The organism is Belnapia sp. AC561 (genome assembly GCF_979252845.1).
The window spans coordinates 1-115343 of record NZ_CEEDBP010000014.1 but is presented as its reverse complement, the minus strand read 5'-3'; the positions used below and the strand labels follow the sequence as shown (position 1 = coordinate 115343).

The 115343-nt window shown below is 68.6% G+C and carries 97 protein-coding genes (1 of these 97 running past the window's edge); 52 read left to right on the top strand and 45 right to left on the bottom strand.

All coding sequences use genetic code 11. The features are described from left to right. Together AC0IW9_RS13900 and AC0IW9_RS13895 are read left to right on the top strand one after the other, a co-directional pair. Nucleotides 1-248, top strand: the final stretch of a protein-coding gene (locus AC0IW9_RS13900) for a hydantoinase/carbamoylase family amidase (RefSeq protein WP_471648859.1). The gene continues 1006 nt to the left of window position 1, outside the view; the window shows 248 of its 1254 coding nt (coding positions 1007-1254); its start codon lies beyond the left edge, outside the window; it ends in the stop codon at nucleotides 246-248. A gap of 14 nt (nucleotides 249-262) precedes the next feature. After that, nucleotides 263-1615, top strand: a complete 1353-nt coding sequence (locus AC0IW9_RS13895; RefSeq protein WP_471648858.1) for a tetratricopeptide repeat protein — start codon at nucleotides 263-265, stop codon at nucleotides 1613-1615. Here AC0IW9_RS13895 and AC0IW9_RS13890 read toward each other — a convergent pair. From AC0IW9_RS13890 to AC0IW9_RS13880, 3 genes are all read right to left on the bottom strand, one after another. Then, nucleotides 1607-2383, bottom strand: coding sequence for a fumarylacetoacetate hydrolase family protein (locus AC0IW9_RS13890; protein ID WP_471648857.1), 777 nt, complete (start codon nucleotides 2381-2383; stop codon nucleotides 1607-1609). The genes AC0IW9_RS13895 and AC0IW9_RS13890 overlap by 9 nt on opposite strands. A 13-nt stretch (nucleotides 2384-2396) precedes the next feature. After that, entirely contained in the window at nucleotides 2397-3338 is a 942-nt protein-coding gene (locus tag AC0IW9_RS13885; RefSeq protein ID WP_471648856.1) for an SMP-30/gluconolactonase/LRE family protein, read from the bottom strand. A gap of 67 nt (nucleotides 3339-3405) precedes the next feature. Continuing rightward, the gene (locus AC0IW9_RS13880; RefSeq protein ID WP_471648855.1) at nucleotides 3406-4950 is read right to left on the bottom strand and encodes a glycosyltransferase family 39 protein; all 1545 of its coding nucleotides are present in this window, start codon (nucleotides 4948-4950) and stop codon (nucleotides 3406-3408) included. Nucleotides 4951-5066: 116 nt separating this feature from the next. Here AC0IW9_RS13880 and AC0IW9_RS13875 point away from each other — a divergent pair, with 116 nt between their 5' ends. Beyond that, nucleotides 5067-6713, top strand: a complete 1647-nt coding sequence (locus AC0IW9_RS13875; protein ID WP_471648854.1) for a hydantoinase B/oxoprolinase family protein — start codon at nucleotides 5067-5069, stop codon at nucleotides 6711-6713. Further along, the gene (locus AC0IW9_RS13870; protein WP_471648853.1) at nucleotides 6713-8818 is read left to right on the top strand and encodes a hydantoinase/oxoprolinase family protein; all 2106 of its coding nucleotides are present in this window, start codon (nucleotides 6713-6715) and stop codon (nucleotides 8816-8818) included. The genes AC0IW9_RS13875 and AC0IW9_RS13870 overlap by 1 nt, the downstream gene beginning before the upstream one ends. A 22-nt stretch (nucleotides 8819-8840) precedes the next feature. Here AC0IW9_RS13870 and AC0IW9_RS13865 read toward each other — a convergent pair whose 3' ends face one another. From AC0IW9_RS13865 to AC0IW9_RS13855, 3 genes are all read right to left on the bottom strand, one after another. Continuing rightward, nucleotides 8841-9290 (bottom strand): helix-turn-helix domain-containing protein, encoded by a 450-nt coding sequence (locus tag AC0IW9_RS13865; protein WP_471648852.1) that lies wholly within the window; start codon nucleotides 9288-9290, stop codon nucleotides 8841-8843. 164 nt (nucleotides 9291-9454) lie between these two features. Continuing rightward, the gene (gene lnt / locus AC0IW9_RS13860) at nucleotides 9455-11032 is read right to left on the bottom strand and encodes an apolipoprotein N-acyltransferase (protein ID WP_471648851.1); all 1578 of its coding nucleotides are present in this window, start codon (nucleotides 11030-11032) and stop codon (nucleotides 9455-9457) included. 52 nt (nucleotides 11033-11084) lie between these two features. After that, the gene (locus tag AC0IW9_RS13855) at nucleotides 11085-11678 is read right to left on the bottom strand and encodes a DUF2939 domain-containing protein (protein WP_471648850.1); all 594 of its coding nucleotides are present in this window, start codon (nucleotides 11676-11678) and stop codon (nucleotides 11085-11087) included. A gap of 206 nt (nucleotides 11679-11884) precedes the next feature. Between AC0IW9_RS13855 and AC0IW9_RS13850 the strand changes: the two genes are divergently transcribed. Further along, nucleotides 11885-12562 carry an immunoglobulin domain-containing family protein gene (locus tag AC0IW9_RS13850; protein ID WP_471648849.1) on the top strand — a complete coding sequence of 226 codons (678 nt, stop codon included), beginning with the start codon at nucleotides 11885-11887 and terminating at the stop codon, nucleotides 12560-12562. A gap of 125 nt (nucleotides 12563-12687) precedes the next feature. Beyond that, complete coding sequence (gene folE / locus AC0IW9_RS13845; RefSeq protein ID WP_471648848.1) at nucleotides 12688-13329, top strand: GTP cyclohydrolase I FolE; 642 nt, start codon at nucleotides 12688-12690, stop codon at nucleotides 13327-13329. A 15-nt stretch (nucleotides 13330-13344) separates the two neighbouring features. Here the strand turns inward: folE and AC0IW9_RS13840 are convergent, their stop codons facing one another. The 8 genes from AC0IW9_RS13840 to AC0IW9_RS13805 form a co-directional block, all read right to left on the bottom strand. Continuing rightward, entirely contained in the window at nucleotides 13345-13623 is a 279-nt protein-coding gene (locus AC0IW9_RS13840) for a hypothetical protein (RefSeq protein WP_471648847.1), read from the bottom strand. 66 nt (nucleotides 13624-13689) lie between these two features. Then, nucleotides 13690-14073 carry a RidA family protein gene (locus tag AC0IW9_RS13835; protein ID WP_471648846.1) on the bottom strand — a complete coding sequence of 128 codons (384 nt, stop codon included), beginning with the start codon at nucleotides 14071-14073 and terminating at the stop codon, nucleotides 13690-13692. A 10-nt stretch (nucleotides 14074-14083) separates the two neighbouring features. Continuing rightward, the gene (locus AC0IW9_RS13830; RefSeq protein ID WP_471648845.1) at nucleotides 14084-14608 is read right to left on the bottom strand and encodes a hypothetical protein; all 525 of its coding nucleotides are present in this window, start codon (nucleotides 14606-14608) and stop codon (nucleotides 14084-14086) included. A 116-nt stretch (nucleotides 14609-14724) separates the two neighbouring features. Continuing rightward, entirely contained in the window at nucleotides 14725-15705 is a 981-nt protein-coding gene (gene hslO / locus AC0IW9_RS13825) for an Hsp33 family molecular chaperone HslO (protein WP_471648844.1), read from the bottom strand. Between the two features lie 247 nt (nucleotides 15706-15952). After that, nucleotides 15953-16909, bottom strand: a complete 957-nt coding sequence (argF, locus tag AC0IW9_RS13820) for an ornithine carbamoyltransferase (RefSeq protein WP_471648843.1) — start codon at nucleotides 16907-16909, stop codon at nucleotides 15953-15955. Next, nucleotides 16906-18108, bottom strand: coding sequence for an acetylornithine transaminase (locus AC0IW9_RS13815; RefSeq protein WP_471648842.1), 1203 nt, complete (start codon nucleotides 18106-18108; stop codon nucleotides 16906-16908). The genes argF and AC0IW9_RS13815 overlap by 4 nt, the downstream gene beginning before the upstream one ends. A 161-nt stretch (nucleotides 18109-18269) precedes the next feature. Continuing rightward, nucleotides 18270-19181, bottom strand: coding sequence for a PRC-barrel domain-containing protein (locus tag AC0IW9_RS13810; protein WP_471648841.1), 912 nt, complete (start codon nucleotides 19179-19181; stop codon nucleotides 18270-18272). Between the two features lie 93 nt (nucleotides 19182-19274). Next, entirely contained in the window at nucleotides 19275-19730 is a 456-nt protein-coding gene (locus tag AC0IW9_RS13805) for a GlcG/HbpS family heme-binding protein (RefSeq protein ID WP_471648840.1), read from the bottom strand. Between the two features lie 91 nt (nucleotides 19731-19821). On the opposite strand from AC0IW9_RS13805, the gene AC0IW9_RS13800 reads away from it, so the two are divergent. Beyond that, nucleotides 19822-20448 (top strand): RecX family transcriptional regulator, encoded by a 627-nt coding sequence (locus AC0IW9_RS13800; protein WP_471648839.1) that lies wholly within the window; start codon nucleotides 19822-19824, stop codon nucleotides 20446-20448. A gap of 21 nt (nucleotides 20449-20469) precedes the next feature. On the opposite strand, the gene AC0IW9_RS13795 is transcribed toward AC0IW9_RS13800, so the two are convergent. Both AC0IW9_RS13795 and AC0IW9_RS13790 read right to left on the bottom strand, forming a co-directional pair. Continuing rightward, a complete protein-coding gene (locus AC0IW9_RS13795; protein WP_471648838.1) occupies nucleotides 20470-21348 on the bottom strand; it encodes a dienelactone hydrolase family protein in 879 nt (292 codons plus the stop codon). Nucleotides 21349-21400: 52 nt separating this feature from the next. Then, nucleotides 21401-22306 carry a fumarylacetoacetate hydrolase family protein gene (locus AC0IW9_RS13790; RefSeq protein ID WP_471648837.1) on the bottom strand — a complete coding sequence of 302 codons (906 nt, stop codon included), beginning with the start codon at nucleotides 22304-22306 and terminating at the stop codon, nucleotides 21401-21403. Between the two features lie 209 nt (nucleotides 22307-22515). Between AC0IW9_RS13790 and AC0IW9_RS13785 the strand changes: the two genes are divergently transcribed. The 6 genes from AC0IW9_RS13785 (at nucleotide 22516) to bcsD (ending at nucleotide 34475) form a co-directional block, all read left to right on the top strand. Continuing rightward, a complete protein-coding gene (locus AC0IW9_RS13785; protein WP_471648836.1) occupies nucleotides 22516-23637 on the top strand; it encodes a glycosyl hydrolase family 8 in 1122 nt (373 codons plus the stop codon). Nucleotides 23638-23718: 81 nt separating this feature from the next. Then, complete coding sequence (locus AC0IW9_RS13780) at nucleotides 23719-24729, top strand: hypothetical protein (protein ID WP_471648835.1); 1011 nt, start codon at nucleotides 23719-23721, stop codon at nucleotides 24727-24729. Between the two features lie 17 nt (nucleotides 24730-24746). Continuing rightward, a complete protein-coding gene (locus AC0IW9_RS13775) occupies nucleotides 24747-25547 on the top strand; it encodes a cellulose synthase operon protein YhjQ/BcsQ (protein ID WP_471648834.1) in 801 nt (266 codons plus the stop codon). Beyond that, nucleotides 25532-30076, top strand: coding sequence for a UDP-forming cellulose synthase catalytic subunit (gene bcsA / locus AC0IW9_RS13770; RefSeq protein WP_471648833.1), 4545 nt, complete (start codon nucleotides 25532-25534; stop codon nucleotides 30074-30076). The genes AC0IW9_RS13775 and bcsA overlap by 16 nt, the downstream gene beginning before the upstream one ends. After that, nucleotides 30076-33942: a cellulose biosynthesis protein BcsC gene (locus AC0IW9_RS13765; RefSeq protein WP_471648832.1), complete on the top strand. Its 3867-nt coding sequence runs from the start codon at nucleotides 30076-30078 to the stop codon at nucleotides 33940-33942. Before bcsA ends, AC0IW9_RS13765 begins: the two co-directional genes overlap by 1 nt. Before the next feature lie 62 nt (nucleotides 33943-34004). Next, nucleotides 34005-34475: a cellulose biosynthesis protein BcsD gene (gene bcsD, locus AC0IW9_RS13760; RefSeq protein WP_471648831.1), complete on the top strand. Its 471-nt coding sequence runs from the start codon at nucleotides 34005-34007 to the stop codon at nucleotides 34473-34475. On the opposite strand, the gene AC0IW9_RS13755 is transcribed toward bcsD, so the two are convergent. Further along, nucleotides 34450-34986, bottom strand: coding sequence for a DUF2244 domain-containing protein (locus AC0IW9_RS13755; RefSeq protein WP_471648830.1), 537 nt, complete (start codon nucleotides 34984-34986; stop codon nucleotides 34450-34452). The two genes, bcsD and AC0IW9_RS13755, sit on opposite strands and share 26 nt — an antisense overlap. Nucleotides 34987-35108: 122 nt before the next feature. Here AC0IW9_RS13755 and nth point away from each other — a divergent pair, with 122 nt between their 5' ends. From nth to glf, 3 genes are all read left to right on the top strand, one after another. Beyond that, complete coding sequence (gene nth / locus AC0IW9_RS13750; RefSeq protein ID WP_471648871.1) at nucleotides 35109-35750, top strand: endonuclease III; 642 nt, start codon at nucleotides 35109-35111, stop codon at nucleotides 35748-35750. Nucleotides 35751-35920: 170 nt separating this feature from the next. After that, entirely contained in the window at nucleotides 35921-37162 is a 1242-nt protein-coding gene (locus AC0IW9_RS13745; protein ID WP_471648829.1) for a glycosyltransferase family 1 protein, read from the top strand. Further along, nucleotides 37155-38327 carry a UDP-galactopyranose mutase gene (gene glf / locus AC0IW9_RS13740; RefSeq protein ID WP_471648828.1) on the top strand — a complete coding sequence of 391 codons (1173 nt, stop codon included), beginning with the start codon at nucleotides 37155-37157 and terminating at the stop codon, nucleotides 38325-38327. The genes AC0IW9_RS13745 and glf overlap by 8 nt, the downstream gene beginning before the upstream one ends. Here glf and AC0IW9_RS13735 read toward each other — a convergent pair. The 9 genes from AC0IW9_RS13735 to AC0IW9_RS13695 form a co-directional block, all read right to left on the bottom strand. Next, entirely contained in the window at nucleotides 38324-39034 is a 711-nt protein-coding gene (locus tag AC0IW9_RS13735; RefSeq protein ID WP_471648827.1) for a maleate cis-trans isomerase family protein, read from the bottom strand. The genes glf and AC0IW9_RS13735 overlap by 4 nt on opposite strands. Nucleotides 39035-39045: 11 nt before the next feature. Beyond that, nucleotides 39046-40290, bottom strand: coding sequence for a NupC/NupG family nucleoside CNT transporter (locus AC0IW9_RS13730; protein WP_471648826.1), 1245 nt, complete (start codon nucleotides 40288-40290; stop codon nucleotides 39046-39048). Nucleotides 40291-40300: 10 nt separating this feature from the next. Then, entirely contained in the window at nucleotides 40301-41311 is a 1011-nt protein-coding gene (locus tag AC0IW9_RS13725; RefSeq protein ID WP_471648825.1) for a DNA recombination protein RmuC, read from the bottom strand. A gap of 101 nt (nucleotides 41312-41412) precedes the next feature. Continuing rightward, entirely contained in the window at nucleotides 41413-42957 is a 1545-nt protein-coding gene (locus AC0IW9_RS13720) for an alkaline phosphatase (protein ID WP_471648824.1), read from the bottom strand. Nucleotides 42958-43115: 158 nt separating this feature from the next. Then, nucleotides 43116-44414: an NtaA/DmoA family FMN-dependent monooxygenase gene (locus AC0IW9_RS13715; RefSeq protein WP_471648823.1), complete on the bottom strand. Its 1299-nt coding sequence runs from the start codon at nucleotides 44412-44414 to the stop codon at nucleotides 43116-43118. Between the two features lie 4 nt (nucleotides 44415-44418). Further along, the gene (locus tag AC0IW9_RS13710; protein ID WP_471648822.1) at nucleotides 44419-46146 is read right to left on the bottom strand and encodes an ABC transporter permease subunit; all 1728 of its coding nucleotides are present in this window, start codon (nucleotides 46144-46146) and stop codon (nucleotides 44419-44421) included. Beyond that, complete coding sequence (locus AC0IW9_RS13705; protein WP_471648821.1) at nucleotides 46143-47471, bottom strand: LLM class flavin-dependent oxidoreductase; 1329 nt, start codon at nucleotides 47469-47471, stop codon at nucleotides 46143-46145. Before AC0IW9_RS13705 ends, AC0IW9_RS13710 begins: the two co-directional genes overlap by 4 nt. Further along, nucleotides 47468-48514, bottom strand: a complete 1047-nt coding sequence (locus AC0IW9_RS13700; RefSeq protein WP_471648820.1) for an ABC transporter substrate-binding protein — start codon at nucleotides 48512-48514, stop codon at nucleotides 47468-47470. Before AC0IW9_RS13700 ends, AC0IW9_RS13705 begins: the two co-directional genes overlap by 4 nt. A gap of 14 nt (nucleotides 48515-48528) precedes the next feature. Continuing rightward, complete coding sequence (locus AC0IW9_RS13695; protein ID WP_471648819.1) at nucleotides 48529-49614, bottom strand: ABC transporter ATP-binding protein; 1086 nt, start codon at nucleotides 49612-49614, stop codon at nucleotides 48529-48531. Between the two features lie 110 nt (nucleotides 49615-49724). Here AC0IW9_RS13695 and cysD point away from each other — a divergent pair, with 110 nt between their 5' ends. Together cysD and cysC are read left to right on the top strand one after the other, a co-directional pair. Further along, nucleotides 49725-50711, top strand: coding sequence for a sulfate adenylyltransferase subunit CysD (gene cysD, locus AC0IW9_RS13690; protein ID WP_471648818.1), 987 nt, complete (start codon nucleotides 49725-49727; stop codon nucleotides 50709-50711). Next, on the top strand, nucleotides 50711-52549 hold the full coding sequence (gene cysC / locus AC0IW9_RS13685) for an adenylyl-sulfate kinase (RefSeq protein WP_471648817.1): 1839 nt from the start codon (nucleotides 50711-50713) through the stop codon (nucleotides 52547-52549). The genes cysD and cysC overlap by 1 nt, the downstream gene beginning before the upstream one ends. Nucleotides 52550-52552: 3 nt before the next feature. Here the strand turns inward: cysC and AC0IW9_RS13680 are convergent, their stop codons facing one another. Beyond that, nucleotides 52553-53401: a TauD/TfdA dioxygenase family protein gene (locus AC0IW9_RS13680; protein WP_471648816.1), complete on the bottom strand. Its 849-nt coding sequence runs from the start codon at nucleotides 53399-53401 to the stop codon at nucleotides 52553-52555. Between the two features lie 88 nt (nucleotides 53402-53489). On the opposite strand from AC0IW9_RS13680, the gene AC0IW9_RS13675 reads away from it, so the two are divergent. Genes AC0IW9_RS13675 through AC0IW9_RS13665 form a run of 3 tightly spaced genes read left to right on the top strand, consistent with a single transcriptional unit; the run spans nucleotide 53490 to nucleotide 56048 of the window. Continuing rightward, nucleotides 53490-54557 carry a TauD/TfdA family dioxygenase gene (locus AC0IW9_RS13675; protein WP_471648815.1) on the top strand — a complete coding sequence of 356 codons (1068 nt, stop codon included), beginning with the start codon at nucleotides 53490-53492 and terminating at the stop codon, nucleotides 54555-54557. Beyond that, nucleotides 54557-55873, top strand: a complete 1317-nt coding sequence (locus AC0IW9_RS13670; protein ID WP_471648814.1) for an LLM class flavin-dependent oxidoreductase — start codon at nucleotides 54557-54559, stop codon at nucleotides 55871-55873. The genes AC0IW9_RS13675 and AC0IW9_RS13670 overlap by 1 nt, the downstream gene beginning before the upstream one ends. Nucleotides 55874-55901: 28 nt before the next feature. Beyond that, the gene (locus AC0IW9_RS13665; RefSeq protein ID WP_471648813.1) at nucleotides 55902-56048 is read left to right on the top strand and encodes a hypothetical protein; all 147 of its coding nucleotides are present in this window, start codon (nucleotides 55902-55904) and stop codon (nucleotides 56046-56048) included. Here the strand turns inward: AC0IW9_RS13665 and AC0IW9_RS13660 are convergent. Next, on the bottom strand, nucleotides 56035-56679 hold the full coding sequence (locus AC0IW9_RS13660) for a carboxymuconolactone decarboxylase family protein (protein WP_471648812.1): 645 nt from the start codon (nucleotides 56677-56679) through the stop codon (nucleotides 56035-56037). The genes AC0IW9_RS13665 and AC0IW9_RS13660 overlap by 14 nt on opposite strands. Nucleotides 56680-56808: 129 nt before the next feature. On the opposite strand from AC0IW9_RS13660, the gene AC0IW9_RS13655 reads away from it, so the two are divergent. Beyond that, entirely contained in the window at nucleotides 56809-57243 is a 435-nt protein-coding gene (locus tag AC0IW9_RS13655) for a thioredoxin domain-containing protein (protein ID WP_471648811.1), read from the top strand. 10 nt (nucleotides 57244-57253) lie between these two features. Here the strand turns inward: AC0IW9_RS13655 and AC0IW9_RS13650 are convergent, their stop codons facing one another. Then, complete coding sequence (locus AC0IW9_RS13650; protein ID WP_471648810.1) at nucleotides 57254-58243, bottom strand: Bug family tripartite tricarboxylate transporter substrate binding protein; 990 nt, start codon at nucleotides 58241-58243, stop codon at nucleotides 57254-57256. Between the two features lie 86 nt (nucleotides 58244-58329). Between AC0IW9_RS13650 and AC0IW9_RS13645 the strand changes: the two genes are divergently transcribed. Together AC0IW9_RS13645 and AC0IW9_RS13640 are read left to right on the top strand one after the other, a co-directional pair. Continuing rightward, nucleotides 58330-59691: an MmgE/PrpD family protein gene (locus tag AC0IW9_RS13645; protein ID WP_471648809.1), complete on the top strand. Its 1362-nt coding sequence runs from the start codon at nucleotides 58330-58332 to the stop codon at nucleotides 59689-59691. Nucleotides 59692-59716: 25 nt separating this feature from the next. Further along, the gene (locus AC0IW9_RS13640; protein WP_471648808.1) at nucleotides 59717-60490 is read left to right on the top strand and encodes a hypothetical protein; all 774 of its coding nucleotides are present in this window, start codon (nucleotides 59717-59719) and stop codon (nucleotides 60488-60490) included. 53 nt (nucleotides 60491-60543) lie between these two features. On the opposite strand, the gene AC0IW9_RS13635 is transcribed toward AC0IW9_RS13640, so the two are convergent. Next, on the bottom strand, nucleotides 60544-62058 hold the full coding sequence (locus AC0IW9_RS13635; protein ID WP_471648807.1) for a DHA2 family efflux MFS transporter permease subunit: 1515 nt from the start codon (nucleotides 62056-62058) through the stop codon (nucleotides 60544-60546). Between the two features lie 66 nt (nucleotides 62059-62124). On the opposite strand from AC0IW9_RS13635, the gene AC0IW9_RS13630 reads away from it, so the two are divergent. The 3 genes from AC0IW9_RS13630 (at nucleotide 62125) to AC0IW9_RS13620 (ending at nucleotide 65017) form a co-directional block, all read left to right on the top strand. Next, on the top strand, nucleotides 62125-62583 hold the full coding sequence (locus AC0IW9_RS13630) for a MarR family winged helix-turn-helix transcriptional regulator (RefSeq protein ID WP_471648806.1): 459 nt from the start codon (nucleotides 62125-62127) through the stop codon (nucleotides 62581-62583). Then, entirely contained in the window at nucleotides 62580-63668 is a 1089-nt protein-coding gene (locus AC0IW9_RS13625; RefSeq protein ID WP_471648805.1) for an HlyD family secretion protein, read from the top strand. The genes AC0IW9_RS13630 and AC0IW9_RS13625 overlap by 4 nt, the downstream gene beginning before the upstream one ends. Nucleotides 63669-63739: 71 nt before the next feature. After that, the gene (locus AC0IW9_RS13620) at nucleotides 63740-65017 is read left to right on the top strand and encodes an MFS transporter (RefSeq protein ID WP_471648804.1); all 1278 of its coding nucleotides are present in this window, start codon (nucleotides 63740-63742) and stop codon (nucleotides 65015-65017) included. Between the two features lie 2 nt (nucleotides 65018-65019). On the opposite strand, the gene AC0IW9_RS13615 is transcribed toward AC0IW9_RS13620, so the two are convergent. The 3 genes from AC0IW9_RS13615 to AC0IW9_RS13605 all read right to left on the bottom strand — a co-directional run bounded on the left by AC0IW9_RS13615 (nucleotide 65020) and on the right by AC0IW9_RS13605 (nucleotide 70063). Further along, nucleotides 65020-68163, bottom strand: a complete 3144-nt coding sequence (locus AC0IW9_RS13615) for an efflux RND transporter permease subunit (RefSeq protein WP_471648803.1) — start codon at nucleotides 68161-68163, stop codon at nucleotides 65020-65022. Nucleotide 68164: 1 nt separating this feature from the next. Then, a complete protein-coding gene (locus AC0IW9_RS13610; protein WP_471648802.1) occupies nucleotides 68165-69175 on the bottom strand; it encodes an efflux RND transporter periplasmic adaptor subunit in 1011 nt (336 codons plus the stop codon). A gap of 336 nt (nucleotides 69176-69511) precedes the next feature. Continuing rightward, nucleotides 69512-70063, bottom strand: coding sequence for a phosphonate degradation HD-domain oxygenase (locus AC0IW9_RS13605; protein WP_471648801.1), 552 nt, complete (start codon nucleotides 70061-70063; stop codon nucleotides 69512-69514). A gap of 68 nt (nucleotides 70064-70131) precedes the next feature. Between AC0IW9_RS13605 and AC0IW9_RS13600 the strand changes: the two genes are divergently transcribed. The 17 genes from AC0IW9_RS13600 (at nucleotide 70132) to AC0IW9_RS13520 (ending at nucleotide 87394) form a co-directional block, all read left to right on the top strand. Further along, nucleotides 70132-71640, top strand: coding sequence for an alkaline phosphatase family protein (locus tag AC0IW9_RS13600; protein WP_471648800.1), 1509 nt, complete (start codon nucleotides 70132-70134; stop codon nucleotides 71638-71640). Between the two features lie 56 nt (nucleotides 71641-71696). Continuing rightward, entirely contained in the window at nucleotides 71697-72215 is a 519-nt protein-coding gene (locus AC0IW9_RS13595) for a hypothetical protein (protein WP_471648799.1), read from the top strand. Between the two features lie 90 nt (nucleotides 72216-72305). After that, on the top strand, nucleotides 72306-72770 hold the full coding sequence (locus AC0IW9_RS13590; protein WP_471648798.1) for a (2Fe-2S)-binding protein: 465 nt from the start codon (nucleotides 72306-72308) through the stop codon (nucleotides 72768-72770). Between the two features lie 13 nt (nucleotides 72771-72783). Then, nucleotides 72784-74952 carry a xanthine dehydrogenase family protein molybdopterin-binding subunit gene (locus AC0IW9_RS13585; RefSeq protein ID WP_471648797.1) on the top strand — a complete coding sequence of 723 codons (2169 nt, stop codon included), beginning with the start codon at nucleotides 72784-72786 and terminating at the stop codon, nucleotides 74950-74952. Next, a complete protein-coding gene (locus AC0IW9_RS13580) occupies nucleotides 74949-75314 on the top strand; it encodes a c-type cytochrome (protein ID WP_471648796.1) in 366 nt (121 codons plus the stop codon). Before AC0IW9_RS13585 ends, AC0IW9_RS13580 begins: the two co-directional genes overlap by 4 nt. Further along, complete coding sequence (locus tag AC0IW9_RS13575; protein ID WP_471648795.1) at nucleotides 75311-76546, top strand: FCSD flavin-binding domain-containing protein; 1236 nt, start codon at nucleotides 75311-75313, stop codon at nucleotides 76544-76546. The genes AC0IW9_RS13580 and AC0IW9_RS13575 overlap by 4 nt, the downstream gene beginning before the upstream one ends. After that, a complete protein-coding gene (soxX, locus tag AC0IW9_RS13570; protein ID WP_471648794.1) occupies nucleotides 76539-76946 on the top strand; it encodes a sulfur oxidation c-type cytochrome SoxX in 408 nt (135 codons plus the stop codon). The genes AC0IW9_RS13575 and soxX overlap by 8 nt, the downstream gene beginning before the upstream one ends. Beyond that, nucleotides 76912-77376 carry a SoxY-related AACIE arm protein gene (locus AC0IW9_RS13565; RefSeq protein WP_471648793.1) on the top strand — a complete coding sequence of 155 codons (465 nt, stop codon included), beginning with the start codon at nucleotides 76912-76914 and terminating at the stop codon, nucleotides 77374-77376. The genes soxX and AC0IW9_RS13565 overlap by 35 nt, the downstream gene beginning before the upstream one ends. Before the next feature lie 3 nt (nucleotides 77377-77379). Beyond that, nucleotides 77380-77700, top strand: a complete 321-nt coding sequence (locus AC0IW9_RS13560) for a thiosulfate oxidation carrier complex protein SoxZ (RefSeq protein WP_471648792.1) — start codon at nucleotides 77380-77382, stop codon at nucleotides 77698-77700. Beyond that, nucleotides 77697-78437: a sulfur oxidation c-type cytochrome SoxA gene (gene soxA / locus AC0IW9_RS13555; protein WP_471648791.1), complete on the top strand. Its 741-nt coding sequence runs from the start codon at nucleotides 77697-77699 to the stop codon at nucleotides 78435-78437. Before AC0IW9_RS13560 ends, soxA begins: the two co-directional genes overlap by 4 nt. Before the next feature lie 50 nt (nucleotides 78438-78487). Then, the gene (locus AC0IW9_RS13550; RefSeq protein WP_471648790.1) at nucleotides 78488-80530 is read left to right on the top strand and encodes a hydantoinase/oxoprolinase family protein; all 2043 of its coding nucleotides are present in this window, start codon (nucleotides 78488-78490) and stop codon (nucleotides 80528-80530) included. Continuing rightward, nucleotides 80527-82482: a hydantoinase B/oxoprolinase family protein gene (locus AC0IW9_RS13545; RefSeq protein ID WP_471648789.1), complete on the top strand. Its 1956-nt coding sequence runs from the start codon at nucleotides 80527-80529 to the stop codon at nucleotides 82480-82482. Before AC0IW9_RS13550 ends, AC0IW9_RS13545 begins: the two co-directional genes overlap by 4 nt. Then, complete coding sequence (locus AC0IW9_RS13540) at nucleotides 82479-83345, top strand: ABC transporter permease (RefSeq protein WP_471648788.1); 867 nt, start codon at nucleotides 82479-82481, stop codon at nucleotides 83343-83345. Before AC0IW9_RS13545 ends, AC0IW9_RS13540 begins: the two co-directional genes overlap by 4 nt. Nucleotides 83346-83347: 2 nt before the next feature. After that, a complete protein-coding gene (locus tag AC0IW9_RS13535) occupies nucleotides 83348-84130 on the top strand; it encodes an ABC transporter permease (protein ID WP_471648787.1) in 783 nt (260 codons plus the stop codon). Continuing rightward, nucleotides 84127-85224 (top strand): ABC transporter ATP-binding protein, encoded by a 1098-nt coding sequence (locus AC0IW9_RS13530; RefSeq protein ID WP_471648786.1) that lies wholly within the window; start codon nucleotides 84127-84129, stop codon nucleotides 85222-85224. Before AC0IW9_RS13535 ends, AC0IW9_RS13530 begins: the two co-directional genes overlap by 4 nt. Before the next feature lie 51 nt (nucleotides 85225-85275). Beyond that, the gene (locus AC0IW9_RS13525) at nucleotides 85276-86376 is read left to right on the top strand and encodes an ABC transporter substrate-binding protein (protein ID WP_471648785.1); all 1101 of its coding nucleotides are present in this window, start codon (nucleotides 85276-85278) and stop codon (nucleotides 86374-86376) included. A gap of 4 nt (nucleotides 86377-86380) precedes the next feature. After that, nucleotides 86381-87394 (top strand): ketopantoate reductase family protein, encoded by a 1014-nt coding sequence (locus AC0IW9_RS13520; protein WP_471648784.1) that lies wholly within the window; start codon nucleotides 86381-86383, stop codon nucleotides 87392-87394. Nucleotides 87395-87404: 10 nt separating this feature from the next. Here AC0IW9_RS13520 and AC0IW9_RS13515 read toward each other — a convergent pair whose 3' ends face one another. After that, a complete protein-coding gene (locus AC0IW9_RS13515) occupies nucleotides 87405-88679 on the bottom strand; it encodes an Hsp70 family protein (protein ID WP_471648783.1) in 1275 nt (424 codons plus the stop codon). Between the two features lie 240 nt (nucleotides 88680-88919). Between AC0IW9_RS13515 and AC0IW9_RS13510 the strand changes: the two genes are divergently transcribed. The 5 genes from AC0IW9_RS13510 to AC0IW9_RS13490 all read left to right on the top strand — a co-directional run bounded on the left by AC0IW9_RS13510 (nucleotide 88920) and on the right by AC0IW9_RS13490 (nucleotide 97223). Further along, entirely contained in the window at nucleotides 88920-89657 is a 738-nt protein-coding gene (locus AC0IW9_RS13510) for an ImuA family protein (RefSeq protein WP_471648782.1), read from the top strand. Further along, nucleotides 89543-91171, top strand: coding sequence for a Y-family DNA polymerase (locus AC0IW9_RS13505; RefSeq protein WP_471648781.1), 1629 nt, complete (start codon nucleotides 89543-89545; stop codon nucleotides 91169-91171). The genes AC0IW9_RS13510 and AC0IW9_RS13505 overlap by 115 nt, the downstream gene beginning before the upstream one ends. Then, a complete protein-coding gene (locus AC0IW9_RS13500) occupies nucleotides 91168-94461 on the top strand; it encodes an error-prone DNA polymerase (RefSeq protein WP_471648780.1) in 3294 nt (1097 codons plus the stop codon). Before AC0IW9_RS13505 ends, AC0IW9_RS13500 begins: the two co-directional genes overlap by 4 nt. 98 nt (nucleotides 94462-94559) lie before the next feature. Next, nucleotides 94560-95546 carry a Bug family tripartite tricarboxylate transporter substrate binding protein gene (locus AC0IW9_RS13495; RefSeq protein ID WP_471648779.1) on the top strand — a complete coding sequence of 329 codons (987 nt, stop codon included), beginning with the start codon at nucleotides 94560-94562 and terminating at the stop codon, nucleotides 95544-95546. A 78-nt stretch (nucleotides 95547-95624) separates the two neighbouring features. After that, nucleotides 95625-97223 carry a GMC family oxidoreductase gene (locus tag AC0IW9_RS13490; protein ID WP_471648778.1) on the top strand — a complete coding sequence of 533 codons (1599 nt, stop codon included), beginning with the start codon at nucleotides 95625-95627 and terminating at the stop codon, nucleotides 97221-97223. Nucleotides 97224-97266: 43 nt separating this feature from the next. Here the strand turns inward: AC0IW9_RS13490 and AC0IW9_RS13485 are convergent, their stop codons facing one another. From AC0IW9_RS13485 to AC0IW9_RS13445, 9 genes are all read right to left on the bottom strand, one after another. After that, nucleotides 97267-99501 (bottom strand): xanthine dehydrogenase family protein molybdopterin-binding subunit, encoded by a 2235-nt coding sequence (locus AC0IW9_RS13485; RefSeq protein WP_471648777.1) that lies wholly within the window; start codon nucleotides 99499-99501, stop codon nucleotides 97267-97269. Further along, nucleotides 99498-99980, bottom strand: coding sequence for a (2Fe-2S)-binding protein (locus tag AC0IW9_RS13480; RefSeq protein ID WP_471648776.1), 483 nt, complete (start codon nucleotides 99978-99980; stop codon nucleotides 99498-99500). The genes AC0IW9_RS13485 and AC0IW9_RS13480 overlap by 4 nt, the downstream gene beginning before the upstream one ends. 4 nt (nucleotides 99981-99984) lie before the next feature. Beyond that, a complete protein-coding gene (locus tag AC0IW9_RS13475; RefSeq protein ID WP_471648775.1) occupies nucleotides 99985-100854 on the bottom strand; it encodes an FAD binding domain-containing protein in 870 nt (289 codons plus the stop codon). 146 nt (nucleotides 100855-101000) lie between these two features. Then, on the bottom strand, nucleotides 101001-101780 hold the full coding sequence (locus AC0IW9_RS13470) for an inositol monophosphatase family protein (protein ID WP_471648774.1): 780 nt from the start codon (nucleotides 101778-101780) through the stop codon (nucleotides 101001-101003). Further along, a complete protein-coding gene (locus AC0IW9_RS13465; RefSeq protein ID WP_471648773.1) occupies nucleotides 101781-103415 on the bottom strand; it encodes an ABC transporter ATP-binding protein in 1635 nt (544 codons plus the stop codon). It lies immediately after the preceding gene. After that, nucleotides 103412-104242 (bottom strand): ABC transporter permease, encoded by an 831-nt coding sequence (locus AC0IW9_RS13460; protein ID WP_471648772.1) that lies wholly within the window; start codon nucleotides 104240-104242, stop codon nucleotides 103412-103414. Before AC0IW9_RS13460 ends, AC0IW9_RS13465 begins: the two co-directional genes overlap by 4 nt. Beyond that, complete coding sequence (locus AC0IW9_RS13455; RefSeq protein ID WP_471648771.1) at nucleotides 104239-105219, bottom strand: ABC transporter permease; 981 nt, start codon at nucleotides 105217-105219, stop codon at nucleotides 104239-104241. Before AC0IW9_RS13455 ends, AC0IW9_RS13460 begins: the two co-directional genes overlap by 4 nt. Then, nucleotides 105216-106838, bottom strand: coding sequence for an ABC transporter substrate-binding protein (locus tag AC0IW9_RS13450; protein ID WP_471648770.1), 1623 nt, complete (start codon nucleotides 106836-106838; stop codon nucleotides 105216-105218). Before AC0IW9_RS13450 ends, AC0IW9_RS13455 begins: the two co-directional genes overlap by 4 nt. A 62-nt stretch (nucleotides 106839-106900) precedes the next feature. Further along, nucleotides 106901-107752 carry a VOC family protein gene (locus AC0IW9_RS13445; RefSeq protein WP_471648769.1) on the bottom strand — a complete coding sequence of 284 codons (852 nt, stop codon included), beginning with the start codon at nucleotides 107750-107752 and terminating at the stop codon, nucleotides 106901-106903. Nucleotides 107753-107782: 30 nt separating this feature from the next. On the opposite strand from AC0IW9_RS13445, the gene AC0IW9_RS13440 reads away from it, so the two are divergent. Together AC0IW9_RS13440 and AC0IW9_RS13435 are read left to right on the top strand one after the other, a co-directional pair. Then, nucleotides 107783-108760 carry an NAD(P)H-dependent flavin oxidoreductase gene (locus AC0IW9_RS13440; protein ID WP_471648768.1) on the top strand — a complete coding sequence of 326 codons (978 nt, stop codon included), beginning with the start codon at nucleotides 107783-107785 and terminating at the stop codon, nucleotides 108758-108760. Further along, on the top strand, nucleotides 108757-110154 hold the full coding sequence (locus tag AC0IW9_RS13435; RefSeq protein ID WP_471648767.1) for an amidase: 1398 nt from the start codon (nucleotides 108757-108759) through the stop codon (nucleotides 110152-110154). Before AC0IW9_RS13440 ends, AC0IW9_RS13435 begins: the two co-directional genes overlap by 4 nt. Here the strand turns inward: AC0IW9_RS13435 and AC0IW9_RS13430 are convergent. Then, entirely contained in the window at nucleotides 110151-110921 is a 771-nt protein-coding gene (locus tag AC0IW9_RS13430; RefSeq protein ID WP_471648766.1) for an MOSC domain-containing protein, read from the bottom strand. The genes AC0IW9_RS13435 and AC0IW9_RS13430 overlap by 4 nt on opposite strands. A 171-nt stretch (nucleotides 110922-111092) precedes the next feature. Here AC0IW9_RS13430 and clpB point away from each other — a divergent pair, with 171 nt between their 5' ends. After that, on the top strand, nucleotides 111093-113681 hold the full coding sequence (gene clpB, locus AC0IW9_RS13425; RefSeq protein ID WP_471648765.1) for an ATP-dependent chaperone ClpB: 2589 nt from the start codon (nucleotides 111093-111095) through the stop codon (nucleotides 113679-113681). A gap of 25 nt (nucleotides 113682-113706) precedes the next feature. Here the strand turns inward: clpB and AC0IW9_RS13420 are convergent, their stop codons facing one another. Then, entirely contained in the window at nucleotides 113707-114936 is a 1230-nt protein-coding gene (locus tag AC0IW9_RS13420; protein ID WP_471648764.1) for a peptidoglycan DD-metalloendopeptidase family protein, read from the bottom strand. Nucleotides 114937-115343: the final 407 nt, after the last annotated feature.

Sequence of the window (115343 nt, the reverse complement as noted above, 5' to 3'; positions counted from 1 at the left end):
GCGCGATGGATCCCGGGATCATCGCCGGCCTCGCCAAGGCCGCGGGAAAGCTCGGGTTGGCGGCGCCGCGGCTGAACAGCCCGGGCAGCCACGACGCCAATAATTTCGCCGCCGCCGGGGTGCCGACCGCCATGCTGCTGGTCCGCAACGCCAATGGCAGCCACAATCCGCATGAGGCAATGGAGACGGACGATCTGCTCGCCGCGACCGGCGTGCTGGCGCTGTTCCTGGCCGAGCGTGCGGCCTGAACGGGAGAGGGACCATGCTGAAAGACGCCCAAGGCCTGACCCTGACCGCCAACTCCGCCGAAGCGGTCGCCGGTTTCGACAATACTATGGCCGGCTACCTGAAGTACCGGGCCGATGCCTCGCTGCGGCTGAAGGCGGCGCTGCAGGTGGACCCGGACTGCGGGATGCTGCATGTGCTGAAGGGCAGCTTCGCCATGCTGGCCTACAAATCCAGCTTCGTGCCGGCGGCACGGGAGAGCGCGGCACTGGCCGAAAAGCTGACGGAGAAGGCGACGCCGCGCGAGAAGGCGCATGTCGCGGCGCTCACCGCCTGGGCGGAAGGCGAGATGGACCGGGCATTGTCCATCTGGTCCGGCATCTTCACCGAGCATCCGCACGATCTGCTGGCCTTCCGGCTGCACCACTTCTGCGCCTTCTGGATGGGCCGGGCGGATGCGATGCTGACCGCGGTGGAAGGCCTGGTGCCGCATTGGGGCACCGGGGATCCGGGCCTCGGCAGCGTGCTGGCCTGTCGCGGCTTCGCCAATGAGGAGGCGGGCAATTATACCGTGGCCGAGGCAGCGGGGCGGGCGGCGATCGAACTCGACCCCGGCGATTTGTGGGCGGCGCATGCCGTCGCGCATGTGCTGGAGATGCAGGGCCGTCGGGCCGAGGGCATCGCCTGGGTCGCCGGGCTCGAGCGGCACTGGGAGGGCGGCAACAACCTGATGCATCACCTCTGGTGGCACCGGGCGATGTACCACATGGAACGCGGCGAGCATGACCAGGTGCTGTCGCTGTACGACACTCGCTTCCGCGACCTAAACAGTCCGGTGACGCAGATGCAGCCGGATCTCTACATCGACGTGCAGAATGCGGCCTCCATGCTGTTCCGCCTCGGCCTGCATGGCGTCGATCCAGGCGATCGCTGGGTGGAGCTTGCCGACAAGGCGGAGGCGCGGATCGGCGACTGCCTCTCGGCCTTCACCCTGCCGCATTGGATGATGGCGCTGGCGGCGACCGGGCGCTGGGATGCGGCGCGGCGGATGCTGGACGGCATGCGGGAATTCGCCGGGGCCAATCATGGGACCAATGCACCGCTGGTGGCGCGCTACGCGCTGCCGGTCTGCGAGGCGGTGATGAAGCATGGCCAGGGCGACCATGCGGGGGCGGTGGCGGCGATGCGGCCGGCGCTTGGCGGGATGTATGCGCTGGGCGGCAGTCATGCGCAGCAGGACGTGCTGGAGCAGCTGTTCCTGCATGCGGCGATGAAGGCCGGGTCCACCGAGGATGCGCGGCTGCTGCTGGAACGCGTCGCCGGGCGGCATGTGGTGCCGCCCGAGCGGAGGGTGGGCTATGCGGCCGCCGCGCGTGCCGTCTCACACTGACGGGGCGTAGGGATTCTCCAGTGTGCCGATGCCGTCGATGGTGACCGCGACGGTCATCCCCGGCCGCATCGGCAGCGCCCCGACCGAGGTGCCGCAGGCGATGACGTCGCCAGGATGCAGGGTCATCTCGCGCGAGATCAGCGAGACGATGCGGGCCGGCGGCAGGATCATGTCGCTGGCCGGGTAGTCCTGCCGGACCCGCCCGTTCAACGCCACCTTCACGCGCACGGCGGACCAGTCGAGGCCGGTGGCGATGGCCGGGCCGATGGGGCCGAAGGTATCGCAGCCCTTGGCCCGGGCCCATTGCGGGAAGGAGGCATCGGCGGTGAGCAGGTCGAGTGCCGTCACGTCGTTCACTACGGTGAAGCCGAAGATGGCGGCCTCGGCCGCCGCCTCATCCACCGCGGTGCAGGTGCGGCCGATGACGATGCCGAGCTCGCCCTCGTAGAGCACCTTGCCGCTGTAGCCGACGGGCGGATGGATCGCCGCGCCGGGGCCGATGATGCTGCGGCTGTTCTTCAGGAAGTACAGCGGCACCTCGGGGATGGCGTTGCCCTGCTTCGCCGCGGCCTCATGGAAGTTGTTCCAGAGCCCGATGAAGGCGCCGGGGGTGACCGGCGCCAGCAACTGCACCGAGGCCAGCGGCAGGGTCTCGCCGGTGGGGCTGGGCGCGGCCAGCATGTCGCCGGCATGAACGGCGATGCTCCCGCCCTCCAGCGTGCCGAAACCCGTCGCGCCATCCCGCGCGAAGCGAACCCAAAGCGTCATCCGACTCACTCCATCAGCCGAAGGGCAGCGCCAGTCCCGGCTCGTCCCACTCCATCGCCGCCAGCTTGCCGGTGGTCGAGAGCGTGATGTAGGCGGTGCGCATGTCCGGTCCGCCGAAGCAGATGTTGGTCGGCATGCGTTCCGGCATCTTCACCACCCGCAGGATCTCGCCCGCGGGGGAGACGGTGGTGATCTCGCCGCTGACCAGCGTGGCGACGCAGATATTGCCGGCCGCGGTCGGCGCCACGCTGTCGAGCCGGCGGTAGCCGGGGAATTGGCAGATCACCCGGCCGCCGTTCGAGGAGGGCCAGGGGTCCTTGCGCACCACGCCCGGTCCCTCGATGTCCCAGGCCCAGAGCCGGCCGGTCTCGGTCTCGGCGGCATAGAGGGTGCGGCCATCGGGCGAGAGGGCGATGCCATTGGCGCCGCCGAAGATCGGGAAGGCGGCTTCGACGATGCGTGAGCCATCGGTGGCCGCCCAATAGACGCCGCCATGGTCGCGGTCCCGCGCCCGGACCTTGCCGAGGTCGCTGAACCAGAAGCCGCCCTCGCCCGGGCTGCCCTTGGGGGCGAAGATGATGTCGTTCGGACCCTTCAGCTTGTGTTCGCCGCAGCGGTCGTAGAGCCGGGTGACGCTGCCCGTCGCCGGATCGATCACCTCGATCCGGCCGCCGCTGTAGTCCTCCGGCACACCGGCAGGACGGATCAGCCCCGCCTCCTCGTGCCAGAGGAAGCCGCCGTTGTTGCAACAGAAGATCTTGCCATCCGGGCCGAGGGCGATGCCGTTGGGGCCACCACCCGGCGTCGCCACGGTTGATTTGGTGCCGTCGGGTGCCACGCGGGTCAGGGTGCCGGCGGCGATCTCGACCAGCACGATGCTGCCGTCCGGCATCACCACCGGGCCTTCGGGGAAGCGCAGGCCTTCCGCCAGGATTCGCAATTCGGTGCCGCTCATGCCGTGGTTCCCCCGCTCGATTTGGCCGGGATCATGCCCCAGCGTGGCCGGTTGGCAACCCCGGGGGCTATTTCGGTGCCCAGATCTCGATCGGGCCGCGGTCCTCATCGACCTCGGCGACCACCGTATAGTCGCTCTCCAGCACCTGGGTGATGATGGCGGCGGCGCTTTCGCGCATGCGCGGCCACCAGCCGCGGTCCACCACCACGAAGCGTGGCTTCGTCGCCATGATGCGGGCGACTTCCGCATCGGTGTCGATATCCGCCACCTGGGTGAATTCCCCGGTGAGCTGGGCAGGGAAAATGAAGCGCGTCGGCAGCGCCGCATCGGTCAGGGCATAGATCACCGGGTGGTAATTGGCGATGAAGATGGTCTCGCCGGGCTTGAGGCTGGCGCGGATGATCCTGGTTACCTCCCGCACCGGATCGGCGGCGAAGATGCCGATGCCGCGCTCGATCCGCGCCGTTGCATCGGCGCGCCAGGAGCCGATCATCACCACAGCGATCAGCAGGCTGAAGCCGAAGGCGCGCTTCGCCGGCGGCAGCAGCCGCGCCAGGCGCCAGCAGCCCAGCGTGGCGAGGATGGCGAGCGGCGGCAGCCAGATCAGGAAGTAATGGGGGTAGAAGAAGCCCGGCGAGGCGACGCCGATGCTGCCGGCGACGAACCACAGCAGGCCGACGCGCGTCAGCAGGCCCCGCGCCCCGGACCGGGTCAGCCCGGTCGCCAAGGCCAGTCCGGACAATAGGAAGGGCCAGAGCAGGGTGAGGAATTCCACCAGGATCTGATGGAAGGCCTCCACCAGCCCCATGCGGCCATGCGAATAGCGCAACGGGGCCAGGAAGGTGCCGTCGAGGAAGGCTGCGAGATCGCCGCGCAGGAAGTAGAGCAGGGCGAAGAAGCCAGTCGGCAGGGCGCAGAGCCCGGCATAGGCAGCGGCCATCCCTAGAGCCCGTCGCCAGGGCAGCAGCCCACGCCAGAAAGCCGGGAACACCAGCAAAGCGAAGGCGAGGCAGCCCTCGGCGACCATCACCGGCTTGATCGCCAAAGCGCAGCCCATGGCCATGCCCATGGCCACCAGCACCGACCAGCGCGGTGCCCAGGACCGGCGCAGGGCCTCCACCGCGCCGAGCGTGCCGAGGGTTATGGCGGTGACCACCATCGGGGCGAAGAGGATTTCGGTATTGGTGGCAAGGCCGCCCATCCGCAGGCTATGCGCGACATAGACCAGCCCGGCGGCCAGGCCGATGCCGCGCGGCGCTCCGGTGGCGCGGACCACGCCATAGATCGCCCAGGCGGCAGCGGCGACGCAGACGGCGCCGAGCAGCCGGATGGTGGCGATGCTTTCGCCGAAGATCCACATCGCCAGCGCATACATCGCCGGTGCACCGATCGGATGCATGTCCCAGACCGCGACCAGCGGCCAGTCGCCGCGTAGCCAGGCCTGGGCCTGGACGAGGTACAACCCCTCATCCGTATCGATGACCGCGATGATGAAGCCGAGCGCCCGCAGCAGCAGCGAGGCCAGCAGCATCACCAGCGGGATCGCCAGCACGCCCATGATGCTGTCGGCGCGGGTCAGCAAGGCCCGGGAACGCGAAGAGGGAACCGTCATGCGCGCGCTCGTGCCGGACCTGGAGGATGGGGCTTGCGCATAACACGGAAGCCATCGCCGGCAACCCCGTGTTCCGCGGCTTGACGGACATGGCCTGGTCGGCGGAGCCTTCGCATATGCACCATCAGACGCCCGATCCCGTGACTCTCGCCGTGCTCGACAACCGCCTCCGGGCCATCGTCGAGGAGATGGGGGAGGCGATGTTGCGGACCTCCTATTCCCAGATCCTGAATTCTTCGCGCGACTTCTCGATCGCGCTGTGTGATGCGCAGTGCCGGCTGGTGGCGCAGGCGGATCATATCCCGGTGCATGTGGGCGCCATGCCCTGGGCGGCCAAGGCCATTGCCGAGGCTTTCCCGGCACCGGTCGAGGGTGACACCTATCTGCTGAACGACCCCTACCACGGCGGCAGCCACCTGCCCGACCTGACCATCGTCATCCCGGTCTTCGCCGAGGGCAGCCTCCGCTTCTGGTCCGTGGTGCGGGCGCATCAGAGCGATATCGGCGGTGCCACCCATGGCGGTTACAACCCGGGCGCGACCGAAATCTGGCAGGAGGGACTCCGGATTCCGCCGATCCGGCTCGGCGAGGGCGGTGGTTTGCGGCAGGACCTGATCCGCATGCTGGCGACCAATACCCGCATCCCGCGCGACTTCACCGGCGACCTGATGGCGATGATCGGCGCGGCCCGCCTGGGCGAGCAGCGGCTGCTGCCGTTGCTGGCGAAATATGGCGCCGACAATCTGGATGCGGCGGTCTCGGCCATCCTCGACCTCTCGGCGGCGCATGCCGGGCGGATCCTGGCGACCTGGCCGGACGGGGTCTTCAAGGGCGAGGCCTTCCTCGACGACGATGGCTTCGACCGGACCGATATCGCCATCCGCGCGACGGTGACCAAGCGGGGCGAGAGCCTCATCGTGGACCTGTCCGAGAGCGACCCGCAGACCACCGGCTTCGTCAATTCCAGCTATCCGAACATGCGCAGCGCCGTGGCGATGGCCTTCGCCTTCCTGCTCGATCCGGAAGTGGCCAAGAACGATGGCGCCTTCCGGCCGCTTGAGGTGATCGCCAGGGAGGGCACCGTGGTCTGGGCACGGGATGGGGCGCCGGTGACCATGTGCACTTCGCATTGCTCGAACGAGATCGTCGAGGCCATCGTCCGCGCCTTGCAGCATTGCTGTCCGGACCGGGCCATGGGCGGCTGGGGACGGCGCTTCCGGGTGGCGATCACCGGGCAGGATGCGCGGCGGCCGGGGCGGCGCTTCGTCTGGCACATGTTCCACGCGAGGCCGGGCGGCGGGGCCAGTTCCCAGGGCGACGGCTGGTCGACCAGCGGCGAATGGCACAGCGCGGGCGGGCTGAAATTCGGCAGCGTCGAGATGGCCGAGGCGCGCTTCCCGCTGCTCTTCGAGACGCATGAGTTCCTGGCCGGCTCGGCCGGGGATGGCCAGCATCGCGGCGGCCTCGGCGGCCAGCTCTCGCTGCTGGTCGAGAGCGACGGGCCCTGCCGGGCGAATACCGCAGGCGATGGAGTACGGCATGGCGCGGCGGGGATGCTCGGCGGGCAGGATGGGGCCCCGCATCATTACGTGCTGCGGCGGGGCTCGGGCGAGGAGCGGGTCTTGAAGACCAAGGAAGTGGGCATTGCGGTCAATCCCGGGGACCGGGTGGTGGTGCAGGCCGGTGGCGGCGGTGGCTGGGGGCCGCCGGAGCAGCGCGATCCCGCGGCCCGGGCGCGTGACCGCAAGGAAGGGTTCGTCTGATGGCGGCGTCCGATGGTCGGAGCGCCGCAGGGCGCGGAGAGCTGAATCGGCCGCTCTCAAACCTCTATCGCATCGGCATCGACGTCGGCGGCACCTTCACCGATGTGGTGGGCATCGCCTCGGATGGCACCCAGACCCTGGCCAAGGCCGCCAGTACCCCGGCCGACCAGAGCCTCGGCGTCGTCGAAGGGTTGCGGAATCTCGCCACCGCGCTGGACCTGCCGTTGGAGGCACTGCTGCGGCAGACCGAGCGGATCGTCCATGGCACCACCGTCGCCACCAATGCCCTGCTGGAACGCAAAGGCGCCGAGGTCTGGTTGCTGACGACAGAGGGCCATCGCGACGTCATCGAGATGCGGGAAGGCCTGAAGCCGGAGCGCTACGACCTGCGGCTGCCGCCGGCGGAGCCGCTGGTGCCGCGGCATCGGCGGCTCGGGGTGAAGGAAAGGCTGCGGCCGGATGGCAGCGTGGCGGTGCCGCTGGATCAGGCCTCGCTCGATGCGGCAATCGCCACGATGAAGTCTGCCGGGGCGGAGGCGGTGGCCATCGGCTTCCTGCACGCCTGGCGCGACGCGAAGCATGAGCATGCGGCGGCGGCGGCGGTGCTGGCGGCATTGCCGGGGGCGACCGTCACCTGCTCGGCCGATGTGCTGCCGCAGATCAAGGAATTCGAGCGTTTCAGCACGACGGCGGTGAATGCCTATGTCGGGCCGGTGGTCTCCCGCTACCTGGCGCGGCTGGCCGGGCGGCTGGAGGAGGCGGGCTATCCCGGGCCGCTCTTCGTCATCCTCTCGCATGGCGGGGTGGCGCCGGTTGCCGAGGCGGCGCGGCTGGCGGTGGGCACGGCGCTCTCGGGCCCGGCCGGCGGCGTCGCGGCGGCGGTGGCGCTGGCGCAGCAGGGCATGGGCCAGGATCTCGTTACCTTCGACATGGGCGGGACCTCGACCGATATCGCCCTGGTGGTGGGCGGCGAGGCGGCACTCGGCCGCGGCCGGACGGTGGGTGGCGAGCGGATCGCGCTGGAAAGCCTGGATATCGTGACGCTCGGCGCAGGCGGCGGCTCGATCGCCCATCTCGGCGCCGGCGGCACCCTGCAGGTCGGGCCGCAATCGGCCGGCGCGGTGCCGGGGCCGGCCTGCTACGGCAATGGCGGGACCGAGCCGACCGTCACGGATGCGAATCTGGTGCTGGGCTACCTGGATCCTGGCGCCTTCCTCGGTGGGGCGAAGCGGCTGGATCTGGCGGCGGCGCAGGCGGCGGTCGGGCGGCTGGCGGCGAAGCTCGGCATCACGCCGGAGGCCTGCGCCACCGGCATCCATGCCCTGGTCAATGCCCGCATGGCGGATGGCGTGCGGCTGGCGACGGTGCGGCGCGGTGTCGACCCGCGGGATTCGGCGCTGCTGTCCTTCGGCGGCGCGGCCGGCCTGCATGCGACGGCGGTGGCGCGGGAGTTGGGGCTGGCGCGGGCGACGGTGCCACTGTTCGCCGCCGGGCTCTCGGCCTGGGGGATGCTGCATACCGACCTGCGCTACGAATTGGCACAGAGCGCCATCGGGGCCGGCGGCATCCCCGAGGATGCCGAGGTTCGGATGCTGTTCGACACGCTGGAACGCGACGGCCGCGCCCGCATGGCCGGCTGGTACCAGGGCGAGGTCGCGGCCCGGCGCAGCGCCGACATGCGCTACGGCGAGCAGGTCTTCGAGATCGCGGTGCCGCTGGATGGAATCGACTGGGCGGGACCGGATCTGGCCGGACAGTTGCGGGCGGCCTTCCATGCCCGGCACCGGGCGCTGTTTACCTATGACCTGCCGGAGGAGGAGGTGGTGCTGGTGAATGCCCGTATCGCCGTGGTGGGCAAGCTGCCGACCAGCCCGGCGACCGGGTTGGGTTCCGCCGGTAAGGCGGCCGGCGCAGCAGGGGAAAGGCGCATCCTGCTGGATGGCGTGGCGGTGACGGCGCCGGTCTGGTCCTTCGAGGCACTGGGTGCCGACCAGGCCGTGGCGGGGCCGGCTATCATCGAAAGCGCCACCACCACGGTGCTGTTGCGCGCCGGGGATACCGCGCGGATGGATGCGCGCGGCTGGCTGGACGTGGTGGTGGGGTAGTGCGGGCGGCTGGCCGGCCGGGTCAGTCGGTCGGCGTCAGGCTCTTGATCAGGTCGAAGACCCGCTTGCGGACGGAGGCATCGGTGATCCGGTAATAGGCGCGGACCAGTTCCAGCGTCTCCCGCCGGTGCAGCGTGTCGTCCTCGAAGGCATCCTGGCTATCGGCGAAGCCCATGGCGCGACGCACGCCGTTCATGGCACCGCCGACCGCATCGGGCATGTCGTCGAAGAAGAATCCGATCGGCACGTCGAGAACCCGGGCGAGGTCGAACAGCCGGCTGGCGCCGATGCGGTTCACGCCGCGCTCATATTTCTGGACCTGCTGGAAGGTCAGGCCGAGGGCCTCCCCGAGCTTTTCCTGGCTCATCCCGAGCAAGGTGCGGCGGAGGCGAACCCGGGTGCCGACGTGCACGTCGATCGGGCTGGGGCGAGGCTCGCGTACCGCACGTTCGAGAATGTCGTCGCTCGCCATGTCCCGTCCAATCCCATGTCAGGCCGCCATAGTGGGGCACAAAATCCGACCCGCGGCTGCGGCAAGGGACCTAGCTGGGGCTGATCGCACCGGCATTTCCCTGGTCACCGCTTTTACGAGTAGGGCAACGAAGCGTCAATACTTTTAAGATTTCTCAATAAAGATCACACTCGCCCTTCGCGGTGTATACCGCTGTCCATTACAACCGACCGTCGCTTCAGCCAGAAGGCGAAGCCAAGCAAGGCGAGGCTGCCGAACATAGGGATCGCCAGGCCGCCCCGAGCAAAGACTGTGGGCGCATCGGCGGCCGGCAGGGCAACGGCAGCGGTGCCCATCTCTCCCAGCGGGATCGACGCCAGCTTGCGGCCACGCGAATCGAAGACGGCGGAGATTCCGGTTTGGGCCGCACGCGCCAGCGGCAAGCCTTCCTCGACGGCACGGAGGCGAGCGGCGGCAAGATGCTGCCAGGGGCCGGCCGAGATGCCGAACCAGCCATCGTTGGTGATATTGACCAGCCAGCCGGGGCGCGCCTGCGGCACCACGGCGCCGGAGAATATGACCTCGTAGCAGATCAGCGCGCCGAAGGGCGGCAGCCCGGGCAGTGCCAGCGCCATCGGGCCCGGGCCGGCGGAGAAGTCCATGCCGCCTGTCACGAGGCGAATCGGCAGCAGCCCGGCAAGCGGCATGTATTCGCCGAAAGGCACCAGATGTGCCTTGTCATAGATCCCGGCGACCTCGCCCCGCGCATCCAATGCGACGAGGCTGTTGAAGACCCGCTGCAGGGTGCCGTCCGGTGCCCATTCCGCCCGGACGCTGCCGGCCAACAGGACACCATCCGGCGGAAGGACGGCGGCGGCCATGCGCTGCGCCTCGGGATCCTGGGCAAGGAGGAAAGGGCTGGCGGTTTCCGGCCAGAGGACCGCCACGCGGGACCCGGGCGATGCAGCCGCTGCGGCGTGGGCAGCCTTGTCGGTCAACTCCAGGTAGCGCTGAAAGATGGGCATGCGCTGGTCCGGCCGCCACTTCACCTCCTGCGGGACGTTGCCCTGTACCAGCACCAGTTGTACCGGCGGACCGGAGAGTGCCGGGGCAGCGAGACGCCAGGCTCCGAAGCCGGCGAGGGCTGCCATTGCCAGGGTGGCGCCGGTCCAGACTCGCCATGCCGCAGTGCCCCGCGCCAGCAAAGGTAGCCCCGCGAGCAGGAGGGTCAGCAGCGAAAGCCCATGAACGCCGATGACCGAGGCCGCCTGCAGCGGCAGCGCATCGAAGGCCCAAACGGTGCCGAGCAGGTTCCAGGGGAAGCCGGTGAAAAGGATGCCGCGGGCCAGCTCCGCCAGCACCCATACCGCGGCGAAGCCGAGCAGCCTGGCCCAGCCGGGTGGCAGGGCGCGGGCCACCAGCACGGGAGGGATGGCGAAAAGCGCCAGCGGGATGGCCAGGGCGGGTGCGGCCAGGGGCACCAGCCACCAGAAGGTGGCGACATCTGTGAGGATGGCATGGGTGACCCAGTAGACCCCGGCCAGGCCATGGCCCCAGCCCCAGGCGAAGCCAAGCCAGGCGGCGCGGCGCCAATTCGGTGCGGCGGCAGTCAGCAGCAACAGGCCGGGGATGGCGACCAGCAGCACCGGTATCGCATGGACCGGCGGCAGCGCCAGGGCCGAGAGCAGGCCCAGTCCGAAGGCGGCCAGCAGTTGGCGCCGCCAGGGCAGGAGGGAAAGACGCTGGAGGAGGGGAATCAGCACGACCGCAACTAGCCTTGGCCTTGGCGGCGGGGCAAGCCGTCATGCGGCGGATTTAACCGAGAGGCTCGACGGCCACCACCACCCAGCGCAACGGCAGGCTGTCCCGCAGCGCCAGCGACAGGGCGATGCCACGGCCGGCCTGGGTGGTCGAGAGCAGGGTGAGGCGTGCGGTGCCGAAGCCGGTTGCTTCGATTAATGGTTCGGGCCAGCCAGGGCCGATGCGCGCCTGGGCATAGGCAAGCAGCCCCTCGGGCGTGGCGGCGTGCTGCTGCACGATCCGGCTCAGGCCGGACAGGAAGTGCTCCGCCGGCGTGACGGCGGGCGGGGGGGGTGCGATGCCGCGCAGAGCGGACCAATCCACCATGGCCTGGACCCTGGCCCGGTCGGCGGTGCGGAAGGCATCCGCAATGCCACGCGCGGCCTGCAGAGGCGCCGCGGCGAAGGCGGTGGCGGCGAGCAAGAGCAGGACCGCCGCCGTCATGGCGACCAGAAGGACCCGGCCACGCCCTTCCCGCGTCTGTTCCTGCTGCAGGCTAGCCGGCCTGACCGGCAAGGATGGTGCCTGGCGGGCATCGTAGCTGTCCCAGACCTCGTCCCAGGTGTCGTCGGGGAAGCTTGACCGGGAACCGGCGCCAAGGCTCATCATGACCAGTCTCCTGAAACGGGAGCACTGGCTGAGTTTTTTCGGGTTCCGAGAAACGATCCCATTATAAGCTCCATCGTCTTTATATTGGGATTTTGTCTCAATCCTCTGAGTGAAGGGTTAATCCAATCCGGTTGGCGGAGGCCGATATGCTGCGGTAGCGGAATCAGGGCATGCTTCGGACAGGCCCGCTGACCAGGATGTTCCGCATGCGCTCGTGTCTTCGCCCGCTGCTGCTGCCTTTGCTGGCGCCGGGGTTCGCCCTGGCGCTGGCCGGCTGCAAGACACCTTCGGCCCAGACCGAGAAGACCTGGATCTTCGCCTGTCCCGAGCCGGGAAGCCAAGTCACCTGGGATGATGGCCGCAGCCTGGCCTTCAACGGGGCCGATCCGGCCGACGCCGGCATCTGCCTGGCGCAGTCGGGCAGTGCCGCGGTCCGGCTGACCTGGGGCATGGTGGAGGCCACGAACAGCGAGGGAAGTGGCCACCGCCCCGGCATGGCAAGCTTGTTTCCGGCCAAGACCGGCGCCAATGCCAGCTACACCGCAACGGTTTCCTATCCCGGCAGCGGTATCCGGTATCCCTTCGAGACCCGCTGGCGGGTGGTGGGCTTCGAGCCCTTGCAGGTGCCGGCCGGGAGGTTCGATGCCGTGGTGCTGGAGCGGATGGTCAATGGCACCGGCGCCAATGCGGCGCAGACCTACACCGTCCGGTACTGGCTGGAAGGCGTCTCCGGCATCCTGCTGCAGCGGAAGGTGAAATTGGGGCGTGGCGGGTCCAGCCTGCTGCGCGACTTGCAGGCCACCTCGCTGACATTGCCGCCACCGCCGCCGCGCGCACCGCCGCCGGCCGGCGCGCCATCGGGGCCCCCACCGACCGGAAGCTGAAGTCGGGTGATGATGATTGCGCCATTGCAGCTTTCCGGGAGCAGCCCATTTCCAAACCCGAGTGGTGATGCGGGAGGGTCGGTCGACTGGCTGCTGCACTGCTCCAAGCCTTGGAGACCCTGACCGTGAATATCCAGTCGCCGCCGGACCAGATCATCGACACCAAGGCTACTCTGGAATCCCGCCCGAGCCGGGAGGAGGCGGAAGCCGCCATCCGGACCTTGCTACGCTGGACCGGTGACGACCCGGACCGTGAGGGACTGGTCGATACGCCTGCCCGCGTGGCCCGCGCCTTCGAGGAATTCTTCGCGGGCTATGCCGTCGACCCGGTGGAGCTGCTGGCGCGGTCCTTCGAGGAGACGGATGGCTACGATGAGATGGTGGTGCTGCGCGACATCCGGCTCGAGAGCCATTGCGAGCACCACATGGTGCCGATCATCGGCCGGGCGCATATCGCCTATCTGCCGGCCGGCCGCGTCGTGGGCATCAGCAAGCTTGCCAGGGTGCTGGAGGTCTATGCGAAGCGGCTGCAGATCCAGGAGAAGCTGACGGCGCAGGTGGCCAATTGCATCAACGACGTGCTGAAGCCCAAGGGCGTCGCCGTGGTGATCGAGGCGGCGCACCAGTGCATGACGACCCGCGGCATCCACAAGCCCGGCGTGACCATGGTGACCAGCCGCATGCTTGGCGCTTTCCGCGATGACCCCTCCACCCGGCGGGAATTCCTGGCGATGATCGGCGGCCAGCGCGGTTCGGTCGAAGGCTGAGCGCCAGCTCCTGCGTCAGCAGTCGCGGCGAGCATAGCCGGCGGTGCGGGCCGCCCGGCCCGCATCCCGGCCGCTGCCGGTGACCGAGGCCTGGGCGGCGGCATCCTGCGCTTCGGTGATCGCTTCCGCGCAGTAACCGTCGATGGGGCGGGCAACAGCCAGATTGGCCGCCTGCGGCGCATAGGGCGAAGCCTGGGAATAGAGCGGGGCGGGCGGCGCCTCGACAACGCGTTCGACCGTGCAGGCACCCAAGGCCGGGGTGAGCAGCAGGGACAGGATGGCGAGGCGGCGCATGGCGTGGCTCCTGGGAGGATGCGCGGCTCAGCGCGCATCCCGCCGGGCAGTTCCGCCACGAATGCTTCAGGCGGCGGCTTCGGCCTCGACTTCCACCAGGAAGCGGGAATCGGCCAGACCCGCGACGATCAGCAATGTGCTGGCAGGGGCATGACCGCCCAACCAGGCGGTCCGCGCGCTGCGCCAGGGGCCGACCAGGGCGGAATCGGTCAGGAAGACCGTCATCTTCACCAGGTTGGACTTGGCCATGCCATGGGCACTCAGAATGGTGCCGAGATTGGCCAGGGCCTGAGCGATCTGCCCATGGCCATCAGGGGCCAGGGTCCCATCCGCCGCCAAGCCCACCTGGCCGGAGATCACCAGCCGCGCCGCGGCATCCTTCACCAGCGCGGCATGGGAATAGGCACCCGGAGTATGAACGCCGGCGGGGTTGGACAGCGTGATGGTCATGGGTGGCTCCTCATGGCAGGTCCTCGCGCGCGACGCCGGCAGGGCCGGGCGCGGCCATGCCGCCATCCGGCCCGGGTACCGTAGCCGAAATCCAATCGCGCAGGTTGCGACGGAGCTGGAACTCGAACTCCACGTTCAGATCATCCATCGCCCGCCGCAGCAGCGCATCCGGCGCGCGGGGCCGGTTTGCCTCCGGGCCATTCACGGAACGGCGGGCTTCCGCCTCCACGAAACCCAGGCGGCTGCCGAGGGGAGAGAGGATCTCGAGCCGGCAGCCAAGGCTGCAAGTCAGCGAATCCCGACCGGCAAGCATCTGCGCCCGGGTGACGCTGAAATTGGCCTGTCCGGTGGTGCCCACAAATACCAGCCGGTCCCGCGCCATGATGCGGATGGCCTCTGCCGGCGTGGGGGAAATGCGGTCCCCGATGTCACCAGGCGTTGCCGGCGGCGCATCCTCGGCGATCTCGACGCTGGCCAGGTTGAGTGGCAACGGCGTCAGATGGCGGAAGCTCAGCGGGCCGGGCGGGATCGGCACCGGCTCGGGTTGCCCGGCACAGGCGGCGGCGCAGACGGGCAACAAAAGCAGGGCACGCCGCTTCGGCATGGCGAGGCTTCCTCCGCGGGCTGCGGCCAAGCCGCGAAATGACTGGGTCAAGAGGTGCTGCCGCCAGCCTGGACTTCGCTGCGGTTGAAGCGGAAATCCAGGTTGCAGAATTCGCAGGTCATGGTGATCGCGCCATCCTCCTGCGCCATGTGATCCAGATCATCCTCGCCGAAATTCGCCAGCACACCGGCCAGCCGGGAGCGCGAGCAGCGGCAGCCGTAGGAAAGCGGGCGCGGTCGGTCGATCGAGAGCCCCTCGGCATGGAACAGCCGATGCAGAAGCTTATGAGAGGGCAGGGTATCGTCCAGCAATTCGGCATCCGTCAGGGTTGCCGCCAGAGCGAGGGCGGTGACCCAGGCCTCGTCCTGCTCCTCGGCGTCCAACTCCGGATCGATGCCGCCTTCGCCGGCGACCTTCTCCATGATGAAGGCGGCGGCACGCCAGCCGTTTTCGGTCTGGGCGCAGGCGAGGCGGATATGGGTGCGAAGCTGTTCCGAGGTACGGAAATAGTGGTCCGCCATGGCGGACAGGCTCATGCCCTCGATCTCGACGATGCCCTGGTATCGCTCCATGTCCGGACCCTGGTCGCAGGTGAAGGCCAGGTAGCCTCGGCCGAGCAAGGCCGGGGCATCCGCGGTATCGTCATGCGAGAGCATCTCGGCCAGGGCTTCAGCATCGGCCCGGGCATAGCCCCGCAGGGCGCCGGCTTCGGTGCAATCGGCCAGCAACATGGAGACGGGGCCATCGCCCTTGGCCTGCATGGAAAAGCTGCCCTTGAACTTCAAGGCACCGGCGAGGCCGGCGGCCAGGGCCATCGCTTCGCCGGCCAGCTTGGTGACGCCCGGATGGTTGACGTGCCGGGTCAGCAGGGCATCGGCCAGCGGGCCGAGGCGCACCAGGCGGCCGCGGACTGGCCGATCGGCCAGATGGAAGGGCTGGATGCCACGGGGCAGCACGATATCCGGCACCGGGGGCCGGTCATGCTGCAGGAAGGCGGGGGTGGCGGAAGGCTGGGTCGGATCGGGCAACTGGACAAACCTTGGAACTACGGCCCTATAGATAGGGCTGCAAGGCGGCTTCGCCCACCCGGCTGTTGCGCAACCTGGCTTGCGTCTTCGCTGCCAAGGGCATCGCCCTGGCGGGTCGACCTGCTAGGTTTGGCGAGCGCGGTCTCCAGCCAGGGCGGCCAGCCTTGGCCGCCGTGCCCTGGGGGCCTGTGTCGCGGACCTCACCCAGCAGGTCCGTGCTTATCGAGAATGATACGGGAAAGCGCGCTTAACCGGCGCCCATGGCCCAGAGCAATACGCCCTTCTGCGCATGCAGCCGGTTCTCGGCTTCGTCGAAGACCACGCTTTGCGGCCCATCGATCACCTCGGCCGCGACCTCCTCGCCACGATGTGCCGGCAGGCAATGCTGGAAGATCGCATCCGGCGCGGCATGACGCATCAGCGCTTCCGTCACCTGGTAGGGCGTCAGCAGGTTGTGCCGGTTGGGCATGCCGCCGTCCTCGGTCTCGTCGTTCATCGAGACCCAGGCATCCGTGACGACGCAGCGGGCGCCGCGCACGGCTTCCACCGGATCATCGGTCAGCTCGATCGTGGCGCCCTGGGCGCGGGCCCAGTCCACCACCCATTGCGGCGGGCGCAGGGCGGCCGGCGTGGCCAGGCGCAAGGTGAAGCCGAAGCGGGCAGCGGCCTGGATGAAGCTCTGCGCCACGTTGTTGCCATCGCCGATCCAGGCAACAACCTGCCCGGCGATGGGGCCTCGATGTTCCTCGAAGGTGAGGACATCGGCCATGAGCTGGCAGGGATGGGAGATGTCGGTCAGCCCATTGATGACCGGCACCGTGGCATGCGCCGCCATTTCCCGGATGCGGCGCACGTCATGGGTGCGCATCATGATGCAGTCGACGTAGCGCGAGAGCACCTTCGCGGTGTCGCTGAGCTCCTCCCCACGCGAGGACTGCATGTCCCGCGCATTGAGATAGACGACATCGCCGCCGAGCTGGCGGATGCCGACCTCGAAGCTGACCCGGGTCCGGGTGCTGGGCTTCTCGAAGATCAGCGCCACGGTCTTGCCGGCCAACGGTTTGGCCACTTGGCCGCGCTTGGTCTGGGAGGCGAGGTCGAGCATCCGCCGCAGGGTGGCGGGTTCCAGATCCATCAGTTCCAGGAAATGCCGGGGGGGCGTGACTCCCCCGGCCTCCGTCTTCACCGCGGCCAGCGCAGTCACTGTGCCGCCGCCTTTTCCGCTCCCGGGGTGCAGCGCAGGCAGGCACGGTCGAGCAGGCGGATGGCCTCGTCTGCCTCGGCCTCGGTGATGGTGAGCGGCGGGGCGACCCGCAGCACATTCATCCCGGCCGCGACCGTCAGCAGGCCTTCCGCCACGGCGGCGCCCTGCATGTCACCGTTGCTGACCTCGGGCGCCAGCCGAAGACCGAGCAGCAGGCCGGCGCCCTGGACGCCCTCGATGACCTTGGGGTGGCGATCCGCCAGGCCCAGCATCCCGCGCCAGAGATGGCGGGCCACCTTGTCCACGCCATCCAGGAAGCCGGGGGCGAGGATCACGTCCAGCACCGCGTTGCCGGCGGCACAGGCCAGCGGATTGCCGCCATAGGTGCTGCCATGGGTGCCGGGCTTGAGGTACTTCGCCACCTTTTCCTTTGCCAGGATGGCGCCGAGCGGGAAGCCGCCGCCGATGCCCTTGGCCGAGGACATGACATCCGGCTCGATCCCGGCCCATTGATGCGCCCACAGCTTGCCAGAGCGGCCCATGCCGGTCTGCACCTCGTCGAGAGCCAGCAGGATGCCGAACTCGTCGCAGGCGGCACGCAGGTCCCGGAGGTAGTCGAGGGAAGCAGGACGGACGCCGCCCTCGCCCTGGACCGGCTCGATCATGACGGCGGCGGTGGTGCCGTCGATCGCGTCGCGGAGCGCATTCATGTTGCCGAAGGGCACATGCTTGAAGCCGGGCATCGGCGGACCGAAGCCGGCGAGGTACTTCTCGTTGCCCGTGGCAGCCAGCGTCGCCAGCGTGCGGCCGTGGAAGGCGCCCTCGAAGCAGATGGTGACGTTGCGCTCGGGGTGGCCGTTCTCCGCGTGGTATTTGCGGACCGCCTTGATCATTCCCTCATTCGCCTCGGCACCAGAATTGCCGAAGAAGACGCTATCGGCGAAGGAGGTGGCGCAAAGCCGCTCGGCCAGCCGCTCCGCCTGCGGGATGCGGTAGAGGTTCGAGGTATGCATCACCTTGGCCGCCTGCTCGGCGATGGCCTGCACCAGGTGCTTGTTGCCATGGCCGATGCTGCTGGTGGCGATGCCGGCGCCGAAATCAAGGAATCGTCGCCCATCGCCGGTCCACAGCCAGGAGCCCTCGCCCCGCTCGAAAGCGAGGTCGGCACGGTTGTAGGTGGGCATCAGGGCGGGAATCACGAAATGCGCTCCAGACTTCCCCCTCGCCGGCGACGATCGCGGGCCTTGCCGGGGGAACGGCGGATTTGGCCGTAAACAATCGGCCGCGTCAAACCATCCTGCACGAAATAGGCGGGGGAATCGCTTCCCCCGCCCCTTCAGCCTCGCAATTCGCGGGTGGCTCAGCCACGCCGTTCGGCGGCTGCCTCGTAGGTGAAGGTCGGCAGGCTGCCGAGGCTTTCCTTGGTCGCCCCGGTCAGGGTCCAGCGGCCATTGCTATTGGCGGCCATCTGCAGCCGGTCGTAGGGCACGGCCACCAGCTTGGCACCGATGCCGAGGAAGCCGCCGACCGAGATCACCGCCACGGGGCCGGTGCCGCCGGCGGGGATCAGGATGTCGTCCACCTCGCCGATGCTCTCGTTGTTCTCGTTATAGACGGCGGAGCCGATCAGCTTGCTGGCGCGGCGGCCATTGCGCAGGGTGCTGCTATCGACGGCGAGCGGGCCGGTGGTGGCACCGGTATTGGTGGCCGCCGGCGCCTGGTTGGCACCGGGATTCGCACCGGTCATGTTGGTGCCGAGGGCACGATCCACGGCGCGGCCGGCAGCGGTACCGGGCGGATTGCCAGGCGTGCCATCGGGGGCAGCCGCGGGATTGGCACCGGTCGAGTTGGTACCGAGGGCGCGGTCCACCGCGCGGCCGGCGGCGGTGCCGGGCGGATTACCGGGGGTGCCATCCGGGGCTCCGGCCGCAGTACCGGTGCCCGTCCCCTGCTGGGCCGCAGCATTCGGCGTCGTTCCGGGAACGAGGCCGGGGGGCGTACCCGCGCCCATGCCGGGAGCTGTATTGGCGGTGGTGCCAGGCGTCATCGGGGAGGGCGCGGCGACCGAGGGGGCCGGGGTCCGCGGTGCCGGGGTGGTGAGGTTCGGAACGGCCGGGGTCGGATTGGTCGGCGCGGTCTGGGCCAGGGTGCCGCCGGCGGCATTGTTGTTCGCACCAGGCGTGGTGCCCTGTGCGAGGGCCAGGACCGGCACGGCAAGCAGGGCAGCGGCAGCGGCAGCGGTCATGGCGAGCATCTGTTGGCGTGTGGTCATTGCGGCGTCACCTTCTTGCAGACCCGGAAATGCCGGGTGAGGCCGCATCAACGCGGTAGCAGGAGGCGCGGTTGCCCGCGCCTCACGTGGCCTTCAGGCCGGGTCGCCGGTCTCCGCCACCAATCCCGCCGCGGCGATGCCGGCGACCGCGCAAACCTCATCCTGGGCCGAGACATCGCCGCTGATGCCAACGGCACCGAGGATGACGCCATCGGCGCCGCAGACGAGGACGCCGCCCGGCACCGGCACGGCCTTGCCGCCGGACAGGTCGGACAGGGCATTCATGAAGCCCTGCATGGCCTGGGCCCGCCGTGCCAATTCACGGCCGCCGAGGCCCAGCGCCAGCGCGCCATAGCCCTTGCCGAGCGCAATCTCGGGACGGAGCAGGGAGGAACCATCCTCACGCTGCACTGCCTTCACCTGGCCGCCGGCATCCAGCACGACGACGGTCAGCGGCATGAGGCTCAATTCCCGCCCCTTGGCCAGGGCCGCGGTGACGATGGTATTGGCCTGGGCGAGCGTCAGGCCATTGGTCGGGTAGCGGGCCATGGGATTTCCTTCGATTGGATGTCCGTAATGCCCGGCGGCGGTGGGCTTCACCAGCCCTCAAGCGGGGATGACCCCAAGCTGGGATGGCAGGATGCGGCGTGGCACACTCGCCCGCATGGATGACGATCGCCCCGCCCGGCCAGCACGACGCGCCATCCCCGCCGGCCCGGTCCCCACCGAGGCCAAACTGCGGGAGGCAGCGCTGGCGCATCTGGCCCGCTTCGCCGCGACCGAGGCCGGGCTGCGCCGGGTACTGCAGCGCCGGGTGGACCGATGGGTGCGCCGGGCGGAGGCCGAGGGTGGCGACACGGCGGGTGCCGCCGCCGCTCGTGCCGTGGCGGCCCATGTGGCGCGGCAATTGGTGGCTTCGGGCGTGGTGGATGACGCCGCCTTCGCCGAGGCCCGGGCGCGGCGGCTGGCCAGGGCCGGACGGTCGCGCCGGGCGATCGAGGCGCATCTCGCCGGCAAGGGAGTCGGGCGGGAGGCGGTGGCGGCGGCGGTGCCGGCAAACCCCGCGACCGAGCTGGATGCGGCATTGGCGCAGTGCCGGCGTCGGCGGGTCGGGCCATTCGCCGCCGAGGTGGCGCCACGCGAACTCCGGATGAAGGCGCTGGCTGCGCTGGCACGGGCCGGCTTCAGCCGGGATGTGGCCGAAGCGGCACTGGATATGGCGCCGGAGGAGGCCGAGGACCGGCTCCTCCGGCTCAAGCAAAGCTAGACCGCAGTTCCGTGGTGCGTGTCAGGCGGCGCCATGCGCGCGGAAGAAGGCCAGCATCCGGGCCCAGCCATCCTCGGCCGCGTCCTTCCGGTAGGTCGGCCGATAGTCGGCGTTGAAGCCGTGCGGCGTGTCCGGATAGATCTTGAGCTCCACGGTCTTGCCGGCGGCGCGGGCACGGGCAGCGGCGGCCTCGACATCCGGCACCGGGATGCCGGTATCGGCCGCGCCATAAAGACCGAGCAGCGGGGCCTTCAATTCCGTCGCCATATCCGCCGCGGTGCGCGGCTGGATGGCGCTGGTGGCGCCGCCGACCGGGCCATACCAGGCGACGGCTGCCTTCAGCGCGGGATTATGGGCGGCATAGAGCCAGGTATTGCGCCCGCCGCGGCAGAAGCCGGTGACGGCAAGCTTCGCCGGATCGCCCAGGCTGCCCGACAGGCCGGTGGTGGTGGCCCAGGCGGCGGCGCTGTCGAGGTCCGCCAGCATCTGCGCATCCGGTGCCTTGCTGATGACGTCGCGGATGATGGTCGGGACGTCGGTCATCGTCGAAAGATCGCCGAGCCGGGCATAGAGCTCCGGCGCCACCGCGAGATAGCCGGCCTTGGCGAGGCGGCGACAGAGGTCCTTGATGTGCTCGTGGACCCCGAAGATCTCCTCGATGACCAGCACCACGGGGTAGCGGCCCGCGGCCGCCGGGGCGGCGGCATAGCCCGGCAGGGTGCCGCCGGAGACCGGGATCCGCACCTCCTCCGCATGCAGGCCGCTGCTGTCGGTATGGATGACCTGGGCCTCGGCGGTCGGCACCGCGAGGGTGAAGCCGGCCATCAGCGAGGTCATGACGAAGCCGCGGCGCACCAGCGGCTGGCGGGCGAGGCCTTCGAGGCCGAGCAGGTCCTGCATGGGAAACTCCTTCTGGGACTGTGGGCCGGCTTCGCCCGCCGGGCCGGGCCGGTTACCCGGCCTTGACGGTATTGGTCAGCGAACCGATGCCGTCGATCTCGCAGCGGATGACGTCGCCCGGCTTCAGGGTCTGCGGCGGCACCATCGCATAGCCGACGCCCTCGGGCGTGCCGCTGATGATGACGTCACCCGGCTTCAGGGTGAAGCCGATCGAGAGCTGATGGATGATCTCCTTCACGTCGAAGATCATCTTGCTGGTATGGCTGTCCTGGCGTTTCTCGCCGTTGACGAAGCAGCGGATGCCGGTGTTCAGCCCATCCAGCTCATCCGCCGGGACGATCCAGGGGCCGAGCGGGCAGGAGCGGTCGAGCGACTTGCCCTTGAACCACTGGCCGTAGCGGCGCTGCAGGTCGCGGCCGGTGACGTCGTTGCCGATCGTCCAGCCGAAGACGTGGTTGAGCGCGTCCTCCTTGCTGATATCGGTGCCTTCGGTGCCGATGATGACGGCCAGCTCCACCTCGTAGTCCAGCCATTGGGTGGTGCCGGTATGGGGCGGGATCCAGTCATCCGGGGCGATGACCGTATCGGGCGCCTTGGTGAAGAATTGGGGAAACTTCGGCAGTTCCGAATTGGTGATGCCGCGGGTCCGGTCGCCCTCGGCCACATGATCCATGTAGTTGCGGCCGACGCAGAAGACGTTCCGGCGGGGGCGCGGGATCGGCGCCATCAGCGTGGTGGTGCCGGCCGCGAGCACGGCGGCGGGCGGCGGCGCGGCGGCCAGGGCCTTGATCGCAGCGAGGGCGGAAGGACCGGCTTCGATCAGCGACAGCATATCCCGGGTGGCGCCGGCCAGAGCGCCACCGGTGGCGGCGGCGGAAAGGTCAAGAATGCTGCCGTCGTCCAAGGCGGCGCCGACGCGCGGCCCCTTGGCATCGGTGAAGGTCACAAGCTTTGTCATGAATAGGTTTCCCGCTGCGGATTGGCGCGGCGGCAGGGGAACGCGGCGGCAGGGTGGTGGCAAGCCCCCTTCGTTGGGAATCCAGGCAATTGGGTGCCTGAAGAACACGGAATAAAGCTGCAAATCCTGCGGCTTGAACAACCAAAAGTTGCATAATAGCAGAGAATTCGATAAGCTTTTGGTAGTCCCGATGGCGGAGTACTTGGCCTATGCCATCTCATCCTCACCGCTTCCTTAATCCGTCCCTGGTCATGCGGCCGCTGCGCCGTCGCGCCATGCTGGCCACGATGTCAGGTGCCGGGATCGGTGGGATGGCGGCATTGGGGAAGCCGGCAGTTGCGCTGACGACCGACCTGGACCGGCAGGAATGGGCCGCCTTCCAGGCGCGCTTCCTGGCGCCGGAGGGACGGGTGGTGGACAGCGGCAATGGCGGCGTGTCCCATTCCGAGGGGCAGGGCTGGGGCCTGCTGTTTGCCGTCCGGGCCGATGACCGGCCGGGGTTCGAGCGGCTGCTGGCCTGGACGCGGCGCGTGCTGCGCCGGCCGCGGGACGAGTTGCATGCCTGGCGTTTCGAGCCGGATGCGGCGATGCCGGTCGCTGATGTCAACAACGCGACCGATGGCGATCTCTGTATCGCCTGGGCCCTGCTGGAGGCCGGGGAACGCTGGGGCGTCGCGGATCATGGCGCTCTCGGCGCGGCAATCGGACGGGACATCCTGCGGCTGCTGGTGCGCCGGGCGGGAGGATATAGTGTGCTTCTGCCCGGGGCACGCGGCTTCGACCGGAGCGAGGCGACGATCCTCAACCCATCCTATTATGTGTTTCCGGCCTTCGCCGCGCTGGCCCGGGCCGTGCCCGATCCGGCCTGGGTCCGGGTTGCCGCAGATGGACTGGTGCTGCTGCGGTCCAGCCGGTTCGGGCGTTGGGGGCTGCCGCCGGATTGGGTGACGCTCAGCAAGGCGGATGGGAAGCTCAGCCTGCCGAGTCGCTGGCCGCCACGCTTCTCCTATGACGCGGTCCGGGTCCCTCTCTATCTCGCCTGGGCGGGCTTGGCCTCGGAGCCAGCCCTGGGACATGCGCGTAGTTTTTGGACGGATCCCAAGCATCCGTTTATTCCCGCTTGGGCCGATTTGGCCAGCGACACGGTCTCGCCCTATGCCGCCTCATCGGGGGTAATGGCCGTCTCGCGGCTGTCGCTAGTGCAACGATCCAACGCTCTGGACCTGGCCCGGAGCCTACCCTTGGTGGCGCAGGCCTCCGATTATTACGCGGCCGCCTTGGGGCTTCTGGTGCGGGCGGCATGGCAGGAAGCGCTTGCTGCGTCCGGGTAATTCGCGTGATTGGCTTAAAAATCTGTTTCGTTTTGGTCTCCGTCGCGGCATGTTGTCCTCATAATGGGGAACTTATTTGGGATGGCGCAGGACTCCGACGTCGCCAGGGTGGCTGCGGCGCTCAAAGCGCCTGGAATTCGCTATAAGAGCTTTGGCAATGACCCGGTTCGCAACGTGACGCAGCCGATGGGAAACGTCGCAAATTCTTTCCCGCTGCTCGGGGCTGCCATGGATGCTGCAGTCGCCCCGCTGACGCCACCCTCGGGGCTATCGGTCGAACCGCAGGCGGCAGCCGTGCCGGAGCGGGAGGCGCCGCGCGGTGTCCCACCCCCTGCGTTGGCAGCCTATGCTCCGCCGAGCGCGCCGGAGCCTGCCCCACGGCACTACGAGCCGCCGCCTGCCAGCTTCACGCCGCCGCCGAGCTTCACCCAGGCCCCGCGGCGACAGGATAGTGGCGATGCCGCCGCGGGCCAGTTCCCCTTCGGTGCCCCGCCCACCTATCCGGAGCCCACTGCGCCCTATGAGGCTCGGGGAGAGTTTCCGGACGCCAGTGCGGCTGTCGCGTCGCCAAGCGTCCCGATGCAGGGTTTTCCGCAGCAGCAGCCCTTCAGCCAGATGCCGGCTGCGCATGCCCAGGGGGCAGCGGCCTATGGCTTCGGCGCCTCGATCGCCGATCCGGCGCAGAACAACTACCGCTTGCTCGAATCGCTGGGCCGGCCGGGGGAGCTGCCAGGCCAGGTGCCGCAGCCGCCTTCACATCTGCCGCAGGGTCCGACGGGGACCTTCGGATCCATGTCGAGCATGGAAGCTGCCGCGGCGATGCAGAGCTTCGGCCAACCGGCAGCGCAGCAATCCGGCTTCCAGCACCCGGGCTACGGCCAATTCGGTCATGGCCAGACGGGTTTCAGCACGCCCGCACTACCGACGACCAGTACTTGGCCCAGCCCTGTGTCCACCTCCGCCCTTCTGCCGGCCGCCATGGTAACCCTTCCTCTGGCTGAGGTGATGCGCCTGGTCGCCGTTGGCGCGCCCGTCGCTTCGTCCCCGTTCGCGGCGTTTCGGGTTTCAGGCGGCGTGTCCAACTCTCGGTAGTCCGAGGAGGCCTCGCCATGCCCCTGATTTGCTTCGCGTCTCCCAAAGGGGGCGTCGGAAAGACCACGCTTGCCGCCAATATCGCGGATGCGCTGCGTCGCAGCGGGCGCCGTATCCTCACGCTTGACTTCGACCCGCAGAACACGCTTCGCCTGCATTACGGAATGGCGCTGACCGATGGCGGCGGCTTCGTCGCCGATCTGCCGAAGCGGCCGGATTGGCGCAATGCCGCCCGGCAGACCGAATCCGGCGTCATCCTGCTGCCGCACGGAGCGATCGATATCCGCGGTGCGCTTGGGCTGGCGGCCGCGCTGGAGCGCGACCCCGAATTGTTGGCTGCGCCGATGCGGGCGATCCTGGCTGACCCGGGGCTGATGGTGGTGGCGGATACCTCGCCGGGTCCATCGCATGCCTTGAACCTGCTCGCGCCCATGTCCGCCATGGTGGTCTGCGTTCTGCTGGCGGATGCCACCAGCGCGGCGCTGGTGCCGGAAATCGACAGCGGCCGCTTCCTCGGAAACGGGACCATGGCCGCGCTTTTCGCCGGGCGGCTCCGGGTCGTGCTCAATCAGGTGGACCCGGAATCCCGGCTTTCCCGCACCGCGGCGGAGACGGTGGCGCGGCATCTCGGCCCTCGGCTGCTGGGCGCGGTCTGCCGGGACGAGGTGGTCGCGGAGGCATTGGCCTCGCAGCGGATGGTGCTCGACTTTGCCCCGCAAAGCCATGCCGCCGAGGATTTGCGGGAAATCGCCCGAGGCATCGAAGCGGCGCTTCCGGTGGTGCCGGAGGCTTTCCCGGCCGTATGGGGTGCGCGATGAGCGGATCGGCCGCGACGCGCGAACGATTGGCCCGGCTGCCCTTCGTCCGTACGCGGATCGGCGGCATCTTGGCCACGGCGATCGGCCTGATGGCGGCCATGGTGGTGGTGGTGGCACCGCTGGAGCCGGAGGATCAGGCCTATCTGGCAATCGGTGGCTTGATCCTGTTCCTGGTCGCCAATGTGTTCCGGGGGCGGACGGTCACGCTCGCACTTTCGGCGCTGTCCTGCGTGGTCTCGGTTCGATACCTCTATTGGCGGCTCAACGACACGCTGGACTACAGCGGCTTCTGGCAGACATTTCTTGGCACCGGGCTGCTGCTGGCCGAGATCTATGCCGTTGTGGCGCTGGTGCTGTCCTATTTCCAAAGCCTTTGGCCGCTCGAACGGAAGCCGGTTCCGCTGCCGGATGACGTGGAGCTATGGCCTACGATCGATATCTTCATCCCAAGCTACAACGAGCCGCTGGAGGTGGTGAAGCCGACCGTCTTCGCCGCCCTCGCACTGGACTGGCCTGCCGACAAGCTGAACGTCTACCTGCTGGATGATGGCCGCCGCGAAGAATTCCGGCATTTCGCCGAGGACGTCGGAGCCGGCTATATCACCCGCCCCGACAACAAGGGCGCCAAGGCCGGTAATATCAATAATGCGCTGCAGGAGACGGATGGCGAGTACGTTGTCATCTTCGACTGCGACCATGTGCCGACACGGGCCTTCCTGCAGCTGACGGTCGGCTGGATGCTGCGCGACCGTGACCTCTGCATGGTGCAGACCCCGCACCATTTCTATTCACCGGACCCCTTCGAACGGAACCTGGTCACCGGCAGTCGGGTGCCGAATGAGAATTTGCTTTTCTACGGCTTGATCCAACAGGGCAATGATTTCTGGGGTGGTACCTTCTTCTGCGGTTCCTGCGCCGTCATCCGGCGAGAAGCCTTGGAGGAGATCGGTGGCGTGCCGACAGAAACGGTGACCGAGGATTGTCACGCCTCCCTCCGGATGCAGCGGCTTGGCTGGCGTACCGCTTATCTGCGGGTGCCGCTGGCGGCTGGCCTCGCAACCGAAAGACTGATGCTGCATATCGGCCAGCGGATGCGCTGGGGCCGGGGAATGATTCAAATCCTGCGGCTGGAGAATCCGCTGACGGCCAGCGGCCTGGGGATGGCCCAGCGTCTTTGTTATTTCATGGCAATGTTTCATTTCCTGTTCCCGTTGCCACGCTTCGTCTTTCTCACCGCGCCTCTGGCTTATCTGCTGATGGGCCAGACCATCATCGCGGCGTCGCCGTTGGCGATCGTCGCCTATGCGGGGCCACACATCATCCATTCGATCGTGACTGCCAGCCGGATCCAGGGCCGTGTGCGGCATTCCTTCTGGTCCGAGATCTACGAAGCGGTGTTGTCCGTCTACCTTTTGCCGGTGACCCTGGCGACTTTGCTCGATCCTCGGCGTGGCCGTTTCAACGTGACGGACAAGGGCGGCACCTTGGGCGAGGGATACTTCGACCTGCGCGCCGTGGGACCCAATATGGTGCTCTCCATGTTCCTGATAGCAGGGCTGCTTGCCGGCTTTGCCGGTCTGGCGACGAATGCGCCTCAGACCCTCGAGTTCCAGGCTTATGCGTTGAATCTGGTGTGGGGAACGCTGTGTCTCCTCACAGTGCTGACGGGGCTGGCCGTCGGCCGCGAGCGGCGGCAGGTCCGGGAACGTGCACGAATCAATGCGGAGGTTCCCGCCACCATCCTGTTGTCGGATGGCCGCATCGTCGAAGGCGAGACGCGCGACTTGTCGCTCGGCGGTGCAGCGATCTATGCGGACCGGCCGGAAGGGATGCTGGACGATACCGTGGTGACCCTGGAGCTGGAATGCGGCTCCGAGATCATCCCCTTGCCGGCCGAGGTGCTGCGCTGGAGCCAGGACCGCCTGCAGGTCCGCTTTGCGCCGCAGGATCTGCGCGATGAAGGCCAGATCGTCCGCGCCGTGCTGGGGCGGGCTGATGCCTGGGTCGGCTGGGACGAAACCCGCGTCGACCGGCCGTTGCGATCGCTGCGGGAGGTGGTGGTGAGCATCACCGGGCTGCTGCGCGGTGGCTCCCAATTCTCGCTGCGGCGGAAACCCTCGAAGTCGGCAAGCCGCCCGTTGCCGCCGATCAGCGAACCCGAGCGGCCCCCGGCTCCGGGCCGGCCCGCTTCTCGCCCGGAACCGCCACGCCGGGCCGCGGCTTGGCTGCTGGTGGCCTTGGGGCTGGGTGTATCCGGCCCGACCCTGGCGCAGCGCAACCTGCCGACTGCAACCCAGGCACCCGCTGCCCTGTCGCCATCGCTGAATACCACTCCGCCGGCTACGGCCGTGCCGGCGCCCGCCTTTGCCGCACCCGGGGCGGCAGACCCGACCGTCGGCACCCGGCGCGTCTCCTATAGCCTGCGTCAACTCGGGCTTCGCTCACCGATGCAGTTGAGGGGCACCTCCGACCTTCAGGGCGTGCTCTTCGGGGTGCGGGGCGATGAGGTCGTGACCCAGGCAAGGCTGGTGCTGCAGGGCTCCACCTCGCCGGCGCTGATCCCGGAACTCAGCCAGATCTCTGTGACGCTGAACGAGCAGTTCGTCGGGGCGATCCAGCCGGACCGGAACCGGCCCTCCTTCGGTCCGCTGGAATTCCCGGTGAATCCGGTCTTCTTTGCCGACAACAACCGGATGAACTTCCGCTTCGCCGCGCGCTATGCGGTCGAATGCAATGACCCGCTGTCGGGTCTGCTCTGGGCCGTGGTGTCGGATACCTCGACCCTGAACCTGGTGCTGGAGAAACTGCCGGTGACGCGCGATCTGGCGCGGCTGCCGGAACCCTTCTTCGATCCGCGCCTGCTGCGGGACCCGTTGAACCTGCCGATCGTCCTGCCGGACAGCGCGGGCAATGAAGCCGTGCGGGCAGCCGCCATCGCATCCTCCTGGTTCGCGGTGCAGGCGGATTATCGCGGGGCGGCTTTCCCAGTCATGACCTCTGCCCCAGCGCGCGGCAATGCGGTGGTGATTGCGACCGGGCCGGATAGCATCCCGGGCCTCGCCCTGCCGCGCTTCGATGGGCCCACCGTCGCGCTGGTCCCGAACCCGGGCGATCCCTTCGGCCTGCTGCTGGTCCTCGGTGGCCGCACCGGTGCGGAGGTGGTGACGGCGGCGACCGCGGTCGCGGTGGGACGCCAAGCCCTGTCGGGCGAATTGGCGCTGGTGCAGACGCCGGATTCGCCGCCACGGCAGCCCTATGATGCACCGCGCTGGGTCCGCAGCGACCGCCCGGTGAAGCTGGGCGAACTGGTCGATCCTTCGGAACTGCAGGTCTATGGCTATTCGCCGGGGCCGATCTCCATTCCCTTCCGGACGGCACCCGATCTCTTCACCTGGCGCAATCGGCCATTGGATGCGGATATCCGCTTCCGGGCACCGCCGGGGCCCATCGTCGATGTCGCGGTGTCGCGCATCGATGTGACGGTCAACGATCTTTATCTCCGCAGCTTCCCGCTGCGGCGGGCGGATCCGGTCTGGCCCTTGTCCATGGTCAGCCGGTTCTTCGGTGGTGGCGACCGTTCCGAGGGACGGGTCGGCATTCCGACTTGGATCGTGTTCGGCCAGAACGACCTGCAATTGCGCTTCGACATGAAGCCGCTCTCACGCGGGGATTGCGTCGCGGTGCCGGGCGATATCCGCGCCGGCATCGATCCGGACAGCACCATCGACCTGTCCGGCGCGCATCGCTTCACCACCTTGCCGAACCTGGCCTATTTCGCCAGCTCGGGCTTTCCCTTCACACGGATGGCCGACCTGTCCACGACTGCGGCAGTGCTGCCGGACCGGCCGAGCGCGGGCGAGCTCTCTGCCTTCTTTGGTCTGATCGGTCGGCTTTCGGCGTTGGTGGGCTATCCCGCGACCGGGCTGCAGGTGGTTCGGTCCCAAGGGTTGCAGCAGGCGGCGGAGCGGGACCTGATCGTGATCGGCGCCCTGGGCCGACAACCGGCCTTGCAGCAGCTCATGCAGAATGCGCCGCTGCAACTCGAAGGCAATCGGCTGACGGTGGCGTTGCCCGATGCCCTCGGTCAGTTCCGCCATCTGTTCGGCGGTGGCGCCCGCAGCGGGGAGGTCGAGCGCGCCTCGGCCCAGCTGGCGGCTCCGGGCGAGAGTCTCGGCGCAATCTTCGGTTTCGAGTCGCCGTTGCGTGCGGGCAAATCCGTGCTGGTGCTGACCGGCGCCTCGGCCGCAGGGCTTGAGGACATGGTGCTGGCGCTGCGGGACCCGGAGCAACTGCCGCGCGTCCAGGGCGACCTGGCATTGCTGAGCGGCGGCCGGATCCAGGGCTATAGCCTTGGCAACAGCTATACGACCGGCAGCCTGCCGCCGTGGCTCTGGCCGCAGCTTTACCTGTCATCGAGCCCGGCCGGACTGCTGGGCATCCTGGCCCTCGCCACCATACTGCTGGCCGCACCACTGTACTGGGTGCTGCGCCGCCGGTCCGTGCAACGTCTGCGGATGAGGACGAACTGATGGCCCGCCATGCGCGCCTGATCGCCGCTGCCTTGGCGAGCTCCGCGATGGGTGCCGTGCCAGGGCTGGCCCAGACCGGCCTGCCGCAGACGGCACCGGTGCAAGGCGGCGTGGCCCAACCAGGTACGGCACCACTAGGCAGCGGCTTGGCGCAAACCTTTCTTGGCACGGGCGGTGCGACGCCGACAGGCCAGGAAGGTGCGGTCTCGACCCTGCTCGACCAAGCCAATTACTGGCGTTTGCAGAACCGGCCGGAACTGGTGCTGCGCACGCTGGAACGCGTGCTGATCGTTGATCCGCGCAATGTGGATGCCCTGACCGGGGCAGCCCAGGCGCAGGCGCAACTCGGCAATCGCCAGGCGGCGGAAGGCTTCCTCAGCCGGCTGCGGCAGGTGGCGCCCAGCGACCCGCGGTTGAGCGATACCGACATCACGGTGCGTGCCCAGACCGTGGACCAGGGGGCATTGGCGGAGGCGCGCCGGCTGGGGCAGGCCGGGCGGGCCGCCGAGGCGGCGCAGCGCTACCGCGAGCTGTTCCGTGGCGCCGCGCCGCCGGACGCCTATGCACAGGAATACTACGCCACGCTGGCCGGCACGGATCAGGGCTATGCCGAAGCGCGGGATGGCCTGGCGCGTCTCAGCCAGCGCTCGCCCAGTGATACCCGGCTGCAACTCGCCTATGCCCAGGTGCTGACCTACCGGGATACCACCCGTGGTGACGGCATCGGCCGGCTGAAGCAGCTCGCCGCCAATCCGGAAGTCACCACCGCAGCGACCGCAGCCTGGCGGCAGGCGTTGCTGTGGCAGGGCCCAAGCCGCGAGATCGAGCCGGAGCTGCAGGCTTTCCTGCAGCGGTTTCCGAATGATGCGCAGGTCGCCGCCAAGCTGAACGAGGCGCAGAACCCGCCTTCCGGTCCGCCCGATGAAAGCGGCATGTCGCGCATCCGCGGCTTCGAACAATTGAATGCCGGGCGGCTGCGGGAGGCGCAGCGGGAATTCGAGACGGCGGTGGGCCGCAATGCCGAGGACGCCGATGCAACCGGCGGCCTCGGCCTGGTACGGCTGCGGGAGGGCAAGTTCGGCGAGGCGCGCATCCTGCTGGAACGCGCCATCCGGCTGGCGCCGGAAAAGCGCGACCAATGGCAGCGGGCATTGGATGGCGCTGCCTATGCGGCGGAGGTTGCCACCGCCCGGAGCCAGTTGCAGGCCGGCAACCTGGATGCGGCGGAGCAGAGCCTCCGTCGCGCGACGGTGCGCGACAGCGGCGACCGGGCGGATGCGGATGCCCTGCTGGGCGATCTGGCGCTGCGGCGTGGCGACATGGCGGGTGCCGAGGCGCGCTACCGTGCCGCCCTGGCGCGGCGGCCCAACCTGGGTGCCGCGGCCAGCGGGCTTTATGAGGTGCTGCAGCAGCAGGGCCGCTTCGCCGAGGCGGAGGATCTGCAACGGCGGGCCGGCAATGCGCTATCCGGTGGCGATGCGGGTGCCGGTCGCGCCAATGCCATCCGGACCGAGGCACAGCGCGCCACGGATCCGGCGACGGCGATCGCCATGTTGCGGCAGGCACAACAGCTCGATCCCTCCAGCCCCTGGATCCGGCTGGATCTCGCCCGTCTGCTGGCACGGCAGGGGCGCGCGGCGGAGGCGAGGGCGACCTTGGAAGGCCCTGGCGCGACCAGTCCGGAATCGCTCTATGCGGCGGCGCTTTTCGCCGATGAGGACAACCGTCCAGCCGATGCCGCGAGCCTGATGAACCGCGTCCCGGTCAGGCTCCGCAACAACGACATGAACCGGCTGCTGACGCGGGCCAAGGTGGCCGTCGATGTGCAGCGGGCGACCAGCCTATGGCGCAGCGGCCAAAGGCTCGAGGCACGGACGGCCCTGTTCGCCATCGCCGGCCGGCCGGATCCGACGGGGGCAAGCGGACAGCTCGCGGTGCGGGCGCTGGGCCAGTTGAATGACCCGGCCGGTGCGGCCGAGGCCGGACGAACGGCCATGGCGGCCAATGTCCGGGCGGCGCCGGCGGCAAGGCTTGGCCTGGCGGGGGCCTTGCTGACCGCGGGGGCGGAGCAGGAGGCGATCCAGCTTGCCCGCACGGTCGAGACCCTGCCCAACCTTTCGGGAGAGGAACGGCGGCAATCAATTGCTTTGCAATCCGGCTTCGCCGTGCGCGTGGCGGACCGGCTGAACGAGCAAGGCGATCAGGCCGCAGCCTATGACGCCCTGGCGCCGGTATTGGCGCGCGACCCGGCCAATCCGGTTGCGAACCTGGCCCTGGCACGGCTGTACCAGGGAGCCAACCAGCCGCAGCAGGCCTCCCTGGTGGCGGAAGGCGTGCTGCAGGCCGATCCCCGCAGCATGGACGCCCGTTTCGCGGCGGTGGATGCGGCGATCGCCGGGCGTGACTGGCAGCGGGCCGAAGCCCTGCTGGTGGAGGCCCGGGCCTTGAACCCCAATGAGCCGCGGGTGCCGCTGCTCGAAGCACGCCTCGCACGGGCTTCCGGCAATACCGCCCGGGCGCTGCGGGCGCTGGAGATGGCGGCGCAGCAGCGCCGGGCGCAGATCATCGCCGAGCCAACCACCACGACGGCGGGTGCCAACGGCATGCCTGTCGACCCGATGAATGCCAATCCTTTCCGGCGGTCGGCACGGCCGGGCGCCTCCTCCGGGCCGATCGTCCAGGGCGGCGACCCGCTGGCGTCGGAGATCCAGCGCGAACTGGCCGCGGTGCGGGAGGAAACGACGGCCCGCCTGCAAGGGGGCATGGGCTTCCGGTCCAGGACCGGGACGAGCGGGCTCGATCGTCTGGACGAGTATTCCGCGCCGATCGAGGCCTCGATCGGGGCCGGGCGGCTGGGCGGGCGGCTGACGGCGACCATGACGCCGGTCAGCATCTCGACCGGAAAGCTGGACAGCAGCACCGCCGATAGTCTCCGCAGCTTCGGCAGCAATGCGCTGTCCATTGCTTCGAACACGACGAATATCGCTGCCGCCACGCGCGAGAGGCTGACGCCGCGGGATACCGCGGCAAGCGGCGTGGGCCTCGGCCTTGGCTATAGCCGGGGTGGCGTCGCCGTCGATGTCGGCACCTCCCCGGTCGGCTTCCGCCAGCAGCATGTGCTTGGCGGGATCGAGCTGACGCCGGCGCTGAGCAACTCGGTGCGGCTGCGGCTGACGGCGGAGCAGCGTTCGGTGACGGATAGCCTGCTGGCCTGGTCCGGGGTGCGCGATACGACTTCCGGCCGGACCTGGGGCGGCGTGGTCCGCACCGGCGGCCGGGCACAGCTTGAATATGGCGCCGGGCCGGTGGGGCTCTATCTCGGTGGCGGCTACTACAATTTCAGCGGCGAGAGCACGGCGCGGAACAGCCGCTACGAGGCAGGCGCCGGTATGTCCTACCAGGTCTGGCGTGAGCCGGAGGATGAACTCCAGGCTGGGCTGGATATCGTCTATTTGGCCTATGACAAGAATCAGCGGCTCTTCACCTTCGGCAATGGCGGCTACTTCAGCCCGCAACGCTACTTCGCTCTCAATGTGCCGATCGATTGGCGCGGCCGTAGCGGTGACCTCTCGTATCGGCTGGGTGGGACCATCGGTTACCAGAGCTACCGGGAGGATAGTGCGAAGTACTTCCCGAATGATCCTGCCGCCCAGGCGCAGCTCGAAGCCTCCCTCAGCAGCGACTCGACGGGTCGGTCGATGCAGCCGGCACGGTCGGAATCCGGCATCGCCGGTGGCGTTCGCGGCGATATCGAATATTCCGTGACGCCGAACCTTCGCATCGGCGCCTTGCTGCGCTACGACCGGACCGCAAGCTGGAACGAGACGCGCGGGCTGTTTTTCGCCCGCTACCGCTTCGACCGGTAGGCCGGGACATCATGGATACCTCCCATGGAGACCTGGCCAGAGCCGCCACGGAAAGGCCCCTCATGACGGCAGCCGAGCCTACCGCATTGAGCTACCTGGCCCGCCGTGGTGTTGCCGCACAGTGGCGGCTTTTCCTGCGCGCCCTGGTGGAAACACTGGATGCCAACCTTGATGCCGCGTCACGCGATGCCCTGCTGCGCGCGGTTGGTGCCCGCTTCGGTGCGCTGGCGCCGCTGCCCGCTTGCGGTGGGCTGGCGGAACTCGAAGCCCGCATGAACGAGGTACTGGCGGCGGCGGATTGGGGTTGGGTCGAGATCGCCCTGGACCCCGGCGACCGGACATTGGTGCTGATGCACTGCGCGGCGCCGGCCGTGGCCACAGGGGCGGATCCCAGTGGCGGTTGGATCGCCGCCGTGCTCGAGGGACTCTACGGTGCCTGGCTGGCGGCGCAGCCAGGGGCGGAACCCAATGTATCGCCACGCCGGGTCGGAATGACGGGGGGCTCCATCACCCTGCGGTACGGTCGGAGCTGACGCCGGCATCCTGCAACTGCGGATTGTCAAAGATCGGGTCACGCCAGCGCCGCAGGGCCTCACCCAGCGCCCCGGCCAGATCCCGTTTCTGCTCATCGCCCAACAATTTGCCGATTTCCACGGCATGGTCACGTTGCCGGAGCACCAGAAGGGCAACCCGGCCTGGCCGTTCCTCCAGCCTCAGGCGGGCCCAGTAGGGATCGACCTGCACCTCTTCCCGCCGGCCCTGGAAATCCGTGCGGCGGATGGTCAACCGGTCCTCGGTGAGGATCAGGATTTCGACCGAGCGCAGGCTCCAACGCCGGTGCAGGGCCATCAAGCCAAGCACCAAGGCGGCTTCGAGACCGGTGAAGCCGAGGACCGGCCAGGCACCGAGCGCCAGGAACAGCAGCCCGATCATTGCCGAGGCGAGCAGGATGAGGCCGGCGACGATCCGCATCCCACGCGCATCGAGGCTGCGCGGCGGCGTGCAGACGGCTTCGAACAGGACAGGGGGGGGCTGGGCTGGCATGATACCGCAGCTACATGGGATGGCCTCTCCATCTTGCCACAACTGGATTGCCCCTGATGCCCCGTGTTGCCGTGAAGACGCCATTGCATGGCACCGCTCTGGCTCCACGCCGGGCACGCCGGATGTCGGTCGCCCAGGCGGGCGAGTTTCTTCGGGCGCTGGCCATGCACAATCCGGTGCCGGAGACGGAGCTGCTCTATACGACCCCCTTCACCTTGCTGGTAGCGGTTGTCCTTTCGGCGCAGACGACCGATGCGGCGGTGAACAAATGCACGCCCGGCCTGTTCGCCGCCGCGCCAGGGCCGGCCGAGATGGCGGCGCTGGGGGCAGAGGGGATCGCGCCGCATATCCGGCGGATCGGTCTGTGGCAGGGAAAGGCGAAGAATGTCGCTGCTCTGTCCCGCATTCTGGTCGAACAGCACGGCGGGCAGGTGCCGGGTGACCGGGCGGCGCTGGAGGCGCTTCCCGGCGTCGGCCGCAAGACCGCGAATGTGGTCCTGAACGTGGCTTTTGGGGAAAGCACCATGGCGGTCGATACCCATATCTTCCGGCTGGGCAACAGAACGGGCCTGGCCCCCGGCAAGACGCCCCGTGACGTCGAGGATGGGTTGGTCAAGCGTTGCCCGCCCGACCTGCTGCGGGATGCCCACCACTGGCTGATCCTGCATGGTCGTTATGTCTGCAAGGCCCGGCAGCCGGAGTGCTGGCGCTGCCCGGCTGCGGCGCACTGCAACTACCGCGATAAGGTTGCTGCGCCAAATTGAGGTAACCGGTTCCTATGCCCCGGCCGGGAACTGCCGTGCGGAGCACCGCGTTGGCATCCCGTAATCGATCCGCAGGCACAACCCGCTCCATCGAGGTTTGGCTGCCCGGCTCGTCCATCGGCAATATCTTGCTGATGGCTCTACGGTGACTGCAAGTGAAGGGACTCCGTATGTCCGATGCCCCGCCGGGCACCGCCGCCGTCCGCTTGGTCCCAAGTCGGATGGCTGCGAGCCCGACCCCGTCGACGTTGTTGTTGTGCCTGTCCCATCTGCGTTGGGATTTCGTCTTCCAGCGCCCCCAGCACCTGTTGACCCGTGCGGCACGGACCAAGGACGTTGTGTTCTTCGAAGAGCCGATTTTCCGGCCGGGTGTCGAACCAGCGTTGGAGACACGTCTCACGCCAGAAGGCGTGACGGTGGCAGTACCCTATCTGCCGGAAGGTCTTTCGCCTGAGGCTGTCGTCGCGGCACAGCGCGAGTTGCTGGATGGACTATTGAAGTCCAAGGCCGGGCTGTCCTTGGTCGCCTGGTTCTATACGCCGATGGCGCTCGCATTCGCGGACCATCTGCGGCCTGACCTGATCATCTATGATTGCATGGACGAGCTGTCCGCCTTCCGGGGCGCGCCGCCGCTGATGTTGGAGCTGGAAAGCGAGCTGTTGTCGCGTGCCGATCTGGTCTTCACAGGGGGGCGCAGCCTTTATGAAGCGAAGCGGGACCGGCATGCGCGCGTCTCCTGTTTCCCCTCCTCGATCGATGCGGCACATTTCCAGACGGCCCGTGGTGAGGCAAAGGATCCCGCTGACCAAGCCGGCATTCCGCATCCCCGCATCGGCTTCTTCGGTGTCATCGACGAACGGATGGACATCGGACTGGTCGGTGCCATGGCGGCGGCGAGGCCGGATTGGCATTTCATGATGATCGGGCCGGTGGTCAAGATCGACCCCGCGGATCTGCCGCGGTTGCCGAACATCCATTGGCTGGGCGGCCGCAAATATGCCGAGCTTCCTGCCTATATGGCGGGTTGGGACGCGGGTTTCATGCCATTCGCCTTGAATGAGAGCACCCGTTTCATTAGCCCGACGAAGACGCCCGAATTCCTGGCGGCCGGACTTCCTGTCGTCTCCACGCCCATCACGGATGTGGTGCGTGATTGGGGGCCGAAGGCCGAAGGCGGGCCCGGGCTTGTCGAGATTGCCGATGAGCCGGTGGCCTTCGCTGCCGCCCTGGAGCAGGTGATGCAGCAGCCCCGTGCGCCGTGGCTGAAGCAGGTGGATCGTCGTCTGGCGCAGATCTCCTGGGACCGGACCTGGGCGGAAATGGATGGGCAGATCGAGGCGGCGTTGCGTGCCTCGACGCTCGAGCAGGAACCATCGGACTCATTGTCCCTGCGGAGGGCCGGCCATGTATGATTGGTTGATCGTTGGTGCAGGTTTCGCCGGCAGCGTGCTGGCGGAGCGGCTTGCAAGCGTGCGGAACGAGACGGTGCTGGTCATCGACCGGCGGCCACATATCGGTGGCAATGCCTATGACCATCTGGATGAGGCAGGCCTGCTGATCCATCGTTATGGGCCGCACATTTTCCACACGAACTCTCAGCAGGTCTTCGACCATCTGTCCCGTTTCACGGCTTGGCGTCCCTATGAGCATCGGGTGCTGGCGGAGGTGAGCAAGCCCGGCAGCGGCGAGACCGTGCGGGTGCCGATGCCGATCAACCTCGATACGATCAATGCCCTGTACGACCTGTCGCTGGACCAGGATGAGGTCGAGGGCTGGCTCGCGGAGCGGGCCGAGCAGGTGCCGGTCATCCGCACCTCGGAGGATGTTGTCGTCTCCAAGGTCGGGCGCGAACTCTACGAGACCTTCTTCCGCGGCTATACCCGGAAGCAATGGGCGCTTGACCCGTCCGAGCTCGATAAATCCGTCACCGCCCGGGTGCCGACGCGGACGAATACCGACGACCGCTATTTTACCGATACGTTCCAGGCGATGCCGGCAGACGGCTATACGAAGATGTTCGAGAAGATGCTCGCGCATCCGAATATCACGGTCCGCACCGGGGTCGATTACGCCGAGATCCGTGACAGCGTGCCGCACAAGCGGGTCATCTGGACCGGGCCGGTCGATGAGTATTTCGACTTCCGCTACGGCAAGCTGCCGTACCGGTCACTACGCTTCGAGCATCGCACCCTGGACCAGGCCGAGTTCCAGCCCGTCGGTACGGTGAATTATCCGGCCGAGGATGTGCCTTATACCCGCATCAGCGAGTACAAGCATCTGACCGGGCAGCAGCACGCCAAGACCAGCATCACCGCGGAATATCCGAGTGCGGAAGGCGACCCCTACTACCCGATTCCGCGTCCTGAGAATCAGGCCTTGTACAAGCGTTACGAGGCGCTGGCCGATGCAACGCAGGATGTGTGGTTCGTCGGTCGGCTCGCTACCTATCGCTACTACAACATGGACCAGATCGTCGGCCAGGCCCTGTCGACCTTCCAGAAGATCGACGCCAGCCTGCCGCCTGAGGCGGCCAATGACGACGCGGATGCGCTGCGCAGGAGCGCGGCGGGGGATTAGCCTGTCACGGTGAAGATGCGACCGAAGGCGGCAGCTGGCCTGGGATCCAGGCCCAGCGCCGCCAAGCAGGCCCAGACTCCGACCGAAGCGGAGTCAAGGATCGGAATGCCGAGTTCTGTCTCCAAGGCAGCCGCCGCGAGGTAGCCGGGCAGGTTGGTGCTCCAGATCAACACGGCGTCGGCGGTGGGTGCGACCTCGCGTACCATTGTCGCCAGAACTTCGGGTTGGATGGCACTGGCTTTGCGGTTGTCCTGAATCCCCAGGCCATGTGTAGCAATGGTTTCCACGGCGAAGCCTTGGCCATGGGCTACAGCATCCTGGGCGCTGCCCTGTGCTATGATGGCAACGCGCCGAATGCCGAGGCGGGCCAGCAAGCTGGCAGTTGCCAGAACGGTTGTCGTACCAGGGCAGCCGGCGGCTTCGGCCATCAGGACTGCCAGGGCTTCGTCGGTAGCAAGCCCGAGCGCTGCACCTTTCGAGCCGTTCCAACACACCACTTCCGCCCCCGCATGGCCAAGCAGCCTGGCGGCGTCGCGGTAGCTGGCTACCTCATAGCCATCAGCGGGCTGCCCAAGCCCGTTGCCCCAGTAGGGGATTCGAGCGATGCAGGAATCGACCTGGGGAAACGCAGGCATGATCGCCGCCAGGGTGCGCTCCACGGTACGATTCGAGGATGGTACGATCGTTCCGATGACGCGGCGAGGCATCGACGGCTCCTTCATGGTGCAGTGAGTGCGCCGACCGTGGCGCCGGCCATACAGCAGGCGATGCTGGCTGCAACCAGGCTTGGCAAGCCGAGGCGGACGATCTCGGCGCGGCGCTCCGGACACATCGCCGCCATGCCGGTCACCATGATCCCGACAGAAGCGAAATTGGTGAAGCCGCAGAGGGCATAGGTGAGGATGATGCGCGATCGCTCCGACAGGCCCGCGCCGCCGCTAGCGGCCAGTTGCAGGTAGCTGACGAACTCATTCACCACGACCTTGACGCCGAGGCTCTGGGCCACCGTCGCGCATTCCTCGAAGGGGATGCCCATGGCGAAGGCCAGCGGCCAAAAGATCCAGCCGATGATCTGCTGCAGGGTCAGGCCGGTCAGTGGTTCGAGCATGCCGTTCAGCAACGCCACCAGGGCGACGAAGACCACCAGGGCTGCCATGATCCCGAACAGCAGCTGCAGCCCATCGGCGGTGCCTCGCACGATCGCATCCATGGTGCTGTCATAGATTCGCGGCGCCGCGAGTGCCGGCGTGTCCTGCGGCGTCTCGCGTTCCGGCAGCATCAGCAGGGCGGCGAGAATGGCGCCGGGTGCCGAGACCAGGCTGGCGGTCAGCAACTGACCGGCGGCATCGGGGACCACCGGGGTGATCATCGTGGCATAGACCACCAGCATGTTGCCGCTGATGGTGGCCAGCCCGGCCACCATGGCGACGAAAAGCTCCGCCCGCGTCAGGGTCGCCAGCCAGGGGCGGATCAGCAGCGGGGCTTCCACCATCCCGACGAAGACATTGGCAGCGACCGAGAGGTTGCAGGCGCCCGAGAGTCCGAACAACCGGCGCAGGCCGCGCGCCAGGATATCCACCACCAGCGGCATGAGCCGCCAGTGGTACAGCACGGCGGAGAGCGCCCCGACCAGCAGCACCAAAGGCAGGGCCTGGAAGAACAGGATGAAGCTGCCGCCCGGCGTGACTTCGGCATAGGGCAGCGGGCCACCACCGAGATAGCCGAAAACCAGGGTGGTGCCGGCCCTAGTTGCCACGGCGAGGGCATTCACCGCATCCCCCACCAGGGCGAAGCCGGCCCGCAGCGGTGGGACATGCAGCAGCGCCGCGGCGATCAGCAGTTGCCCGCCGAGGCCGGCCGCCACCACCCGGCCGCGGACGCCCTGGCGGAAGCCGCCGCAGGCCCAGGCCAGCAGGCATAGCAGCGGCAGGCCGGCGAGGGACTGGAGTTGCAGCATGCTCATGGCGTGATGGTCACTGGGCGGCCGCCTTCATGGGGGAGAGTGGATCCATCTCCACCGCCTCGATCCGCGCCCCGGCGGCGGTGATCTTCTGCGCGGTGATCTCGATCTGCTGCACGTCCTGCTGCATATCGGCGAAGTGGCGCTTGAGGTTGGCGACACGGCGGTCCAGCCGCCCGGTCTCCTCCGCCAGCTTCGAGACCTCGAGGCGGAGGTGCTGCGCCTCCGCTCGTAGCCGGACATCCCGCATCAGGGCCCGCATGGCCCCCAGCACCGCCCAGAGCGTGCCGGGAGAGACCAGGTAGACGCCGCGGCGCGCGGCCTCCTGCACCAGCCCGCCATGCACCGCATGGAGGTCGGCGTGCAGTGCCTCGGAAGGGAGGAAGATCAGCGTCCCCTCGGCGGTCTCGCCGGGGCGGATGTACTTGGTGGCGACATCATCGACGTGCCGGCGGATATCCGTCGCCAGTCGCCGCTGGGCCAGGGCACGGGCATTGTCGTCCGGCGCGGCGCGAAGGGCCTGCCAGGCCTCGAGCGGAAATTTGCTGTCGATGGCGATGGGGCCGGGCGGGAAGGGCAGGCGGATCAGCGCGTCGCAGCGGACGCCGCTGGCCAGGGTGTACTGCCAGGCCCAGCCATCGGCCGGCAGCCGGTCCGCCAGCATGTCCCGCAACTGCACCTCGCCGAAGGCACCGCGCGACTGCTTGTTGCCGAGGATGCCGGAGAGGGTCGTCACCTGGGTGCCCAGCGCCTCGATATTGGCGCGGGCGGCGTCGATGACAGCGAGGCGTTCATGGATGCGGCGGGCGCTGTCCTGGGTGCGGTCGGCGCTTTCAGCCAGGCTGCGGGCAAGGCGTTCATTCTGTGCCGCCACGGCGCTGTCGAGGCGCTGGGAAAGCGCGTCCATCCGTTCGGCCAGCAGCCCTACGCCCTCGTTGCCCCGCGGCCGGAAGGCCAGCACCACCAGCATGCCGGCCAGCGCCGCGGCCACCGGCACCAGCACCGGCAATATCCACTCCGGCACTCCCTGTCCCCCTTCGAGTCGCGCGGGGACAGAGTTGCATGCCCGAGGCCCGGGCAGCGAGCCCGTCGTTGCGGGAGCCGCCCGGCCGCAGAAAGCTCGCCTTACAGGTACCAGGTCCCGGTGGCGGCATAATTGGCGAAGACCTGGGCTGCGAGGGCATCCCAATCGATCTTGACCGGGGTCGCGCCGGCGTCGAGTTCCTCGAGCAGGAAATCTCCCAGGTCGGCCTGGTCGGTATAGAGGCGCTGGCTGCCAGCCAGGCGTTCGCCTGACGTCCCGATCACCGCATCCACCTTGTCCGCCAGGGCACCGACCGCATTCGCCTCGGCGCCGACGGCATAGAGCGGCACGATCTGGTTCGAATGGTTGTTGCTGAACCACTGGTATTCCGGCACGCCGTCGCCGTTCCGGTCGGGCTGCACCGACTGGAAGGGGACCGTGGCGCCTTCCGGGCCGAACAGCAGATGATCGTGGTCGGCGGTGACGATGATGAGTGTATTGGCCAGCGTCGCCTTGCTGTCTGGCGAATTGATGTAGTCGAGAACGAATTTGATCGTGTCGTTGAACTCGATCTGCTCCTCGATCATCCGCCCGAAGTTGTTGGCATGCATGGCGCGATCGACCGCGCCGCCTTCGATCGACAGGTAGAAACCATCGTCGTCGGCATCGAGGCGGTTCAGCGCGGCATGCGTCATCTCGGTGAGGGTCGGCGAAGTTTCGAGCCGCGGTACGCTGAACGGCAGCTCGGTGGCCGGTTCGCCGCCGGCACGGTAGAAATTGGTGCCGGTGAAGGCCTGGGCGACCATCGCCAAGCGGCCCTCGGTCGGGGAGCCCGCTGCGGCGGCCTGGATCTCGGCGCGGCTCTGGAGCAATTCCCAACTGCCGCCGTCATCGGCACGGAAGCTGCCATCCTTCAGAGCGGTCCAGAGCGCCTTGTCGACCCAGTCGTAGACCGGCGAGCTGCGCAGGGTGCCGTCGTCGGTATAATCCGGGTTGCCGGTGCCGCCGATGACGTCGAGGGTGCCGTCGCTGAACATCTCGCTGGCGATCTCGGCTCGGTTCGCGCGGGAGATGTTGTTGGCACCGCCGGTGGCGGCCGGCGTCGCGTCGCTGAACTGCACGGTGGAGACGACGCCGGTCGACTTGCCGAGCGAATGCGCGAGCTCGGCGAGGTTGGCCAGGGCATGGCCATTGCCGTCCACATCGATCGCGTTGTTGTAGGACTTCGCGCCGGTGGCGATGGCGGATGCGGTATTGGCGGAATCGGGATAGGTGGCCCGGTTCCAGTCGTAGCCGGCGAAGGCGCGCTCATAGCCGGCGGCATTCACGCCGGCGACCGGGGTCGCATCGTAGTTCTGCGCTGGGTCATAGACCGTGAGGGGATTCTGCTCGAGTCCTGCCGCACCCTCGATGGGGGTGGTACGGACATCGAGCGGATAGGTCGATTGAGCGGAGGCGACGAAGCCGGGGCCGTCGGTGACGATGGAGCCGACGCCACCGCGCGGATCGCCGGCGTCCAGGCCTTCGAGGTAGAGACGGGTCGCCTCGATGGTGTTGAAGCCGGCGCCATCGGCGATCATGACGATGACATTCTTGACCGGGCTGACCATGGCCGCGGCGTCGGTGGTCCCTGTGTTATCGCTCATGAGGTATCTCTTCCCGGCGCCGTCGTGGCGCGCCGGACCCTATTCCCGGCGCGGCGACGGTGTCAGCGGGAGTGGCGAGTAGGTTCCGTGACCTTGCTGATCCGGGCGGTTCCGGAGACGCAATGCCCGATGGCGGCATGACCCGTCATGATCGAGGGTTACGGCCGGCGCAGGTTCTCCCGCAGAGTGCTGCCGGCGTATTCGGTGCGGAACAGGCCACGGCGTTGCAACTCGGGCACGACCATCCGGCCGAATTCCTCGAACATCAGGGGCGAGACGGTCGGCGAGAGCACGAAGCCGTCGCAGCCGCCGGCATGGAACAGATCTTCCATGTGGTCGGCGACCATGGCGGCAGTGCCGACGATGAGGCCGCGGGGCCGGCTTGCGGCCTCGGCGAAGCTGATGCCCTCGGCCTTCATGAGCTGGAGGACGCGATCCTCGGTGCCTTTGATGCCCTGGTGGCCCTGGGCGGCGGCCAGGGCCTCCGGCGTGCGGTGCTGGCTGAGGTCGGCGCCCAACATGGTGGAATTGGTCGCCAGGGTAAGCTCCGGATTCACCAGGGAATGCAGATGAGCAGCCTTCTCCCGGGCGATGGCGGCGGTCTCCCCCAGCACCACCGAGAGCGCGGGGAGGATGGCGCAATCCTCCGGCGCGCGGCCGGCGGCGACTACGCGGTTCTTCATCTCGGCGTAGAAGGCAATCGTCTCCTCCCTGCCGTGGGAGGAGCAGAAGACCGCTTCCGCCCAACGCGCGGCGAAGGCGCGGCCGCGCGGGGAAGCGCCGGCCTGGAGGAAAACCGGGCGGGTCTGCGGGCTGCGCGGCATGGCGAGTGGTCCGCGGGTGGTGACGTACTTGCCGGCGTAATCGGCGTAGCGGATGCGGTCCGGGTCGGCAAAGCGCCCGGCCGCGGCGTCCAGCACCAGGGCATCGGGCTCCCAGCACTCCCACAAGGCGCAGCAGGCTTCCAGCACCTCATCTGCCTGGTCGTAGCGTTGGTCCTTGGGCGGCAGGGTGGTGCCGAAGTTGCGCGCCTCGAATTCGGTGGCGGAGGTGACGATGTTCCAGCAGGCGCGGCCGCCGCTGAGGTGGTCCAGCGTCGAGAGCATCCGCGCCAGCAGATAGGGCGGGTGGAAGGTGGTGGACAGCGTGGCGCCGAGGCCGAGGTGACGGGTGACGCGCGCCATCAGCGGCAGCACCAGCATGGGGTCGAGATAGCTGATCTGGCCGCCCAGCTCGACATAGGGGCGGAAGCTGCCGCGGTGGATGTCCGGGATGCCGAAGGCATCGGCGTAGAAGCAGCCGTCGAAGCGGGCGGCTTCTAGCACACGGGCAATGTGCTCGTAGCGGGCAGGGTCGAGGATGTTCTGCAGGTCGGCACCAGGATGGCGCCAGCCGCCGGCATGGTTGGCGGTGGGGCCGGTCTTCAGATAGGCGACAAGGTTCATCCGGCGGGGCAAGGCACTACTCCTTCGGACGCAGCCATTCCGCAAGCAGGAACAGGCTGGTGACCACGACCACCACGACCACGGACGCGGCGACCAATGTCGGGCTCACCTGGAGGATGACGTCGTCCCAGATTTGCTTCGGCAGGGTGGTGCGGAGGCCACCGCCGACGAAGAGCGCGACGGTCAGCTCCTCGAATGAGGCCAGGAAGGCGAAGATGAAGCCGGCGACCAGCCCGCCCTTCGTCAGGGGCATGGCCACGCGCCAGAAGGATTGCGCACGGTTGGCGCCAAGCGTGGCGGCGGCCTGGTCCAGGCGCCAGTCATAGCCTTTCAGGGTCGCCAGGATGATGACGAAGGCGATCGGGATGGCATGGACGGTATGGCCTATCATGATGCCGAGATCGGTCGCCACCAGCCCAAGCTGCGCAAACAGGTAGAAGAGCGCGATGGCGACGACGATCGAGGGCACGATCATCGGCAGCATGAACATCAGGAAGACAGCGCCGGTGAGCCGGCTGCCGCTACGGGCGAGGCCGAAGGCGGCAAGGGTCGCGATCAGCAGGGTGGCGACTGCCGTGGCAAGGCCGATGCCGAAGGATCGCAAGGTGGCGGAAACCCAGACCGCCGAATGAAAATATTCGGCGAACCAGCGGAGGCTGTAGCCGGGCGGCGGGAAGGACAGGAAGGTGGAACTGGTGAAGGCCATCGGCAGCAGTGCCAGGATGGGCAGGATCAGCACGGCGATGGTGGTGATGGCATAGGCCGGCAGCAGCCAGCCGAAGCGATGGCCGCCGAGCAGCCGGGCCAGCGCCTCGGCGAGGCCGGAGAAGGCGCGGGCGACGAAGGCCAGCAGCGTCATCCCGGCCCGGCGCGACAGGCTGCGGGCACCCCGCTGCCGGCCACCGCCGCCGGACATGGTCGACAACCCGAAGACCCGGTCGAAGACCAGGCAGCTCAGCAGTGCCGCGGCAATGAGCATGGCGGCGAGCGCACTGGCGAAGATCCAATTATCCAGGGTTTGGATCTGGGTGATGATGGCCTGCCCCATCATCGTCTCCCGCGGGCTGCCGAGCAGTGCGGGGGTGATGAAGTAGCCGAGCGAGCCGATGAAGACGAGCAGCCCGGCCGAGGCGACGCCCGGCATGGAAAGCTGGAAGAACACCCGCCAGAAGGCCTCGATCCGGGTGGCGCCTAGAGTGCCGGCGGCCGCGGTCAGGCGGCCATCGATCTGGCCCATGACCGAGAGCATGGCGATGACCGCCAGCGGCAGCATGCTATGCGTCATGGCGAAGAGCACGGCGCCGCGGTTGAACAGCACCTCCCCCGGTGCGGCCAAGCCGAGCGAGACCAGCACGCCGGAGAGCACGCCGCTGCGGCCGAGCAGCACCAGCCAGGCGAAATTCTTCACCAGCGCGCTGGTCCAGAAAGGCAGCAGCACCAGCAGCGAGACCATGCGCTGCCGCCGCTTCGGCAGGCGGGACAACCAATAGGCCAGGGGATAGCCGAGCAGCAGGCAGAGCAGCGTGGTCTGCAAGGCGATGATGAAGGTATTGGAGATGATGCGGGTATAGACACGGACCCCGAAGGCCCGCTCATAGGCTGCGAGCGAGAAGCCACCGGTATCCGGGTCCCCGAAGCTGATCGACAGCAGCTGCAGGGTCGGGCCGATGAGGAAACCCAACAGGAAAACCAGCCCGGGGACGGCGAGCCAGAGCGGATCCAGCCGCCGCCCGGCCAGGGTCATTGCGCGGCTGCGTGGCGATTTGCCGGGCGGGTGAGGCCGACATTCTCCCGCAGCGTCCGGCCACGCCATTCGGTCTTCACCAGGCCGCGGCGCTGGAGTTCGGGAATGAGCTTGGTGACGATGGCCTCGAGCCCGGCCGGCATGGTGCTGAAGGTCATCATGAAGCCATCGGCGGCGCCGGTGGTGAACCATTCCTCCATGTGGTCGGCGACCTGCTTCGGCGTGCCGCGGATGGTCTTGTTGCCGCGCTCATACCGCATGTAGAGCTGGCGAAGGGTGAGGCCCTCGCGGATCATGCCGACGATATGGTCGAAATACGCCTTGTGCAGATTGGCGGATTTCGGGATGCGATCTTCCGGGATGGGCTCGTCCAGCGGCAGGCCGGTGAGATCCGCCTCGAGATCCATGCCGAGCCGCATGCGGCCGACATCGGGGTGAATCAGCGCCTGGAGCGTCTGGTACATGTCCTCCGCCTCCGCGGCGCTATCGGCCACCACGGCGGGCAGGCCGGCGAGGACCTTGAGCTGACCAGGTTCGCGGCCGTATTTCGCCATGCGGCCCTTGAGGTCGGCGTAGAATTTGCGGCCACCCTCGATGGTGCTGTCGGAGGCGAAGACCAGCTCGGCGGTTTCGGCGGCGAAGTCGCGGCCGGTATCGGAGGCGCCGGCCTGGATGATGACCGGCTGGCCCTGCGGCGTGCGCTCGATGTTCAGCGCGCCGTTGACACGGAAGAACTCGCCCTCATGCGCGACAGGATGCTGCTTCGCCGGGTCGAAATGCAGGCCGAGCGCGCGGTCGCGGATGAAGGCGCCATCCTCCCAGGTGTCCCATAGCGCCTGCACCACCTGGACGAATTCCCGGGCGCGGGCATAGCGGTCCGCATGCGGCGGCAGCTTGTCCAGGCCGAAGTTGCGGGCGGCGAAGTCATTGGCCGAGGTGACGACGTTCCAGGCCGCGCGGCCATGGCTGATATGGTCGAGCGACGCGAATTGCCGGGCGACGTTGTAGGGCTCGGAGAAGCTGGTGCTCATCGTGCCGCCGAGGCCGATATGCGTGGTCGCGCCGGCGATCGCGGCGAGCAGGGTCACCGGATCGAAGACGTTCATGAACATCGGGAAGCGGGCATAGGCGGTAAGGTTGGTGGTCCGCGCCGCCGGCGTGTCGGCGATGAAGAACAGGTCGAACATGCCGCGCTCTGCAAGCTGGGCCATGGACCGGTAGTAGTCGATATCGGTCGAGGCATTGGCCTGGGTGCCGGGATGCAGCCAGGAGGCGACATGGGTGCCGGTGGGATGGACCAGCGCGGCCAGGGCCATGGTTTTCATGCGAGCAGCCAATCCTGGAAGCGCTCCACCACCCGGGCGCGGTTGACGCCCCACCAGGCGTGGTCTGTGGCGGCCAGACCCTTGATATTCTCGGCCGAGGTCGGCAGCACCCTGGCGCGCTCCGGCGTCATGAAATCATAGGCGCGGGTATTGCTCGGCCCATTGGCGACCTGGGTGGAGTAGATCGCCTGCTGTTCCGGCTTGATGCAGAAAAGGCAGAATTTGCGGGCCAGATCGGCGCGTGGGGTGCCTTTCGGGATGGACCAGCCATCGGTGGAATAGAGGCCCTGGTTCCAGACAATCTTCACCGGCGCCCCGCTGTCGATGGCGGCATTGGCGCGGGCGCCCCAGGTATCCGCCATATCCACCTCACCGCTCTGCAGCAGCTGGGTATTCTGCGCCCCGCTGGTCCACCAGACATTGATGTGCCGCTTGATCTGATCGAGCTTCCTGAAGGCACGGTTGACGTCGATCGGGTAGAGATCCTTCGCCGCCACGCCATCGGCCATGAGCGCCGCTTCGAGCACGCCGCTGACACCGCGATAAAGGCCACGCCGACCGGGGAATTTCGCCACGTCCCAGAAATCCGCCCAGCTCTGCGGGCCGGGCCCAGGAAATTTGTCGGTCCGGTACGCCAGGGTGCTGCTGAAGACGGAGAAGCCGAGCCAGTTGGAGGTGAGCATTCCCGGCACGAGGTCAGAGCCTGCCGCGGCTGGGATATTCAGCGTATCCAGGTATTCCTTGGGCTTGGAAAGCGTGATCACGTTGGAGGGCGTGATCATGCAGGCGTCCCAGATATAGCTGCGGGTATCGACCACCAGCCGGAACTGGATGGTCGGGTCTGCCTCATGCGGCACGCCCACCACCTTGATGCCGGTCTCCTTCTCGAAGGGGTCGTAGAAGGCCTTCCGGATTGCGGCACCCGGGGCACCGCCAACATCGGCGACGGTGATCTGCTCGGCGGCGAAGGCGCGTTCGGCAGTGAAGACGAAGGGCGCGGCGAGCCCGGCTTGCAGCATGCCGCGGCGGGTCGGGCTTATCATCGGGAAGTCTCCTGTCATGCGGGCAAGAGGCGGGCGCGGTCGGTCGCCCAGCCGAGCCGGACCGGCGTGCCGGGCCGCAGACCACCCTGGCTGGCGGAGCGGCGGATGATGAGGCCGGCCCCCGAGCCAAGGGTCACGAGGACGCGGAATTCCGAGCCGGCATAAACGCTGTCGCCGACGATCCCGGGAATGGTCGGGCCGGTGGGCGGGTCGATCTCGATATGCTCGGGGCGGATCACCAGCGCGGCGGCGCCGGTCGCCGTGGTCGGCCGCAACGGCAGCGGGCCATCCGCGGTGACCAATATCCCGCCGTCGATCCGGCCGCGCAGCACGTTGGAGATGCCGATGAAATCCGCGACGAAAAGGCTGGCGGGATGCTCGTAGATCTCCTGCGGGGTGCCGAGTTGCTCGATGCGGGCATGGTCGAGCAGGCAGATGCGATCCGAGAGGGCGAGGGCCTCCTCCTGATCATGCGTCACGAACATGATGGTGGCGCCGGTGTCGCGGTGCAGGCGCTTGATTTCCATCTGCATCGTCTCCCGCAGCTTGCGGTCGAGCGCACCCAGCGGTTCATCCATGATGATCAGCGCCGGCTCATAGACGAAGCAGCGGGCCAAGGCGACGCGCTGCTGCTGGCCGCCGGAGAGCTCGCGTGGGAAGCGATCGAGCATGGCGCCGAGCCCGACCATCTCCAATGCCGCCAGAACCTTGCGGCGCAGCTCGGCGGCAGCGATGCGGCGCATCTGCAGCGGGAAGGAGACATTCTCCTCCACCGTAAGATGCGGGAAAAGAGCGTAGTTCTGGAAGACCACGCCGATGCCGCGTTTATGCGCCGGGGTATGGGTTTCGTCCCGTCCATCGATGAAAAGCCGGCCGGCGGTCGGTTCGGTCAGCCCGGCGATGATCTGCAGCAGGGTGGTCTTGCCGGAGCCCGAAGGCCCTAGCACGGTGAGGAATTCGCCTGGTGCGACCTCGAGGTCCATCGGCAGCAAGGCATCCACTGCGCCATAGCGCTTGGCGATACCGCGTGCGGCAAGCTTCGGCGTCGTTGCCACAGGTAAGGGCGCCACACCCGATGGGGCGGCGACGTGCTGGTCCATGCCACGGTCCTCGGCTGGCTGTAGGTTAGCCATCGCGTTCGTGAAGGATTCGAGTGTGCTGCGGGCGTTGGCGATCGTCGAGGGTGCGGCATGGCGGATTTTGGCCAAATTTGGCGATTTTCGCCCTCAAGCTAGGCAGAAAGCCAATTTTTTGGCATTCTTCTATAATGGCAATGAACGCTATACCGCTGCGGATCGAGAAGAGCGCGCATCTCCATCGGCTGGAGGCCGAGGCGATCCACATCATCCGGGAAGTCGTGGCCGAATGTGCTGCGCCGGTGATGCTCTATTCCATCGGCAAGGACAGCACGGCCATGCTGCATCTGGCGCGCAAGGCCTTCCATCCCATGCCGTTGCCTTTTCCGCTGCTGCATATCGATACCGGCTGGAAATTCCGCGACATGATCGCCTTCCGGGATGCGACGGCGCAGCGGCTAGGCCTGCGGCTGCTGGTGCACTCGAATGCGGCGGCGCAGGCTGAGGGAATCAATCCCTTCGACCATGGTGCCGGTGTCTATACCCATGCAATGAAGACCGTGGCGCTGCGTGAGGCACTGGCAATGCATGGTTTCGACGCGGCCTTCGGCGGTGCGCGGCGGGACGAAGAGCAATCCCGTGCCAAGGAGCGCGTCTTCTCTTTCCGGAATGCCCGGCAGGAATGGGACCCAAAGACTCAACGGCCGGAATTCTGGCGGCTTTACAACGGGCGAGTGCAGCCGGGCCAAAGCCTACGGGTCTTTCCTCTCTCCAATTGGACCGAACGCGACATCTGGGAATATCTGTTGGCCGAGGGGGTGGAGGTCGTGCCGCTGTACTTCGCGGCGGATCGGCCCGTGGTCGAACGCGATGGCAGGCTGATCATGGTGGATGACGACCGCATGCGGCTGAGACCTGGGGAGGCGGCGACGCTGCGGCGGGTACGTTTCCGGTCACTGGGCTGCTATCCGCTTTCGGCGGCGCAACTGTCGGAAGCAAAGACGGTCGCGGAAATCCTGACCGAAATGGACGGGCTTCGGATCTCGGAACGTGGCGGCCGATTGATCGACCATGACCCCGCCGACAGCATGGAGAAGAAGAAGCGCGAGGGCTATTTCTGATGCAAGCCCTGCGTTTCCTCACCTGCGGCAGCGTCGATGACGGCAAGTCCACATTGATCGGTCGGTTGCTGCATGATGCGGCGCTGGTGCCGGAGGACGTGCTGGCGAGGCTGGCACGGGACTCGGCGCGGCATGGCACGGATGGCGACAACCTCGATTATGCGCTGCTGGTGGATGGGCTGGCAGCAGAGCGGGAGCAGGGCATTACCATCGATGTCGCCTGGCGCTACTTCAGCACCCCGCGGCGCCGATTCATCGTCGCCGATACGCCGGGGCATGAGCAGTACACCCGCAACATGGCGACCGGTGCGTCCCAGGCGGAGATGGCGGTCGTGCTGGTGGATGCGCGCCATGGCATCCTGCCGCAGACCCGGCGGCATTCGCGTATCGCGGCCATGTTCGGTATCTGCCACGTGGTATTGGCCGTGAACAAGATGGATCTGGCCGGATTCGACCAGGCACCCTTCGATGCGGTGGCTGCGGCCTATGCAGAGGCGGTGCGGGACCTCGGCTTCGCCAGCGTGGTGGCGATCCCCTTGTGCGCACGGCAGGGCGACAATGTCGTGGCGCGTAGCCTGCGGATGCCCTGGTACCATGGTCCCACATTGCTCGGCCTGCTGGAGACGGTGGACGTGGTGCGGCCGGAACTGGAACGGCCCTTTGCCATGCCGGTGCAATGGGTCAATCGTGCGAGCGAAGCCTTCCGCGGCTATGCCGGCACCATCGCCGCCGGCACCGTCCGGCCGGGCGATGTGCTGCGCGTGGCGGCCTCGGGCCGTACCGGCACCGTGGCCCGCATCGTGACCTTCGATGGCGACCGGGACGAGGCAGTGGCGGGCGATCCCGTGACTTTGGTGCTGTCGCAGCCGCTGGATGTCTCACGTGGGGATGTCCTGGCGGATGCCGCGCATCCGGTGACGATGGCGAGCCGTCTGGTCGCTGATGTGCTGTGGTTGGCGGAGGAGCCGATGGCGCCCGGCCGCAGCCTGGTGCTGAAGCTCGGCACCGCGACGGTCCCGGCATCGATCAGCGGCATCCAGTACCGGGTGGACATCGGCAGCTTCGCCATGGAGCCGGCTGAGAGCCTGGTGGCGAATGATGTGGCGCGGATCGGCATCGCGCTGGCCTTGCCGGTGGCTGTCGAGCTTTTCGCAAGCAGCATCGAGTTGGGTGGCTTCATCCTGATCGACCGGATGACCCAGGCGACCATCGGGGTCGGCATGGTTGTCACCGCCCAGGCGGCGGCAACCGAGATCACCTGGCATCGGATGACGGTGGACAAGCAGGCCAGGGCCGTGGCCAAGGGACAGCGGCCGGTGGTGGTCTGGTTCACCGGGCTTTCCGGCTCCGGCAAATCGACCATCGCCGACCTCGCCGAGCGTTACCTGCATGCCCTGGGTCGGCATACCTTCACGCTGGATGGCGACAATGTCCGCCATGGGCTGAACCGCGACCTGGGCTTTACCGAAGCCGATCGCAGCGAGAATATCCGCCGTGCGGCGGAGGCCGCGAAGCTGCTGCTGGACGCCGGGCTGATCGTGCTGGTGTCCTTCATCTCCCCCTTCCGGGTGGACCGGGCAGCGGCGCGGGCGCTGTTCGGGGCGGAGGAGTTCATCGAGGTCTTCGTCGATACTCCCCTCGACGAATGCCGGCGGCGCGACCCCAAGGGGCTCTATCGCAAGGTGGATGCCGGTCTGATCCGCAACTTCACCGGCGTCGATGCGCCTTATGAGGAGCCGGAGGCGCCGGAATTGCGACTGCGGACCACCACCGCCTCGGCGGAAGTGATGGCGGAGCAGGTCGTGGCCCTGCTGCGACAGCGTGGCGCTTTCCGCTGAGGATCAGAATGGGCGATCGCCGCTGATCTGGGTACGATGCATCACCCGCCTTGCACTGCCCTCGAACTCATCCCGTCGGTGCAGGACGCAGCGATTGTCCCAGAGGACGAGATCACCGACCTTCCAATGCTGGGTCCAGCAGAAGCGCGACTGTGTCGCGTGGTCCCACAGCTCATCCAGCAGCGCCTCGCTCTCGGCCAAGTCGAGGCCGGGAATATAGGCGTTGCGGCGGCGGCCGAGGAAAAGTCCCTGCCGGCCGGTGACCGGATGGGTGCGGACCAGCGGGTGGACGGCACCGGGCGTGCGGCGAGGGTCCGTCACCGCCTCGAAGCCGATGCGCAACTGACCGACGCTGTTGAGGCTGCTGTCATGGACGCAGGAGAGATGGGTGATCAACTCCTGCGTGGCGGCCGGCAACGCCTCGTAGGCGGCAACCATGTTGCAGAAGCTGGTATCGCCGCCGCTGGGCGGGACCTCCAGGGCATAGAGCGCCGAGGCCATGGGCGGAATGTCGACATAGCTCATGTCGGTATGCCATTTGGACTCGTGGTTGCCGAGCCCGCCGATCGGCTTGCCGTTTTCAACGACATTGGAAATGACGAGGACATGGTCCGCTGCCGTGTCGCGGGCCTCGCCCTTGGCCTGGCGCGGATTGCGGTCCAACGCGCCGAAGTTGCGGCTGAAGGCCATGAGCTGGTCGTCGGTCAGGGACTGACCGCGGACCCGCAGGACATGGTGCTGCATCCAGGCCTGGCGGATGGCGCCGAAATCGGCCGGGCGCAGGGGCTGCGCGAGATCGATGCCGGCGATATCGGCGGCCAGGGCGGCGCCGGTGGGGATGACCTTGAGCATGGGCTTCCTCCGATCTTTGGCACAGCTTGCCGTGGCCAGGGTGGCGTGCCTAGGCTCTGCGACAAGGGGAAACGACGGAGACGCTGCAATGGCCGAAGCCATGGGGCTGCAACCGGTGCAGGGACCGCAGGTCTGGTATGGGCCGGAGGTTGCCGCTCGTACGGACTGGGTCAGGCCATTGGCACCCGGCGAGATTGCATCCTTGGACGCGGCGGTGGCGCGACTGGATGCGACCGGCATCGATATCGCCGCGATCGGGCCGCAGCATCTGCAGGTGCCGGAGTTGCAGCCGCTGGTGGCGGAGGTACGGCAGGCGGTGCTGCATGGCCGCGGCTTCCTGCTGGTACGGGGGGTGCCGGTGGAACGCTGGACCATCCGCCAATGCGCCATCGCCTATTTCGGCCTCGGCACCTTGCTGGGGGAGCCGGTGTCACAGAATGCGATGGGGCATATCCTGGGACATGTGAAGGATATCGGCGCGGACTACGCCCGGCCCGAACATCGCGGCTACCAGACGGCGGCGCGGCTACCCTACCATTGCGACAGCTCGGATATCGTCGCGCTGCTCTGCCTGAAGCCAGCGAAGGCGGGAGGCAAGTCGAGCCTCGTCAGTTCCTGGACCTTGTACAACGAGATGCTGCGGCGGCACCCGGCACTGCTGCCGGAACTGCTGAAGCCGGTCTATCGCGACCGGCGGGGCGAGGTGCCGGACGGGGCGGAGCCCTGGTATGCCGTGCCGGTCTTCACGCCGATGCCGGGTGGCGGGCTGGTGGCAACCTATGTCCGGAGCGCCATGCGCAAGGCGCAGCGCTTTCCCGAGGTGCCGCGTACCACGCCGGCGCTGGAGGCGGCCTGCGACGCGCTGGATGCCCTGGCGGATGACCCGGCGATCCACCTCGACATGGATTTCCAGCCCGGCGACATGCAGTTCGTCAGCAACCACTGGATCATGCATTCGCGTACTGCCTACGAGGATTTCCCCGACCCGGCCGATCGCCGTCACCTGTTCCGGCTGTGGCTGGCCTGTCCGGATGGCCCGGCGCTGCCCGAGGTCTATACCGCCGCCTGGCAAGGCGCGACGGCCAAGGGCCGGCCGGCCGGTATCCGGGTTGCCGGCGTGCCGCTTTCGGCACCGCTGGACGGGGGATGGGGGTGATGCGGCAGCTTCACCTCAACCTCTTCATCCATGGTCGGGGCCATCATGAGGCGGCCTGGCGGCATCCGGACGCCTCGCCGCTGGGGCTGGCGGATATCCGCTACTATACGGAACTGGCGCAGCAGGCGGAGGCGGGGCTGCTCGACAGCATCTTCCTCGCCGATACGCTGGCGGTCGGCGACGACGTCGCCAATGCGCCGCGCGCCTGGCTGGAGCCGGTCACGACACTGGCGGCGATCGCCGGAGCGACACGGCGTATCGGACTGATCGCCACCTGCTCCACAACCTATACCGAGCCCTACAACCTGGCCCGGCAATTCGCCTCCCTCGACCATATCAGCGGCGGCCGGGTCGGCTGGAACATCGTCACCACCTGGCTGGCGGCGGCGGGAAAGAACTACGGTGACGAGGCTCAACTCGGCCACGCCGAGCGCTATGCCCGGGCCGAGGCATATATGCAGGCCGTCACCGCGCTTTGGGACAGCTGGGCGGATGATGCGGTGCTGGATGACCGGGAGCGCGGGCGCTATGCCGCACCGGGGCGCATCCGCCGGATCGATCATGCCAGCGCGCATTACCGCGTTGCCGGTCCGCTGAATCTGCCGCGTGGGCCGCAGGGCCGGCCGGTCTTCGTGCAGGCAGGGTCGTCCGAGACCGGCCGGGGCTTCGCCGCGAGGCATGCCGAAGCGGTCTTCACCGCGCAGATGGAGAAGGCGACGGCGGTGGAGTTCTATGCCGACCTGAAGGCGCGGGCAGCGGCGCTGGGCCGATCGGCTGATCAGGTGCTGGTGCTGCCGGGGCTTTGTCCGGTCATCGGCGGCACCGAGGCGGAGGCCCAGCGCATCTGGCGCGAGTTGGGAGATCTTTCGGACCCGGAGGTGGGGCGGCAGCGGCTCTCCGGCCGCTTCGGCGGCCATGATTTTTCGCACCTGCCGCTCGACCGGCCGCTGGCACCGGAGGATTTTCCCGACCCGGATACGGTGCAGGCGGCACGCAGCCGGACCGAGGTGATCGTCGGGCTGGTGCGGCGGGAGAAGCCGACGCTGCGGCAGTTGCTCGGCTATCTCGCCGGCGCGCGTGGGCATTTCGTCACGCTCGGCACGCCGGAACAGGTTGCCGACCTGATGGAGGATTGGTTCCGGACCGGCGCCGCCGATGGCTTCAACCTGATGCCGCCGGTCCTGCCGGCGATGCTCGGCAGCTTCATCGAGCAGGTCGTGCCGCTGCTGCAGCAACGCGGGTTGTTCCGAACCGGCTACACCGACGGGACGCTGCGTGGGCATTACGGGCTGGCGCGGCCGGAGGCGGGGTTTTAGACCTGCCGCCGATCGGTAAGAGGTAACGATGGCGCAGCGGCGGGACTATGGCGGGATCATCGGGCTGCTCATCGTTGTCGCTCTGCTGGTCGGCGGGTACTTCCTGTTTCCCGCCGTGCAGCGGGCAATGTCCTACCAGGATTGCATCGCCTCGGGCCGCGTCACCGGATGCTGAGTTCCGGCAGCGGCGGGGCCACGCCCTCCGGCAGTCCGACCCGTGCCGTGTTCAGCGTCATCGAGACGGCGACGTAATAGCCGCTGACGGCGATGAGGTCGATCACGCCCTGTTCGCCGAAGCGCTGCTTGGCGGCGGCGAAGGTGGCATCCGAGACGAAGCGGGTGCGGTGCATCTCGGTGCAGAAATCATAGACGATACGTTGGTCTTCGTTCATGCCCTCCGGCCGCTTGCCCTGGGCAAGGTCGGCCGCAACGGAGGCGGGCAGGCCGGCTGCCATGGCCAGGCGATGATGGGCGAACCACTCGTATTGGGACGACCATTCGCGCGCGGTGATCAGGATGGCGAATTCGTTCAGTGCGGCTGGGATGGAACTGCGGAAGCGCAGCTCGGCGCCGAGCTGCTGCAGCTTGTCGCCGACACCGGGGCTGCGGAGCCAGGGGTTGAAGGGGCCGCCGATGCTATTGTCCCGCCCGGGCACGGCGGCGCGGGGCCCGCCCTGGATGGCGGCGGCGAGGGCCTTCTGCTCGGGCGTCATCTGCTCCGGCGTCAGGGTCGGGAAGCGGTTCTGCGCCGCGGCGGGCGTGGCAAGCACGGCGCAAAGCGCGGCGACCAGGGCCAAGGATCGCATATCGTCTTCTCCCGTGGGTTCTTTGACGCAAGCCTGCGCGCGCCGGACATCGGGAACAAGAGGGCATGGTGCCTGTATTCAGGCTGCCAGCCACCTATCTCACCAAGCAGCCCCGCAGGGAGAATGCCGATGACCGAGGCCACGCAGATCGTCTGTCCCGAATGCGACGCCATCAACCGCGTGCCGACCGCAAGGCTGGGCGACGGGCCGCGTTGCGGCGTGTGCAAGTCCCCGTTGTTCCCGGGCAGGCCGGTGGCCCTGGATGAGGCGCGGTTCCGCCGGCACCTGAGGCTCAGCGGGATTCCGCTGCTGGTGGATTTCTGGGCCTCCTGGTGCGGCCCCTGCCGGACCATGGCGCCGGAATTCGCCACGGCGGCAACCACGCTGGAGCCGGGGATGCGGCTGGTGAAGCTTTCCACCGAGGAAGCGCCGGCGGTCGCGCAGGAATTCCGCATCAGCAGCATCCCGACCCTGGCACTCTTCGCGGGCGGGGTGGAGCGGGCACGGCAGAGCGGCGTCATGCCGGCGCGGCAGATCATCGATTGGGCACGCCGCGCGGCGTGAGCCGGGCCTATCAGTCGAGCTTGAGGTCGATGCGGCGGATCAGCGCCTCGATGGTGCTGACGCCGGCCTGCAACTGAGCCCGGAAAGCCTCAGGCGATCTGGGCGAAGGTGGAACGCCCTGGGCGATCAGCCAGTCGCGCAGCACCGGCTCGCCGATGATGCGGGTAATCTCGGCATTGAGCCGGGCAATGATGGGTGCCGGGGTGCCGCCCGGGGCGAAGAAGCCAAGTCCTTCCTGCACCCAGATGTCCGGCAGCCCGGCCTCCGCCAGGGTCGGTACATCGGGCAGTTCGGCGTAGCGTTCCTCGCCTGCGATGGCGAGCGGCCGGACCGAACCGGCCTGGACATGCGGCTTGGCCAGCGACCAGCTGGCAAACATGGCGTCCAGCCGCCCCGCCAGCAGCTCCGGCACTGCCTGGCCGCCGCCACGGAAGGGGATATGCGTCATGGCGACACCGGCAGCGGCATTGATCTGCTCGAGCCCGAGGTGGAAGGAACTGCCTACGCCGATGCTGGCGAAATTCAGCTGCCCGGGCCGGGCGCGGGCATAGGCGAGGAATTCCTGCAGGGTCTGCACCTGCAGCGAAGGCCGGGTGAGCAGCAGCACGGTCAGCGCGCCGACCGGGGCGACCGGCGCCAGGTCCCGTTGCGGATCGAAGTCGAGCGGACTGCGTGCGGCGGCGGCGATGACCAGCCCGGCAGTCGCGCAGAACAGCAGGCTATGGCCGTCCGGCGGCGCCTTGGCGACCAGCGAGGCGGCGATGTTGCCGCCGGCACCGCCGCGGTTGTCCACCACCACCGGCCGGCCGAGGCTGGTGGTCAGGCGCTCGGCGATGCGACGGGCGATGGTATCGGTGCTGGCGCCGGGCGGGAAGCAGACGGTGATGGTCACCGGGCGGGTCGGGTAGTCCTGGGCCTGGGCTGGTGGGGCCTGGACTGGCGCCGTCAGGCTCAGCACGGCAGCCAGCATGGCGCCGCAGGCACGTGTCCACCCGTTCATTCGGTTCCCTCCATGCCCGAAGCCTAAAGGGGGAAGACAAGTTCGGACAAGGGCGGGCCGGCTTGCATGGCGCGGGAGGCGCGGACATGCTGGCCTCGACAAGGGAGGAAACCATGGCGGCAGGGCTGATAGAACGCGTCTGTGACCTGGTCACGGCGCCGCCACCGCTTTCCGCCGAGGACCGGCAGGATGTGCTGCTGGCCTTCGCCGATACCCTGGCCTGTGCCCATGCCGGCTGGTTCGAGCCGGTGGCGCGGGCAACGGCCGGCGCCTGGCGCGGCGGCGCGGTGCCGCTGCTGGATGGCAGCACCGCGCCCACGGCCGAACATGCCGCGCTGATCACCGCGACCGCCGGCCATGCCCTCGACTACGACGACGTGCATCTGGACAGTACCTCGCATCCCTCCGTCGTGCTGGTGCCGGCGCTGCTGGCGATGCAGGCGGTGGGTCGCTTGCCTGCCGCCCGGCTGGCGCCAGCCTTCGCCATCGGGATCGCGGTGAACGCGGCGCTCGGCAGGGCGCTGGGCTTCGCGCATTACCGGCGCGGCTGGCATGCGACCTCGACCATCGGTCCCTTGGCCGGGGCGGCGGCGCTGGCGCATCTGCTCGGACTGGACCGGGTGGCGACGCGGCATGCGCTGGCCCTGGCGGCGGCGCAGTCCGGTGGATTGCAGCGTAATTTCGGGGCCATGGCCAAACCCGCCCAGGCCGGCTTCGCCGCCGCTGCCGCGGTGCGGGCGGCGACCCTGGCCCAGGCCGGGCTGACCGCCGATGCCGATGTCTTCGCGCCGGGGGGCTTCCTCGACCTTTACGGCGGCGATGCCGGGGCCACGGCGCGGGCGGCCGATGTCGCCTTGGATGCGCGGCCGGGCAGCATCGCCCGCAAACTCTATCCCTGCTGCTATGCGACGCACCGGCTGATCGCCGCGGCGCTGGATGCCCGGGCACCGCTGAACGCGCCGCCACCGGCCGAAGCGATCCTGACGCTGCGGGTGCCGGCGGGTGGGATGCAGCCGCTGCGCGCCAGCCTGCCCACCACTGGGCTGGAGGCGAAATTCTCCGCTGAATATACCGTGGCAGTGGCGCTCTGGCAGGGCAGCATCGGCCTCGCGGATTTCGAGGATGCGGCGGTGGCCCGGCCGGAAGCCAAGGCTCGCATGGACCGTGTGCGGGTTATCGAGGAGCCGGTGGCAGCCGATGGCGCGCAGGGTTTGGAGCATGGGACGGCACGGCTTTCGGTGACCGTCGATGGCCGGGAGATGGCGCGGGGCGAGGCGGGACCCATTCCAGGTTCGCCGGCACGGCCGGCGACCCGGGCGGAGATGGAAGCGAAGATCGCCGATTGCCTGGCCCGTCACACGGCCGGCGGCGGCAAGGCTGTGGCGCCGGCTGCCTTTCTGGCCCGGCTGGAGGCAATCCTGGCGCCTCCTGCCGCGCAAGCGGCCTGAGCAGGCCAAGCGAGGAGAATGCAAGATGGCAGTCGTGGCCCCCATCGATGCCGTGCGCAGCAGTCGGCGGCCGATCGTCTCCAATGGCGTCCCGGCGCATCTGACCACCTTCATCGGCGCCAATCGCTACAGTCCGGACGCGGCGCCGCCACCAGGGCCCGAGGCGATCTACCCGATGGCCTTCCTCGTGGAGCAGCCGCCAGGCTCGGTGGTGCAGACGCATTTCCACGTGGCGAACCAATTCCAGATCGTGGTCGCCGGCAGCGGCAGGCTGGGCGGGCATGCAGTCGAGCCGGTCGCGGTGCACTACAGCAATGCCTATAGCGCCTATGGCCCGATTACCGCCGGTCCCGAGGGCTTGCAGTATTTCACCTTGCGCAATGGCTATGACCCGGGCGCCCGCTACCTGCCCGCGGCGCGCGAGGAGATGCGTGGGGTCCGACGCCGGTTCCGCGATGCCTTTGCCGAGCCGGCATCCCCGGTAACCGCTGCGCCTGAGGCCTCCTCCATCGATCCGCTGCTGGCGGTCGCGCCCGATGGGATGGGTGCCTGGCGGCACCGGATGCCCCCGGGCTCCCGTCTCGAGGGGACCGACCCGGTGACCGGGGATGGCCAGTTCTGGGTCGTGACGGCGGGCTCCCTGAATCTGCCGGGCGGGGAGGTGCTGCCGCCGCTCTCCTGCGCCTTCGTCGGTCCGAATGAGCCGCCATTCGAAGCCACTGCCGGCGAAGCCGGGCTGGAAGTGGTGATGGTGCAGTTCCCGCGTGGCCGCGACCACGTGGCCAGCGACCAGGCCTAACTGCGGCTGAGCAGGACTTCAGCATCGTGGTGTTGAAGGGCTCAGTCCAGCAATCAGGCCTGGCGCGGGCGGCGACGGGCCAGCAGCACCAGCAGGATCGCGGCGGCGGAGGCCAGGGTGTACATGCCGAAGGCATTCACATAGCCGATCATCGCCGCCTGCCGGTTGATCTCCTTGCTGAGGCTGGCCAGGCCCGGCAGCGTCTCGATGGTCCAGCCGCCCATCAGGCCCGGCGTAGTGAGCACGCGGTTGTAGGGCGTGATCATCTCCGTCATGCGGCTGTAGTTCATCGTCGTCGCCTGGATGATCTCGGCGACGCTGAGCGAGATGAAGAGGCTGGAGCCGATGTTGCGCAGCAGGTGGAACAGCGACATCGCTTCCGCCATGTGCCGGCTCTCGAGCGTCGAGAAGGTCATCACCGTAAGCGGTACCCAGATGATGCCGACGGCGACGCCCTGCAGCACGGCATTCATCAGCAGCTCATCGGTCCCGACGTTGAGGTTGAGGCTGGCCAGCCAAAGCCCGGAGGCCACCAGCAGGCCGAAGCCGATGCCCATGCCGATACGCGGATCCCAGCGGCCGATCAGTAGGGTACTGGCGAAGCCGATGCTGCCGCCGATGCCGCGGTAGCCGACCACCATGCCGATGATCGAATCCGGATAGCCCGCATGCTGTTGCAGCAGCGATGGCAGCAGCACGATGGGGGTGAAATTCACCATCCCGTAGATGAAGACCAGAAGCAGCCCCAGGCCGTAGTCCCGGTTCAGCAGCAGCTTCAAATTCAGGAAGGGAAAGCGTGTCGTCAGGCTATGGGCGAGGAAGATGTAGAAGGCGAGCAGCGCGATGCAGGTCTCGGCGATGATCTCGGGGCTTTCGTACCAGTCCAGCCTTTGCCCACGGGACAGCACGAGCTGGACGCAGGCGATGGCGGTGGCCAACGCCAGGAAGCCGGTCCAGTCGAGCGGTACCTGGGCACCGGGCCGGTCCGGCGGCAGGGTGAGGCGAAGCGCGACCACCGCCAGCACGCCGGCCGGGACGATCATGTAGAAGGCCCAGCGCCAGTTATGCGCCTCCGCCAGCATTCCGCCGAAGACCGGGCCGACCACCGGCCCCAGCACCACCGTCATCCCGAAGATCGAGCTGACGAGGCCGGCCTGACGGCGCGGGAAGCTGTCCAGCACGATGGCATTGGCCAGCGGCACCACCGGCGCGCCGATACCGCCCTGGACGATGCGCCACAACACGATCGTCTCCAGCGAATCCGCCTGGCCGCAGAGCCAGGTGGCCAGGGTGAAGCCGCTGACGCAGAACAGCATCACCCGCCGCCGGCCGAAGCGGGTGACCAAGTAGCCGGTCATCGGCGTGACGATGGCGGTCGCCAGGATGTTGAAGGTGGTGGTCCAGGCGATCTCATCCGCGGTCGCGGCGAAGGTCCCCTGCATCTGCGGCAGCAGGGTGGAGGCCACCAGCAGCGTCGTCGCATAAAGCGTCGAGCCCAGCACCACCGAGGCCAGGATCATGATCCGGCGGGTCAGCGACAGGTCGAGCACGGCTGGCGCGTCGGACATCGGTGCCTTGACGAATATTGCCTGGGTGATAGTGACCTGAGTACCTAATCCTGGCGAGCCCCAACCGTGCCGCTGCCGACCATCCCGCTCGATGACCGCCGGACCATCGGATTCCTGATCTCCGACGTGGCGCGGATGATGCGGGCGGCCTTCGACCGCCGCGTGCAGCGGATCGGCCTGACGCGTTCGCAGTGGCTGGTGCTCAGCCTGCTCTACCGCAGCCCTGGGGTCAGCCAATCGGAACTGGCTGACATGCTGGAGGTGGAGCGGCCGACCGCGGGGCGGATGATCGACCGGCTGGAGCGCAAGGGCTGGGTGATCCGCCGGCCGGATGCGGTGGATCGCCGGGTCAAGCGGCTCTACCTCACCACCGAGGCGGAAGGGGTACAGGCCGAGATGGGGCAGATCGCCGCCGAGATGGTGGATGACGCCATGGCCTCGCTCGCCCCGAAGGAGCGCCTGGCGCTGACCGGCATGCTGGAGCGGGTGAAGGGCACCCTGCTCGCCATGGGGCCGGCCGCATGAGTCCCTCCCGCCGCCGGATGCTGCTGCGGCTGGGGCTGCTGGTGCTGGTCCCGCTGCTGGCCGCAGGGGGCGCCGCCTTCGCCTGGCAGGCCGGGGGCCGCACCATCACCACCGAGAATGCCTACGTCCGGGCCGATATCGTGCAGATTGCGCCGGAGATCGCCGGGCGGGTGGCGGAGGTCGCGGTGCGCGATCATAGCCGCGTCGAGGCCGGGGGCTTGCTGCTGCGGATCGACCCGGCGCCCTTCCAGCTCGCTCTCGAGAAGGCCGAGGCGGAGTTGGAAGCTGCCCGCGTGCTGGTGGAGACCTCCCGCGCCACCTATCACGAGACCCGCAGCGAATTGGGCGAGCTGGAAAGCCGCGCCGACTACCTGCTGCGCCAGGCCAGGCGGCAACAGGACCTGGCCACCCGCGGCGTCGCGCCGGCGGTGCGGGTGGAGGAGACCCAGAGTGATGCGCTGGTGGCGCGCGAGCGGATCAACGTGCTGCGGCAGCGGATGGTGCGGCTGCTGACGACACTGAAAGGCGATGTGGACCTGGCGGTGGATGACCATCCCTCGGTCCGGGAGAAGCTGGCGGACCGTGACCGTGCCGCGCTCGACCTGGCGCGCACGACCATCACCGCCCCGACCGGCGGCACGGTGGTGAACATGCGGCTGCAACGCGGCGAGCAGGTGCGGGCGGCGACGCCGGTCTTCGCCCTGGTCTCCGACCGGCGGCCCTGGGTGGAGGCCAATCTGAAGGAAACCACCCTGACCCACGTGGCGGTGGGCCAGCCGGTGGATGTGGTGCTCGACATCTACCCGGATATCGTCTGGAAGGGCGAAGTCGAGAGCATCAGCCCGGCGACGGGGGCCGAATTCGCCATCCTGCCGCCGCAGAATGCCTCCGGGAATTGGGTAAAGGTGGTGCAGCGGCTGCCGGTGCGGGTGCGTCTGCAACCCTTCGCCGGAGAGCCGGCGCTGTGGGCCGGGGTGACGGCGACGGTTGCAATCGATACCGGCCAGCGCCGCAGCCTGATGGATATCTTCGAGAGCATGGCGAAGCTGGGCCGCGGCAGCGCCAGCGCGGCCGGGTCTCCCTGAAGGCCGCTCCGCTGGGGCTGAAGGGCGCCGCACTGGGGCGGCTGCTGGCGGTCGGCCTCGGCACCATGGTGGTGCCGTTGGACAGCGCGCTGAACATCGCCTTCCCCGCCATCACCGCGCATTTTGGACTGGCATTGCCGGAAATCCAGTGGATCGTCATCTGCTACGTGCTGACCTATGGCAGCCTGATGCTCGGCATCGGCCGGCTGGGTGACATCTTCGGCCATGCGCGGGTCTTCCGCGCCGGGCTGGCCTGGAGCGCGCTGGCCTACCTGCTCTGTGCCTGGGCGCCGGGTTATGACTGGCTGCTCGCCTGCCGGGTTATGCAGGGCATCGGCGCGGCACTGGTCATCAGCTGCGGGCCGGCGCTGGTCACCGGCTGGTTCGCCGAGGCGCTGCGGCCGCGGGTGCTCGGCCTCTATACCCTGATGTTCTCGGCCGGCTCGGTGCTGGGTCCCTCGCTCGGCGGGCTGCTGGTCGCCTGGTTCGGCTGGGAGGCGGTATTCTGGTTCCGCACACCCATCGCGTTGGCGGCCCTGCTGCTGCTGCGCGGCGCCGGCGCCCCGCCGCCGGGGGTGCGGGAGCCCTTCGACCTACCGGGTGCCACCCTGCTGGCACTGGCGATCGGTAGCCTGTTGTTGGCCATCAACCGGCTCGGCGGCGGCGGATTGGTGGCGCTGCCGCTGGGGCTGCTGTTCCTCGCCGTGCTATGGGGCTTCCTGCGGCAGAGCCGGCGAAGTGCGCGGCCGGTGATCGCGCTGCATTATTTCAGCCTGCCGGGCTTCGCCGCGCTGAACCTGGCCAATGTGCTGGCCAACACGGCCGCCTTCGCCGTGCTGCTCTTCGTGCCCTATTACCTCACCCGCGTCGCCGGATTGCCGGTGGCGCTGGCGGGGCTGGTGCTGGCGGCCTCGCCGGCCGGGGCGATGCTGGTCGCGGCGCCGGGCGGCTGGCTGCTCGGCCGCGTGCCGGCGCGGCGGATGGCCGCGGCGGGCATCGGGCTGGTAGCGGCGGGGCTGGGCGCGATGGCGCTATGGGGCGCGGCGACGCCGCTGGCGCTGCTGGTGCTGGCACTGCTGCTGCACGGCGCCGGCCTGGGTCTGCTGCAACTCAGCTATACCGATAGCGTCACCGCCACCCTGCCACGGCAGGACCGGGGCGTGGCCGGCAGCCTGGCGATGATGACCCGCACCCTGGGCGTGGTCACCGCCGCCTCCCTGCTTACCTTGCTGTTCAGCGCCTTGCAGGGAGGCGCCACTTCGGGCGAGGCCTTCCTCGCCGCCTTCCATGGCACCTTCACCCTGGCCGCCGTTATCCCGTTATTGGCCCTGCTGCTGCTGCGCCGCTGAGCCTATTCCGCAGGCGCCGGGGCCGGCCGGCGCCACAGCCGCATCGCCCATTCGCCGAAGTCATCCACCACCGTATAGACCACCGGCACCACCACCAGGCTGAGCAGGGTGGAGGTGATCAGCCCGCCGATCACCACCAGTGCCATGGGCGCGCGGAATTCCGCATCGGCGCCGATGCCGGCGGCGATATGCGCCATGCCGGCGGTCATCGCGATGGTCGTCATCACGATGGGCCGGGCCCGCTTGCGGGCCGCCTCGACCAGCGCGGCGCCGCGCGGGAAGCCGGCGCGGCGTGCCTCCACGGCGTATTCGACCAGCAAAATGGAGTTCTTGGCGACGATGCCCATCAACATCAGCACGCCGATCACCGCCGAGACGCCCAGCGCCTTCTGCGCCAGCAGCAGCGCCATCAGCGCGCCGCCGAGCGAGAGCGGCAGCGCCGACATGATGGTCAGCGGCTGCAGGAAGCCGCCGAACAGCAGCACGAGCACGAGGTAGACCAGCAGCACCCCGGCGCCGAGCGCCATGATGAAGCCGCCGAACAGCTCGCCCATCACCTCCTTGTCGCCGACCTCGCGTTCGCGCACCCCGGCGGGCAGCGCCTGCATGATCGGCAGGGCGGCGATCAGCTTGGTCGCCTCGCCCAGCGGCATGCCATTGGTCTCGGCCTCGATGGTCGCCTTGCGGACGCGGTCCAGCCGGTCGATCTGCGCCGGGCCGGCGCCGTGGCGGATCTCGGCCACGGCATCGAGCGGGATGGCGAGGTCGGCCCGGCCAGCGACCCGCAGCGCACGCAGCGCATCCAGATTGCCCCGCGCATCCTCCGCCAGCATCACCCGGATCGGGATCTGCCGGTCCGGAAGGTTGAAGCGGGCCAGCGCCTGGTCGACATCGCCGATAGTGGCGATGCGGGCGGTGGCGCCGACCATGGCGGCGGAAACCCCCAGCTCCGCGGCCCGGGCATCGCGCAGCATGATCTGCAGTTCCGGCCGTTCCAGGCTGGCGACGGACCGCGCCCCCGAAAGCGCCGGGATGCTCCGCATCTGGGTCTCCAATTCCCGCGCCGCGGCCGCGAGACGTCCGGCATCCTCGCCGATCAGCGTGATGGAGGCCTTGGCACCACTCATTCCATCGGCCCCGAAGCGGATGCGGCTGCCGGGAATGGCTTCCAGCGCCGGCCGCACCGCCGCTTCGAACTGCTGCTGGGTCAGGGCACGCTCGCCGCGTGGGACCAGGGTGATGATGAGGTTGGCGTTGCGCGGATCGCCCTGGGTGGTGGTGCTGCCCATGCCCGGCCCACCGCCGGCGATGCTGGCGGTGCCGAGCGAGGCGAAGACCGAGGCGACCTCCGGGCGCTCCCGCAGGATGGCGGTGGCGCGGCGGACGGCGACATCGGTATCGGCCAGGGTCGCACCGGGGGCCAGCTCCAGCGCCATGGCGGAGCGGCCGCGATCGGCGGCGGGGATGAAGTCCGAGGGGATGAGCGGGACGAGGGCGACCGAGAGGACGAAGAAGCCGGTCGCCCCCGCCAGCGTGGCCCAGCGATGCCGGAGGCACCAGCCGAGCAATGCCAGGTAACGTCGGCCTATCCTGCCATCCCCCACTTCCTCGGACCCCGCCCGTGTCGTCGGCTTCAGCAGGTAGGCGCCCATCAGCGGCGTCAGCATCCGTGCCACCAGCAGGGAGAAGGTGACGGCGGCGGCGACGGTCAGGCCGAATTGGCGGAAGAACTGCCCGGGGATGCCGGGCATGAAGGTCACCGGGACGAAGACCGCCAGGATGGCGCCGGTGGTCGCCATGACGGCGAGGCCGATCTCGGCCGAGGCATCCATCGCCGCCCGCCAGGCGCCGCGCTCGGGATGGGTGCGGAGGTGACGGACGATGTTCTCGATCTCGACGATCGCGTCATCCACGAGCACGCCGACCACCAGGGTCAGCCCCAGCAGGGTGATGTTGCTGAGCGCATAGCCGAGCCAGCTCAGCACCAGGAAGGTGGGGATGAGTGAGAGCGGCATGGCGACGCAGGTCACCGCCGTCGCCCGCCAGTCGCGCAGGAACAGCCAGACGACGAAGACCGCGAGCGCGGAGCCGAACAACAGCGCATCGATGGCCGCCCAGAAGCCGGCCTCGACGAAGGCGACGGTGGAGGTGACCTTGCGGACCTCGACGCCCGGATGCTGCTGCTCCAGCAACGCGGCGCGTTCGGCCACGGCCTTGGCGACCTTCACCTCGGAGGAACCACGCGTCCGCAATACCTCGAAGGCGACCACCGGCAGGCCATTCAGCCGGGCGGCGGTGCGGATCTCGGCGGTGCTGTCGGTCACCTCCGCCAGATCACCCAGCCGCGCGGTGCGGCCGCCGGGCAGGATGATGGGCCGGGCCGCCAGCGCCTCGACCGAATTGGCCGAACCGAGGGTGCGGATCGATTGCTCGCTGGCCCCCAGCGTCCCGCGGCCGCCAGGCAGGTTGATATTCGCATCCCGCAGCTGCTGGTTCACCTGCACCGCGGTGATGCCGAGCGCCAGCAGCCGATCCGGGCGCAGCGCCACGCGGATCTCGCGCTCCACCCCGCCGATGCGGTTCACCTGGGCGACGCCGGAGATGGAGAGCAAGGACTTCGCCACGGTATCCGTGACGAACCATGAGAGCTGCTCGGTGCTCATCGCCGGGGCGGCGACGGTATAGGTGAGGATGGCGCCGCCGGTGATCTCGATGCGGCTGACGATGGGGTCCCGGATGGCGGCCGGCAGGTCGGCGCGGATCTGCGAGACCTTGTCCCGCACGTCGTTGGTCGCGCGGTCGACATCCTTGCCGAGGGAAAATTCGATGACGGTGGTCGAGGTGCCGTCCTGCACGATGGAGGTGATGTGCTTGACGTCGCCCAACCCCGCGACCGCATCCTCCACCCGCCGCGTGACCTGGGTTTCCAGCTCGGAAGGGGCGGCGCCCGGTTGCAGGATGCTGACCACCACCGCCGGCAGGTCGATGTCGGGGGTGTTGTTGATCCGCAACCCGGGGAAGGCGACGATCCCGCCCAAGGTCAGCAGCAGGAACAGCACCGCGGTCGGGATCGGGTTGCGGATCGACCAGGCGGAGATGTTCCGGTAGCCGGGGTCTGCCCCCCGGGGCGTCAGGGAAGGGGCCATCCTATTGGGCCAGCCGGATGCGGTCGCCGTCCGAGAGGAAGCCCGCGCCGGTCACCACCACGCGTTCCCCCTCGGCCAGGCCGCTGGTGACTTCCACCGACCCGGCGCGGCGGCTGCCGGTCGTCAAGGCGCGTAATGCGACCCGGTCGGCCTCGGGCGGCAGCACGAAGGCAAAAGGTTTGCCTTCCCGGAGCACCACGGCTTCCTGCGGCACGGTCAGGCCGGCCTCGTCCGCCGGCAGGATCTCCGCCTGGGCGAACATGCCGGGGCGAAGCCCGCTCTCGGCCGGCAGGGCGATGTGGACGATGCCGAGCCGGGTATCGCTGCCGACCACCGGGGCGAGGATGCGGACCTCCGCCATGATCTCCCGCGTGCCATGGCGGACGCGCACCGGCTGGCCCGGGCGGATGCGGGCAAGCTCGAGCTCCGGCACCCGCGCATCCAACTCCAGCCGGCTGTCGCGGATCAGGCGGATGGCTTCCTGGCCGGGAATGGTCACGGCACCTGGCAGGACGCTCCGGCGGGCGACGGTGCCATCGGTCGGGGCCAGGATGCGGGTCTGGGTCAGGCGGGCGGCGGCCTCGTCGCGGCGGGCGCGGGCGGCCAGCAGCCGGGCATCGGCCTGGAGGGCGGCGGATTGGCGTTGTTCCAGGATCTGCTTGGCGACGCTTTCGCTACGCGCCAGCTCGGTAGAGCGGCGCAGGTCGGATTGGGCGATGTTCAAGGCCGCTTCGGCTTCCCGCATCGCGGCTTCGGCCTGGGCCGCCTGGGCGGCGGGCAGCGCATCATCCAGCCGGGCGATCAACTGGCCGCGGCTGACGCGCTCGCCTTCCTCCACCGGTACCTCGAGGATGCGGAGGCCACCGGCCTCGATGCCGACCACCAGTTCCTGCCAGGCGACGACCGAGCCGTCGCCGAAGATCGGGCGGGGGAGGGGCTGTGCCAGGACCGGGGCCAGGGCAACGGTCAGGGCTGGTGGCGCGACGCCGGGAGACGCTGCGGGCACCAGCACGGGGGGCGCCAACGCGGGGGGCGCCAACGCGGGGGGCGACAGGGACCGGAATGCCAGAAAAGCCGCTAGGCCACCCGCCAGGACCAGCGCCAGGAGCGTGATCCTGCCCCAACCGAAGCGGCCAGCCGCCCGGTCCATCCCGGCAGCCGCACTGGCCGCGGGGGTGGACCCCGGCGGTGGCGCCAGCGTGTTCTGTTCGGGAAAAGCGTGGTCAGGCATTCAAACCTCTGACGGCGGCAGGGATTCATCTGCCCCTGTGGTGCCGAACATCAATAGCCGGAGCCGCGGCCGCCAGGGTGAGTGATTTCGCAACGGCAGGTTACGTGATGATGGGGGTCAAGGCCGGATGCAGGCCGCGACATGCGGCATGAAGTGGCCGACCGGCGGCGTCACCAGCCCTTTCACCTTGGCTTCCTCATCGAAACGCCGAAGCTGCACCGCGTCGGCAGCCTGCGGCAGGGCACGGAAGGCAGCCACTTCCGCCTCCGACATGGGGCCGCCCTGCAAGGACAGGCTCAGCACCGAATCCGCCGAAAGCTTGCCGAAGTAATCGGCCTCGGTCGCGCAGAGATACCGCTTGGCCGCGACATGCAGGCGCACCGGCTCCGTCACCTCCGGACCGAACCATTTGGCCAGGAAGGCATTGCCGATATCCTCATGCTGGTCGTCGACGCCCTGGGCCGCCGGATTCTCGCCCAAGTCATGCACCAGATGGCCGATGTCATGCATCAGGGCGGCGGCGATCAATGCCGAGGAGCAGCCCTGCTGTTCGGCTAGCCAAGCGGATTGCAGCGCATGCTGGCGCTGGTTGATGTCGTGCAGGCCATATTGGCCATCCGCCTTCAGTTCCAGTAGATCAGCAATAAGGGCAATCCGCTGGTCTGTCATCGTTCTGTCATCCGGCCTGGTGATTACTCTGCCGCAGGTTAGTATCCAGCAGAACGGGAGTCCAACGCATGGTCAGGAACGTGCTGCTCATCATCGCCGACCAGTGGCGGGGGGACTGCCTTGGGGCGCTGGGGCATCCGGCCGTGCGCACCCCTAACCTTGATGCCCTGACCGCCGAGAGCACGGTCTTCACCCGGCATTTCGGCCAAAGCGCGCCTTGCGGCCCGGCCCGGGCCTCGATGCTGACCGGGCTCTACGTGATGAACCACCGCGTGGTGGCGAATGGCGTGCCGCTGGATGCGCGGCATCCGAATTTGGCCCTCGAATTGCGCCGGGCCGGGTTCGACCCGAACCTGGTCGGCTATACCACCACGGCGCCCGACCCGCGCGGCACGGGCCCAGCCGACCCGCGCTTCCGGGTCTGGGGCGATGTGCAGGAGGGCTGGCGGGTCTTCGCCCATTTCGACGAGGTGGAGTTCCACAACTACTTCGCCTGGGCCGAAGCCAAGGGCGTGGCCCTGCCGACCAACCCGATGGATTTGCTCGGGCCCGAGGGCGCACCGGGGCCGAGTGCCGCGCCGATGCGGATGCCGGCCAGGGCCACGGATACCGCCTGGTCGGCGGAAAAGGCCATCGAGTTCCTCCGCACCACGCGGCGCGACCGGCCCTGGGTTCTGCATGCCGGCTTCTTCCGGCCGCACCCGCCCTTCTCGGCCGCGGCGCCCTGGCACGAGGCGATGGCGATGGACCGCATCCCGGTGCCGCTGGGCGATGCGGCGGAGGCGGACCAGCACCCATTGATGCGGCATTGGCTCGGCAGCCAGAAGCGGTCCAGCTATTACCAGGGCGCGACCGGTACCGTGCAGCCGCTCTCAGGCGACGACGTCAGGGCGACGCGGCAGGCCTATTACGGGCTGATCGCCGAAGTGGACGACGCGATCGGCCGGGTGCTGGCCGCCCTGCAGGAGACCGGGCAGGCCGAGGACACCTTGGTGATCTTCACCGCCGACCATGGCGAGCAACTCGGCGACCATGGGCTGCTCGGCAAGCTCGGCTGGTTCGACCAGAGCTACCATCTGCCGCTGATCATCCGCGATCCGGCGGCGCCGGGGCCGCGCCGGGTCGATGCCTTCACCGAGGCGGTGGACCTGATGCCGACCATCCTCGACCGGGTCGGTGCACCCATTCCGCGCGCCTGCGACGGGGTATCGCTCGCGCCCTGGCTGCGCGGAGCGACCCCGGCGGCCTGGCGGGACGCGGTGCATTTCGAATACGACCTGCGTGGCGGCTGGCCCGACCCGCGTCGGCCGCCCTTCGGCCTGGGCGTGGATGAGGCGGCAATGGCGGCGATCCGCACCGAGGGCTGGAAATACGTGCATTTCGCCGGCCTGCCGCCGGTGCTTTACGATCTGGCGGCCGACCCTGGCGAAAGCCGCAACCTGGCCGCCGACCCGGCCCACGCGGCATTGTTGAACGAGGCCCGGGATCGCATGCTATCCTGGCGGCTGCGTCATGCCGATCGGACGCTGACCCATCTGTGCGCCACGCCGGACGGGCTGGTGGACCGGCGCGGTTGACACCATCCGGCGCAGGATTAGCGTCGGCGCAAACCAAACCGAAGGAGGCCATGCCGATGGGTATGTCGCTCGACCAATTCGCCGCCCAGTGCAAGTCCGCCCTGGTTTCGCATCCCGGGACCGAAGGCCGCGTCGCCGTGACCGAGCTGGTCCAGGAAATCCTGAAGGACAAGGATTTCGTCGAGACCTATATCCCGGCCGGCGGGCCGGAGCGGCATGTGCTGTACGAGGACCCGGACCTCGGCTTCACCATCCTCGCCCATGCCTATGAAGGTGCGAAGAACAGCAAGCCGCATGACCACGGGCCGGCCTGGGCAATCTATGGCCAGGCGACCGGCGAGACCATCATGACGGATTACGATTGCCTGGCCCGCCCGACCGAGGATGCCCCGGGCAAGGCGCGGCCGACCCGCGACTATTCGCTGCAGCCGGGCGATGCCTACCTGTACGAGCCGGGCGTGCTGCATTCCCCGCGCCGCGACGGCTCGACCCGCCTGCTGCGGATCGAGGGGCTGAACATGGATAAGGTGAAGCGGCTGCCCTATGTCGCCGTGACCGAGGCTGTCAGCGCCTGATCTTGCTCGATTAGGCGCCGATTGTAACTTGTTGGACCATCGCCACCTCCCTCGCTAAGCTGCTGCAAAAGCCGAGTGTGGGGGTGTGGGATGGCGAAGCTCAACGTCAATGGGAAACTCGTCGAGGTCCAGGCCGACGGCGAGACGCCGCTGCTCTGGGTGATCCGCGAGCAGCTTGGCATGACCGGCACGAAGTACGGCTGCGGCGTGGCGCAATGCGGCGCCTGCACCGTGCATCTGGATGGCGTGGCGACGCGGTCCTGCTCGCTGCCGCTCTCGGCGGTGACCGAGGCGCAGAAGATCGTCACCATCGAGGGGCTTTCGCCCAACAACGACCATCCCCTGCAGAAGGCCTGGGTGGCGCTGGACGTGCCGCAATGCGGCTATTGCCAGTCCGGCATGCTGATGGCCGCGGCCGCGCTGCTGGCGGAGAACCCGAAGCCTTCCGAGGCGGATATCCGCAGCACCGTCACCAACATCTGCCGCTGCGGCACCTATAACCGGGTCCTGGCGGGCATCCAGCAGGCGGCCGGCACCACCGGCGCGCGCGGCTGAGGGGGCACCGATCATGAACGCCATCACCGGCTTCTCCCGCCGCGGCTTCCTCAGCGTCTCGGCCGCCGCCGGCGCCTTCACGCTTGGCATCCGCGCCCCGCAGGCCCAGACCGCCGCCGCCGGCGCCGCCACGCCCGAGGTGAATGCCTGGGTCGTCATCAAGCCGGACGACACAGTCGTCATCCGCATCGCCCGCTCCGAGATGGGCCAGGGCACGCTGACTGGCCTCGCCCAGCTGGTCGCGGAGGAACTGGACTGCGACTGGGCCAAGGTCACCACCGAATACCCGACGCCGGGGCAGAACCTCGCCCGCAACCGGGTCTGGGGAGATTTCTCCACCGGTGGCAGCCGCGGCATCCGGGAATCCAACGAATACGTCCGCAAGGGCGGCGCCGCCGCGCGGATGATGCTGGTGCAGGCCGCGGCCAATGGCTGGGGCGTGCCGGTCGGCGAGTGCAAGGCGGCCGCCTCGGTCGTAACCCATGCCGGCTCCGGCCGGACCATGCGCTACGGCCAGCTGGCCGAGGCTGCGGCGAAGCTGACGCCGCCGACCGATATCCCGCTGCGCAACCCGGCGGAGTGGCACCTGGCCGGCAAGCCGGTGCCGCGACTGGATACCGTCGCCAAGACCAATGGCAGCCAGGTCTACGGCATCGACCTGACCATGCCGGGGATGCTGAATGCCTCGATCCGGGACTGCCCGGTCTTCGGCGGCAAGGTGAAGTCCTTCGATGCCGCCGCCGCCCTGGCGCGGCCGGGCGTGAGGAAAGTGGTGCAGGTCGGCGACAGCGCCCTCGCCGTGGTCGCCGAGACCTGGTGGCAGGCGAACTCCGCCCTCGATGCGCTCTCGATCGTCTGGGACGAGGGGCCGAACGCCGGTCAGTCCTCCGAGACCATCGCGGCAATGCTGACCGAAGGGCTGGGCGCTGCGGAAGCCTTCATCGGCAATAAGGCGGGCGATGCCAAGGCGGCGCTCGGCAAGGCGGCGAAGACGGTGGAGGCGGTCTACAACTTCCCCTTCCAGAACCACGCCACCATGGAGCCGATGAACGCCACGGCGATCTGGACCGCCACCAAATGCGAGGTCTGGTGCCCGACGCAGAACGGCGAGGCGTCGCTGGCCGCCTGCGCCGAGGCCGCCGGCCTTCGCCCGCAGCAATGCGAAGTCCATAAGGTGCATCTCGGCGGCGGCTTCGGCCGGCGCGGCTGGCAGGATTACGTCCGCCAGGCGGTCGCCATCGCCAAGGAGTTGCCGGGCACGCCGGTGAAGCTGGTGTGGTCGCGGGAGGAGGACATGCTCCACGGTCGCTACCACCCGATCACCGCCTGCAAGCTGACCGCCGGGCTGGATGCCGATGGCAACCTCGATGCGCTGCACATGCGCATCTCCGGCCAATCCATCATTGCCGGCATCGCACCGCAGATGCTGCAGGGCGGCGCCGATAGCCGGGTCTTCCAGGGCCTGGCCCAGGGCGGCGCAGAGGGTGCCTTCGGCTATGGCATCCCGAACCTGCTGATCGACCATGCCATGCGCAACACCCATGTGCCGCCGGGCTTCTGGCGCGGGGTGAACGTCAACCAGAATGCCGTCTACCTCGAGTGCTTCATCGACGAGGTGGCGCTGGCGGCTGGCAAGGACCCGCTGGAGTTCCGCCGCGCGATGCTGCGCGGGGCGCCGAAGCACCTCGCGGTGCTGAATGCCGTGGCGGAAAAGGGTGGCTGGGGCACCCCGGCGCCGGCCGGGCGGCACCGTGGCCTCGCGGCGATCATGGGTTATGGCAGCTATGTCGCGGCCTGCGCCGAGGTCTCGGTCGCGGCCGATGGCGAGGTGACGGTGCACCGCATCGTCGCCGCAACCGACCCGGGGCATGCGGTGAACCCGCAGCAGATCGCGGCGCAGATCGAGGGCAGCTTCGCCTATGGCCTGACCGCGGCCCTGCACGGCGAGATCACCATCAAGGGCGGCCGCGTCGAACAGGAGAATTTCGACACCTACCCGATCATGCGGCTATCCGAGATGCCGGCGGTGGAAAGCATCGTCATGCCCTCCGGCGGCTTCTGGGGCGGCGTGGGCGAACCGACCATTGCCGTGGCGGCGCCGGCGGTGCTGAACGCGGTTTTCGCGGCGACCGGCAAGCGGGTGCGATCGCTGCCGCTGAAGGCGGCGGATCTGAAGAAGTGAGGCAAGAAGGTTGGGGAGAAGGTATTCTCCCCAAACCCCTCATCCATCTTTCTTCTTCTGAGAAAAAGGAAGAAATGCGGGGTTTGAGGAGCGGATATTTTTTCCTCTCCAATCTTGCTTTGGCTTTCTTGATGATTTTGAGCGCGGCCAGTGCTTCACCCCCGGGCGCCTCCTCCTGCGCCGGCTGCCACGGTGGCGGCGGGATGCCCGTGCTCGCCGGCCAGCCAGCCGAAGCGGTGGCGGCGGCGATGCTGGCCTATCAGGCAGGCGAGCGGTCGCCGACCGTGATGGACCGCATCGCCCGCGGTTTCACCGAGGCGGAAATCCGGGCCATCGCCGCCTGGGTCGCGGCACCGCCATGAAGCGGCGGGCCCTGCTGGCCGCCTCGCTGCTGGCAGCCCCGGCGCTGGCCCAGGCAAGCCCGAAGCTGGTGGTCATCGGCGGCGGCTTCGGCGGAGCGACGGCGGCGCGGGCGCTGCACCGCGCCGGGCTGGCAGTGACGTTGGTGGAGCCTGTGGAAACCTACATCTCCTGCCCCTTCAGCAATGCCGTCATCGCTGGGCTGCGGGAGATGGACCAGCAGCGCTTCGGCTATGCCGGGCTGCGCCGCGATGGCATCGCGGTGGTGCACCAGGCGGCGGCGGCGGTGGATGGCGCGGCGCGGCGGGTGACGCTGGCCGATGGCACGATGCTGCCCTACGACCGGCTGGTCATGGCCCCGGGGATCGACCTGCGGTTCGACGCATTGCCCGGCTACGACCAGGCGGCGGCCGAGATCATGCCGCATGCCTGGAAAGCCGGTGCCCAGACCCTGCTGCTGCGCCGCCAGCTGGAGGCGATGGAGGATGGCGGGCTGGTGGTCATGGCGGTGCCCGCCAACCCCTTCCGCTGCCCGCCCGGCCCCTATGAACGCGCCAGCCTGATCGCGCATTACCTGAAGACGCGGAAGCCGCGCTCCAAGCTGATGGTGTTGGATGCGAAGGATGTCTTCTCCAAGCAGAAGCTGTTCGAGCAGGCCTGGGCGGCGCTCTATCCCGATCTGCTGGAATACGTGCCGCTGTCGATGGGCGGCAAGGTGACCGAGGTCGATGTCGCGGGGCACGTGCTGCGGACCGAATTCGGCGACCATGAGGCGGCGGTCGCCAATGTCATCCCGCCGCAGCGTGCCGGGCGTATCGCCGAGCTCGCCGGCGTCGCGGACCGCAGCGGCTGGTGCCCGGTCGATCCGGTGACCTTCGAATCACGGTTGCAGCCGGGCATCCACGTGATCGGCGATGCGATCATCGCCGGGGCCATGCCGAAATCAGCCTTTGCGGCCAATGCCCAGGCACGGGTCTGCGCCGAGGCGATGGTTGGGCTACTGCGGGGCGAGGCGCCGGCGGCACCGAAGCTCATCAATACCTGCTACAGCATCGTCGCCCCGGACTACGGGATCTCGGTTGCTGGCGTGTACCAGCCGGCCAATGGGCTACTGTCCGATGTGCCAGGCGCCGGCGGCACCAGCCCGCTGGACGCGCCGGCCAGTGTCCGCAGCGCCGAGGCGGGTTATGCCGAGGGTTGGTTCCGCACCGTCACGGCGGATGTGTTTGGCTAGGTGGCTCTGGGTCCTGCTCCTGCTGGCCGGCGGCGCCGCGGCGCAGGAGGACAGCCTTCCATCCCTCACCGGCGTGCCGGGAGATGCCGTGCGTGGCCGGGCCATCGTCGCCACCCGGCAGCGCGGGCTATGCCTGCTGTGCCATGCCGGTCCCTTCCCGGAGGAGCGCTTCCAGGGCGACCTGGCGCCGAGCCTGGCCGGGGCCGGGTCGCGGTTGAGCGAAGGCCAGTTGCGGCTGCGGCTGGTCGATGGCCAACGGTTGAACCCGGCGACCATCATGCCTTCCTATTACCGCAGCGAAGGCCTGCACCGGGTCGGCCCGGCCTGGCAGGGCCGGACCATACTCACCGCCGAGGAGATCGAGGATGTCGTCGCGTTTCTCCTCACCCTACGTGATTAGCCGGCGCTCGCTGACGGGCAGCCTGCTGGCTGTGGCGCTGGTGCGGCCCGTCGGGGCGGCGGAGCGGGAGAGCCTGGAGCAGGTGATCCGTGGCTTCACCGGCGGGGCGGTGCCACGCCAGGGCCGGGTGGCGCTCGATATTCCCTCATTGGTCGAGAACGGCAACACCGTGCCGGTCACCATCGCGGTCGAGAGCCCGATGAGCGAGGCGGAGCATGTCCGCGGCATCGCCCTCTTCAACGAGAAGAACCCGCAGCCGCATGTCATCACTGCCCGCTTCGGGCCGCGCTCCGGCCGCGCCAGGCTGGCGACGCGCATCCGGCTGGCCACGTCGCAGGCCCTGGTCGCGGTGGCGGAGATGAGCGACGGCACCTACTGGTCCGATAGCGCCGAGGTCATCGTGACCCTCGCCGCCTGCGTCGAGTTCTGAGCCATGGCCCGTACCCTGATCAACCTGCCGCGCAACCCGAAGCGCGGCGAGGTCATCGAAATCCGCACGCTGATCCAGCACGGGATGGAAACCGGCTATCGCCCCGGCCCGAATGGCGTGACGCAGCAGCGCGACATCATCCGCAGCTTCGTCTGCCTGTTCAACAACGAGGAAGTCTTCCGCGCCGAGCTGCACCAGGCGATCGCGGCGAATCCCTTCCTCGAATTCCCCATGCTGGTAACCGAAAGCGGCATCCTCGCCTTCACCTGGAGCGGCGACAACGGCTTCGAGCAGACCGAGACCCGTGCCCTGACGGTGACATGAGGCGCGCCGCGCCGGCGCTGCTGCTGGCGCCCCTGATTGCAATATCCGAGGCGGCGCAGCCGCAATCGAGCTTCGAGCTGATGGCGCCGGAGACCCAGGCCATGCAGCGGGACGATACTGCCAACCCCGGCATGCTCTGGGTGCAGGAAGGCGAGGCGCTGTGGCAGCAATCCGGCTGCGCTGGCTGCCATGGCGAGGCCGCAGCCAGCATGCGCGGCGTCGCCGCCCGCTACCCCGTGTACGATGCGGCGCGGGCCGGGCCGATCGATCTCGCCGGACGGATCAACCAGTGCCGGGTAGAACGCCAGGGCGCGCCGGCCCTGGCGCTGGAAGGTGAACCGCTGCTGGCGCTGACCAGCTTCGTCGCCCACCAGTCGCGCGGCTTGCCCATCGCCCCGTCCGAGGACGCGCGCCTGGTCCCGGCCCGGACGCAGGGGGAGGCGCTGTTCCGCGAACGCCGCGGCCAGCTCAACCTGAGTTGCGCGCAATGCCACGACGACAACGCCGGGCGGAAACTGGCCGGCAACCCCATTCCGCAGGGCCACCCGAACGGCTATCCGCTCTACCGCCTGGAATGGCAGGGCATGGGGTCGCTGCAACGGCGATTGCGGAATTGCATCGCCGGCGTGCGGTCCGAACCCTTCGCCTATGGCGCGCCGGAATATCTCGCCATCGAGACCTTCCTCATGTCCCGCGCTGCAGGCTTGCCGCTGGAAACGCCTGCCGTCCGGCCTTGACGCCACTTGCTGCAACGCGAAAGGATGCGGACGGGGCTCGGGAGATCGGAATGGGTTATCGCGTCGGCGTGGATATCGGCGGGTCCTTCACCGATTTTGCCATCCTCGACGACGGCACGGGCGAGGTGCGGACCCTGAAGGTCTTCTCCCGCCCCGATCAGCCGGGGGCGGAGGTGCTGGCCGGCCTCGCCGCCATCCAGGCCCGCTACGGCATCGCGCCCGAGCAGATCAGCTATTTCACCCATGGCACCACCGTCGGGGTGAATACCGTCATTCAGCGCAGCGGGTTGCGGCTGGCGCTGCTGACGACGCGCGGCTTCCGTGACGTGCTGGAATTGGCCCGGCTGCGGGCGCCGAACATGTATGATCTGCTCTCGAAGCGCCCGGCACCCCTCATCACCCGCGATCGGGTCTTCGAGGTCGATGGCCGGCTGCGCGCGGATGGCAGCGAGGAGGCGCCGCTGGAGGAAGCCAGCGTGCTCGCCGCCGGTGCTGCGGCGGTGGCGGCGGGGGCCGAGGGCGTGGTGATCGCGCTGCTGCATGCCTACCGCAACCCGGCGCAGGAACAGCGGGCGCGGGATATCCTTGCCAAGGCGCATCCCGGGCTGCCGGTCTTCTGCTCGGCCGAGGTCTGGCCCATCGTGCGGGAATACGAACGCACCATCACCGCCGTGATCGGCGGCTATGTGCAGCCGCGGGTGGCGCATTACCTCGGCGCCTTGCAGACCGCCCTGCGCGAAGCCGGCGTGGCCGGGGAGCCGCGGCTGACCAAGTCGAACGGCGGGGTGATGACCGCGGAGCAGGGCAAGCGCGACTGCGTGCAGATGATCCTCTCCGGCACCGCCTCCGGCGTCATCGGCGCCAGCTTCATCGCCGGGCTCTCGGGCGTGGCGGAATGCATGAGCCTCGATATCGGCGGCACCAGCGCCGATGTGGCGCTGATCCTCGACGGCCAGCCGCAATACGGCGTCGGCGAGCATATCGGCGAGTTCCAGGTGCATATCCCCTCGGTCTCGGTCAGCTCGATCGGCGAAGGCGGCGGCTCCATCGCCTGGGTCGATAGCTTCGGGGTCCTGCAGGTCGGGCCGGAGAGTGCCGGCTCCACCCCCGGCCCGGCCGGCTTCGGCCGCGGCGGCACCCGGCCGACCATCACCGATGCCTTCGCCGTCTGCGGCCTGATCGGCCAGGCGGAGCTCGGCTACAGCGCGGTGACGGTGGATGCGGGCAAGGCGCGGGCGGCGGTTGGCAGTCTCGCCGGAGCGCTGGGCCTGGGCGTGGAGGCGACGGCGGAGGCGATCATCCGCATCGCCGTCTCCGGCATGTATGGCAAGGTCAGCAGCATCACCACGCGCTTCGGCGCCGACCCGCGCAGCATGGCGCTGCTGGCCTTCGGCGGGGCCGGACCGATGCTGGGCTGCTTCCTGGCGCGGGAGCTGGGCATGGCCGAGGTGCTGGTGCCGCCGACCCCGGGCGTGCTGAGCGCGCTCGGAGGGCTGATCGCCGACCTGAAGTCTGATTTCCTGCAGACGCTGTATCTCCCGCTCGATTCGGCGGCGGTGCCGGCGATCCGGGAGGGCTTCACGGGGCTGCGCGCCCAGGCGCTGGCCTGGCTGCGGGAGGAGCAGGGCCATGCCGGTCCGGTGGAACTGACCTTCTCCGCCGACCTCCGCTACCGCGGCCAATCCTATGAGCTGGAGGCGATGCTGGAGGAAGCCGTGGCCATGTCCGGCGACGTGGATGCGCTCGCCGAGGCCTTCCACGCCGCCCATGCGCGGATCTACGGCCATGCCGACCGCCGCGCCCCGATCCAGCTCATCAGCCTGCGGCTGGTCGGTGCGGGGCCAACGCCGAAGCCGAGTTTGCCGAAGCTGGCCCGGGCCAGCGGCGCGCCGAAGCCCATGGCGACGCGGCCGGTCTGGCTCGACGGCGGCTGGCGCGACGTCGATTTCCACGACCGCCGCGCCCTGCTGGCGGGGCAGAGCTTTGCCGGCCCGGTGGTGGTGACGCAGGAGGATTGCACCACCTGCGTCCCGCCCGGCTGCACGGTACGGGTGGACGACTACGGCAGCCTGCGGATCGGGGCCTCGGCATGAGCATCGACCGCACGACCCTGCGCATCCTGGCCAATTACGCGGTGGCGGCGGCCGAGAGCATGGGATGGACCTTGCTGCGGACGGCCCATTCCACCTTCGTCAAGGAGACCGAGGACTTCACCTGCCAGTTGCTGACACCGGAGGGGGTGACCTTCGCCTCGCCCAAGGGCCTCGGCGCGAGCTGGTTCACCGGCCTCGACTACGGCCCGGTGATCCGCATGATCGACAGCTACGAGGATGGCGACATCTGCATCACCAGCGATCCGTACAGCGGCTTCGTGGCGACGCATGCGCCGGATACGCATATCTGGAAGCCGATCTTCCATGAAGGCACGCTGGTCTGCTTTGTCGGCTGCCACGTCCACAACACCGATGTCGGCGGCGCGGTGCCGGCCTCGCTCTCGCGCGGCCTGACCGAGGTGCATCAGGAAGGGCTCCGCATCCCGCCGATGAAGCTGCTGCGGCGCGGCGAATACAACCGCGACCTGCTGGCGATGATCGCCACCAATGTCCGGATGCCGGAACAGAACCACGGCGACCTCAACGCGCAGATCGCCGCGGTGAATACCGGGGAGCGCAAGCTGCGCGAGATGATCGCCCGCTTCGGGCTGGAGACGGTGCGGGCGGCGATGCCGGCGCTGCTGGATTATGCCGAGCACCAGGCGCGGCAGGTCATCTCCGGCATCCCTGATGGCGCGTATTTCTACGCCGACTATGCCGACGAGGATTCGCCCGGCGGCCGCCCCTGCCGGGTGGCCCTCACCCTGCGCGTCCATGGCGACAGCCTGGAGATGGATTTCACCGGCAGCGACCCGCAGGTCGCCGCCTCGCTCAACATGCCGACCGGCGGGCATGAGCGGCATGCGCTGGCCATGGTCGGGCTGACCCTGGTGCTGAGCACCCTAGAGCCGAACCTGCTGCTGAACTACGGGGTCTATCGGGCGGCCCGGGCCATCCTGCCGGAGGGCACGGTGATGAATGCGACGGCGCCGGCCGCGGTCGGTATGCGCAGCCTGATCTGCATGCTGACCCAGGTGGTGACCATCGGCGCCTTCGCCCATGCCCTGCCGGACAAGCTGCACGCCATTCCGGCGGCGGGGCCGAGCCTGGTGAACGTCAAGACCTCGGACCGCGCCGGGCGCAGCTACATGGCCTCGATCGGGCCGGTTGGCGGCGGCGGCGGCGGGGCCGCCGGGGCGGATGCGGATGACGGCGGCGGATCCTTCTCCGGCTTCATCCGCAATACCCCGATCGAGATCACCGAGGCCGAATTACCGATCCGCTTCCTGCGCTATGGCGTGGTGCCGGATACCGGCGGGCCGGGGCGGCATCGCGGCGGGCTGGCGGCGACGATGGAATTCCAGGTCTTTGCCCCCGGCACGGTGGTGACGGCCCGGAACCGGGACCGCAGCGTCTTCGCCTCGCCGGGGATCCTTGGCGGGCGGCCGGGCGCGCCTTCCCGCTTCACCCGGGTACCGCTGCGCGGGCCGGTGGAGGAGTTGGGCAATACCGATGTGGTGGCCTGCCAGCCGCAGGATATCATCCGTCTCGCCGGCTCGGGCGGCGGCGGCTATGGCCATCCGCATGGGCGGCCGGTGGAGCAGGTGCTGCACGACGTACGCTGCGGCGTGGTCGGCCGCGAGAGTGCCCGGCGCGACTATGGCGTGGCGATCACCCCGGCGCTGGCACTCGATGCGGCGGAGACCGCGCGGCTGCGCGACGCCCCGCAGAAGGTGGCCGGCTTCCTCAGCCTCTGCGAGGCGCGGCAGGACTTCGAGCGGGTCTGGACCCCGGCCCGCTATGCCACGCTGACCGCGGTACTGGCGCGGCTGCCGGTGCATTGGCGCCACTTCGTCAAGCTGCGGCTATTCGAGGTGATGGACGCGGAAGGCGACGTGGAGCAGGCCTTCGCCACCCTCGCCGAGGACTATCCCGAATTGCGCCCGGCATGAGCCTCGCCCCGCCATCCCGCTTCGACGCGCGCCGGGCGGCGACCATCGCCGCGCTGCTGGCGCCGGGGCTGGCCTTGCTCGGGCTGGTGCTGGTCTGGCCCTTCCTGGTGATGATGGGGCTTTCGGTGCGGGAACGCTTCCCCGGGCCCTTCGTCTTCACCCTGGCGAAATACGTCGAATTCCTCGGCGACGAATACCTGCTGAATATCGCTCTCCGCACCTTCACCCTGGCGCTGACGGTGACGGCGATCTCGGCGGTGGTGGCCTATCCGGTGGCCTGGTTCCTGGCACGGTCGCGGTCGCGCTGGAAGCACTTGGTCTTCCTTGGCACCATCTTTCCGCTGCTGGTCAGCATCGTCGTCCGTACCATGGGCTGGACCATATTGCTGGGCAGCGAGGGGCTGGTGAATGCGGTGCTGCTCCGGCTCGGCCTCGTCGACGAACCGCTGCGGCTGATGCAGGGCTTCTGGTCGGTGGTGCTGGGCATGGTGCATGTGCTGCTGCCCTTCATGGTGCTGTCCATCGCCACGGTGCTGGGGAGGATCGATGCCGGCTATGGCGAGGCGGCTGCAACCTTGGGCGCCACGCCGCTGCGCAGCTTCCTGACGGTGACCCTGCCGCTCTCGGTGCAGGGCATTGCTGCCGGTTCGGTCATCGTCTTCTGCCTGACCATCGGCGCCTTCATCACCCCGCTCTGGCTTGGGCGTGGGCATGTGACGATCATGGCCATCGCCATCCATGAGCAGATGGTGACCCTGGTGGACTGGCCGGGGGGTGCGGCTTCGGCCATGCTGCTCACCTTCAGCACGCTGGTGCTGCTGGCGGGATACGGGCTGCTGCTGCGACGCTGGGCGAGGCGATAGTGATGCGCACGGAAAGATTGCTCGGCCTGTATGTGGCGCTGGTGATGCTGTTCCTGGCGCTGCCCATCGCCATCGTCATCCCATCCGCCTTCAGCGACGGCTCGGCGCTGACTTTCCCGCCGCAGGGATTCTCGCTGAAGTGGTTCCGCGCCATCCTGGACCGGCCGGCGCTGCTTGCGGCCTGCTGGAACAGCGCCGCCATCGCGGTGATGGCGACCGCGGTGTCCCTGGTGGTCGGCACGCTATCCGCCTTCACCTTGCGACGCTACGACTTCCCCGGCCGGCAGGCGCTGATGCTGCTGTTCCTGACGCCGCTGGTCTTCCCCGCCATCGTGCTGGCGGCGGCGATCGCCATGGTGCTGGCGCCGCTCGGGCTGGTGCGGAATTTCTGGGGGCTGGTGCTGGCGCATATCATCGTCACCCTGCCCTATGTGGTGCGCACCGTCTCCGCGACGCTTGCCGAGATCGACCGGGCCTATGAGGAAGCGGCGCTGACGCTGGGTGCCAATCCCTGGATCAGCTTCCGCGACATCACCCTGCCGCTCTTGCGGCCCGGGCTGATCGCCGGGGCCACCTTCTCGCTCATCATCTCCTTCGATGAATTCACCATCTCCCTGTTCCTGGTGGGCAGCGGGATGATGACCCTGCCGATCGAGATGTATAATTACGCCGAGTATAGCCTCGACCCGACCCTGGCCGCCGTTTCGACGCTGCTGGTACTGGTGACCACGGTGGCGGTGCTGGCGGTCGAACGCACGGTCGGTCTGGGGAAGCAATTCGGATGAGCGGTGCCTTGGGAGTGACGCTCAACGGTGTCGCCAAGTGGTACGGCAAGGTACCGGCGGTGCAGGGCATCGACCTCGACGTGGCGCCGGGCGAGATGGTCAGCCTGCTGGGGCCGAGTGGCTGCGGCAAGACCACCACACTGCGGATGATCGCCGGGCTGGAAAAGCTGGATGCCGGGGAAATCCGCATCGGCGGCAGACGCGCCAATGAGGTACCGCCCTGGCGCCGCAACATCGGCATGGTCTTCCAAAATTACGCGCTGTTCCCACACAAGTCGGTCGCCGAAAATATCGGCTATGGGCTGATGATGCGTCGCGTGCCCCGGCCGGAGATTGCCGCCCGCATTGCCGGTGCCATGCGGCAGGTGCGGCTGGAAGGACTGGGGGACCGCTCACCGTCCCAGCTCTCGGGCGGCCAGCGGCAGCGCGTGGCGCTCGCCCGCGCCATCATCACCCGGCCGGACGTGCTGCTCTTCGATGAGCCGCTGGCCGCGCTCGACCGCAAACTGCGGGAGCAGATGCAGGTCGAGATCAAGCTGCTGCAACGCGAAGTCGGCATCACCACCATCTTCGTCACGCACGACCAGGATGAGGCGCTGACCCTATCCGACCGCATCGTGGTGATGGACCAGGGCCGCATCGTGCAGACCGGTACGCCGGACGAGATCTACGATCGGCCGGCCAACCACTTCGTCTCCGACTTCATCGGCATGATGAATGCGCTGCGCGGCACCGTGCTGGGCGGCGGGCCGGAAGGGCTGCGGGTGCGGCTGCTTGGCGGGCTGGAGGTCGATGTCCCCGGCGCCCCGGCCTCCGAGGTGGGCAGCGCCATCGAGCTGATGCTGCGGCCGGAGAAGGTGCTGGTGAATCCGGCTCCCGATGCAAGCATCGCCACCATCCGCGGCACGGTCGCGCATATCGTCTATATGGGCGCCATCACCTATCTGCATGTGGCGATCGGCGGTGGTGCCAATCTGGTGGCGATGCTGCCGAATGGCGCCGGGGCGATACCCGTCCCGCGGCAGGGCGAGGCCGTGATGCTCGGCTGGCACCCGGGGCAATTGGTTGGCTTCGCTGCGCCAAAAGGCGCTTGACGCCGGCGCACCGCGACCGGAACCTTCGCTCGGGCAAGCGGGAGACGGGCAATGACGGATGTGGCGGATATCCTGAGGAATTTCGCTGCGGGCACGCATCGCCGAGGCCTGCTGCAAGGGCTGGCGGCGATGGGCGCCGGTGGTGCCTCCTTCCTCCGCTTCGCCGAGGCGCTGGCCCAGGCGCCGGCCGCCGATGTCGCGCAGATCACCATCCTGTCCCAGCCCGGCGCGGTCCCGGACATCCTGAAGGACGTGACCCTGCCGCAGTTCCGCGGCACCAATCCGGCGACCGCGGTCCAGCTGGAAATCGCCACCAACGCGGCCGGCTATCCGCGCATGCTGACCCAGCGGGCGAACCCGGTGATCAGCGGCGGCATGTTCAACGACATCTTCGCCCAGCGCGGCCGCGCCGATGGCATGTTCACCAAATTCGACCCGGCCTTCGTACCGAATGCGAAGAAGCTGCCGGCCGGGATGGAGACGCCGGGCGGGCTCGGCATTCCCTTCCACCTCGCGCCCTTCGCCATCATGTACAACCCGGACCGGATGGCGGCACCGACCTCCTGGAACGACCTCTATGATCCGAAGCTGCGCGGCCGCGTCGCCATGTGGGATGCCTACTACGACGGCTACATCATGGCCGCCGTCGCCGCCGGCAAGCCGCCGAGCGTCGAGGAGGGCATCCGTGCCTGGCAGCCGCACAAGGCGAATATCGGCGCCTGGGTGAATTCGCCTGTCGTGGCCGAGGACCTCGTCTCCCGCGGGGAGATGTGGGCGGCGCCGCACTGGGGCTCCTTCATGGGTCAGGCGCGGGCGCGGGGCAACAAGCTGGCCTTCGTGGTGCCGAAGGAAGGCGGCGTGCAATGGACCGGGCATATGCAGTCCTGCGTCGGCTTCTCGCCCAAGGCGACGGAGTTGACCCAGCGCTACCTCGACACCTGGCTCTCGGACGAATGCCAGCTCGCCTGGATCACCCGCGGCTTCTTCTCCCCGGCCAGCACGACGGTCCAGATTCCCGAGGCGCTGAAGGCCGATTCGGTCGTCATGAGCGCAGAGGAGGCGCAGCGCCGGCTGATCCGCCCGGATTTCGAGAAGATCGGCCCCGACATGCCGCGGCTGACCACCATGATCGTGCGCACCCTGAAGGGCTGAGGGGATGGGCGCGCGCATCCTCATCTGGGGCGCCGGGGCGATCGGCGGCACGGTCGGCGCTTTCCTCGGCGCCGCCGGGCATGACATCACCGTCGTCGATACCGATGCGGCCCATGTCGCGGCGATCCGCGCGGAGGGGTTGAAGATCAGCGGCCCGATCGCGACCTTGGCGGTCCGGGCCCCGGCTTTCCTGCCGGGTGAGCTGAGCGGCAGCTGGGACCACATCTTCCTTTGCGTGAAGTCGCAATTCACCCGTGAAGCGTCTCGCGCGCTGCTGCCGCATCTGGCGGAGGATGGCTACGTCCTGTCGCTGCAGAACGGGCTCTGCGAGGGCATGATCGCCGATGTCGTCGGCGCCTCGCGCGTCGTTGGCGCCTTCATCAATTTCGGCGCGGACTGGATCGCGCCGGGGCAGGTGCTCTTCGCCAATCACGGCGCCGTCGTGCTGGGGGAGATGGATGGCCGGATCACCGATCGGCTGCGCGCCCTGCATGGCTTGATGCTCGAATTCGCCCCGCACGCGATCATGACGGAGGAGATCGCCGGCTATCTCTGGGGCAAGCTCGGCTATGCCTGCTTCCTGTTTGCCCAGGCCCTGGGCGATCTCGGCATCGCCGATTGCCTGGAACGGCCCGAGCTGCTGCCGTTGTGGCGGGCGCTGGGCGCCGAGGTCAATGCCGTCGCGGCCGCAATCGGCATCACGCCGCGCGGCTTCAACGGCTACGACCCCGCCGCCTTCGCCCCGGGCGCCCCAGCGGAGGCCGCGGCCGCATCCGTGGCGGCGATGGTCGCCTTCAACCGCCCGAATGCGAAGACGCATTCCGGAATCTGGCGGGACATCGCGGTGCGCAAGCGCGGCACCGAGGTGGATGCGCAGATCGCACCGATCGCCGAGATCGGCGCGGCGCATGGCGTGGACTGTCCGACGGTGCGGCGCCTGGTGGACCTGATCCACGCGATTGAGCGGGGACGGCTGGCGCAATCCGATGCCAATCTGCTGACCCTGATGGGCCGGTAGCGGAAACCCGTCAGCCGCCTTGGGCCTGGTCCCCTCGGGCCTGGCCGATCAGTGCGAGGCCTTCCGCGACGGAGACGAATTCGCCACCCCCTGCAACCTTGGTGGCGCCGAAGCGGTCTTCGAAAATTCGGCGCACTGCGGGCACGAGCGAGGTGCCGCCGGTCAGGAAGACCCGGTCGATTCCCTCCGGCGGCAAGCTCGCCTCGGTCAGGGCCTCGTCCACGGCATGGCCCAGCTTCGCCAGATCCGGCGCGATCCAGGCCTCGAAATCGGCCCGGTCGATCTCGGCCTCGACCGTGAAACCCTCATGCCGGAATTGCAGCATGGCCTTGGGCGCGCGGGACAGCGCCGCCTTCACGCCGGAGACGGCACGGTACAGGGAATAGCCCGCCTCTTCCTCGATCAGGCTGATCAAGTGGTGCAGCCGGTCCGGGTGGTCCGCGGTCCGTGCAACCTCCGCGATATCGCGCAGGATCTTCGGGGCCCGCATCAGCGAGAGGCGGTGCCAGCGGGCAAATCCGGTGTACCAGGCCGGCGGGATCGGCAGCGGCTTGCCCATGACCTTATAGTTGTCGTTCTTGCCAAGCAGTGGCGAGACCACGCGATCGATGATGCGGTAGTCGAAGTTGTCGCCCGCGATGCCGATGCCGGAATGCCCGAGCGCCGTCACCCGGTGCGTCGCGCCGGGTTCGAAGCGTAGCACCGAGAAGTCGCTGGTGCCGCCGCCGAAATCGCCGACCAGGACCGTCGTGGCGCCCTTCAGCGTGCTGGCGAAGCGGTAGCCCGCAGCTTCCGGCTCCAGCGCAAAGCCGATATCCGGCCAGCCGGCCTGGGCATAGGCGGCGCGCAGCCGGCCCTCCGCCAGCGCATCATCAGGGAAGTCGCCGGCGAAGCGCACCGGCCGGCCAGCGATGAGCCTGGCGCCGGCCAGTGTCGGGCCGCTTTCGCCGAACAGGTCGCGCAGCAGCAGGGCGATCAGCGCATCAAGGGTGAAGGCGCGACCGAAGATGCGGGTCTCGCCGAAGCTGCGCTGCGCCAGATAGGATTTCATCGACATGATCAGCCGGCTGGCCAGCGGATCCTCGAGATAGGCATCGATGGCAAGCGGCCCGGCTGCATGCCGGAAGGCACCACGCTCCGCCGCCGAGAAACACAGCACGGAGCGGAAGACATCCATCTCCGCCTGGCCGACGGCGAATCGAGCCGTGGCGACGCTGCCATCGGGCTGCAGGACGGCGACGACGCTGTTGGTGGTGCCGAAATCGACACCGATGACCGTTGCCATGGACAGGACCCGTACCGCAAAGGGGCGGCGGGTTAGACCCGAACCCGGCCTCCGGGACAAGGGGGCCGGGTGGAATGGCGCCATGAGTCGTGGCAACCCAGGCTTGGGGATAATCGTTAAGTTCTTGATTTGTTCCTTTTGCTGAGCCACTGTCGCCCCATGTCGCAGCCTGCTTCCTTCGCACGACCTTTTCCGCTGGCGCGGCAACCCTGGCCCATGCGGTAGGGGCAGGGCTCGCTCATGGCGCAACCTGCAGGAAGCCGGCCGGGTCTCGACCAGCCGGCATTGATTGCCGCATTGCGGGCCCGTGTATCGCGCCTGGAAGGCGGCGGGCGTCTCGCGCATGGCATGGCCACGATTCCGATCTGCGACGGCATGGGCCTGCCCGGTGATGGCCTTGCCCGCGCGACCCTGCATGAGATCTTGGCGACGGAGCCCGGCTGCGGGGCTGCCTTCGCCGCCGTAATCCTGGCCCGCAGCGGCGGCACCGTCGTCTGGATCGCTGGCAGTTCGGATGGGTTGGCCGCTTGGCCACCTGGCCTTGCCCGCTTCGGCCTGCTGCCGGCGAATCTGATCCTGGTCCGCGCCGATGGATGGTCCGATGCGCTCTGGGCCATGGAGGAGACGCTGCGGTGCCCTGCGGTTTCCGGTGCCGTGCTGGCATCGGACTGGCAAGCGGACCCGGCTGTGGCCGCGCTGGATCTGACGGCCAGCCGCCGCCTGCAACTCGCGGCAGAAGCCGGCGGCGGCATAGGGCTGCTACTGCGGCCCGCCATCCTGAATCCTCCCCCCAGTGCCGCTGCCAGCCGCTGGCGGATCGCGCCCCTGAATACCACGGGTCCCGGCCATGGCCTGGGTGAGCCGTGCTGGCAGTTGGAACTGCTGCGCCTGCGTGGCGGCAAGCCGGGTGGCCCCTGGGCGGTGACTTGGCAGGCCGGGCAGATCGTGTGGACTACGGCAGTACGGATCGCATTATGAGCCTCGAAGCCCGCCGCTTCCTGGCATTGCATCTGCCGGATTTTGCGACCGACCGGATGCACCGTGCCGAATCGGATCTGCGTTTCGACGAACCGCTCGTTATCTGGGTCAAGGAAGGACCGCGCCGAATCGTCGTGGCGGTGAATGCCGCCGCGGCAGAGGCCGGCCTGCGGCCCGGCCAAGCCCTTGCCGATGTCCAGGCCATCGCCCTGTCGCTCAGCTTGCGTCCCGCTGATTTTGCCGGCGATGCCCGCATGCTGCACCGTCTTGCACTCTGGGCGCGGCGCTTCACGCCGTTGGCAGCGGTAGATCCACCGGATGGCCTGCTGCTCGACATCACCGGCTGCGCCCATCTGCTGGGTGGAGAAGCCGGGCTGATGCAGGATGCCCTGGCGCGGCTGCGGCGCGCCGGCTTCGCCGTGCGTGGTGCGGTGGCGGGTGCCGCGGCCACGGCGGGGGCCCTGGCCCGTGCCAGAAGCGATGCACCGATCGTGGTGAACGGGGCCGAAGCGGTGAACGTGGGGTCGCTGCCGCTGGGCCTCGCCTTGCGGCTGGACGCAGACTTGGCACTGGCCCTCGCGCGGCTCGGCATGCGCAGGGTGGGAGACCTGCAGGCCTTGTCCCGCGCATCGCTCGCCCGCCGCTTCGGGGTTGAGCTGCTGCACCGGCTGGATGCCGTAACGGGCCAGCGGCGCGAGGCCATGCATCCCATCCAGCCTCTTCCTGAACTTGCCGTCACACAGGATCTGGCAGAGCCGATCGTCACCCGGGCCGGCATCGAGGCCATGCTCGACCGGCTGCTGGAGGCTTTGGGCGATAAGCTGCGCGAGGCAGGGCGTGGGGCCCGGCAGGTAACGCTGCTGGCTTGGCGCATGGATGGCGAGGTGCAGGAGGTTGCCGTCCGCGCCGGCCAGCCGACCCGTACCGCGGCGCATCTCCGGTATCTGTTCCGTGACCGGCTGGAAGGCCTGGAGCCGGGCCTTGGCTTCGAGCGCATGGCCTTGGAGGCACGCGCGACCGATCCCATGGCCGCGGGCCTGCAGACAGTCCTCGCCGTCGGTGGTCGGCAGGATGACGGCGTCGGCTTGGCCTTGGCCCAGTTGTTGGACCGCATCCGCCAAAGAACGCGGGTGCATCGCGCGGCACCCCGAGCCAGTCATTGGCCGGAGAGCATGGTAGCCCGGCTCGACCCTTATGACGCCGTGCCTACCATGCCGATGGATTGGGCCGTGCCGGATGCACCGGTCCTGCTGCTGCGGCGGCCGCATCCGCTCGACGTGGTGGCCTTGTTGCCGGATGGCCCGCCCTCGCTGCTGCGCTGGCACGGTGCCGCGCACCGCGTGCTGCGTGCCGCAGGGCCTCAACGCCTGGAGCCCGCATGGTGGCACGGGCCCAGACTACCGCCCGGCCGCGACTATCATCGGGTGGAGCTTGCCTCCGGCATACGCCTTTGGGTCTATCGGGCGGGGCCGGATGCGTCTGACCTTTGGCTACTGCACGGGCATCTTCCGTGATCGGCTACGCGGAACTGGCTGCGCGCTCTAACTTCTCCTTTCTCGACGGTGCCTCGCATCCGCATGAATTGGTGGAAACGGCGAAGGCTTTGGGTCTGGCAGGAATTGGATTCTGCGATACGAATTCCCTGGCCGGCGTGGTGCGCGGCCATGCCGCAGCGAAGTCGGCGGGGCTGCCGTTCCGTGTCGGCTGCCGGCTGATCCTGGAAGATGGCAGCCAATGGCTGGTCTGGCCGACCGACCGTGCCAGCTATGGCCAATTGACGGTCCTTCTCTCGGATGGCCGGATGACAGCGCCCAAGGGGGAATGCCGGATCAGCCGTTCGGCCATGCTTGCGGCTGCCGATGATTGGGTGCTGGCCGTTATCCCGCCTGCCGACCTCGCGCAGGGCTTTGCTGAAAGCCTGCGTGCCGATGCCGCCGCCTTGCAGGACCGGTTGGCCCTGCCCTTGCTGCTGGCGGCATCCTGCGCCTTGCGTGGCAATGATCAGGCGCGCCTCGATGATCTGGCATCCCTGGGGCCCGAGCTGCTCGCCATCGGCGACGTGCGCTATCACAATCCGTCACGCCGTCGCCTGGCCGATGTGCTGACCGCCATCCGCCTGCGCATCACGGTGGATGCTCTGGGCCATGCTGCGGAACCGAATGCGGAACGCACCCTGAAGCCGCCGGCCGCGGTCGCGCGCCTCTTCGCCCGCCACCCGGCCGCATTGGCGAATACCCTGCAGGTGCTGGAGGCAACGGCCGGTTTTTCGCTGGACCAGCTTCGCTACGAATACCCCGATGAAATCCTGGAAGAAGGCCGCAGCGCCCAGCAGACGCTGGAAGCGCGGGTCTTCGCCGCATTCGAGACGCGCTGGCCCAAGGGCGTGCCCCAGGCCATCCGTGACCGCATCACCCACGAACTGAGGCTGATCGAGCAGCTCGACTATGCGCCTTACTTCCTGACCGTGCATGAGATTGTGCGCTTCGCCCAGGCGCAGCAGCCGCCGATCCTGTGCCAAGGCCGCGGCTCTGCCGCCAATTCCGCAGTGTGCTATGCGCTGGGTGTCACCGCCGTGGATCCGGCGCAGCATGACCTGTTGTTCGAACGCTTCATCTCCCTCAGCCGCCAGGAACCGCCCGATATCGACATCGATTTCGAGCATGAGCGGCGCGAGGAAGTCATCCAGCATCTCTATCGACGTTATGGGCGTGATCGCGCTGCGCTCTGCGCCACCATCATCCGCTATCGCGCGCGCAGCGCGATCCGCGAAGTGGGTCGCGCCATGGGCCTCACCGCCGATATCACGGCGCGGCTGGCCAAGGCCAGTTGGGGGCCGGGGCGGGAGCTGGGCTTCGCGGAGCTGGCGGCCGGGGAGGGGCTCGATCTCGCCGACTTCCGCCTGCATCTGGCCATGGAGCTCGCGGAGGAACTGACCGACTTCCCGCGGCATGTCGCAACCCATGTCGGTGGCTTCGTCATCACCCGTGGCCCGCTGATCGAGCTTGCGGTGGTGACCAATGCCGCCATGGCGGATCGCACGACCCTTGAATGGGACAAGGACGATATCGAAGCGCTGGGCATCCTCAAGGTGGATGTCCTGGGCCTCGGGATGCTGTCCTGCCTGCGCCGCAGCTTCGACCTGCTGCGGCAGCATGCCGGCCTCAGTCTCGACCTGGCCTTGCTGCCGAAGGAATGCCCCGAAACCTACACCATGCTGTGCCGGGCGGATTCGGTCGGCGTCTTCCAGGTGGAAAGCCGGGCGCAGATGAACATGCTGCCGCGCCTGCAGCCGAAGCAATTCTATGACCTGGTGATCGAAGTGGCGATCGTCCGGCCCGGGCCGATCGCCGGGGACATGGTGCATCCCTTCCTGCGGCGCAAATCCGGACAGGAGCAGGAGCACTATCCCTCACCTTGGCCCCATGAAGGCCCGCCCGACGAATTGTATCAGGTGCTGCATAAGACCTTGGGCATACCGCTGTTCCAGGAACAGGCGATGCGCATCGCCATCGTCGCGGCACGCTTCACGCCCGATGAAGCCGATCAGCTGCGCCGGGCGATGGCCACCTTCAAGGCGCAGGGCCAGGTTGAGAAATACCGCGAGAAGCTGGTCTCCGGCATGGTGCGGCGCGGCTATGAGCGAGGCTTTGCCGACCGCGTCTTCGCGCAGATCGAAGGTTTCGGCAGCTATGGCTTTCCGGAAAGCCATGCGGCCAGCTTCGCGCATCTCGTCTATGCCTCCTCCTGGCTGAAATGCCACCATCCCGCGGTCTTCGCCTGTGCCTTGCTGAACAGTCAGCCGATGGGCTTTTATGCGCCTGCCCAGCTCGTGCGCGATGCGCGGGACCATGGTGTTGCGATCCATCCCATCGATATCAACGCCAGCGTCTGGGACTGCACGCTCGAAGCCCATCGGGACAGCAGCGGCGGCCTGGCATTGCGGCTGGGCTTGCGCATGGTGGTGGGACTGGCGAGGGAGGCCGCGACAGCCCTTCTCGATGTACGCCAGGCGCGCAACGGGGCGCCCTTTGCCTCGGTCGAGGAACTCGCCTGGCGTACCGGGATCGGCCGTCGCGGGTTGGATGCCCTGGCCGCCGCCGATTGCTTCGCGGGCCTTGGAACCAGCCGGCGCCATGCAAGCTGGGAGGCAAGCGGCGTGGTGGACGGACCGCATGCATTGCCGCTCTTCGCCGCCGCGGCCGATCCCTTGGCGCGCGAAGGCTCCCTGATGCCTGAAGCACCGTTGGCGCTGCCGCCCCTGACCGAGGGCGAGATGGTCGTGGAGGATTACCGGACGACCGGCCTCACCTTGCGGCAGCATCCCCTGGCCCTGTTGCGGCCACAGCTCTCGGCGTTGCGGCACGCGGATACGCGCCAATTGCAGGAGGTGCCAGCGGGGACATCGCTCTGCCTGCCGGGACTGGTGCTCATGCGCCAACGCCCTGGTTCGGCCAATGGCGTGGTGTTCCTGACGGTCGAGGATGAGCACGGCACCGGGAATCTCATCGTCTATCCTGATGTCGGGCTCCGCTATCGCGCCGCCTTGATCGCCGGCCGGCTGCTGCTGGCGGAAGGCCAGGTGGAACGCGTGACGGAGCACACCAGGGTCCCGATCACGCATCTCATCGTCCGCAGGCTGGTCGACCGATCGGACCTGCTGGATGGCCTGCTGCAACCGGGTATTGCCACCGGAGACACGGACTGGGCCGAACGGAACCTGGGCCGTTCCGATGAGGTAAGGCGCCCGGAGCCCGAGCGGCGTAAGCCGAAGGCGCGGCTGCCGGGAAGCCGGGACTTCCGTTAGGCTGTCGCAACCCTGGACGTCGGGCAGCCGCTCCCATTACGCTTCCCCTCAATCAACGGCCGCTGCTGATGGGCCGAAAAAGCTCAGGGAGAGACGTCATGGCATTCCCGCTTTCACGGCGGCGCCTCATGGCGGCCGGCGCTGCAGTCGCAGGCAGCAGCGCCTGCGGCACCCCGGCCAGCGCGCAGGCTCCCTGGCCGAACCGCCCCGTGCGGCTGGTGGTCGGCTTCACCGCCGGCAGCTCCACGGACGTGACGGCACGCATCTTCGCGCAACGCTTCAGCGAAGCCTGGGCGCAACCGGTCGTGGTAGAAAACATCGCCGGCAATGGCGGCGCCATCGGCCTCGACCGCGTCGCCAAATCCGCCCCCGATGGCTACACGCTGATCTGGGCGGCCAATGGCGCCTTGACCGTCCTGCCCAGCCTGCAGACCCTGCCCTTCGACCCGTTGAAGGACCTGGTCTCGATCGGCCTGACCCTGTCGATGCCCTCGCTCATCCTGGTCAATCCCGGGCAGCCCTGGCGAAGCATCCCGGCTCTCGTGGCCCATGCGAAGGCCAATCCGGGCAAGCTCTCCTACGGTACGCCCGGCGTGGGCACGCCGCAGCACATCACCGCGGAGATGCTGTGCCACCAGGCCGGCATCCGCATGGAGCATATCCCCTATCGTGGCGCCAACCTGGCGGATGTCCTCGGTGGTGCCGTGCCGGTCGGGATCCAGAATAGCGGGGCGGCGATGCCGCTGGTCCGCGATGGCCAGCTCCGCTGCCTCGGCGTCACTTCCCTGACCCGTTCACCCAATGCCCCGGATCTGCCGACGGTTGCCGAACAGGGCTTCCCCGGCTTCGAGGCCATTTCCTGGTTCGGCCTCATGGCCCCGGTGGGGACGCCTGCCGCCATCACCCGGAAGGTGCATGACGCTGCCATGCGCGTGCTGGACGACGTGGAGATGCAGGCGAAATTCGCCAGCCTCGGCTTGGACGTGGCCGGCAGCTCGCCCGATGCGATGCGCGCGACGATCGCCGCCGATATCCCCAAATGGGCGAAGGTGATCGCCGAGGCGGGACTGTCCCCCACGCGGTAAGCCACCGGCCCCGGCATGGGTTGCGCAATGGCCCAGGCCATGGGTTCATCCTGCAACGGGTCGGGGGAAACGAACCATATGCAGAGCTATGACTTCATCGTCGTCGGTGCGGGATCCGCCGGGGCCGTGCTGGCCAACCGGCTATCGGCCGATGCGCGCCACAAGGTCCTGCTGCTGGAGGCAGGGCCTGCCAGCCATCCCTGGTCCCCCATCCCCATCGGCTTCGCCAAGCTGATCACCAACCCCGCCGCCAATTGGCTCTACAACGCCGAACCGGAACCCAGCACCAAGGGGCGCCGCATCCCGGTGCCGCGCGGCCGCATGCTCGGCGGCTCCAGCGCGATCAACGGCCTCGCCTTCGTGCGGGGCCAGAAGCAGGACTTCGACACCTGGGCCCAATTGGGCAACCAGGGCTGGAGCTACGAGGACGTGCTGCCCTTCTTCAAGCGGATGGAATCCTACGAGGGCCACGGCGACGACACCTTCCGTGGCCGTGCGGGCCCGCTGCGCGTCACCAATCCGGAACCGCGCGACCCGCTGATGGCCGCCCTGATCAAGGCCGCGGGCGAGGTCGGGATCGCCCATAACCCGGACTACAACGGTGCCACCCAGGATGGCATCGCCATGAGCCAGGCGACCATCGCCGCCCGCCGCCGGATGAGCACCGCCCGCTGCTACCTGGACCCGATCCGCGGCCGGGCGAACCTGCGGATCGAGACCGGGGCGCTGACCGAAGGCCTGCTGCTGGACGGCAAGCGCTGCATCGGCGTGCGCTACTGCGTGGCCGGCGTCCTGCACGAGGCGCGAGCGGGCCGGGAGGTGGTGATCAGCGCCGGGTCGATCAACTCGCCCCAATTGCTGGAGCTTTCCGGCATCGGCCAGCCCGAGCGGCTGCGGGACCTTGGGATCGAAGTCCAGCATGCCCTGCCCGGGGTCGGCGAGAACCTGCGCGACCATTATGCGCCGCGGACCCGCTGGGCGATCGGCACCAAGGGCCTCACCTACAACGATACCGGCCGGGGACTGGGCCTGGTGCGTCAGGCAATGGATTATGCCGTGTTCGGCAAGGGCCTGCTGAACATGGTGGCGGCACCGCTGCGCGCCTTCGTCCGCTCGCGTGAGGGGCTGGAGGCTCCGGACCTGCTGCTCGGCTGGGTGCCGATGCTGACGGAGCCGGGGCCGAAGGGGCCGAAGATCTCCAGCCAGTCCGGCATGACCTGCTACGCGCATCCGATGCGGCCGGAAAGCAAGGGCCATATCCATATCGCGGCGGCGGACCCGCGCCGGCCGCCGGCCATCAATTTCAACTTCCTGTCCTCGCCCGTCGATGCCGAGCTGACGGTGACGGCCATACGGATCGCGCGTGCGGTGATGAACGCGCCCTCGCTCACGCCGCTACGGATCTCGGAGCTTGCGCCGGGCGAGACGCAGACCCGTGACGATGAGATCCTCGACTGGGTGAAAGGCTCCGCCGAGACGACCTACCACCCGGTCGGCACCTGCAAGATGGGCACGGATGCGATGGCGGTGGTGGATGCCCGGTTGCAGGTGCATGGCATCGCCGGGCTGCGGGTGGCCGATGCCTCGATCATGCCGACCCTGACCTCGGGCAATACCAATGCCCCGGCGATCATGATCGGGGAGAAGGCGGCCGACATGATCCTGGCCGCCGCTTGAAGGCAAAAAGGCCCGGCTGCTTCGGCAGCCGGGCCAGCCGGCCTCAGCCGTCGATCACCGCCAGGACTCGCGGCGGCGACATCGGCAGCGCGTAGAACCGCTTGCCGAGCGCATTGGCGACCGCATTGGCAACGGCGGCCAGCGGCGGCACCAGCGGCACCTCGCCGACGCCGCGCACGCCCTGCGGGTGCTTGGGGTTCGGGATCTCGATCATCACCGTGTCGAGCATCGGCAGGTCGGAGCAGACCGGCATCCGGTAGTCGAGGAAGCCGGCATTATCCACCTTGCCGTTCTTGTCGTAGATGTATTCCTCGCTGAGGGCCCAGCCGATGCCCTGGGCGGCGCCGCCCTGCATCTGGCCTTCGACATAGCTCGGATGGACCGCACGGCCGACATCCTGGAACGAGGTGTAGCGCAGCACCCGGACGATCCCGAGGTCCGCATCCACTTCCACGTCGCAGATATGGGTGGCGAAGCCGCCCTCGGCGCCCGTGGTATTGAGCTGCACGCCGGCACCGATCGGGCCGCCCGTCTCGCTGGCGCGGGCGGCGATCTGCGCCAGGGTCATGCCCGGAAACTTGCCGGCATTGTCGCCGGCGGGACGGGCCTCGCCATCCTCCCAGGTGACGGCTTCCGGGTCGATCTTCCAGATCTTCGCGGCGCGTTCCTTGAGGGTGGTGATGACCTTCTCGGCGGATTGCGTGACCACCATGGCGGAGGCAAACAGCACGCGGCTGCCGCCGGTGAGGTTGCTGTACCCGATGGTCGCGGTATCGCCGATCAGCACGGAGACCCGGTTGTAGTCGATGCCGAGCAGTTCCGCAGTGATATTGGCGATGGAGGCGCGCGAGCCGCCGATATCCGGGTGGCCCGTGGTCACCACCACGTTGCCGTCCTCGGTGATGTTCACCTGGGCGCTGCTCTCGCCGCCGGCGTTGAACCAGAAGCCGCTGGCCACGCCACGGCCCTGGAGCTTGCCGAGCGGCGCCTTGTAGTGGTCATGCGCCTTCGCCGCCTCGAGGGTCTCGACGAAGCCGATGCGCGGGAAGACCGGGCCATGCGCGGCCTTGGTCCCCTGCTTCGCGGCATTCTTCAGCCGCAGCTCCAGCGGATCGATCTTCAGCGCCTCGGCGAGCTCGTCCATGACGCATTCGACCGCATAGGCACCGATCGGCGCGCCCGGGGCGCGATAGGCGGCGACCTTGGAGCGGTTGGAGACGACATCGAAGCCCAGCGAATGGACATTCGGGATGTCATAGGGGGCGAAGGCGCAACCGGCCGCGCCGCGGATCGGTGAGCCGGGCAGGGCACCCGCCTGAAGATAGAAGGTGCCCTGGCCGGCCACGATCTTGCCGTCCTTGGTCGCGCCGATCTTGACGGTGCTCTTCGAGCCCGAGGTCGGGCCGGAGGCGCGGAAGACCTCCTCCCGGCTCATCGTCATCTTCACCGGGCGGCCGGACTTCTTCGCCAGCAGCAACGCCACCGGCTCCAGGTAGATGATGGTCTTGCCGCCGAAGCCGCCGCCGATCTCCGCCGGGATGGCGCGGATGTCGCTCTGCGGGATGCCCGTCAGCAGCGAGGTCATGGCACGTACCATGAACTGCCCCTGGGAGGAGCTGAAGATCGTCGCCTTGCCATCGCCCGAGACGCTGACCAGGCAGGCATGCGGCTCGATATAGCCCTGGTGGACCGGCTCGGTGCTGAAGCTGCGCTCGATGACCACGTCGGCCCCGGCGAAGCCGGCATCGACGTCGCCGAGCTTGTGCTCGAGCTTGCCGGCGATGTTGGAGGGCTTGCCCTCGAACTGGATGAAGTCGTGCAGGATCGGCGCATCCGGCTTCATCGCGTCATCGATGTCGATGACATGCGGCAGCACCTCGTAGTCCACCACGATCAGCTTGCAGGCCTCCGCGGCGATCTCCTCGGAGGTCGCGGCGACGGCGGCGACGGGGTGGCCATGGAACAGTGCTTTCTCCCGCGCCATGACGTTGCGGCACATCCAGCGCATGTCCTGGATGCCGAGCATCACCGACTTGTCGAGCGGGAAATCCACGACGTCCTTGGCGGTCACCACCGCCTTCACCCCCGGCAGCGCCTCCGCCTTGGAGGTATCGATGGACTTGATCCGGGCATGGGCATGCGGGCTGCGCAGCACCTTGCCCCAGATCAGCCCGGGCATGGTCGTATCGGCGGAATAGGCGGCGCGGCCGGTGACCTTGTCGGCACCATCCGGCCGGATGGTGCGCTGGCCGATCCATTTGTTGCTGATGACGTTCACAGCGCGGCCTCCCTCATGTCGGCGGCGGTTTCCATCACCGCCCGGACGATCTTGTCGTAGCCCGTGCAGCGGCACAGGTTGCCGGCCAGCCAGAAGCGGACCTCGGTCTCGCTCGGGTCGGGGTTCCGCTCCAGCAGCGCCTTGGCCGCCATCAGCACGCCCGGCGTGCAGATGCCGCACTGCAGGGCCGCCATCTCGAGGAATTTCTGCTGCAGCGGATGCAGCGCCTCGCCGGTCGCCATGCCCTCGATGGTGGCCATCTCGTGGCCCTCGGCCTCGACCGCCAGCATCAGGCAGGCACAGACCAGGCGGCCATCCAGCAGGACGCTGCAGGCGCCGCAATCGCCGGAGCCGCAGCCTTCCTTGCTGCCGGTCAGCCCGAGCGGGCCGCGCAGGACATCGAGCATGCTCTGATGGGGTTCGCAGAGGAACTCCATCGGCTCCCCGTTGATGGTGGTCGTGACGTGTTGCTTGGCCATGGGTTCAGCCCCCCTTCGCGCGTTCGGCGGCGATCGCCACGGTGCGCTTCAGCAGCACGCCGGCAACCTTGGTGCGGTAGACGATGGTGCCGCGCTTGTCGTCGATCGGCTTGCAGGCGGCGCGGCAGGCCGCGGCGGCGGCTTCCACCGCGGCGTCGTCCAGCGTGCTGCCGATCAAGGCCTTGGCGGCATCGGCCACCAGCAGCACCGTCGGCGCCACGGCGCCGAGGCCGACGCGGGCGGCGGTCACGGTGCCGCCGTTCATCGTCAGGCTGACGCCGACGCCGACCACGGCGATATCCATCTCGGTCCGCGGGATCATCCGCAGATAGGCATCGGAGGAGCCCGCCGGACGCGGCGGCAGGGTGAAGCTGACGAGGATCTCGCCCGGCTTCAGGTTGGTGCGGCCGGGGCCGGCCGGCACCGCTTCCACCGGCATCTCGCGCTGCCCATCCGGGCCCTGCACGGTGACGACGGCGCCGGCCGCGATCATCGCCGGCACGCTGTCGCCGGCGGGGGAGCCGTTGCAGAGGTTGCCGCCGGGCGAGGCGCGGCCCTGCACCTGGGTGGAGCCGATGAGGTTCACCGCTTCCAGCACGCCCGGCCAGACCTTGCCGAAACGCGGATGCTCGCCGAGTACCGCGCCGGAGACCGCCGCGCCGATGCGGAAGCCGCCTTCGGCGGTCTCCACGATGCTGGTCATCTCATCGATCTTCTTGATGTCGACGATCAGGCCCGGCCGGATGACGCCGGCGCGCATCTGCACCAGCAGGTCGGTGCCGCCTGCGAGGATGCGGGCAGCACCCGCGGCCGCGGCGAAGGCACCAACCGCCTCGTCGAGCGTTCGTGGCGCCACGTATCGAATATCTGTCATGATTGCTTCCCATCCCCGCTGCACCCCGTTGGCTCAGGGTGAGGCCCCCCCGGTCAGGCCACGAAGTCAGGCGCACAGGGGTTGCTCAAGGCTACGCTGGCAGGGAAGGGCAGCATAGCCCCCTCGTAGGGCGCAATCCCGCGCTGTCAGCCCCGGGTGGCGAGATGCGCGATCGCTTCCGGCAAGAGGGCCGGGTCGCCCACGGCAAGAACACGGCCATCGCTGTCCAGGGTCAGCGGTTCGCCCGCCCAGCCGGTGACCCGGCCGCCGGCGCCCTCGACCACCGGGACCAGGGCCGCCCAATCCCAGGGCTTCATCGTGCATTCCGCGACAACGTCGATCAATCCAAGCGCCAGCAGGCCATAGGAATAGCAGTCACCACCCCAGGTGACGCGGCGCGAAGCCGTGCGCAGGCGCTCAAAGCCCGGCCGGTCCTTGGCTTCGAACATATCGGGACTGGTGCAGGACAGTTCGGCCTCGGCCAGCACCGGGCAGGGCCGGCAGCCTGGCGTACCGCCAAGCGGAGAGTGAAAGCGCGTGGGGCGGCCCTTGGCACCGATCCAGCGCTCACCGACGCCCGGCTGGTCGATCAGCCCCAGGACAGGCACGCCGTGGTGGAGCAGGCCGATCAGGGTACCGAACAGCGGACGGCCGGTGACGAAGGCCCGGGTGCCATCGATCGGATCCAGCACCCAGAGGTACTCCGCATCGGCCCGGTCGGGACCGAATTCCTCTCCCCAGATGCCATGGTCGGGAAAGCGTTCCCGCAACAGGGTGCGCATGGTCAGCTCCGCCTGGCGGTCGGCCTCGGTGACCGGGCTGGCATCGCCCTTGGCCTCGACCAGCAGCGGGCTGCGGAACAAGGGGCGGATGACCGCCCCCGCAGCTTCGGCGGCCGCCTCGGCCGCCGCGATGAACTCGTCCATCTATAGCCCTTCCTGTTGCGGTGCCGGTGGCGCCCAGCCGCGGCCCGGCACGCTGGCCAGCAACGCCTGGGTATAGGGATGGCTCGGCGCGGCGAAGATCGCCGCCGTCTCGCCCTGCTCCACCACCTCGCCCCGGTGCATCACCAGGATGCGGTCGCAGACCTGGGCGGCGACGCGCAGGTCATGGGTGATGAAGACCAGCGAAAGCGATAGCCGCTGCTTCAGCTCAGCCAGCAGCCGCAGCACCTGCGCCTGGACCGAGACATCCAGCGCCGAGACCGGCTCATCCGCCACCAGCACCGCCGGCTCCAGTGCCAGGGCGCGGGCCAGGCCGATGCGCTGGCGCTGGCCGCCGCTGAACTCATGCGGGAAGCGACCTGCCGCCGAGGGATCCAGCCCGACCAGCGCCAGCATCCGCTCGGCGGTGGCGCGGGCCTCGGCGCGGGAGGCGCCATGGATGCGCGGTCCCTGGGCGATGAGGTCCCCGGCCCGCCGCCGCGGATTGAGCGAGGCGAAGGGGTCCTGGAAGACCATCTGGATATGCCGCGTCATCGGCCGGAAGGCGCTGCGCGTCGCCTCCCGCACCTCCGTGCCGTTGAGTAGGATCGAGCCGCCATCGGCCGGCAGCAGCTTCACCAGGGTGCGGGCGACGGTCGACTTGCCGGAGCCGCTTTCGCCGACGATGCCCAGCGTCTCCCCCTTGTGCAGGGTGAAGGAGACGCCCTGCACCGCATCCACCACCCGGCGGCGCCCGAACAGCCCGCCGGTCCGGTAGGTTTTCCGGAGTTGGTCCACCACCAGCACGGCCGGGCCCTGCGGCGCCACCGGCCGGGCAGGCGGCACCAGCGGCGGCACCGCACCGACCAGGGCACGGGTATAGGGATGCACCGGTGCCCGCAGCACCTGCTGCGCCGGGCCGGTTTCGACGATGCGGCCCTGCTGCATGACCGCCACGCGATCGGCAATTTCCGCCACCACGCCGAAATCATGGGTGATGAACAGCACGCCGGTGCCGCGGCGGGACTGGATGTCCTTGATCAGTGCCAGGATGCGGGCCTGGGTGGTCACGTCGAGCGCGGTGGTCGGCTCATCCGCGATCAGCAGCTTCGGCTCCATCGCCAGCGCCATGGCGATCATCGCCCGCTGCCGTTGGCCGCCCGACAGCTCGTGCGGATAGGCGCGGGCGGCGCCGGGCGGGTCGGGGATGCCGACTTCCTCCAGCAGGGACTGGACGCGGGCCGCCACCATCACCGAGGTCAGGTGCCGGGCGTGTTCCTCCAGCACTTCCGCGATCTGCCGGCCGACCGGCATCAGCGGGTTCAGCGCCGTCATCGGTTCCTGGAAGATCATGCCGATCCGCTTGCCGCGGATGCCGCGCAGCCGGGCGGGCGGCAAGGTGGCAAGGTCCTCGCCCTCGAAGGTGATGCTGCCGCCGGCCAAGGTCACCCGCGGCGCCGGCAGCAGGCCGAGGATCGCCGTCGCGGTCAGCGACTTGCCGGAACCGCTTTCGCCGACGACGCAGAGGATCTCCCCCGCCGCCACGTCGAGGTCGATGCCCTGCAGGGCGAATTCACGGTCGGCGCCCTTGGGCAGCCGGACCGAGACATTGCGGAGCGACAGCAAGGGCGCGCTCAAAGCACCTGCATCCGCGGGTTCAGCGCATCGTTCAGCCCCTGGCCCACCAGGCTGAAGGCCAGCACCGTGGTCAGGATCGCCGCGCCAGGAATGGCCGAGACATACCACTCGGTCCGCAGCACCGCCCGCCCGGCGCCGATCATGTTGCCCCAGGAGGCGACGTTCGGGTCCGACAGGCCGAGGAAGGCCAGCGCGCTCTCCAGCAGGATGGCGATGGCCATGGTCACGCTGGCATAGACGATGACCGGCGGCAGCGCATTCGGCAACACCTCGCCCAGGATGAGCGAGGCATCGCGCATGCCGAGGCCCCGCGCGGCCAGGACGAATTCCCGCGACCGCAGCGACAGGAATTCCGCCCGCACCAGCCGGCAGGGCGCGGTCCAGCCGACCAGGCCGATGGCAATGGTGATCACCTCCAGCTCCGAGCCGAAGACCGCCACCAGCACCAGCAGCAGGATGAAATTCGGCACCGTCTGGAAGGCCTCGGTGATCCGCATCAGCAGATCGTCGACCCAGCCGCCGTAGAAGCCGGCGACTGCGCCGACCAGCACGCCGATGCCGACCGCGACGACCGAGGCGACCAGCCCGATCAGCAGCGAGACCCGGGCGCCATGGAAGATGAACCCCGCGATGTCGCGACCGAGGTTGTCGGTGCCGAGCGGCAGCCGCGGATTGGCGCCCGGCCATTGCAGCGGCCGCCCGGCCAGGGCCATCGGGTCGCGCGGAAAGAGCCAGTCTGCCGAAAGCGCCGCGCCGAGCACCGCGACCAGCAGCACCGCGCCGATGATCCCGGCCGGGCTGCGCAGATAGGCACGAACCGCCTTCATGAATTCGCCCCGATCCGCGGGTCGAGCTTCGCGTAGAGGATATCGACCAGGAAGTTCACAAGGATGACCAGCACGGCGGAGACCAGCACGATGCCCAGCAGGGTGTTCAGGTCCCGCTGCACCACGCTCTCGAAGGCCAGCCGGCCAAGGCCGGGCAGGGAGAAGACGCTCTCGATCACCACGCTGCCGCCCAGCATGGTGCTGAACTGCAGCCCGACGAAGGTGACCATCGGCAGCAGCGCGTTGCGCAGCACATGCCGCCACAGAACATGCCCCTCGGACAGGCCCTTGGCCCGGGCGGTGCGGACGAAGTCGAGGTTCATCACCTCCAGCATGCTCGCCCGCATCAGCCGCAGGTAGATGGCGAGGAAGATCAGCGCCAGCGACAGCACCGGCAGCACCAGATGGGTGGCGATATCCAGCACCCGATCGAGGCCCGTGAGCCCGGCGCCGATGCTCTCGAAGCCGCCCGGCGGCAGCCAGGCCAGCTTCACGCTGAACAGCACGATCAGCATCAGCCCGAGCCAGAAGCTCGGGATGGCATAGAAGACCAAGCCCAGGGTGCTGATGATGGTATCCGGCCAGCCGTTCACCCGCCGTGCCGCCAGCACGCCGAGCACCAGCCCGGCCGAGAAGGCGAAGGCCAGCGCGCAGGACATGAACAGCGCCGTCACCGCCAGGCGTTCCGCGATCACGCTCGCCACCGGCTTGCCGTAGATGGCGGATTGGCCGAGGTCGAAGGTCAGCAGCCGCAGCAGGTAGCGGCCGAGCTGCACCGCGACGCCGGCGTCCAGCCCATACTGGGTCCGCAGCCGCGCCGCATCCTCGGCACTGCCGCCGCCCATCTGGGCCATCAGCGCATCCACCGTATCGCCCGGCGCCAGCTGCAGCAGCAGGAACAACCCGACCAGGATGATGCCGAGCACCGGCAGCGACTGCGCCAGCCGGCGCAGCGCCAATCCGCCGAGGCGCTTCAAGCGGGTGCGAGCCAGGCGTCGTGCCAGCTGCTGCTGGCCCAGCGCGGCGTGTTGTGGCTGCCCATCAGCCGCTTGGAATAGACGCTGATGAAGGCATGCTCCACCGCGGTATGCACCGGCACATCCTCGATCGCGAGGCTGACGAAATCCTGGTACAGCGCCTTGCGTTTGGCCGCATCCAGCTCCGTCGCCGCGGCATCGATCACCGCATCCATGCGGGGATTGTCGTAGCCATACTGGTTGGTCCAGGGCGCGCCGACCGGGCTGCCGGTACGGAACCAGACGGTGGTGCTGACCGCCGGGTCGTTGCGATATTGGTGCCAGCCGGTGGTCAGGTCGAATTCATGGGTACGATAGACGCCGGTGAGGAAGCCGGGGGCATCCCGCGCCTCGATCTCCACCCGGATGCCGATCTCGCGCAGGCTCTGCTGGATGAAGGTGGCGAAGTTCAGCGTATACTCGCCCCAGGGCGCCGGCAGCAGCTTCAGCGGCTGGGCGAAGCGCTGGCCGTTGCGGGAGGGGCGCTTGTAGCCCGCCTCGTCCAGCAGGGCCTCCGCCTTGGCACGGTCGAAGGGATAGGGTGCCGGCCGCGGCACGTAGAAGGCGGTGGAGGAGGAGGGGATCGCCCCGGTCCCGACCTTCGCGTAGCCGTAGAGGAAATTCTCGATGAAGAAATCGAGGTCGAGCGCATGGGCGATGGCGCGGCGCACCCGGACGTCCGACAGCTCCTTCCGCCGCAGGTTGAACTCGGTCACCGTATGCGCGGTATTCCCCTCGTTGCCCTTGGTGCCGACGGTGAAGCGGGCATCCTTCGACAGCCGGGCGATGTCCGATAGCGACAGGCCGGAATAGGGGCTGAACTGCACCTGCCCGCTCTCGATCGCCGCCGCCGCGGCCGCCCGGTCCGCGATGAAGCGCCAGACGATGCGGTCGAGGTAGGGCGCGCCATTGCCGCGCCAGTAATTCGGGTTGCGCTCCGCCATCAGGTACTGGCCGCGCTGATACTCGACGAATTTGAAAGGCCCGGTGCCGATCGGCGCGGTATTCGCCGGATTGGCCCGGATATCCGTCCCCGCATAGACATGCGCCGGGATGACATGGCCGAGGTCCGGCAGTGCCCGCAGCAGCAGCCCCTGCGGCATCGGCCTGGAGAATTTGAAGACCGCCGTGTGGTCGTCCGGCGTCTCCACCGCATCAAGGAATTGGTAGAGCGTGGTGCCGTAGTTGAGGATCTTCTTCCAGCACTCCATGGCGCTGAACTGCACGTCCTTCGCGGTGAAAGGCTTTCCGTCGTGCCATGTCACGCCGCGGCGCAGGAAGAAGGTATGGGTCAGCCCATCCGCCGCGCTTTCCCAGCGCTCGGCCAGCACCCCGGTCGGCTCGCCCGCCGCGTCGAGATCGACCAGCGGCTCGACGATCTTGGACGCCATGACATAGACGCCGGTCGAGGCCTGGATCGCCGGGTTCAGCACCCGCTGCTCGCTGGTGAGCTGCACCGTCAGCGTGCCGCCACGCTGCGGTGCCCCAGGGGACGTCTGGCCGAGGGCCAGCCCAGGCAGCAGCCCGCCCATGGCCATCCCGCCGGCACTCGCCAGTGCCTGCCTGCGCGTCAGCTCCATTACCGGCTCCTCGGTCTGTTGCGGCGCAAAATGCCCAGGGCAGGGCACGGCATGCAAGCCTGTCAGCGACCCTCGCTGCGAAAGGCGAGAATGATCCCATGCGCCGCTGCGGGCGGCACCGCGATGCCATGGGGCCCCTCGATCGCACCTGCCCCGGCCACGCAGCGTGTCGCCGCCGCCCGGTCGGCGACGCGGATCGCCAGGGTCACCGGCCCTTCCTCCGCCAGCCCGGCGAGGTCCAGCCCAGGATAGCGCGCCGCCAGCTGTGCCGTGGTGAGGAAGACCAGTGCCGCCGCCCCCGTCTCCAGCCGCACCGCCCCATCCGGCTCCGCCGCCGGCGCCCGGTCCAGCATGCGCCCGAGCCCGGCTGCCGCGGCGGCGGGATCGGTCGCCAGCACCTCGATGGCATCCAGCCCTTCGGCGGTATTGGCATGGTCCATCAGCCCCGGCACCCAGGTCGCCTCCGGCGTCAGGTGCTGGCAGGCGAAGACCCTGAGGCCGGGGGCCGGCGGTTCCGCCACGTGGAAGGTCTGGAAGCGGGTTTCCGCGGTATGCCCGCCGGGCATGGCCACCGGCCGGCCGAAGTGCTGCACCGGCAGGGTGGCGATGCCCCGCGCTTCCAGCTCGGCGCGGCCGGCCTCGGCATCATGCGCGCGCAGCGCGATGGCCGAAATACCCTCGCGCGTCTCCAGCAACCGCCGCCAGCGGGCGTTCAACTCGGTCGGCACCAGCACGCCGAGCAGCTCGAAGTAGTCCTGCCGCAGCATCACGCAGGCATTGCCGGTGCCCATATGCGGCGAATGGGTGCCACGCGGGGCGATGGTGAAGCCCAGCCGGGCGAAGCTGGCCGCCGCCGCGTCCAGGTCCCGCACCAGCACCACGCCATGGTCGATCCCGCCCAGATGCGTCAGCATGAAGCCCATTCCTTATCTCTACGGGGCCTCATGTCGCACGCCATCGAAACCCGCGTCACCCGCCTGCTCGGCATCCGCTATCCGATCGTGCAGGGCGGCCTCGCCCGCGTCGCCTTCGCCGATCTCGCCGCGGCCGTCTCCAATGCCGGCGGCCTGGGCCAGATCAGCACCGCCGGGCTGCCCGGCGGGCTCGATGGGCCGGAGGCGCTCCGGGCCGAGATCCGCAGATGCCGGGCGCTGACCGACAAGCCCTTCGCGGTGAATTTCCCGATCGGCCGGCAGGATATCTGGCCAGGGTTGGAGGCGGCGCTGGAGGAAGGCGTCCGCGTCATCGCGCTGACCGCCGGCAACCCCACCCCCTATATCCGCCGCTGCGCCGAGGTCGGCGCCAAGACTCTGGTGCTGACCGCCGGCCCCGAATTGGCGAAGAAGGCGGAAGCCGCCGGCGCCGACATGGTGGCGACCGTCGGCTACGAGGGCGGCGGCCATATCGGCCGTTCCGATGAGACCACCATGGTCATGGTCCCCCGCACCGTCGCCGCGGTGAAAATTCCGGTGCTCGCCTCGGGCGGCATCGCCACCGGGGCCGGGCTGCTGGCGGCCCTGGCCCTGGGCGCGGAGGGCGTCGAGATGGGCACCCGCTTCGTCGCCTCGGCCGAAGCCGTGGCCCATGCCCATTACAAGCAGGCGCTGGTCGGCGCGGTGCCGACCGATACCATGCTGATCAAGCGCACGCTCGGCATGCCTGGCCGCGTCCTGCACAGCGCCTATGCCGACCGCATCGTCGCCGCCGAGGCGGCCGGCGCGCCGAAGGAGGAGATCGTCGCGCTGATCGCCGGCCGCGCCAATGCCCGTGGCACCGATGACGGCGACCTGGCCGAGAGCTACGTCTGGGCCGGCCAGAGCGTCGGGCTGATCGACGGCATCGAGCCGGCCGGCGCCATCATCGCCCGGATGGCGGCGGAAGCGGCCGCCGGCCTGGACCGGCTGCGGGGGATGTTCGCGTGACCGACCCCTGCCGGCTGCCCGCCACCAGCCTGGCCGGCCTGTTCGCCCTTGGCGCGCTGTCCCCGGTCGAGGCTTTGGAGGCATTGCTCGCCCGCATCGCCCGGCTGAATCCGGTGCTCAACGCCATCGTCGCGCTGGACGCGGCCGGTGCCCGTGCCGCCGCCCGCGCCAGCGAAGCCCGCTGGCGGGCCGGGGTACCGCTCTCGCCGCTGGATGGCGTGCCCTTCAGCGTGAAGGACAATATCACCGTCGCCGGCCTGCCCTGCGCCTGGGGCAGCCCGATCTTCCGCGACGTCATCCCGGAGCGGGACGAGCTGCCGGTCGCCCGGCTGCGCGCCGCCGGGCTGATGCTGCTGGGCAAGACCAATGTCCCGGAATTCACCCTGCAGGGCTATACGGACAACAGCGTCTATGGTCCGACGCGCAATCCCTGGGACCCTCGGCTGACCCCCGGCGGCTCTTCCGGTGGGGCGGTGGCGGCTGTCGCTGCCGGGCTCGGGCCGCTGGCCCTCGGCACCGATGGCGGTGGCTCGATCCGCCGCCCGGCCTCGCATGCCGGATTGGTCGGGTTGAAACCCTCGCCCGGGCGGGTGCCACGCTGCGACGGGCTGCCCGCCATCCTGCTGGACCTCGAGCAGATCGGCCCGATCGCCCGCACCACCGGCGATCTGGTTGCCCTGCTGTCCCTGCTGGTCGCCCCGGATGCGCGCGACCCCCTCTGCCGGGCCATGCCGCCTTTCGCCGTCCCGGCCATGCCGCCGCGCCAGCGCATCCTTTATGTGCCGCGTTACGGCACCGCCCCGGTGGACCCTGTGATCGGCGCCAGCGTCGCCGCTGCCGCGCACCGCCTCGCGGCCCTCGGCCACCAGGTGGAGGAAGGCGCGCCGCCCTTCACCGCCGAGGAACTGGCCGCCATCTTCGGTCCCATCGGCCAGGCCGGCCTTGCCTGGCTGATGGCGGAGAAATCCGGTGAGCCGACCGCGCCCATGCTGCGGGAAATGGCGGCGGCCGGCCGAAGCCTCTCGGCGGCGGCCCTGTTCGGCGCCCTGGATGGCATCGCCGCCTTCCGTCGCCGCATGGCAAGCTTCTTCGGTGCCTGGGACCTCATCCTCACCCCCGCCGCCGCGGCGCTGCCCTGGCCGGCCGAGGAGGTTGCCCCGCGAACCATCGACGGCCAGCCGGTCGGGCCGCGCGGCCATGCCATCTTCACCAACTTCGCCAATATCGCGGGCCTGCCCGGCATTGCCCTGCCATCCGCCCCGGCCGCCAACGGCCTGCCGATCGGCTTCCAGCTGGTAGGGCCAGCCGGTGCCGACGGCCTGCTCTGCGCCCTGGCGCTGGAATGGGAAGCGGCGGAACCCTGGGCGCAGCGTTGGCCAGCACTCGCTGCCTAATGCAACAAGTCGCCCTGGAGCGGTTCCAGCGCATCGCCCAGCGCCAGCCGGCCGCCCTCGATGACCTCGGCATAGACGCCGAGGTCCATGTGCCCGAAATGCTCGCGCAGGTCCTTGGGCGGCTTGGCGTCGCGCTCGCCGGTTTCTGGATTCACCTCGGTCGCTGGGCAGCGGACGGTGCGCTTGAAGACCCGAAGCCTCGCGCCCCCGAGCTGGATCTCCTGCCCGACCAGCCCGAATTCCGCCCAGGGCAGACCGCCCGAGACATAGACATTGGCGCGGAAACGCAGCGGGTCGAGGCGCCTGCCGGCCGCCTGCTCCAGCGCCTGCAGGCTGGCCAGGCCGATGATCGAGACCGCCTTGGTCGCCACGTCGGTGAAGTTATGCCCTGGCGCCTCGACGAAGCGCGGGGTGCCCCGCGCCTCCTCGCCCAGGAACGCGGTCAGGAAGGCGGCGATCTCGGCGCGACCGCCGGGGCTGCGCGTATCGCCCAGCAGGGACGGGCCAGCCGGGGGCCGCAGCAGCAACTGGCCCGACCGCGCATCATAGGCGCTGTGCAGCAGGGCGAGCCTGGCATTGGCCATGAGGCAGCCGAAGTGCCGCTTCTGCAACCAGCTCGGGGCGGCGGGGTCGAAGGGCGCGTCGCCCTGGGCCAGGGCGAAGCGGCGATCATGCGGCAGGCATTCGCCCTCCCGCAGCGTCACCTCTTCCAGGGCTTCCGCCGTCAGCCCCTTCACCGGGTAACGGTAGATGTGTTCGACGCGCATCGGAATTAATTCCTCCCGGATCTTGACCCAGCGCAAGGCGAATTACCACATTCGGCGCGACCATGATGCCGCTCGTTGCCGCTGCCGGGGCGAGGGCATCCGTCGCCGTCGAGTCTCGTTATCGGGCGGGCCCGCCAGGGCTGTCCGATGGCCAGAGGAGGGACCAGAAGTATGGACATCGAGAAATTCACCGACCGCGCCAAGGGCTTCCTGCAGGCGGCGCAGACCATCGCCATCCGTGAATACCACCAGCGGGTGACGCCCGAGCATCTGCTGAAGGCCTTGCTGGACGATGAGCAGGGCGCGGCCGCCGGCCTGATCCGGGCCGCCGGGGGCGATGCCGCCAAGGCGAAGCAGGCCGTCGACCTCGAGATCAGCCGTCAGCCCAAGGTTTCCGGCGGGGGCGCCGGTCAGCCCCAGTTCACCCCTGATATCGTCCGTGTCCTGGATACGGCGCAGCAGCAGGCGCAGAAGGCCGGCGACGAATACGTCGCCCAGGACCGCCTGCTGGTGGCGCTCGCTTCCAGCGACAGCGGCGCCGGGCGCATCCTGAAGGCCGCTGGCGCCGATGCCCAGCGGTTGGAAGCTGCCGTCGCCGACCTGCGCAAGGGCCGCAAGGTCGATAGCCAGAATGCCGAGCAGAGCTTCGACGCGCTGAAGAAATATGCCCGGGACATCACCGAGCTGGCGCGCGAAGGCAAGCTCGACCCGGTCATCGGCCGCGACGAGGAGATCCGCCGCGCCATCCAGGTGCTGGCTCGCCGCACCAAGAACAACCCGGTGCTGATCGGCGAGCCCGGCGTCGGCAAGACCGCCATCGTCGAGGGCCTGGCGCTGCGCATCGTCAAGGGCGACGTACCCGAGGCATTGAAGACCAAGCGCGTCATGGCACTCGACCTCGGCGCGATGGTTGCCGGCGCCAAGTACCGCGGCGAGTTCGAGGAACGGCTGAAGGGCGTGCTGTCGGAGACCGAGCAGGCCGCCGGCGAGATCATCCTCTTCATCGATGAGATGCACACGCTGGTCGGCGCGGGCAAGGCGGATGGGGCGATGGATGCCTCCAACCTGCTGAAGCCGGCGCTGGCGCGCGGCGAGCTGCATTGCATCGGCGCGACCACGCTCGACGAATACCGCAAGCATGTGGAGAAGGACGCGGCGCTGGCCCGCCGCTTCCAGCCGGTCTTCGTGGGTGAGCCGAGCGTGGAGGATACCGTCTCCATCCTGCGCGGCATCAAGGAGAAGTACGAGCTGCACCACGGCGTCCGCATCACGGACGGCGCGCTGGTGGCGGCCGCGACCTTGTCCAACCGCTACATCACCGACCGTTTCCTGCCGGACAAGGCGATCGACCTGATCGACGAGGCTGCCTCCCGCCTGCGGATGCAGGTGGACAGCAAGCCGGAGGAGCTGGACGCGATCGACCGCGACCTGATGCGCCTCAAGATCGAACGCGAGGCCTTGAAGAAGGAGCAGGACGTCGCCTCCCGCGACCGGCTGGCCAAGCTGGAGAAGGAGCTGGCCGATCTCGAGGAACGCTCCAACGAGATGACCCAGCGCTGGGAGGCGGAGAAGGGCAAGGTCGTCGAATCGCAGAAGCTGAAGGAGGAGCTGGACAAGGCCCGGACCGAGGTCGAGCTGGCCCAGCGCCGCGGCGACCTCGCAAAGGCCTCCGAGCTGATGTACGGCGTCATCCCGCAGCTGGAGAAGAAGCTGGCCACCGCCGGCGACGGCGACGCGCGCCTGCTGAACGAAGCGGTCACCGAGGAAGGCATCGCCGGCGTCGTCAGCCGTTGGACCGGCATCCCGGTCGAGAAGATGCTGGAAGGCGAGCGCGCCAAGCTGCTCAAGATGGAGGAGAAGCTGCGCCAGCGGGTGGTCGGCCAGCCGGAAGCGCTGGAGGCCGTCAGCAAGGCGGTCCGCCGGGCGCGCGCCGGCCTGCAGGACCCGAACCGGCCGATCGGCAGCTTCCTGTTCCTCGGCCCGACCGGCGTCGGCAAGACCGAGCTGGTGAAGGCGCTGGCCAGCTTCCTCTTCGACGACGAACGGGCGATGACCCGCATCGACATGTCCGAGTACATGGAGAAGCACTCGGTCTCCCGCCTGGTCGGTGCCCCGCCGGGCTATGTCGGCTACGATGAGGGCGGTGCGCTGACCGAGGCGATCCGGCGGCGGCCCTACCAGGTCATCCTGTTCGATGAGGTGGAGAAGGCTCACGAGGACGTGTTCAACATCCTCCTGCAGGTTCTCGACGACGGCAGGCTGACCGATGGCCAAGGCAGGACGGTCGACTTCCGCAATACGATCATCGTGCTGACCAGCAACCTGGGCAGCCAGGCGATCGCTGAACTTCCCGAGAGCAGCGACATCGAGGCCGCCCGGCCCGCAGTGATGCGCGCGGTGCGGGAACACTTCCGGCCGGAGTTCCTCAACCGGTTGGACGAGATCGTACTGTTCCGGCGACTCGCCCGCAGCGACATGGCTTCGATCGTCGATATTCAGCTTACCGGTCTCCGCCGGTTGCTGGAGGATCGCAAGATCGGTCTCGTGCTGGATGACAAGGCGCGGGAGTGGCTGGCGGAAGCCGGCTATGACCCGGCCTATGGCGCCCGGCCGTTGAAGCGGGTGATCCAGCGGGCCCTGCAGGACCAACTGGCCAACCTGGTGCTCGAAGGCCGTATCCATGATGGGGAGCAGCTGACCGTCACCACCGGCACTGATGGGCTGGTGGTCAGCCAGCAGCCGCTGGCCGCGGCTGCCTGACGTCGGGAGGGATTGAGCCTGGGTGTTACTCCGCCCAGGCGACTTCCTGCTTCGGCTCCAGATGTGCGACCTGCGACAGGATCGCCAGGCGTTCCTGCTGGAAGGACTGCAACTCGGCGCCGGCGAGCTGAATGGTCGCGGCAGGCCGGGCAATGGCCGGGTCCACCAGCCGGCCACCTTCGGCAATCTCGTAATGCAGGTGGGGCCCGGTCGCCATGCCGCTGGAGCCGACACGGCCGATGACCTGTCCCTGGCTGACCTGGCTGCCCTGACGGAGGCCGCGGCTGAAGCCGGACAAATGGGCGTAGCGTGTCTCCGTGCCGTCCGGATGCTGCAGCACGATGAGCCGGCCATAGCCCCCGGCGAAACCGGCGCGTGTCACGACCCCATCGGCCGCGGCGAGCACCGGCGTGCCGGTCGGCGCCGCGAAATCGATCCCCTGATGCATCCGGGTGAAGCCCAAGACCGGGTGGCGCCTCTGGCCGAAGCCCGAGGTCACGCGGGCACCGTCGAGGGGTGTACGGAGGAAATTGCGGCGCAGGCTGCGGCCATTCTCGTCGAACCATTCCGGCCCATTGGCGGTCTGCTGCCGCCAGATCGAAAGGCGGCGGTTGCTGAGTAGGAACTCGGCATGCAGCACCTCGCCATCCCGGAGCAGTCCCCCTTCAGCATCACGGAAGCGCTCGAACAGGACGGTGAAACTGTCGCCGACCTGCAATTCGCGTTGGAAATCAACCGAATGCGCCAGCATGCGCACCAGGCCGAGGCCCATGGCCGGGGGGACCCCAGCCTGCTGGAGATCCTGGAAGATCGTGCCCGTGACCTCGCCCCGGGCCAGGACGAGGTGGCGGTGACGCGCCGCTTCTTCCTCCGTGGCCTGCCAGCCATTGGCGGAGCGGGTAACGGTGACCGTACGACCGGGCTGTGGCTCCAGGATGAGAGCCAGCAGGGCATCGTCACGGCTTGGGTCCTGGCGGACCGTGACCTCATGTCCCGGCTGTAGCCGTCGCGGCGAAAAGACGGGCGCAAGGGCTGAGATAGCCGGCTTGGCCTCGTCCGCCTCGACGCCCGCACCGGCCAGGAGCTGGGTCAGCGTATCGCCAGGCTTGACTACGAGGACGCGGACGGCCTCGGTCTGGGGAGCAGAGGTGACCTGGTCGGGTGAGGCTGCCCGAACGAGGGGCGAAGCAGATATTCCGACGAATAGAACGGCCAAAGACAGCCAACGCGCAGAGTGCGCGGCGCGATGCAGCATACAAAACCCCTCCCAGGGCTGAAATATGCCGAAACCTTTCCCGGACTAATCATTATAAGTCAACGGGTTGACGTATTCGGCTTCGAGATGAGTTCAATGAATGGCGGAGCGAAAGCGAAACTTTTGAAAAAGGCGTTTGACAGCTTTCGCACCCAGGCCTAGAAGCCGCCTCCCGACGACGGCGCCTTCGCCGCTCGCCGGGCCGCTGAAGAGCGGGCCTTGACTTCGGCGGCTTCGGCCACTAAGTACTCAGGCCCGCACCGAGGTGTGGCTTCCCTACCCTTACGGGTTTAAACGCTGGTTTGCCGAAAGGTTTCCCAGCGAGGGTCTTGTTCTTTTAAATCCTTATCGGTTATTTGGAAGCGTGTAATATATGCTTGCTGGTTATCCTGTCTTATTGATGGGTT

Coding starts and splice junctions, on each gene's coding strand:
- AC0IW9_RS13895 (WP_471648858.1), top strand. CDS start 263: ATGCTGAAAGACGCCCAAGGCCTGACCCTGACCGCCAACTCCGCCGAA.
- AC0IW9_RS13890 (WP_471648857.1), bottom strand. CDS start 2,383: ATGACGCTTTGGGTTCGCTTCGCGCGGGATGGCGCGACGGGTTTCGGC.
- AC0IW9_RS13885 (WP_471648856.1), bottom strand. CDS start 3,338: ATGAGCGGCACCGAATTGCGAATCCTGGCGGAAGGCCTGCGCTTCCCC.
- AC0IW9_RS13880 (WP_471648855.1), bottom strand. CDS start 4,950: ATGACGGTTCCCTCTTCGCGTTCCCGGGCCTTGCTGACCCGCGCCGAC.
- AC0IW9_RS13875 (WP_471648854.1), top strand. CDS start 5,067: ATGCACCATCAGACGCCCGATCCCGTGACTCTCGCCGTGCTCGACAAC.
- AC0IW9_RS13870 (WP_471648853.1), top strand. CDS start 6,713: ATGGCGGCGTCCGATGGTCGGAGCGCCGCAGGGCGCGGAGAGCTGAAT.
- AC0IW9_RS13865 (WP_471648852.1), bottom strand. CDS start 9,290: ATGGCGAGCGACGACATTCTCGAACGTGCGGTACGCGAGCCTCGCCCC.
- AC0IW9_RS13855 (WP_471648850.1), bottom strand. CDS start 11,678: ATGATGAGCCTTGGCGCCGGTTCCCGGTCAAGCTTCCCCGACGACACC.
- AC0IW9_RS13850 (WP_471648849.1), top strand. CDS start 11,885: ATGCGCTCGTGTCTTCGCCCGCTGCTGCTGCCTTTGCTGGCGCCGGGG.
- AC0IW9_RS13840 (WP_471648847.1), bottom strand. CDS start 13,623: ATGCGCCGCCTCGCCATCCTGTCCCTGCTGCTCACCCCGGCCTTGGGT.
- AC0IW9_RS13835 (WP_471648846.1), bottom strand. CDS start 14,073: ATGACCATCACGCTGTCCAACCCCGCCGGCGTTCATACTCCGGGTGCC.
- AC0IW9_RS13810 (WP_471648841.1), bottom strand. CDS start 19,181: ATGACCACACGCCAACAGATGCTCGCCATGACCGCTGCCGCTGCCGCT.
- AC0IW9_RS13805 (WP_471648840.1), bottom strand. CDS start 19,730: ATGGCCCGCTACCCGACCAATGGCCTGACGCTCGCCCAGGCCAATACC.
- AC0IW9_RS13800 (WP_471648839.1), top strand. CDS start 19,822: ATGCGGCGTGGCACACTCGCCCGCATGGATGACGATCGCCCCGCCCGG.
- AC0IW9_RS13795 (WP_471648838.1), bottom strand. CDS start 21,348: ATGCAGGACCTGCTCGGCCTCGAAGGCCTCGCCCGCCAGCCGCTGGTG.
- AC0IW9_RS13790 (WP_471648837.1), bottom strand. CDS start 22,306: ATGACAAAGCTTGTGACCTTCACCGATGCCAAGGGGCCGCGCGTCGGC.
- AC0IW9_RS13785 (WP_471648836.1), top strand. CDS start 22,516: ATGCCATCTCATCCTCACCGCTTCCTTAATCCGTCCCTGGTCATGCGG.
- AC0IW9_RS13780 (WP_471648835.1), top strand. CDS start 23,719: ATGGCGCAGGACTCCGACGTCGCCAGGGTGGCTGCGGCGCTCAAAGCG.
- AC0IW9_RS13775 (WP_471648834.1), top strand. CDS start 24,747: ATGCCCCTGATTTGCTTCGCGTCTCCCAAAGGGGGCGTCGGAAAGACC.
- bcsA (WP_471648833.1), top strand. CDS start 25,532: ATGGGGTGCGCGATGAGCGGATCGGCCGCGACGCGCGAACGATTGGCC.
- AC0IW9_RS13765 (WP_471648832.1), top strand. CDS start 30,076: ATGGCCCGCCATGCGCGCCTGATCGCCGCTGCCTTGGCGAGCTCCGCG.
- bcsD (WP_471648831.1), top strand. CDS start 34,005: ATGACGGCAGCCGAGCCTACCGCATTGAGCTACCTGGCCCGCCGTGGT.
- AC0IW9_RS13755 (WP_471648830.1), bottom strand. CDS start 34,986: ATGCCAGCCCAGCCCCCCCCTGTCCTGTTCGAAGCCGTCTGCACGCCG.
- nth (WP_471648871.1), top strand. CDS start 35,109: ATGTCGGTCGCCCAGGCGGGCGAGTTTCTTCGGGCGCTGGCCATGCAC.
- AC0IW9_RS13745 (WP_471648829.1), top strand. CDS start 35,921: ATGTCCGATGCCCCGCCGGGCACCGCCGCCGTCCGCTTGGTCCCAAGT.
- glf (WP_471648828.1), top strand. CDS start 37,155: ATGTATGATTGGTTGATCGTTGGTGCAGGTTTCGCCGGCAGCGTGCTG.
- AC0IW9_RS13735 (WP_471648827.1), bottom strand. CDS start 39,034: ATGCCTCGCCGCGTCATCGGAACGATCGTACCATCCTCGAATCGTACC.
- AC0IW9_RS13730 (WP_471648826.1), bottom strand. CDS start 40,290: ATGAGCATGCTGCAACTCCAGTCCCTCGCCGGCCTGCCGCTGCTATGC.
- AC0IW9_RS13720 (WP_471648824.1), bottom strand. CDS start 42,957: ATGAGCGATAACACAGGGACCACCGACGCCGCGGCCATGGTCAGCCCG.
- AC0IW9_RS13710 (WP_471648822.1), bottom strand. CDS start 46,146: ATGACCCTGGCCGGGCGGCGGCTGGATCCGCTCTGGCTCGCCGTCCCC.
- AC0IW9_RS13705 (WP_471648821.1), bottom strand. CDS start 47,471: ATGAAAACCATGGCCCTGGCCGCGCTGGTCCATCCCACCGGCACCCAT.
- AC0IW9_RS13700 (WP_471648820.1), bottom strand. CDS start 48,514: ATGATAAGCCCGACCCGCCGCGGCATGCTGCAAGCCGGGCTCGCCGCG.
- AC0IW9_RS13695 (WP_471648819.1), bottom strand. CDS start 49,614: ATGGACCAGCACGTCGCCGCCCCATCGGGTGTGGCGCCCTTACCTGTG.
- cysC (WP_471648817.1), top strand. CDS start 50,711: ATGCAAGCCCTGCGTTTCCTCACCTGCGGCAGCGTCGATGACGGCAAG.
- AC0IW9_RS13680 (WP_471648816.1), bottom strand. CDS start 53,401: ATGCTCAAGGTCATCCCCACCGGCGCCGCCCTGGCCGCCGATATCGCC.
- AC0IW9_RS13675 (WP_471648815.1), top strand. CDS start 53,490: ATGGCCGAAGCCATGGGGCTGCAACCGGTGCAGGGACCGCAGGTCTGG.
- AC0IW9_RS13670 (WP_471648814.1), top strand. CDS start 54,557: ATGCGGCAGCTTCACCTCAACCTCTTCATCCATGGTCGGGGCCATCAT.
- AC0IW9_RS13665 (WP_471648813.1), top strand. CDS start 55,902: ATGGCGCAGCGGCGGGACTATGGCGGGATCATCGGGCTGCTCATCGTT.
- AC0IW9_RS13660 (WP_471648812.1), bottom strand. CDS start 56,679: ATGCGATCCTTGGCCCTGGTCGCCGCGCTTTGCGCCGTGCTTGCCACG.
- AC0IW9_RS13655 (WP_471648811.1), top strand. CDS start 56,809: ATGACCGAGGCCACGCAGATCGTCTGTCCCGAATGCGACGCCATCAAC.
- AC0IW9_RS13650 (WP_471648810.1), bottom strand. CDS start 58,243: ATGAACGGGTGGACACGTGCCTGCGGCGCCATGCTGGCTGCCGTGCTG.
- AC0IW9_RS13645 (WP_471648809.1), top strand. CDS start 58,330: ATGCTGGCCTCGACAAGGGAGGAAACCATGGCGGCAGGGCTGATAGAA.
- AC0IW9_RS13640 (WP_471648808.1), top strand. CDS start 59,717: ATGGCAGTCGTGGCCCCCATCGATGCCGTGCGCAGCAGTCGGCGGCCG.
- AC0IW9_RS13635 (WP_471648807.1), bottom strand. CDS start 62,058: ATGTCCGACGCGCCAGCCGTGCTCGACCTGTCGCTGACCCGCCGGATC.
- AC0IW9_RS13625 (WP_471648805.1), top strand. CDS start 62,580: ATGAGTCCCTCCCGCCGCCGGATGCTGCTGCGGCTGGGGCTGCTGGTG.
- AC0IW9_RS13615 (WP_471648803.1), bottom strand. CDS start 68,163: ATGGCCCCTTCCCTGACGCCCCGGGGGGCAGACCCCGGCTACCGGAAC.
- AC0IW9_RS13605 (WP_471648801.1), bottom strand. CDS start 70,063: ATGACAGACCAGCGGATTGCCCTTATTGCTGATCTACTGGAACTGAAG.
- AC0IW9_RS13600 (WP_471648800.1), top strand. CDS start 70,132: ATGGTCAGGAACGTGCTGCTCATCATCGCCGACCAGTGGCGGGGGGAC.
- AC0IW9_RS13595 (WP_471648799.1), top strand. CDS start 71,697: ATGGGTATGTCGCTCGACCAATTCGCCGCCCAGTGCAAGTCCGCCCTG.
- AC0IW9_RS13590 (WP_471648798.1), top strand. CDS start 72,306: ATGGCGAAGCTCAACGTCAATGGGAAACTCGTCGAGGTCCAGGCCGAC.
- AC0IW9_RS13585 (WP_471648797.1), top strand. CDS start 72,784: ATGAACGCCATCACCGGCTTCTCCCGCCGCGGCTTCCTCAGCGTCTCG.
- AC0IW9_RS13575 (WP_471648795.1), top strand. CDS start 75,311: ATGAAGCGGCGGGCCCTGCTGGCCGCCTCGCTGCTGGCAGCCCCGGCG.
- AC0IW9_RS13565 (WP_471648793.1), top strand. CDS start 76,912: ATGTCGTCGCGTTTCTCCTCACCCTACGTGATTAGCCGGCGCTCGCTG.
- AC0IW9_RS13560 (WP_471648792.1), top strand. CDS start 77,380: ATGGCCCGTACCCTGATCAACCTGCCGCGCAACCCGAAGCGCGGCGAG.
- soxA (WP_471648791.1), top strand. CDS start 77,697: ATGAGGCGCGCCGCGCCGGCGCTGCTGCTGGCGCCCCTGATTGCAATA.
- AC0IW9_RS13550 (WP_471648790.1), top strand. CDS start 78,488: ATGGGTTATCGCGTCGGCGTGGATATCGGCGGGTCCTTCACCGATTTT.
- AC0IW9_RS13545 (WP_471648789.1), top strand. CDS start 80,527: ATGAGCATCGACCGCACGACCCTGCGCATCCTGGCCAATTACGCGGTG.
- AC0IW9_RS13540 (WP_471648788.1), top strand. CDS start 82,479: ATGAGCCTCGCCCCGCCATCCCGCTTCGACGCGCGCCGGGCGGCGACC.
- AC0IW9_RS13535 (WP_471648787.1), top strand. CDS start 83,348: ATGCGCACGGAAAGATTGCTCGGCCTGTATGTGGCGCTGGTGATGCTG.
- AC0IW9_RS13530 (WP_471648786.1), top strand. CDS start 84,127: ATGAGCGGTGCCTTGGGAGTGACGCTCAACGGTGTCGCCAAGTGGTAC.
- AC0IW9_RS13525 (WP_471648785.1), top strand. CDS start 85,276: ATGACGGATGTGGCGGATATCCTGAGGAATTTCGCTGCGGGCACGCAT.
- AC0IW9_RS13520 (WP_471648784.1), top strand. CDS start 86,381: ATGGGCGCGCGCATCCTCATCTGGGGCGCCGGGGCGATCGGCGGCACG.
- AC0IW9_RS13515 (WP_471648783.1), bottom strand. CDS start 88,679: ATGGCAACGGTCATCGGTGTCGATTTCGGCACCACCAACAGCGTCGTC.
- AC0IW9_RS13510 (WP_471648782.1), top strand. CDS start 88,920: ATGGCGCAACCTGCAGGAAGCCGGCCGGGTCTCGACCAGCCGGCATTG.
- AC0IW9_RS13495 (WP_471648779.1), top strand. CDS start 94,560: ATGGCATTCCCGCTTTCACGGCGGCGCCTCATGGCGGCCGGCGCTGCA.
- AC0IW9_RS13490 (WP_471648778.1), top strand. CDS start 95,625: ATGCAGAGCTATGACTTCATCGTCGTCGGTGCGGGATCCGCCGGGGCC.
- AC0IW9_RS13480 (WP_471648776.1), bottom strand. CDS start 99,980: ATGGCCAAGCAACACGTCACGACCACCATCAACGGGGAGCCGATGGAG.
- AC0IW9_RS13475 (WP_471648775.1), bottom strand. CDS start 100,854: ATGACAGATATTCGATACGTGGCGCCACGAACGCTCGACGAGGCGGTT.
- AC0IW9_RS13470 (WP_471648774.1), bottom strand. CDS start 101,780: ATGGACGAGTTCATCGCGGCGGCCGAGGCGGCCGCCGAAGCTGCGGGG.
- AC0IW9_RS13460 (WP_471648772.1), bottom strand. CDS start 104,242: ATGAAGGCGGTTCGTGCCTATCTGCGCAGCCCGGCCGGGATCATCGGC.
- AC0IW9_RS13450 (WP_471648770.1), bottom strand. CDS start 106,838: ATGGAGCTGACGCGCAGGCAGGCACTGGCGAGTGCCGGCGGGATGGCC.
- AC0IW9_RS13445 (WP_471648769.1), bottom strand. CDS start 107,752: ATGCTGACGCATCTGGGCGGGATCGACCATGGCGTGGTGCTGGTGCGG.
- AC0IW9_RS13440 (WP_471648768.1), top strand. CDS start 107,783: ATGTCGCACGCCATCGAAACCCGCGTCACCCGCCTGCTCGGCATCCGC.
- AC0IW9_RS13430 (WP_471648766.1), bottom strand. CDS start 110,921: ATGCGCGTCGAACACATCTACCGTTACCCGGTGAAGGGGCTGACGGCG.
- clpB (WP_471648765.1), top strand. CDS start 111,093: ATGGACATCGAGAAATTCACCGACCGCGCCAAGGGCTTCCTGCAGGCG.
- AC0IW9_RS13420 (WP_471648764.1), bottom strand. CDS start 114,936: ATGCTGCATCGCGCCGCGCACTCTGCGCGTTGGCTGTCTTTGGCCGTT.